This window comes from Streptomyces sp. NPDC044061 (genome assembly GCF_056434305.1).
Genome location: NZ_JBWKFL010000001.1, coordinates 391,938 through 506,584 on the forward strand (window position 1 = coordinate 391,938; position 114,647 = coordinate 506,584).

At 72.7% G+C, this 114,647-nt stretch carries 94 protein-coding genes and 3 pseudogenes (1 of these 97 only partly in view); 50 read left to right on the plus strand and 47 right to left on the minus strand.

Going from position 1 to position 114,647, the window contains the following annotated elements; genetic code table 11:
- The 6 genes from AC07CM_RS01800 to AC07CM_RS01825 all read right to left on the minus strand — a co-directional run.
- Window positions 1-99, minus strand: the beginning of a protein-coding gene (locus AC07CM_RS01800) for an 8-oxoguanine deaminase (protein WP_478874323.1). The gene continues 1,281 nt to the left of window position 1, outside the view; 99 of the gene's 1,380 nt are visible here — the first part of the coding sequence; the start codon lies at window positions 97-99; its stop codon lies beyond the left edge, outside the window.
- 129 nt (window positions 100-228) lie between these two features.
- Window positions 229-1,185, minus strand: coding sequence for a factor-independent urate hydroxylase (pucL, locus tag AC07CM_RS01805; RefSeq protein WP_478874324.1), 957 nt, complete (start codon window positions 1,183-1,185; stop codon window positions 229-231).
- Between the two features lie 5 nt (window positions 1,186-1,190).
- Complete coding sequence (gene uraH, locus AC07CM_RS01810; protein ID WP_478874325.1) at window positions 1,191-1,586, minus strand: hydroxyisourate hydrolase; 396 nt, start codon at window positions 1,584-1,586, stop codon at window positions 1,191-1,193.
- Window positions 1,587-1,590: 4 nt separating this feature from the next.
- Window positions 1,591-2,103, minus strand: a complete 513-nt coding sequence (uraD, locus tag AC07CM_RS01815) for a 2-oxo-4-hydroxy-4-carboxy-5-ureidoimidazoline decarboxylase (RefSeq protein WP_478874326.1) — start codon at window positions 2,101-2,103, stop codon at window positions 1,591-1,593.
- A 117-nt stretch (window positions 2,104-2,220) separates the two neighbouring features.
- On the minus strand, window positions 2,221-2,589 hold the full coding sequence (locus tag AC07CM_RS01820) for a helix-turn-helix domain-containing protein (RefSeq protein WP_478874327.1): 369 nt from the start codon (window positions 2,587-2,589) through the stop codon (window positions 2,221-2,223).
- Window positions 2,586-2,855, minus strand: coding sequence for a YkoF family thiamine-binding protein (locus AC07CM_RS01825; RefSeq protein ID WP_478874328.1), 270 nt, complete (start codon window positions 2,853-2,855; stop codon window positions 2,586-2,588). Before AC07CM_RS01825 ends, AC07CM_RS01820 begins: the two co-directional genes overlap by 4 nt.
- A 216-nt stretch (window positions 2,856-3,071) precedes the next feature.
- Between AC07CM_RS01825 and AC07CM_RS01830 the strand changes: the two genes are divergently transcribed.
- The 18 genes from AC07CM_RS01830 (at window position 3,072) to AC07CM_RS01915 (ending at window position 21,197) form a co-directional block, all read left to right on the plus strand.
- Complete coding sequence (locus AC07CM_RS01830; RefSeq protein WP_478874329.1) at window positions 3,072-4,088, plus strand: lytic transglycosylase domain-containing protein; 1,017 nt, start codon at window positions 3,072-3,074, stop codon at window positions 4,086-4,088.
- A 143-nt stretch (window positions 4,089-4,231) separates the two neighbouring features.
- Window positions 4,232-5,188 carry an RNA polymerase sigma factor gene (locus tag AC07CM_RS01835; protein ID WP_478874330.1) on the plus strand — a complete coding sequence of 319 codons (957 nt, stop codon included), beginning with the start codon at window positions 4,232-4,234 and terminating at the stop codon, window positions 5,186-5,188.
- Between the two features lie 108 nt (window positions 5,189-5,296).
- A complete protein-coding gene (locus tag AC07CM_RS01840; protein ID WP_478874331.1) occupies window positions 5,297-6,226 on the plus strand; it encodes an ABC transporter ATP-binding protein in 930 nt (309 codons plus the stop codon).
- The gene (locus AC07CM_RS01845) at window positions 6,223-6,993 is read left to right on the plus strand and encodes an MlaE family ABC transporter permease (RefSeq protein ID WP_478874332.1); all 771 of its coding nucleotides are present in this window, start codon (window positions 6,223-6,225) and stop codon (window positions 6,991-6,993) included. Before AC07CM_RS01840 ends, AC07CM_RS01845 begins: the two co-directional genes overlap by 4 nt.
- A gap of 3 nt (window positions 6,994-6,996) precedes the next feature.
- Window positions 6,997-7,812 carry an MlaE family ABC transporter permease gene (locus AC07CM_RS01850; protein ID WP_478874333.1) on the plus strand — a complete coding sequence of 272 codons (816 nt, stop codon included), beginning with the start codon at window positions 6,997-6,999 and terminating at the stop codon, window positions 7,810-7,812.
- 5 nt (window positions 7,813-7,817) lie between these two features.
- Entirely contained in the window at window positions 7,818-9,071 is a 1,254-nt protein-coding gene (locus AC07CM_RS01855) for an MCE family protein (RefSeq protein WP_478874334.1), read from the plus strand.
- Window positions 9,068-10,108 carry an MCE family protein gene (locus AC07CM_RS01860; protein ID WP_478874335.1) on the plus strand — a complete coding sequence of 347 codons (1,041 nt, stop codon included), beginning with the start codon at window positions 9,068-9,070 and terminating at the stop codon, window positions 10,106-10,108. Before AC07CM_RS01855 ends, AC07CM_RS01860 begins: the two co-directional genes overlap by 4 nt.
- 209 nt (window positions 10,109-10,317) lie before the next feature.
- The gene (locus AC07CM_RS01865) at window positions 10,318-11,340 is read left to right on the plus strand and encodes an MCE family protein (protein ID WP_478874454.1); all 1,023 of its coding nucleotides are present in this window, start codon (window positions 10,318-10,320) and stop codon (window positions 11,338-11,340) included.
- A complete protein-coding gene (locus AC07CM_RS01870; RefSeq protein ID WP_478874336.1) occupies window positions 11,337-12,455 on the plus strand; it encodes an MCE family protein in 1,119 nt (372 codons plus the stop codon). The genes AC07CM_RS01865 and AC07CM_RS01870 overlap by 4 nt, the downstream gene beginning before the upstream one ends.
- Entirely contained in the window at window positions 12,452-13,726 is a 1,275-nt protein-coding gene (locus AC07CM_RS01875; RefSeq protein WP_478874337.1) for an MCE family protein, read from the plus strand. The genes AC07CM_RS01870 and AC07CM_RS01875 overlap by 4 nt, the downstream gene beginning before the upstream one ends.
- Window positions 13,723-14,997, plus strand: a complete 1,275-nt coding sequence (locus tag AC07CM_RS01880) for an MCE family protein (protein WP_478874338.1) — start codon at window positions 13,723-13,725, stop codon at window positions 14,995-14,997. The genes AC07CM_RS01875 and AC07CM_RS01880 overlap by 4 nt, the downstream gene beginning before the upstream one ends.
- Complete coding sequence (locus AC07CM_RS01885; protein WP_478874339.1) at window positions 14,994-15,482, plus strand: hypothetical protein; 489 nt, start codon at window positions 14,994-14,996, stop codon at window positions 15,480-15,482. Before AC07CM_RS01880 ends, AC07CM_RS01885 begins: the two co-directional genes overlap by 4 nt.
- Window positions 15,483-15,514: 32 nt before the next feature.
- A complete protein-coding gene (locus tag AC07CM_RS01890; RefSeq protein WP_478874340.1) occupies window positions 15,515-16,267 on the plus strand; it encodes a hypothetical protein in 753 nt (250 codons plus the stop codon).
- Between the two features lie 148 nt (window positions 16,268-16,415).
- Window positions 16,416-17,246: a TIM barrel protein gene (locus tag AC07CM_RS01895; protein WP_478874341.1), complete on the plus strand. Its 831-nt coding sequence runs from the start codon at window positions 16,416-16,418 to the stop codon at window positions 17,244-17,246.
- A gap of 43 nt (window positions 17,247-17,289) precedes the next feature.
- Window positions 17,290-18,195, plus strand: a complete 906-nt coding sequence (locus tag AC07CM_RS01900) for a 2-hydroxy-3-oxopropionate reductase (protein ID WP_478874342.1) — start codon at window positions 17,290-17,292, stop codon at window positions 18,193-18,195.
- A gap of 194 nt (window positions 18,196-18,389) precedes the next feature.
- The gene (locus AC07CM_RS01905) at window positions 18,390-19,847 is read left to right on the plus strand and encodes a catalase (protein ID WP_478874343.1); all 1,458 of its coding nucleotides are present in this window, start codon (window positions 18,390-18,392) and stop codon (window positions 19,845-19,847) included.
- 392 nt (window positions 19,848-20,239) lie between these two features.
- Entirely contained in the window at window positions 20,240-20,473 is a 234-nt protein-coding gene (locus AC07CM_RS01910; protein WP_478874344.1) for a hypothetical protein, read from the plus strand.
- A 160-nt stretch (window positions 20,474-20,633) separates the two neighbouring features.
- On the plus strand, window positions 20,634-21,197 hold the full coding sequence (locus tag AC07CM_RS01915) for a TIGR04222 domain-containing membrane protein (RefSeq protein ID WP_478874345.1): 564 nt from the start codon (window positions 20,634-20,636) through the stop codon (window positions 21,195-21,197).
- 109 nt (window positions 21,198-21,306) lie between these two features.
- Here AC07CM_RS01915 and gcl read toward each other — a convergent pair whose 3' ends face one another.
- Window positions 21,307-23,094 (minus strand): glyoxylate carboligase, encoded by a 1,788-nt coding sequence (gene gcl / locus AC07CM_RS01920; protein WP_478874346.1) that lies wholly within the window; start codon window positions 23,092-23,094, stop codon window positions 21,307-21,309.
- A gap of 212 nt (window positions 23,095-23,306) precedes the next feature.
- Between gcl and AC07CM_RS01925 the strand changes: the two genes are divergently transcribed.
- Window positions 23,307-24,014, plus strand: coding sequence for a hypothetical protein (locus AC07CM_RS01925; RefSeq protein ID WP_478874347.1), 708 nt, complete (start codon window positions 23,307-23,309; stop codon window positions 24,012-24,014).
- A gap of 32 nt (window positions 24,015-24,046) precedes the next feature.
- Here the strand turns inward: AC07CM_RS01925 and AC07CM_RS01930 are convergent, their stop codons facing one another.
- A complete protein-coding gene (locus AC07CM_RS01930) occupies window positions 24,047-25,657 on the minus strand; it encodes an AMP-binding protein (protein WP_478874348.1) in 1,611 nt (536 codons plus the stop codon).
- Complete coding sequence (locus AC07CM_RS01935) at window positions 25,654-27,327, minus strand: AMP-binding protein (RefSeq protein WP_478874349.1); 1,674 nt, start codon at window positions 27,325-27,327, stop codon at window positions 25,654-25,656. Before AC07CM_RS01935 ends, AC07CM_RS01930 begins: the two co-directional genes overlap by 4 nt.
- 146 nt (window positions 27,328-27,473) lie before the next feature.
- On the opposite strand from AC07CM_RS01935, the gene AC07CM_RS01940 reads away from it, so the two are divergent.
- The 3 genes from AC07CM_RS01940 (at window position 27,474) to AC07CM_RS01950 (ending at window position 32,323) form a co-directional block, all read left to right on the plus strand.
- Window positions 27,474-28,310, plus strand: a complete 837-nt coding sequence (locus tag AC07CM_RS01940) for a helix-turn-helix transcriptional regulator (protein ID WP_478874350.1) — start codon at window positions 27,474-27,476, stop codon at window positions 28,308-28,310.
- Window positions 28,311-28,493: 183 nt separating this feature from the next.
- Entirely contained in the window at window positions 28,494-31,328 is a 2,835-nt protein-coding gene (locus AC07CM_RS01945; protein ID WP_478874351.1) for an ATP-binding protein, read from the plus strand.
- A 203-nt stretch (window positions 31,329-31,531) separates the two neighbouring features.
- The gene (locus AC07CM_RS01950; RefSeq protein ID WP_478874352.1) at window positions 31,532-32,323 is read left to right on the plus strand and encodes a S1 family peptidase; all 792 of its coding nucleotides are present in this window, start codon (window positions 31,532-31,534) and stop codon (window positions 32,321-32,323) included.
- A gap of 97 nt (window positions 32,324-32,420) precedes the next feature.
- On the opposite strand, the gene dmpI is transcribed toward AC07CM_RS01950, so the two are convergent.
- Genes dmpI through AC07CM_RS01965 form a run of 3 tightly spaced genes read right to left on the minus strand, consistent with a single transcriptional unit; the run spans window position 32,421 to window position 34,719 of the window.
- A complete protein-coding gene (dmpI, locus tag AC07CM_RS01955) occupies window positions 32,421-32,657 on the minus strand; it encodes a 4-oxalocrotonate tautomerase DmpI (protein WP_478874353.1) in 237 nt (78 codons plus the stop codon).
- Between the two features lie 45 nt (window positions 32,658-32,702).
- Window positions 32,703-33,569: a LysR family transcriptional regulator gene (locus tag AC07CM_RS01960; RefSeq protein WP_478874354.1), complete on the minus strand. Its 867-nt coding sequence runs from the start codon at window positions 33,567-33,569 to the stop codon at window positions 32,703-32,705.
- A gap of 40 nt (window positions 33,570-33,609) precedes the next feature.
- A complete protein-coding gene (locus AC07CM_RS01965; RefSeq protein WP_478874355.1) occupies window positions 33,610-34,719 on the minus strand; it encodes a winged helix DNA-binding domain-containing protein in 1,110 nt (369 codons plus the stop codon).
- A 273-nt stretch (window positions 34,720-34,992) separates the two neighbouring features.
- On the opposite strand from AC07CM_RS01965, the gene AC07CM_RS01970 reads away from it, so the two are divergent.
- The 4 genes from AC07CM_RS01970 to AC07CM_RS01985 all read left to right on the plus strand — a co-directional run bounded on the left by AC07CM_RS01970 (window position 34,993) and on the right by AC07CM_RS01985 (window position 41,643).
- Entirely contained in the window at window positions 34,993-36,153 is a 1,161-nt protein-coding gene (locus tag AC07CM_RS01970) for a magnesium and cobalt transport protein CorA (protein WP_478874455.1), read from the plus strand.
- Window positions 36,154-36,241: 88 nt separating this feature from the next.
- Complete coding sequence (locus tag AC07CM_RS01975) at window positions 36,242-37,147, plus strand: polyphosphate kinase 2 family protein (protein WP_478874356.1); 906 nt, start codon at window positions 36,242-36,244, stop codon at window positions 37,145-37,147.
- Between the two features lie 39 nt (window positions 37,148-37,186).
- A complete protein-coding gene (locus AC07CM_RS01980) occupies window positions 37,187-39,910 on the plus strand; it encodes a cation-translocating P-type ATPase (protein ID WP_478874357.1) in 2,724 nt (907 codons plus the stop codon).
- On the plus strand, window positions 39,907-41,643 hold the full coding sequence (locus AC07CM_RS01985) for a SulP family inorganic anion transporter (RefSeq protein ID WP_478874358.1): 1,737 nt from the start codon (window positions 39,907-39,909) through the stop codon (window positions 41,641-41,643). Before AC07CM_RS01980 ends, AC07CM_RS01985 begins: the two co-directional genes overlap by 4 nt.
- Window positions 41,644-41,649: 6 nt before the next feature.
- Here the strand turns inward: AC07CM_RS01985 and AC07CM_RS01990 are convergent, their stop codons facing one another.
- Window positions 41,650-42,993: a diacylglycerol/lipid kinase family protein gene (locus AC07CM_RS01990; RefSeq protein WP_478874359.1), complete on the minus strand. Its 1,344-nt coding sequence runs from the start codon at window positions 42,991-42,993 to the stop codon at window positions 41,650-41,652.
- 162 nt (window positions 42,994-43,155) lie between these two features.
- Between AC07CM_RS01990 and AC07CM_RS01995 the strand changes: the two genes are divergently transcribed.
- Window positions 43,156-44,001 carry a patatin-like phospholipase family protein gene (locus AC07CM_RS01995; protein WP_478874360.1) on the plus strand — a complete coding sequence of 282 codons (846 nt, stop codon included), beginning with the start codon at window positions 43,156-43,158 and terminating at the stop codon, window positions 43,999-44,001.
- Window positions 44,002-44,030: 29 nt separating this feature from the next.
- Here AC07CM_RS01995 and AC07CM_RS02000 read toward each other — a convergent pair whose 3' ends face one another.
- Genes AC07CM_RS02000 through AC07CM_RS02030 form a run of 7 tightly spaced genes read right to left on the minus strand, consistent with a single transcriptional unit; the run spans window position 44,031 to window position 53,236 of the window.
- Window positions 44,031-45,344 (minus strand): extracellular solute-binding protein, encoded by a 1,314-nt coding sequence (locus AC07CM_RS02000; protein ID WP_478874361.1) that lies wholly within the window; start codon window positions 45,342-45,344, stop codon window positions 44,031-44,033.
- Window positions 45,341-46,423, minus strand: a complete 1,083-nt coding sequence (locus AC07CM_RS02005; RefSeq protein ID WP_478874362.1) for a hypothetical protein — start codon at window positions 46,421-46,423, stop codon at window positions 45,341-45,343. The genes AC07CM_RS02000 and AC07CM_RS02005 overlap by 4 nt, the downstream gene beginning before the upstream one ends.
- Window positions 46,420-48,033 carry a VWA domain-containing protein gene (locus tag AC07CM_RS02010; protein WP_478874363.1) on the minus strand — a complete coding sequence of 538 codons (1,614 nt, stop codon included), beginning with the start codon at window positions 48,031-48,033 and terminating at the stop codon, window positions 46,420-46,422. Before AC07CM_RS02010 ends, AC07CM_RS02005 begins: the two co-directional genes overlap by 4 nt.
- Window positions 48,034-48,067: 34 nt before the next feature.
- Window positions 48,068-50,353 (minus strand): serine/threonine-protein kinase, encoded by a 2,286-nt coding sequence (locus tag AC07CM_RS02015; RefSeq protein WP_478874364.1) that lies wholly within the window; start codon window positions 50,351-50,353, stop codon window positions 48,068-48,070.
- Window positions 50,350-52,044, minus strand: a complete 1,695-nt coding sequence (locus tag AC07CM_RS02020; RefSeq protein ID WP_478874365.1) for a S1 family peptidase — start codon at window positions 52,042-52,044, stop codon at window positions 50,350-50,352. Before AC07CM_RS02020 ends, AC07CM_RS02015 begins: the two co-directional genes overlap by 4 nt.
- A 53-nt stretch (window positions 52,045-52,097) precedes the next feature.
- A complete protein-coding gene (locus AC07CM_RS02025) occupies window positions 52,098-52,568 on the minus strand; it encodes a TIGR03668 family PPOX class F420-dependent oxidoreductase (protein WP_478874366.1) in 471 nt (156 codons plus the stop codon).
- Window positions 52,569-52,585: 17 nt separating this feature from the next.
- On the minus strand, window positions 52,586-53,236 hold the full coding sequence (locus tag AC07CM_RS02030) for a phosphoribosyltransferase (protein ID WP_478874367.1): 651 nt from the start codon (window positions 53,234-53,236) through the stop codon (window positions 52,586-52,588).
- Between the two features lie 178 nt (window positions 53,237-53,414).
- On the opposite strand from AC07CM_RS02030, the gene AC07CM_RS02035 reads away from it, so the two are divergent.
- A complete protein-coding gene (locus AC07CM_RS02035; RefSeq protein WP_478874456.1) occupies window positions 53,415-54,188 on the plus strand; it encodes a polysaccharide deacetylase family protein in 774 nt (257 codons plus the stop codon).
- Between the two features lie 95 nt (window positions 54,189-54,283).
- Entirely contained in the window at window positions 54,284-54,724 is a 441-nt protein-coding gene (locus AC07CM_RS02040) for an SRPBCC family protein (protein WP_478874368.1), read from the plus strand.
- Window positions 54,725-54,776: 52 nt separating this feature from the next.
- Here the strand turns inward: AC07CM_RS02040 and rpsA are convergent.
- The 3 genes and pseudogenes from rpsA to AC07CM_RS02055 form a co-directional block, all read right to left on the minus strand.
- Window positions 54,777-56,048, minus strand: a pseudogene (rpsA, locus tag AC07CM_RS02045) (30S ribosomal protein S1); the annotation flags it as partial.
- A gap of 1,465 nt (window positions 56,049-57,513) precedes the next feature.
- Window positions 57,514-58,404, minus strand: a complete 891-nt coding sequence (locus tag AC07CM_RS02050) for a hypothetical protein (RefSeq protein ID WP_478874369.1) — start codon at window positions 58,402-58,404, stop codon at window positions 57,514-57,516.
- Between the two features lie 174 nt (window positions 58,405-58,578).
- Entirely contained in the window at window positions 58,579-60,042 is a 1,464-nt protein-coding gene (locus AC07CM_RS02055) for a hypothetical protein (protein WP_478874370.1), read from the minus strand.
- Window positions 60,043-60,135: 93 nt separating this feature from the next.
- Here AC07CM_RS02055 and AC07CM_RS02060 point away from each other — a divergent pair, with 93 nt between their 5' ends.
- Complete coding sequence (locus AC07CM_RS02060; RefSeq protein WP_478874371.1) at window positions 60,136-61,827, plus strand: hypothetical protein; 1,692 nt, start codon at window positions 60,136-60,138, stop codon at window positions 61,825-61,827.
- Window positions 61,828-61,831: 4 nt separating this feature from the next.
- On the opposite strand, the gene AC07CM_RS02065 is transcribed toward AC07CM_RS02060, so the two are convergent.
- From AC07CM_RS02065 to AC07CM_RS02085, 5 genes are all read right to left on the minus strand, one after another.
- A complete protein-coding gene (locus AC07CM_RS02065) occupies window positions 61,832-62,983 on the minus strand; it encodes an XdhC family protein (RefSeq protein WP_478874372.1) in 1,152 nt (383 codons plus the stop codon).
- A gap of 47 nt (window positions 62,984-63,030) precedes the next feature.
- Window positions 63,031-64,488: an NCS2 family permease gene (locus AC07CM_RS02070; protein ID WP_478874373.1), complete on the minus strand. Its 1,458-nt coding sequence runs from the start codon at window positions 64,486-64,488 to the stop codon at window positions 63,031-63,033.
- 208 nt (window positions 64,489-64,696) lie between these two features.
- On the minus strand, window positions 64,697-67,081 hold the full coding sequence (locus tag AC07CM_RS02075; RefSeq protein ID WP_478874374.1) for a xanthine dehydrogenase family protein molybdopterin-binding subunit: 2,385 nt from the start codon (window positions 67,079-67,081) through the stop codon (window positions 64,697-64,699).
- 2 nt (window positions 67,082-67,083) lie between these two features.
- A complete protein-coding gene (locus tag AC07CM_RS02080; RefSeq protein ID WP_478874375.1) occupies window positions 67,084-67,656 on the minus strand; it encodes a (2Fe-2S)-binding protein in 573 nt (190 codons plus the stop codon).
- Window positions 67,656-68,549, minus strand: coding sequence for an FAD binding domain-containing protein (locus AC07CM_RS02085; RefSeq protein WP_478874376.1), 894 nt, complete (start codon window positions 68,547-68,549; stop codon window positions 67,656-67,658). The genes AC07CM_RS02080 and AC07CM_RS02085 overlap by 1 nt, the downstream gene beginning before the upstream one ends.
- A gap of 342 nt (window positions 68,550-68,891) precedes the next feature.
- Between AC07CM_RS02085 and AC07CM_RS02090 the strand changes: the two genes are divergently transcribed.
- From AC07CM_RS02090 to AC07CM_RS02100, 3 genes are all read left to right on the plus strand, one after another.
- Window positions 68,892-70,565 carry a PucR family transcriptional regulator gene (locus AC07CM_RS02090; protein ID WP_478874377.1) on the plus strand — a complete coding sequence of 558 codons (1,674 nt, stop codon included), beginning with the start codon at window positions 68,892-68,894 and terminating at the stop codon, window positions 70,563-70,565.
- Window positions 70,566-70,774: 209 nt separating this feature from the next.
- Window positions 70,775-71,557, plus strand: coding sequence for a hypothetical protein (locus AC07CM_RS02095; protein ID WP_478874378.1), 783 nt, complete (start codon window positions 70,775-70,777; stop codon window positions 71,555-71,557).
- A 278-nt stretch (window positions 71,558-71,835) separates the two neighbouring features.
- Window positions 71,836-72,357, plus strand: coding sequence for a DUF2231 domain-containing protein (locus AC07CM_RS02100; protein WP_478874379.1), 522 nt, complete (start codon window positions 71,836-71,838; stop codon window positions 72,355-72,357).
- A gap of 64 nt (window positions 72,358-72,421) precedes the next feature.
- On the opposite strand, the gene AC07CM_RS02105 is transcribed toward AC07CM_RS02100, so the two are convergent.
- The gene (locus AC07CM_RS02105) at window positions 72,422-73,222 is read right to left on the minus strand and encodes a GntR family transcriptional regulator (RefSeq protein WP_478874380.1); all 801 of its coding nucleotides are present in this window, start codon (window positions 73,220-73,222) and stop codon (window positions 72,422-72,424) included.
- A gap of 169 nt (window positions 73,223-73,391) precedes the next feature.
- Here AC07CM_RS02105 and AC07CM_RS02110 point away from each other — a divergent pair.
- Window positions 73,392-74,263 (plus strand): annotated as a pseudogene (locus AC07CM_RS02110) ((2Fe-2S)-binding protein).
- 302 nt (window positions 74,264-74,565) lie between these two features.
- Window positions 74,566-75,606 carry a DUF2637 domain-containing protein gene (locus tag AC07CM_RS02115; protein ID WP_478874381.1) on the plus strand — a complete coding sequence of 347 codons (1,041 nt, stop codon included), beginning with the start codon at window positions 74,566-74,568 and terminating at the stop codon, window positions 75,604-75,606.
- A 97-nt stretch (window positions 75,607-75,703) separates the two neighbouring features.
- Here the strand turns inward: AC07CM_RS02115 and AC07CM_RS02120 are convergent, their stop codons facing one another.
- The 3 genes from AC07CM_RS02120 to AC07CM_RS02130 all read right to left on the minus strand — a co-directional run bounded on the left by AC07CM_RS02120 (window position 75,704) and on the right by AC07CM_RS02130 (window position 79,937).
- Window positions 75,704-76,153 (minus strand): ATP-binding protein, encoded by a 450-nt coding sequence (locus AC07CM_RS02120; RefSeq protein ID WP_478874382.1) that lies wholly within the window; start codon window positions 76,151-76,153, stop codon window positions 75,704-75,706.
- A gap of 331 nt (window positions 76,154-76,484) precedes the next feature.
- A complete protein-coding gene (locus AC07CM_RS02125) occupies window positions 76,485-78,227 on the minus strand; it encodes a pyruvate dehydrogenase (protein WP_478874383.1) in 1,743 nt (580 codons plus the stop codon).
- A 69-nt stretch (window positions 78,228-78,296) separates the two neighbouring features.
- Window positions 78,297-79,937 carry a protein phosphatase 2C domain-containing protein gene (locus AC07CM_RS02130; protein ID WP_478874384.1) on the minus strand — a complete coding sequence of 547 codons (1,641 nt, stop codon included), beginning with the start codon at window positions 79,935-79,937 and terminating at the stop codon, window positions 78,297-78,299.
- Window positions 79,938-80,396: 459 nt separating this feature from the next.
- Here AC07CM_RS02130 and AC07CM_RS02135 point away from each other — a divergent pair, with 459 nt between their 5' ends.
- Together AC07CM_RS02135 and AC07CM_RS02140 are read left to right on the plus strand one after the other, a co-directional pair.
- Window positions 80,397-81,386: a helix-turn-helix domain-containing protein gene (locus tag AC07CM_RS02135; RefSeq protein WP_478874385.1), complete on the plus strand. Its 990-nt coding sequence runs from the start codon at window positions 80,397-80,399 to the stop codon at window positions 81,384-81,386.
- 36 nt (window positions 81,387-81,422) lie between these two features.
- Complete coding sequence (locus AC07CM_RS02140) at window positions 81,423-81,905, plus strand: DUF456 domain-containing protein (protein ID WP_478874386.1); 483 nt, start codon at window positions 81,423-81,425, stop codon at window positions 81,903-81,905.
- Window positions 81,906-81,942: 37 nt separating this feature from the next.
- Here AC07CM_RS02140 and AC07CM_RS02145 read toward each other — a convergent pair whose 3' ends face one another.
- From AC07CM_RS02145 to AC07CM_RS02175, 7 genes are all read right to left on the minus strand, one after another.
- The gene (locus AC07CM_RS02145) at window positions 81,943-83,163 is read right to left on the minus strand and encodes a GDSL-type esterase/lipase family protein (RefSeq protein WP_478874387.1); all 1,221 of its coding nucleotides are present in this window, start codon (window positions 83,161-83,163) and stop codon (window positions 81,943-81,945) included.
- 214 nt (window positions 83,164-83,377) lie between these two features.
- Window positions 83,378-83,872: a methylated-DNA--[protein]-cysteine S-methyltransferase gene (locus tag AC07CM_RS02150; protein WP_478874388.1), complete on the minus strand. Its 495-nt coding sequence runs from the start codon at window positions 83,870-83,872 to the stop codon at window positions 83,378-83,380.
- On the minus strand, window positions 83,872-85,266 hold the full coding sequence (locus tag AC07CM_RS02155; protein ID WP_478874389.1) for a DNA-3-methyladenine glycosylase 2 family protein: 1,395 nt from the start codon (window positions 85,264-85,266) through the stop codon (window positions 83,872-83,874). Before AC07CM_RS02155 ends, AC07CM_RS02150 begins: the two co-directional genes overlap by 1 nt.
- A 150-nt stretch (window positions 85,267-85,416) precedes the next feature.
- Complete coding sequence (rsgA, locus tag AC07CM_RS02160) at window positions 85,417-86,511, minus strand: ribosome small subunit-dependent GTPase A (RefSeq protein ID WP_478874390.1); 1,095 nt, start codon at window positions 86,509-86,511, stop codon at window positions 85,417-85,419.
- A gap of 248 nt (window positions 86,512-86,759) precedes the next feature.
- Complete coding sequence (locus tag AC07CM_RS02165) at window positions 86,760-88,241, minus strand: cellulose binding domain-containing protein (RefSeq protein ID WP_478874391.1); 1,482 nt, start codon at window positions 88,239-88,241, stop codon at window positions 86,760-86,762.
- 239 nt (window positions 88,242-88,480) lie between these two features.
- A complete protein-coding gene (locus tag AC07CM_RS02170) occupies window positions 88,481-89,800 on the minus strand; it encodes a radical SAM protein (RefSeq protein ID WP_478874392.1) in 1,320 nt (439 codons plus the stop codon).
- 342 nt (window positions 89,801-90,142) lie between these two features.
- Complete coding sequence (locus tag AC07CM_RS02175) at window positions 90,143-91,150, minus strand: hydroxyacid dehydrogenase (RefSeq protein ID WP_478874393.1); 1,008 nt, start codon at window positions 91,148-91,150, stop codon at window positions 90,143-90,145.
- A 107-nt stretch (window positions 91,151-91,257) separates the two neighbouring features.
- Here AC07CM_RS02175 and AC07CM_RS02180 point away from each other — a divergent pair, with 107 nt between their 5' ends.
- The 8 genes and pseudogenes from AC07CM_RS02180 (at window position 91,258) to AC07CM_RS02215 (ending at window position 101,319) form a co-directional block, all read left to right on the plus strand.
- Window positions 91,258-92,511, plus strand: coding sequence for an FAD-binding protein (locus tag AC07CM_RS02180; RefSeq protein WP_478874394.1), 1,254 nt, complete (start codon window positions 91,258-91,260; stop codon window positions 92,509-92,511).
- Between the two features lie 44 nt (window positions 92,512-92,555).
- The gene (locus AC07CM_RS02185) at window positions 92,556-93,023 is read left to right on the plus strand and encodes a hypothetical protein (protein WP_478874395.1); all 468 of its coding nucleotides are present in this window, start codon (window positions 92,556-92,558) and stop codon (window positions 93,021-93,023) included.
- A 191-nt stretch (window positions 93,024-93,214) separates the two neighbouring features.
- Window positions 93,215-94,462, plus strand: coding sequence for an ROK family transcriptional regulator (locus AC07CM_RS02190; protein ID WP_478874396.1), 1,248 nt, complete (start codon window positions 93,215-93,217; stop codon window positions 94,460-94,462).
- 11 nt (window positions 94,463-94,473) lie between these two features.
- Window positions 94,474-96,348: a glycoside hydrolase gene (locus AC07CM_RS02195; protein ID WP_478874397.1), complete on the plus strand. Its 1,875-nt coding sequence runs from the start codon at window positions 94,474-94,476 to the stop codon at window positions 96,346-96,348.
- 168 nt (window positions 96,349-96,516) lie between these two features.
- Window positions 96,517-96,996 (plus strand): annotated as a pseudogene (locus AC07CM_RS02200) (carbohydrate ABC transporter permease); the annotation flags it as partial.
- Between the two features lie 12 nt (window positions 96,997-97,008).
- Window positions 97,009-99,900, plus strand: coding sequence for a glycoside hydrolase family 2 TIM barrel-domain containing protein (locus tag AC07CM_RS02205; protein ID WP_478874398.1), 2,892 nt, complete (start codon window positions 97,009-97,011; stop codon window positions 99,898-99,900).
- A gap of 125 nt (window positions 99,901-100,025) precedes the next feature.
- A complete protein-coding gene (locus AC07CM_RS02210; protein ID WP_478874399.1) occupies window positions 100,026-100,610 on the plus strand; it encodes a TetR/AcrR family transcriptional regulator in 585 nt (194 codons plus the stop codon).
- Window positions 100,603-101,319: an alpha/beta fold hydrolase gene (locus tag AC07CM_RS02215; RefSeq protein ID WP_478874400.1), complete on the plus strand. Its 717-nt coding sequence runs from the start codon at window positions 100,603-100,605 to the stop codon at window positions 101,317-101,319. Before AC07CM_RS02210 ends, AC07CM_RS02215 begins: the two co-directional genes overlap by 8 nt.
- A 3-nt stretch (window positions 101,320-101,322) precedes the next feature.
- Here the strand turns inward: AC07CM_RS02215 and AC07CM_RS02220 are convergent, their stop codons facing one another.
- The 4 genes from AC07CM_RS02220 to argG all read right to left on the minus strand — a co-directional run bounded on the left by AC07CM_RS02220 (window position 101,323) and on the right by argG (window position 106,116).
- On the minus strand, window positions 101,323-101,691 hold the full coding sequence (locus tag AC07CM_RS02220) for a VOC family protein (RefSeq protein WP_478874401.1): 369 nt from the start codon (window positions 101,689-101,691) through the stop codon (window positions 101,323-101,325).
- Window positions 101,688-102,554 (minus strand): isocitrate lyase/PEP mutase family protein, encoded by an 867-nt coding sequence (locus tag AC07CM_RS02225; protein WP_478874402.1) that lies wholly within the window; start codon window positions 102,552-102,554, stop codon window positions 101,688-101,690. The genes AC07CM_RS02220 and AC07CM_RS02225 overlap by 4 nt, the downstream gene beginning before the upstream one ends.
- 73 nt (window positions 102,555-102,627) lie before the next feature.
- Window positions 102,628-104,346 (minus strand): DUF2264 domain-containing protein, encoded by a 1,719-nt coding sequence (locus AC07CM_RS02230; protein ID WP_478874457.1) that lies wholly within the window; start codon window positions 104,344-104,346, stop codon window positions 102,628-102,630.
- Between the two features lie 321 nt (window positions 104,347-104,667).
- On the minus strand, window positions 104,668-106,116 hold the full coding sequence (gene argG, locus AC07CM_RS02235; protein ID WP_478874403.1) for an argininosuccinate synthase: 1,449 nt from the start codon (window positions 106,114-106,116) through the stop codon (window positions 104,668-104,670).
- 95 nt (window positions 106,117-106,211) lie between these two features.
- Between argG and mmuM the strand changes: the two genes are divergently transcribed.
- On the plus strand, window positions 106,212-107,156 hold the full coding sequence (gene mmuM / locus AC07CM_RS02240; RefSeq protein ID WP_478874404.1) for a homocysteine S-methyltransferase: 945 nt from the start codon (window positions 106,212-106,214) through the stop codon (window positions 107,154-107,156).
- A gap of 66 nt (window positions 107,157-107,222) precedes the next feature.
- Here the strand turns inward: mmuM and AC07CM_RS02245 are convergent, their stop codons facing one another.
- The 4 genes from AC07CM_RS02245 to AC07CM_RS02260 all read right to left on the minus strand — a co-directional run bounded on the left by AC07CM_RS02245 (window position 107,223) and on the right by AC07CM_RS02260 (window position 110,967).
- Window positions 107,223-108,791, minus strand: coding sequence for a carboxylesterase/lipase family protein (locus AC07CM_RS02245; RefSeq protein ID WP_478874458.1), 1,569 nt, complete (start codon window positions 108,789-108,791; stop codon window positions 107,223-107,225).
- 243 nt (window positions 108,792-109,034) lie between these two features.
- A complete protein-coding gene (locus AC07CM_RS02250) occupies window positions 109,035-109,298 on the minus strand; it encodes a hypothetical protein (RefSeq protein WP_478874405.1) in 264 nt (87 codons plus the stop codon).
- On the minus strand, window positions 109,295-110,158 hold the full coding sequence (locus AC07CM_RS02255) for an isocitrate lyase/PEP mutase family protein (RefSeq protein ID WP_478874406.1): 864 nt from the start codon (window positions 110,156-110,158) through the stop codon (window positions 109,295-109,297). The genes AC07CM_RS02250 and AC07CM_RS02255 overlap by 4 nt, the downstream gene beginning before the upstream one ends.
- A 158-nt stretch (window positions 110,159-110,316) precedes the next feature.
- Window positions 110,317-110,967: a ThuA domain-containing protein gene (locus tag AC07CM_RS02260; protein WP_478874407.1), complete on the minus strand. Its 651-nt coding sequence runs from the start codon at window positions 110,965-110,967 to the stop codon at window positions 110,317-110,319.
- Window positions 110,968-111,082: 115 nt separating this feature from the next.
- On the opposite strand from AC07CM_RS02260, the gene AC07CM_RS02265 reads away from it, so the two are divergent.
- From AC07CM_RS02265 to AC07CM_RS02280, 4 genes are read left to right on the plus strand one after another with little or no spacing between them, the layout of a single operon-like run.
- Window positions 111,083-111,907 (plus strand): helix-turn-helix domain-containing protein, encoded by an 825-nt coding sequence (locus AC07CM_RS02265; protein WP_478874408.1) that lies wholly within the window; start codon window positions 111,083-111,085, stop codon window positions 111,905-111,907.
- Window positions 111,904-112,098 (plus strand): DUF397 domain-containing protein, encoded by a 195-nt coding sequence (locus AC07CM_RS02270; RefSeq protein WP_478874409.1) that lies wholly within the window; start codon window positions 111,904-111,906, stop codon window positions 112,096-112,098. The genes AC07CM_RS02265 and AC07CM_RS02270 overlap by 4 nt, the downstream gene beginning before the upstream one ends.
- The gene (locus AC07CM_RS02275; RefSeq protein ID WP_478874410.1) at window positions 112,073-112,702 is read left to right on the plus strand and encodes a VOC family protein; all 630 of its coding nucleotides are present in this window, start codon (window positions 112,073-112,075) and stop codon (window positions 112,700-112,702) included. Before AC07CM_RS02270 ends, AC07CM_RS02275 begins: the two co-directional genes overlap by 26 nt.
- 32 nt (window positions 112,703-112,734) lie before the next feature.
- Entirely contained in the window at window positions 112,735-114,573 is a 1,839-nt protein-coding gene (locus tag AC07CM_RS02280; protein WP_478874411.1) for a serine/threonine-protein kinase, read from the plus strand.
- Window positions 114,574-114,647: the final 74 nt, after the last annotated feature.

Below are 114,647 nucleotides of genomic sequence, written 5' to 3' on the forward strand. Positions count from 1 at the left end.
GCCGGCGATGACCAGGTACCCGGAGGCGTACTCGGTGTCCTCGGCGTCGACGGTCGCGATCGAACAGTTCTCGATGACGATGCGCTGGGCTGCTGCCATGACTTCGTCCTTTTCACTCAGTGGACTCTTGAGAGAGGGCACGGCAGGACCCTAGGAGTTTGAGTGCCGTGACCGGGGATCCGCAGGAGGCGTGTCCCCCGGTCACGGGTGCCGAAAAAAGGGAGTGGATCAGAGGTTGGTGAGGTCCACCGGGATCTTCGGCTCGCAGCCGTCGCGCAGGATGGTCGCCTCGATCAGGCCGTAGGGCCGGTCGGCGGCGAAGTAGACAGCTCCATCGGCGGTGTCGTTCTTCAGCCCGAAGGGCTCCAGGTCGACCAGGAAGTGGTGCTTGTTCGGCAGCGAGAAGCGGACCTCGTCGATCTCGCTGCGGTTGTTGATGATGCGCGCGCCCATCTGGTACAGCGTCTGCTGCAGCGAGAGGGAGTAGGTCTCGGCGAAGGCCTGGAGCATGTGCTTCTTGACCTGCTCGTAGGACTTCTCCCAGTTGGGCGTCTTCTGCTCGTCGTCGGTCCAGTTGAACCGCCAGCGGCCGGAGACCGAGGTGGCCAGGATGCGGTCGTAGGCCTCCTGGAGCGTCGTGTACTTGTCCTTGACGTAGCCCCAGAACTCGGAGTTGGTCGAGTTCATCACCGTCAGGTCCTTCAGACCGGAGATGACCTCCCACTTCTCACCGTCGTAGGTGATCTGGGTGAGGCGGGTCTCCTGGCCCTTCTTCACGAACGAGTGCTTGACCTCGTCCGCGCCGATGAACTTGGAGTTGGCGTCGGAGGTCGCGATCCGCTCCCAGGCGTACTCCTCGATCCGGATCCGCGCGGTCCTGATCGGCTCCTGCGAGGTGACGAAGTGCCGGGCGAGGTGGATGCCGAACTGCTCGGCGGACTCGATGCCGTGCTCCTTGGCGAACGCGAACACCGTGTTCTTGGTGGTGTCGGTCGGCAGGACGTTGGCGTTGGAGCCGGAGTAGTGGACCTCTTCCATGTCGCCGCTCAGCGCCACGGATACGTTGAGGTCCTTGATGTGGTGGGTGGCGCCGTCCCGCGTGATCTTTACGACTCGGTTCTCGGCCTTGCCGTACTGGTTCTGTCCCAGGATCACAGGGCGGGCGGGCCGGGAAATGTCAGTCATTTCTGCTAGCTCCCTCGGTAAACGGAGTAGCCGAACGGGTTGAGCAGCAGCGGTACGTGGTAGTGCTCGCCCGGTACGACGGCGAACGTGATCGCCACCTCCGGGAAGAACACGCCGGGTCCGCTGTCCCGATTCGCGGGGGCGTCCTGCTGCGCATCGGCTTGCTTCTTCTCGAAATACGGCTCCACCGCGAAGTCGAGCCGTACGTGTGTCGTACCTTCCGGCAGGTCCGGAAGGTCCTTGCACCGGCCGTCGGCGTCGGTCGCGGAGCCGCCGAGCGCCCGCCAGTCCGAGTCGCGGCCGCCACGGGCCGAAAGGTGGACGGCGACGGCTTCGGCGGGGCGGCCGACGGAGGTGTCCAGGATGTGCGTGGACACGGAGGCGGTGGTGCTGGTGCTCATGGTCTCAGGCGTCCTCTTCGACGAGTCGGGCCAGTCGGATGCGGTTGATCTTGCCCAGCTCGGTGCGGACGATCTCCCGCTCCTGCTCCGGCGCGTTGCCGATCCGCTCCTTGACCGCGTCCCGCATCTGCTCGCCGGTCCGGCCGGTGGCGCAGATGAGGAAGACGTGGCCGAACTTCTCCTGGTAGGCCAGGTTGAGTTCGAGCATCTCCGCCTTGAGCTCCCCGGAGGCGCCGGCCATGCCGCGCTGTTCCCGGGCGGAGGTCGGGTCACCGGGCTTGGGGCGGCCGATCGGCGGGTGGCCGGCCATCGCCTCTTCCAGGTCCGCGGTGCCGAGTTCGGCCATGGCGGCGTCGCTGCCGGTGTAGAGGTCTTCCACGGTGGCGTACGGGCGGGCGGCCAGCAGCCGCCGGGCCCACTCGGTGGAGGCGCACGCCTCGTGGAGGGCGGCGAGGGCCGCGCGCTCCTCGAGGACGTTGAACCGGGCCAGGCCCGGGGGCGTGGAAGTCGTAGTCACGGGAGCCTCCGTGGCCGGAAACGGCCTTCGTGCTGAACGGGCTGCCTGTAGCTAACGCCCTCCGAAACACGACGTCAACACTTTGTTGAAAATTCGCGGTTGCGTCCCGGCCGGACGTCAGCCTTCTTTCTCACGGTTGAGGTAGTTGTAGACCGTGAAGCGGCTCACGCCGAGCGCACTCGCCACGGTCTCCACGCCGTGGCGCACGGCGAAGGCGCCTCGCGCCTCCAGTATCCGCACGACCTCCTGCTTGGCCTTGCGGTCCAGGTCGGCCAGCGGCCTGCCCTTCCTGCGCTCCATCGCGGCCAGGATGTGGTCCAGCGAGTCGGCGAGCTGGGGCAGGCGCACGGCGACCACGTCGACGCCCTCCCAGGCGAGCACGACGTCCTCGGTGCCGGCCTCGTCCGGCGGGAGAATCTCCCCGCCCATGGCGTCGACCAGCGGCTTCACGGCCGCGATGAACGGTTCGTCCCCGGTCCCGGTCACTTCTCGCCCTCCCCGGCCGCGCCGACCGCGTCAACCACGTTGACCTGCAGCGAGATCCGGGTGGCGCCGGCCTCCAGGCTCCTGCGCAGCAGGGCGTCCACGGCGCCGAGCACGGCGTCGGCGCCGCCCTCCGCCGTGTTGCCGAACGGGCCGACGTCCACCGCGTCCAGTTCCGCCGCCTCGATGACCTCGCGGGCGACCAGCGCGTGCGCGGGTGCCTCGTCGAGATCGAAGGGCTCCGTCGTGAACTCCACTTTCAGTCGCACTGTGCCCCCAAGGCATCCTCTTCCGACCCGCGCGCACCGCCAGGTCCGCGACCGGGGCCGGACCGGCCGGGCCGCTTGGGGAGACCTTAACGGAACCGCGTTCGCCCCTCGCTCCCGGAATCCGACCCGCCGACGCGCGACGGATCGGCCGCGCGCCCGCGTAGAGCGGTCGACGGAGATTCCGCTCGGGGAGGGGACTGCAAGGTGACACGGCGTGTGCTCGAGGGAGCGCTCAGGGGAGCCAGGGGAACGGCGATCGCGGCCGCGGCGATGGCCGCGCTGACCGCGTCGCAGGCGCCGGGGGTGGTCCTGGCGCAGGCCGCTCGGCCGGTGCGGGAGGCGGCACCCGCCGGGCACGGCCCCAGCGTGTCCGGAGACACCCCCTACCGCACCGATCTGCCCCCGCTGCGGCCCCGCGAGGAAGGCTCGGCGCGGACGGTCGTGGGCGGTGCCCTGCCGGCGAGCGTGTTCGCCGCGTACCGGCGCGCCGAGGAGGACCTGGCGCGCACCGCGCCCGGCTGCCGGCTGCGCTGGCAGCTGCTGGCGGCGATCGGCCAGGTGGAGTCCGGGCAGGCGCGGGGCGGCCGGGTGACCCCGGACGGCACGACCGTGACACCCGTCCTCGGTCCCCGGCTGACCGGCGGCGCCTACGCCCTCGTGCCGGACACCGACGGCGGCGCGTACGACGGGGACGCGGTGTACGACCGCGCGGTCGGCCCGATGCAGTTCATCCCGTCGACCTGGGCGCGCTGGGGCGCGGACGGCAACGGGGACGGGCAGGCGGACCCGGACAACGTCTACGACGCCGCTCTCGCCGCCGGCCGCTACCTGTGCGCGGACGGCCGGGACCTGTCGGACCCCGCCGGTCTGGACCGGGCGATCCTCGGCTACAACCACTCGGACGCCTATCTGCGGACGGTGAAGGCCTGGTACGCGTACTACCTGACCGGACACCGCGTGGTGCCGGACGCACCCGCCGGGTCCCGCGCCGAGTCCCGGGACCGGCCGAAGCCGTCCCGCCCGAAGGCCCCGAAGCCCTCGCCGAAGCCGTCGGACGACCGGAAGCCGGGCACCGGCCCTTCGCGCACGCCGTCGGCGCCACCCGCCTCACCCGCCCCCGCACCGTCCGGCACGGCCGTAGCCCCGACGGGGTCCGAGGCGCCGCCGATCCCGGTCCCCGAACCGACCCTGACGCTGCCCGGCGGCGGCGTCCTGTCCGGCGCAGGGCTCTGACCAGCGACAGCTGCTCCCGGCAACAGCTGGAACACGATGGGCGCCTCCCCCTCCACAACCGTGGATACCCGGCGGTAATGTCGCCACCCGCCGGGAGCACCGGACCGGCGGGTGAGTGCGAAGGGGCCCTCATGGCGACTGACATGCCTGCGGACACAGAGGCCGACGACGAGCGTTGGCAGCGCATGTGGAGCCATCGTGAGCAGTTGCTCAAGGTGGCCCGGCGCCGTTCGATGAGCCCGGAGGACGCCGAGGACGCCGTGCACGAGGCGATGCTGCGCGCCGCCGAGCGGCCCGACCTGGACGACGAGCGGCTCGGCGCCTGGCTGACGACGGTGACGATGCGGCTGTGCGTCGACCGCCATCGGCAGGTCAACCGGGAGGCCGAGGTGGGGCGCCGCCCCACGCTCGTCGCGCCGGGCCCGGTGCCCGTCGAGGAGGCGGTGTGCGACCGGGCCGAGGCGAAGTGGCTCGCCGTGCGCAGTGGGGAGCTGCCCGCCCGGCAGGCTGAGGCGTTGCGGCTGAAGTCCGAGGACCTGGACGTGAGCCAGGTCGCGGTGCGGATGGGCCTCAGCTACCGGACCGTCGAGTCGCTGCTGGCGCGGGCCCGGCGCACGCTGCGTGCCTCGCTGGCCGGGACGCTCGGGCTGGTGCTGTTCCTGGTCGGCCGCGGGCGGCCGCGCGGGGGCGGGAAGATGCAGGCCGTGGCGCTCACCTCGACGGCGGCGACCCTGGCGGCCGCGGTGTTCGTGCTGCCGTACGCCCTCGACGGAGGCGGTGGCGCGGCAGCTCCGGCGCCGCGGCCGACGGTGTCCGGCGGGGCACGGACGATCCGGACCGACAGCACCGGCACGGCGCACGCCCCGCGGAGGCGCGGGACCTCGGCGGCCCCGACGCACACCGTGACCCGTCCGTCCGCCGGCGCACCCGCCGTGTCGCTCAGTGTGCCGCCCCTGCCGAAAGTCTCCTCGCCTCCGCTTCCCGACCTGCCGGTGAGGTCCGCGGTGCCCTCGGTGCCGCCGCTGCCCTCCGCACCGGCCCTCCCGTCCGTCTCCCTCCCCGTCCCCACCTTGAGCGTGCCTTCCCTGAAACTGCCGTAGCGCGCCGTCGGGGCGTCCGAAAAAAATCCGCTGTCGCCGCGACGGACGCCCCGCCCCTCCCCGTAGAGCAGATGTCGAAGCTGCTCCACGGGCGAAGGGTGGGACCGGATGGGTGTCGAGATCTGTGTGGAAGGGCTGACCAAGTCCTTCGGTCACCAGGTCGTCTGGCAGGACGTCTCGCTGACGCTGCCCGCCGGGGAGGTCTCGGTGCTGCTCGGCCCCTCGGGGACGGGCAAGTCCGTGTTCCTCAAGACGCTCGTCGGGCTGCTGAGACCCGAGCGGGGCTCGGTGAAGGTGGCGGGCCGGGACATCACCCGCCTGCGTGAGCGCGACCTGTACGAGGTGCGGAAGCTGTTCGGCGTGCTGTTCCAGGACGGAGCGCTGTTCGGCTCGATGAACCTGTACGACAACATCGCCTTCCCGCTGCGCGAGCACACCCGCAGGTCCGAGAGCGAGATCCGGCGCATCGTGCTGGAGAAGATGGACATGGTCGGGCTGATCGGTGCCGAGGGGAAGCTGCCCGGCGAGATCTCCGGCGGGATGCGCAAGCGTGCCGGGCTCGCCCGCGCCCTGGTCCTCGACCCGGAGATCATCCTGTTCGACGAGCCCGACTCGGGCCTCGACCCGGTCCGCGTGGCCTACCTCAACCAGCTCATCGTCGACCTCAACGCACAGATCGAGGCGACCTTCCTGATCGTCACCCACGACATCGCCTCGGCCCGCCAGGTGCCCGACAACATCGGGCTGCTCTTCCGGCGCGAACTGGTGATGTTCGGGCCCCGCGAGCGGCTGCTGACCAGTGACGAACCGGTCGTACGGCAGTTCCTGAACGGCCGGGTGCAGGGTCCGATCGGCATGGCGGAGGAGAAGGACGCGGCCCAGGTCGAGCAGGAACTGGCCCGGATCGACGAGGCCGCCGGAGCCGACGTCCTCACCCCCCGGCTGCTGCCGAGTCCCGGCATAGCGCGCCCGCCCCGCTGGGAGGCGATCGCCCGCCGGGAGGCCGAGCTGCACGGGACGGGGGTGACGGGCGCATGAGCCTCTCCCCGACGGGTGCGCTGCGGCACTCGGGCAACCTGTTCGCGATGGCGCTGGACATCGTGCGGGCCCTGCCGCGACGGCCCTTCCAGGCACGGGAGTTCATCCAGCAGGCCTGGTTCGTCGCGAGCGTCACGATCCTGCCGACGGCTCTCGTCTCGATCCCCTTCGGCGCGGTCATCGCACTCCAGATCGGCAGCCTGACCCGGCAGTTGGGCGCGCAGTCCTTCTCCGGTGCCGCGTCCGTGCTCGCCGTGCTCCGTGAGGCCTCGCCGATCGTCACCGCACTGCTGATCGCGGGCGCGGGCGGCACGGCGATCTGCGCGGACCTCGGGGCGCGCAGGATCCGGGACGAGATCGACGCGATGCAGGTGCTCGGCATCGACCCCGTCCACCGGCTCGTCGTGCCACGCGTGCTCGCGTCGATGGTCGTGGCCGTGCTGCTCAACGGCCTGGTCTCGGTCGTCGGTGTCGCGGGCGGCTATTTCTTCAACGTCGTCCTGCAGCACGGCACGCCCGGCGCCTACCTGGCGTCCTTCACCACGCTCGCCCAGCTGTCCGACCTGTGGGCGGCCGAGATCAAGGCACTGGTGTTCGGGGCCATCGCGGCCATCGTCGCCTCGTACAAGGGGCTCACGGCGAAGGGCGGTCCGAAGGGCGTGGGCGACGCCGTGAACCAGTCCGTGGTGATCACCTTCATGTTGCTGTTCGTGACCAACTTCGTGATGACCGCGGTGTACTTCCAGCTCGTCCCGCAGAGGGGTTAGCCGATGAGACTTCTCGACCGCCCCTTGCGCTCACTCGAAGAGCTGGGCACCCAACTGTCCTTCTACGGCCGCTCGCTGGCGTGGTCGGGCCGTACCCTGCGCCGCTACAAGAAGGAGATCCTGCGGCTGCTCGCCGAGGTGAGCTTCGGCCGGGGCGCGCTCGCCGTCGTCGGCGGCACGGTCGGCGTGATCGCCTTCCTCTCCTTCTTCACCGGCACCGAGGTCGGCCTCCAGGGCTACGCGGCCCTGAACCAGCTCGGCACCTCCAACTTCGTGGCGTTCCTGTCGGCGTACTTCAACACCCGGGAGATCGCCCCGCTGGTCGCCGGGCTCGCCCTGTCCGCCACCGTCGGCGCCGGATTCACCGCGCAGCTCGGCGCGATGCGGATCAGCGAGGAGACCGACGCGCTGGAGGTGATGGGCGTGCCCTCGCTGCCGTTCCTGGTGACGACGCGGATGATCGCCGGCTTCGTCGCGGTGATCCCGCTGTACGTGATCGGGCTGCTGTCCTCGTACCTCGCCGCCCGCACCATCACCACCGGCTACTACGGGCAGTCGACGGGCACGTACGACCACTACTTCCACCAGTACCTGCCGCCGGTGGACGTGCTCTGGTCCTTCGGCAAGGTGATCGTCTTCGCCGTGCTGATCATCCTGGTGCACTGCTACTACGGCTACCACGCGAGCGGCGGCCCGGCGGGCGTCGGCGTCGCGGTGGGCCGGGCGGTGCGCACGTCCATCGTCGCCGTCAACGTCCTGGACTTCTTTCTGAGCCTCGCGATCTGGGGCGCGAGCACGACCGTACGGATCGCGGGGTGAGGCCGGTGCGAGTGCTGAGACTCAGGTTGTACGGCATCGCGTTCCTCGCCGTGCTCGCACTGCTGCTGTCGCTCGCGGTGGCCGTCTACCGGCAGGCGTTCACGCCCGTCGTGCGCGTCACGCTCCAGGCCGACAGGCTCGGCAACCAGCTCGATCCGCGCGCCGACGTCAAGCTGCGCGGGCTGCTGGTCGGCGAGGTGCGCGCCGTGCACACCGACGGCACGAGGGCGACCCTCGACCTCGCGCTGCAGCCGCGGTACGTCTCGTCCATCCCCTCGGACGTGCACGCACGGCTGCTGCCCAAGACGCTGTTCGGCGAGAAGTACGTCGACCTGGTGGCGCCCGCCCGCTCCGCGCACTCGTCGGCTCGGCCGATCCGCGCCGGGGACGTCATCACCCAGGACCGCACGAAGACCGGTATCGAGGTCCAGCAGCTGATGAACGACCTGCTGCCGCTGCTGCGGACGGTCAGGCCCGGTGAACTCAACGCCACGCTCTCGGCGTTCGCCACCGCGCTCGAGGGCCGCGGCGACCGCGTCGGCGCCAACCTCACCCGGGTCGAGGGCTATCTGCGCGCCCTCAACCCGCATGTGCCCTCGATCCAGGAGGACATCGCGCGCTTCGCCGACGTCGCCGAGGTCTACGGCGACGCCGCGCCCGACCTGATGCGCATCCTGCGCGCCACGGTCACCACAAGCCGCACGATCACGGAGAAGAGGGACCAGTTGGCCGCGGCTCTGCGCTCGACCGCCACCGTGGCGGGCACGGCGGACGACTTCCTGTCCGACAACGGCGACCGGCTGATCACCCTGGGGAGGGTCTCCCGCCCCACGCTGGAGCTCTTCGCCCGCTACTCCCCCGAGTACCCGTGCCTGTTCCAGGGCCTCGTCCGGCAGGAGAGGGCGTCGGAGGACGCGTTCCGGGGCGGGGAGATGCGGATCACCCTCGAGGTCGTCCGGCCGCAGGGGGCGTACCGGCCCGGTGAGGAGCCGGTCTACGGCGAGCGGTCGGGCCCGGACTGCCGCGGGCTGCCGCATCCGCGGGTGCCCGGGCCGAAACCGCACCTCGACGACGGCACGTCGGCCCGACCGGGCGGCGCGCTCCCCGGCGCCGCCGGCGTGTCCGCCACCGAGGCCGAGCAGCGGGCGGTCGGCTCGCTCGTGGCCCCCGTCATGGGCGTCCCCGCGGACGAGGTGCCGCCCGTCGCGACCCTGCTGTTCGGGCCGCTCGCGCGCGGGACGGCGGTGAGTGTCGCATGAGCGGGTCGGGAGCGCGGCAGACGGCCGCCCCACTGATCAAGTTCAGCCTGTTCGCGCTGGTCACGATCGCGGCGACGGCCCTGCTCGCCGCCACCATCGTGAACGTCACCTTCACCCCGAAGGACACCTACCACGCGGTCTTCAGCGACGTGACCGGGCTGGAGACCGGCGACGACATCCGGGTGGCCGGGGTGCGGGTCGGGGAGGTCGAGGACATCGGGATCAGGCACCGGACCCTGGCCGAGGTCACCTTCACCGTCACCGCCGACCGGCCGCTGCTCGCCGGCACCCACGCGGTCGTCCGCTACCGGAACCTGGTCGGGCAGCGGTACATCGCGCTCACCGAGGGCGCCGGCGGCGGCACCGCACGGCTGCGGCCCGGCGGCACCATCCCGCTGTCCCGGACCCGGCCGGCGCTGGACCTCAACGCCCTGCTGAACGGCTTCAAGCCGCTGTTCGCCGCGCTCAGCCCGGGCGACGTCAACCAGCTCGCCACCGAGATCGTCCAGACCCTGCAGGGCGAGGGCGGGACGGTGAACAGCCTGCTCGCGCACACGGCGTCGCTCACCACGACCCTCGCCGACCGCGACCGGCTGATCGGCTCGGTGATCGACAACCTCAACACCGTCCTGAAGACGCTCGACAAGCGCGGCGCCCGCTTCTCGGGGCTGCTCACGCAGCTGCGCCGGGTGATCTCGGGGCTGTCCGCCGACCGCAAGCCGATCGGGGAGTCGCTGGTGGGCATCGGCGACCTCACGGACGTCACGTCGGGGCTGCTGAAGGACGCGCGTCCGCCGCTGAAGGACGACATCGCCGGGCTCGGCGAGCTCACCGGAACGCTGAACAAGAACGAGAACACCGTGGAGGGCGTCCTGAAGCGACTGCCGAACAAGCTCGACAAGCTGACCGGGACGGCGTCCTACGGCTCGTGGTTCAACTTCTACCTCTGCGACTTCGACGGCCGGATCGTGCTGCCGAGGACCAAGCAGGTGATCACCCCGGAGCTGCACGTGGCGCGGGCGAGGTGCGGCGGATGAGACTGCGCGCTGCGGGGCGGCGTCGCCCCGAACCCCTGGTGACCGTACGGATCCTGCCGCCCAGGCTGCCGAGACTCCCCCGGCCTGCCAGGCGCAGCACCCGCCCCGAACCCCTGGTCAAGGTGCGCGTCCTGCCGCCCAGGCTGCCGAGACTCCCCCGGCCTGCCAGGCGCAGCACCCGCCCCGAACCCCTCGTCAAGGTGCGCGTCCTGCCGCCGAAGCTGCCCAGGATCCGGCTGCGGCGCCCTGGGACGAAGCCCTTGCGTGAACGAAACCCGGTGGTCGTCGGCGCCGTCGGCCTCACCGTCCTCGCGCTGCTCACGGTCGCCGCGTTCAACGCCGACAGCCTGCCGCTGATCGGCGGCGGCGAGACGTACAGCGCGGCGTTCTCGGAGGCGGGCGGGCTCAAGCCTGGCGACGAGGTACGGATCGCGGGGGTCAAGGTCGGCAAGGTCGAGGACGTCGACCTCGACGGCGACCACGTCAAGGTCACCTTCAAGGTGAAGGGCGGCCCGGCGTTCGGCACCGACACGGGCGCGTCGATCAGGGTGAAGACCATCCTCGGCGCGAAGTACCTGGCCCTGTACCCGAAGGGACCCGGCCGGTTGCGGCCGGGCAGCGAGATCCCGCTCCGGCGGACCGTGTCGGCGTACGACGTCGTCCAGGCCTTCAGCGACCTGACGACCACCACCGAGGAGGTCGACACGGACCGGCTCGCCAAGGCGCTGGACACCATCTCCGTCACCTTCCAGGACTCGCCCGCCGAGGTGCGGGCGTCGATCAGGGGACTGTCGCGGATCTCCAGGACCGTCGCCTCCCGTGACAAGGCGCTGCGCGGGCTCCTCGACCACGCGAACGGAGTCACCAAGGTGCTGGCCGGCCACACGAAGGACTTCTCCGCGCTGGTGAAGGACGGCGACGCGCTGTTCAAGGAGATCGGCAGGCGGCGCACGGCGATCCACAAGCTGCTCAAGAGCTCCGCGCTGCTGGGCGTCGAACTGTCGGGGCTGGTCGACGACAACGGCAAGCAGACCGGGCCCGCCCTGAAGAACCTCGGCACCTTCGTGAAGATGCTCGAACGCAACCAGGCGAGCCTCGACCGCAGCGTCCGGCTGCTCGCCCCCTACGTGCGGCTCTTCACCAACACCCTGGGCAACGGCCGCTGGTTCGACTCCTACGTCCAGAACCTGGTCGCCGCGCCGGTCGCACCACGGACAGGAGGCACCCGATGACCCGCAGACTGCTGGCCCTGTTCACCGCGCTCGCCGTCGTCGTGGCGCTCGCCGTCGTCCTGTGGCCGCACTCCGGCACCGTTCGCGTCACCGCGTACTTCCCACGCACCGTCGGCATCTACCCCGGTTCCGACGTCCGTGTCCTCGGCGTCCGCATCGGCGAGGTCCGGCGGATCACGCCGGAGGGCGGGCGGGTCCGGGTGGAGCTCGAGTACGACCAGGGCCGCAAGGTCCCGGCGGACGCCCGGGCCGCCATCGTCAACTCCTCGGTGGTCAGCGACCGTTACGTACAGCTGCTGCCGGTGTACCGCGAGGGCGCGGCGCTCCGGGACGGCGACGTCATCCCCGAGTCCCGTACGGCCGTCCCGGTCGAACTGGACCGGATCTTCGACAGCCTGCACACCACCGCCGAGGCGCTCGGCCCGGACGGCGCCAACAAGAAGGGCGCACTGTCCCGACTGCTCGCGGTGAGCGCGGACAACCTCCAGGGCCAGGGCGACAACCTCAACCGGACGGTCGAGGACCTCTCCCAGGCGGTCACCACGCTGTCCGACGGGCGCGGCGACCTGTTCGGGACCGTGCGGAACCTCCAGCTGTTCACGGCCGCGCTGGCGGCCGACGACACGAGCGTGCGGTCGTTCAACACCGATCTCGCCGACGTGGCCGGGCAGCTCGCCGGGGAGCGCAAGGATCTCGCGGCCGCGCTGAAGTACCTGGCCGCCGCGCTCGGCGACGTGTCCGGCTTCGTCAAGGGCAACAAGAAGGCACTGACCTCGGACGTGCGCGGCCTGGCCCGGGTCACGAAGGTCCTCGTCACCCAACGGGCCGCACTGGAGGAGCTGTTGACCGTCGCCCCCACGGGCCTGTCGAACCTGCAGAACGCCTACAACCCGGTCGCCGGCACCCTGGACACCCGCAACAACGCGCAGACCCCGCAGGACCCGGCGTCCCTGCTCTGCTCGCTGCTGAGGACGACCGGGGACGAAGGCGGCAAGAACCCCGACTGCAAGGAGCTGAAGAAACTCTTCGACTCCCTGCCCGCGGTGCCGGCGTCCCCCGCGGCGACGGGCACGGTCGACAAGACCCTCGGCGGAATCCTGGGGGCACCGGCATGAGCGTGCTGCGCAAGAGCCAGGTGGCCGCCTGGACGGCGGTCGGCTCGCTGCTGCTGACCGGCTGCGAGTTCAACGGCTGGTACGACGTCCCGCTGCCCGGCGGCGCCGCTTCGGACGGCCACGCCTACCACGTCACCGTCGAGTTCAGGGACGTACTGGACCTGGTGCCGCAGTCCGCGGTCAAGGTCGACGACGTCACGGTGGGCGCGGTCGAGAAGGTGGAGCTGGACGGGTGGCACGCGCGCGTACGGCTGCGGATCGCCGACTCGGTGAAGCTGCCCGGCAACGCGGTCGCCGACCTGCGACAGACCAGCATGCTCGGCGAGAAGTACGTGGCACTGTCCGCCCCCGCCGGCACCGCCCCCGTCGGACGGCTCCGCGACGGCGACCGCATCCCGCTGTCCCGCAGCGGCCGCAACCCGGAGGTCGAGGAGGTGCTGTCGGCCCTGTCCGCGCTGCTGAACGGCGGTGGGGTGGCCCAGCTGAAGACGATCACCGTCGAGCTGAACAAGGCCCTGAACGGCCGCGAGACGCGGGTCAGGTCCCTGCTGAAGCAGCTCGACACGTTCCTCGGCGGCCTCGACGACCAGCGCGACGAGATCGTGCGCGCGCTCAAGGGCGTCGACCGGCTGGCCGGACGGCTGAAGAAGGAGAGGAGGACGATCGCCCTGGCCGTCGACACCATGCCGCCCGCCCTGAAGGCCCTCGCCGACCAGCGCCGGGACCTGACGAAGATGCTCACCGCACTGTCCGAGCTGGGCAGGACCGGCACCCGGGTGGTGAACGCCTCCCGGGACGACACCGTCGCTAACCTCGAGAAGCTGCGGCCCGTCCTGCGGGAGCTGAACAAGGCGGGCGACGACCTGCCCGACTCCCTGGAGCTGCTCACCACGTACCCGTTCCCGCGCAACGCCGCGGACGCCGTCAAGGGCGACTACGTCAACCTGAGGATCACCGCCGACCTCGACCTGACCGGCATCTACGGAAACACCACCGGCGGGCCGGGCAGGGGCGGGAAGTCCCCGGCGCCCGGGACCCCGCACCTGCCCGGCGTCCCCACTCCCACCCCCCTCCCGTCCCTGCCGGACACCCCGTCCCTGCCGCCCGCCCCCTCCGCGCCCGCCGTACCGTCCACGCCCTCCGACGGCAGCACCCTGCTGTGCCCGCCGGTGTGCACGGCCGCCTACGGCACCGAGGACGGCTCGCGTCGTCTCCCGCCCGGGGTCGACCTCGGCCTCGCCGAGCTGATGCTGAAGGGGATACTGCCGTGATCACACGTACGGTCAGGGTCCAGCTGCTCGCCTTCGCGGCCGTCACCGCCCTCGGGGTGTCGTACGTCGGCGCCCGGTACACGGGCCTGATGGACGGCGTCCTGCACCGCGGCTACACCGTGCACGCCGACTTCGCCGAGTCCGGGGGCGTCTTCTCCGGCGCCGAGGTCACCTACCGCGGTGTGCCCGTGGGCCGCGTGGGCGATCTGGCGCCGGCCGGCACCGGGGTCTCGGTGGCCCTGAAGATCGAGGACGGCGCCCCGAGGATTCCGGCGGACACGCTCGCGGTGATCGCCGACCGGTCGGCGGTGGGCGAGCAGTACGTCGACCTCCAGCCACGGGGCGGGGGCGGGCCGTATCTCGTCGACGGCAGCCCGATCCCGCGCAGCCGTACCCGGACCCCGCTGCCGGTCACGGACCTGGTGCTCAGTCTCGACCGGCTGGTCAGGTCGGTCGGCAAGGACGACCTGCGGGTCACCGTCGACGAGTTGGGCAAGGCGTTCGCCGGCACCGGGCCGCATCTGAGCCGTCTGGTGGACTCCGGCAACGCGCTGGTGGAGTCGGCGTCCGAGTCGCTCCCGGAGACGGTCTCGCTGATCGAGGACTCGCGCACGGTGCTCGGTACACAGGCGGACCAGGGCTCCGCCATCAAGTCCTTCTCCCGCGATCTGGCCACGCTGAGCGAGCAGTTGAGGTCGAGCGACGGGGATCTGCGCAAGCTGATCGGCAACACCGTGCCCGCCACGCGGGAGGTCGACTCGCTGCTGAGGTCCACGCGGCCGTACGTGCCGGTCCTGCTGGCCAACCTCGTCAGCGGCGGCCAGGTCACCGTGGCCCGGCTGCCCGGCGTCGAACAGGCCCTGGTCACGCTGCCGCTCACGGTGGCGGGCAGCTACACGGTCGTGCCCGGCGACGGCACCACCCACTTCGGGCTGACCGTGAACGCCGACGACCCGCCGGCCTGCACCCGGGGCTACGGCACCCACCGGCGCGACCCCGCCGAGACCGGCACACGCCCCGCGAACACCGACGCGCGCTGCACGGCGCCGCGCGGCAGCGGCACCTCGGTGCGCGGCGCGCAGAACGCCCCCGGCGCGACGACCGGTTCGTCCGGCGCGAACCGGGCCGCGTACGTCACCCCGTACGACCCGGAGACCGGCACCGCGACCGGCCCGGACGGAACGCCCGTCGAGATCGGCTCGACGGGCGGCGAACGGACCGTGTTCGGAAAGGAGTCGTGGCAATGGCTGCTCGTGGGACCGATGGCATGAGAGGGGGGCGCCCGGGGCCGCTGCCGGTGGGTCTGGCCGCCGCGGCCGTTCTGACGGCCGTGCTGTCCGGCTGGCTCGGCCTGCGGCTGTCCGACCAGCGCGCGGCGGAGCAGGGCCGCCAGGAGGTCCTGGCGGCGGCCCGCCAGTCGGCGCTGAACTTCACCTCGCTCGACTACCGGCACTACGACCGGGACAGCGGCACCGTGCTGAAGGGCGCCACCGGCGACTTCAAGAAGCAGTTCGCCGCGCAGACCGAGCAGTTGACGAAGCTGGTCGCGCGGAACAGGTCGGTGTCCGAGGGGCAGGTCCTCGAAGCGGGCATCGTGCGGTCCGACGAACGCTCGGCCCGGGTGCTGGTCGTGGCCGACAGCAAGGTGACCAACACCGCCGTGCCCGAGGGCGAGGCGCGCACCTACCGGCTCCAGCTCGACCTCGTGCGCGTGGACGGCCGCTGGCTGACCTCCGACGTCGCGTTCGTGGGCTGAACCACCAGAGGCCTTCAATGAGGAGAGACACCGTGGCGAACCCGACCTCCCGAACCCGCGGCACCGGTTCCCCGGCCCGCCGCACCATGACCGCGGCCGCCCGCGCGGCGGCCAAGCGCGCCGGACGGCCGGAGCGCCCCGCTCACGACGCGCGCCCGGCAGCGGACACCCGCTCCGGGCACACCCTGCTCATCGAGCCGCCGGCGGGCGGCTGGGAGGACCCGCCGGAGCCCGGGCCGGCCGAGGACGAGTGCGAGGAGAGCGCGCCCCCGCGCCGTACCGGGCGGAGCGTGCTGCTCACCGCGGTCCCGGCCGCCGTACTCGTGGCGGCCCTGGCCGTGGCCGCCGTGCTCGGGTGGCAGTACCGGCAGGGGCGGCAGGCGGAGCAGGCCCGCGCCGAGGCCCTCGCCGCCGCGCGGAGGGCGGCGCCGGTCGTGCTGTCGTACGACTACCGGCACCTGGACCGGGACTTCGGCCGCGCCCGGGCCCTGCTGACCGGGCACTTCCGCGACCAGTACGGCAAGACCACGAGGACGGTGGTCGCGCCGACCGCGAAGAAGTACCACGGCGTGGTGCGGGCGACCGTGGCCACCCCGGGCGACGGCGGCGCTCCGGCGGTCTCCGTGGTGTCGGCCGCGCCGGACCGGGCCGTCGTCCTGCTCTTCGTCAACCAGCTCACCGAGAGCACCCGGGTCCCGGGATCCCGCCTGGACCTGAACCGGGTGCGGATGACGCTCACCCGCACCTCCGGCGGCTGGAAGGTGAGCGGCGTCGACGCCCTCTGAACCCGACTCCCGGCAGTGCCCCCGCGCCCACGCGCGGGGGCACTTTTTCGTGGGCTCTCTTGACAGTTCTCCCTCCTCACAGGCAGTCTTCCATTAAGCAGAAACGAACTTCCACATTATGGAATTACAGGAAGGGAGCGCCGCCCCCGTGGGATTTGCAGACCAGCGCTTCAACGTCAACCTGTCGATCCTCTTCACGGAACTCCCGCTCCTGGAGCGTCCCGCGGCCGCCGCCGCGGCGGGCTTCACGGCGGTCGAGCTGTGGTGGCCCTGGGTCGACTCCGCCACCCCCGAGCAGTCCGAGCTCGACGCCCTGAGGAAGGCGATCGAGGAGGCGGGCGTCCGGCTCACGGGGCTGAACTTCTACGCCGGACAGCTGCCGGGCCCGGACCGCGGCGCCCTGTCGGTCCCGGGCGAGGAGTCGGAGAGGTTCCGCGCCAACATCGACGTGGCCGCCGACTTCGCCGCCTCCCTCGGCTGCACGGCGCTCAACGCGCTCTACGGCAACCGCGTCGAGGGCGTGGACCCGGCCGAGCAGGACGCGCTCGCCCTGGAGAACCTGACCCTCGCGGCCCGGGCCGCCGGCCGGATCGGCGCGATCCTGCTGATCGAGGCGCTGAACCGGCCCGAGTCGCCGCTGTACCCGCTGGTGTCGGCGCCGGCCGCGGTGGAGGTCGTCGACAAGGTCAACGCGGCGACGGGCCTCGGGAACGCGAAGTTCCTCATGGACCTGTACCACCTGTCCATGAACGGCGAGGACCTGCCGTCGGTCATCGAGCAGTACGCGGCGAAGACCGGCCACGTGCAGATCGCCGACAACCCCGGCCGCGGCGCTCCCGGCACGGGCTCGCTCCCGCTGGAGGAGCTGCTCGACCGGCTGAGGAAGGCCGGTTACGACGGCTGGGTCGGCCTGGAGTACAAGCCGGGCGACCGCCCGAGCGCCGAGGCCTTCGACTGGCTCCCGCGCGACGCGCGCTGAACCCCCCGACTCCGCAGAGCAGTTAGAGAGGCACCCCCGAACCATGAGCAACGTTGCAGCTTCTTCCCGCCCGGCGATCGCCTGGATCGGCCTCGGCATCATGGGCTCCCCCATGTCCGAGAACCTGGTCAAGGCGGGTTACCAGGTCACCGGCTTCACCCTGGAGCAGGACAAGCTGGACCGGCTGGCCGCCGCCGGCGGTACCGCGGCCGGCTCGATCGCGGAGGCCGTCAGGGACGCCGATGTGATCATCACGATGGTGCCCGCCTCCCCGCAGGTCGAGGCCATCGCCTACGGCCCCGACGGCATCCTGGAGAACGCGAAGCAGGGCGCCCTGCTGATCGACATGTCCTCGATCACCCCGCAGACCTCCGTGGACCTCGCGAAGGCCGCGGCGGACAAGGGCGTCCGCGTCCTCGACGCCCCCGTCTCCGGCGGTGAGGCCGGTGCCGTGGAGGCCGTGCTGTCGATCATGGTCGGCGGCGAGCAGTCCGACTTCGAGCAGGCCGAGCCGATCTTCCAGGCGCTGGGCAGGACCATCGTGCTGTGCGGCCCGCACGGCTCCGGCCAGACCGTGAAGGCGGCCAACCAGCTGATCGTCGCCGTGAACATCCAGGCGTGCGCCGAGGCCGTGGTCTTCCTGGAGAAGTCGGGCGTGGACCTGAGGGCCGCGCTGGACGTCCTCAACGGCGGCCTCGCGGGCTCGACCGTGCTGACGCGCAAGAAGGACAACTTCCTGAACCGCGACTTCAAGCCGGGCTTCCGCATCGACCTGCACCACAAGGACATGGGCATCGTCACCGACGCCGCCCGCAACGTCGGCGCCGCGCTGCCGGTCGGCGCCGCGGTCGCCCAGCTGGTCGCCTCCCTGCGCGCCCAGGGTGACGGCGGCCTGGACCACTCGGCCCTGCTGCGGGCCGTGGAGCGCCTGTCCGGCGCCCAGGTCTGACGCGACCCCAGAGACTTCCGGGCGGCGCCGCCGCTGACACCTGTCCTGTCGCGCCCAGGCGCCGGCGCCGTCCGGAATCACCCTCAACAAACCGTTGATTCGATTCAACAAACTGTTGACGCCCAGATCGCCCCACTTCTAGGCTCCACGAAGCGGAAACAGGTTTCCGCTGACACACGCACGGAAGGTCCACGATGTCGAAGCGCGTGCTCACCACCGAGTCCGGCGCCCCGGTCGCCGACAACCAGAACTCCGCCTCCGCCGGCGCCGGCGGCCCGCTCCTGCTCCAGGACCAGCACCTCCTGGAGAAGCTCGCGCGCTTCAACCGCGAGCGGATCCCGGAGCGTGTGGTGCACGCCCGTGGCTCCGGTGCGTACGGCCACTTCGAGGTGACGGACGACGTCACCGGCTACACCCACGCCGACTTCCTGAGCCGGATCGGCAAGCGCACCGAGGTGTTCCTGCGCTTCTCCACGGTCGCCGACTCCCTCGGCGGCGCGGACGCGGTCCGCGACCCGCGCGGCTTCGCGGTGAAGTTCTACACCGAGGAGGGCAACTACGACCTCGTCGGCAACAACACCCCGGTGTTCTTCATCAAGGATCCGATCAAGTTCCCCGACTTCATCCACTCGCAGAAGCGGGACCCGTTCACGGGCCGGCAGGAGCCGGACAACGTCTGGGACTTCTGGGCGCACGCCCCCGAGGCCACGCACCAGGTGACCTGGCTGATGGGCGACCGCGGCATCCCGGCGTCCTACCGCCACATGAACGGCTACGGCTCGCACACCTACCAGTGGACGAACGCCGAGGGCGAGGCCTTCTTCGTCAAGTACCACTTCAAGTCGAACCAGGGCATCCGCTCCCTGAGCAGCGAGCAGGCCGCGGAACTCGCGGGCAAGGACCCCAACTCCCACCAGACGGACCTGCTGCAGGCGATCGAGCGGGGCGTGCACCCGTCCTGGACCCTGTACGTGCAGATCATGCCGGCGGCCGAGGCGGCCGACTACCGCTTCAACCCGTTCGACCTGACGAAGGTGTGGCCGCACCGGGACCACCCGCTGCAGCGGGTCGGCCGGCTGGTGCTGAACCGCAACCCGGACAACGTGTTCGCCGAGGTCGAGCAGGCCGCGTTCTCCCCGAACAACTTCGTCCCCGGCATCGGCCCCTCCCCGGACAAGATGCTCCAGGGCCGCCTGTTCGCCTACGCGGACGCCCACCGTTACCGGCTGGGCGTCAACCACACCCTGCTCGCCGTGAACGCCCCGAAGGCGACCACCGTGCAGAACTACGGCCGCGACGGCGTCATGGCGGTCAACGGCCAGGGCCGTGGCGCCAAGAACTACGAGCCGAACTCCTACGACGGCCCGGTGGAGACCGGCCGCCCGCTGTCCGCCCCGCTGGCGGTGACGGGCCACACCGGCACCCACGAGGCGCCGCTGCACACCAAGGACGACGACTTCGTCCAGGCGGGCGAGCTGTACCGCCTGATGTCCGAGGAGGAGAGGCAGCGCCTGGTGGCGAACATCGCCGGCGGCCTCTCGCAGGTCTCCCGCGACGACGTGATCGAGAAGAACCTGGCCCACTTCCACGCCGCCGACCCGGAGTACGGCAAGCGCGTGGAGGAGACGGTCCGCGCCCTGCGCGAGGACTGATCCCACGGGCTGCGTCCGGGACCCGACGGGGAGGTCCGGCCCCGGACGCGTACGACCCGCCGCCGAGCGATCCGGATGAGGGGTGATCGCCCGGCTCCGCGGGCAGGGCGAGGACCGCGGCGGTGTGCGAGCCAGTGCGGTGGTGAAGGACCCGAGTCCCCTTCTCGACCAGAGGGAAGGATTCCCGGCTCCGTCGCATCCGCCGCGGTCCCCAGCCACGACCTCGATGAGAGGTTCCCGACTCCGTCCGGCGGCGCGAATGTCCTGTCGCGCCCAGCCTCGCGCCGTCGGACGGCCATCACACGACACGAAGGCGCCCCCTGGTCGGGGGCGCCTTCGTGCTGTCCCGGCTCCGGCGTGCGGGTCCGCCGTATCCGCAGGACGCTGAAGCCATGGGCAATCCGACGCAGTACCCGCACATCGTGGTCCACGCTCCGGCCCTCGACGGCTCCCGGCGGGTCACCGAGGGGGACGTGACCCTGGGACTCGCCTCCCACCTGGACGACGTCGTCGAGATCCTGCGGCTGGCCGACCTGGACCGGATCGAGGTCGAGGAGAGCGACCTCATCGAATGGCAGGGCGGCGGGCCGGACGACTGGCCGGGCCTGTCGGAGCACGAGTGGTGACGACTCCGGGTGGGACAGCGGCCGTACCCGGCCTACGCCATCCTCAAATCAACCTCTGAACACCGCCGCGGAGGCTTCGGCCACCGTCGCCGGCGGGCACAACACCGGCACACGGGGCCCGCCGGCACGGGGACGGCGGGCCCCCGTCCGGGGGTGTGTCATGGCCGGTACGACGAGGATCCCGACGGAGCCGCACGCGCTCGCCCTGCTGCGCGGGGGTGCCCGGGCCGCGGTGGCGGCGACGGTGCTGGACCTGCACTTGCGGGGTGCGGTGCAGGCCGGGCGGGCGGGCACGATGCGCACCTCGGGGCCGGCGCCCGGAGCGCCGCTGCCGGCCCTCACCAGGGCGGTGCACGCCGCCCTCTACCGGCCTGCCGGAATGGGGCAGTTGACGGACCGGCAGGGCGTGCGGGAGGCGCTGCGCGTGCTGCGCGCGGACCTGGTCGCGGCGGGCCTGCTGCGGTCCGTCCTGCCGGGCCGCACCCGCACCGGCCGCCGGGCCCTGAGGGACCTGCGCGCCCGGCATCCGCTGCCCGTCCGGCGCTCGGGCCTGTCCGACGGGGACAAGGTGCTCCTGGTGGCCCTGCACGGCGACAGTGCGCTGACCCTGCTGGCCCCGCGCTTCGCCCGCGAGGCGGGCCTGACGGGCCGCGGCGGCACCACGGAACGCGAGCTGCGCTCGTGGGGCAGCTCGGGCGGCGGGGGCTTCAGCTGCGGGGTGTGAGGCCTCTCCGGCGGCCCCTGCGAGCCGTTGCGGCGGCCCCTCGAACGCGACGAAGGGGCAGGCCCGTCCCCCCTCGGGACGGGCCGCCCCTTCCGCGCGATCGGCGGTGTCAGACCTTCAGCGGCTTGATCGACGTCGGCGCGTGACCGGGCTCGGTGGCCAGGTCCTCGAACTCGGAGATGTCGCTGATGTCCATCGTCCGGCTCATCGAGATGTTGGTGATGCGCTCCAGGATCGCCTCGACGACGACCGGCACCCGGTACTCGGCGGCCAGCTTCTTGGCCTGTTCGAAGGCGGCGCCCAGCTGGTCCGGCTCGGTGACCCGGATCGCCTTGCAGCCCAGGCCCTCGGCGACCTTGACGTGGTCCACGCCGTAGACGCCGATCTCCGGAGTGTTGATGTTCTCGAACTCCAGGTTGACCTGGAAGTTGATGTCCAGGCCGATCTGCGCCTGCCGGATCAGGCCCAGGTAGGCGTTGTTCACCAGCACGTGGACGTAGGGGATCTTGTGCTGCGCGGCGACCGCCAGCTCCTCGATCATGAACTGGAAGTCGTAGTCGCCGGAGAGCGCGACGACCGGGGCGTCCGGGTCGGCCTTGGCGACACCGATCGCGGCCGGGATGGTCCAGCCGAGCGGTCCGGCCTGGCCGCAGTTGATCCAGTGGCGCGGCTTGTAGACGTGCAGCATCTGCGCGCCGGCGATCTGGGAGAGGCCGATGGTGGTGACGTACCGGGTCTCCGGGCCGAAGGCCTTGTTCATCTCCTCGTACACGCGCTGCGGCTTCATCGGCACGTCGTCGAAGTGCGTGCGGCGCAGCAGGGTGGCCTTGCGCTCCTGGGTGGAGGCGACCCAGTCGGCGCGGTCGGGCAGTCTGCCGGCGGCCTTCAGCTCCTTCGCCACCTGGATGAACAGCTCCAGCGCGGCCTTGGCGTCGGAGACGACACCGTAGTCCGGCGGGAAGATCTTGCCGATCTGGGTGGGCTCGATGTCGACGTGGACGAACTTGCGGTCACCCCGGTAGACGTCGAGCTTGTAGCCGGTGTGGCGGTTGGCCCAGCGGTTGCCGATGCCGAGGACGAAGTCCGACTCCAGGAAGTTGGCGTTGCCGTAGCGGTGCGAGGTCTGGACCCCGACCATGCCGGCGTTCAGCTCGTGGTCGTCGGGCAGGGTGCCCCAGCCCATCAGGGTGGGAACGACCGGGGTCCGGGTCAGCTCGGCGAACTCGACCAGCAGGTCGGAGGCGTCGGCGCCGATGACGCCGCCGCCGGCGACGATGACCGGACGCTCGGACGCCAGCAGGAAGGAGATCGCCTTCTCGATCTGGGCGTGGGTCGCGGTGGGCCGGTAGACCGGGAGCGGCGCGTACGTCTCCGGGTCGAACTCGATCTCGGTGAGCTGGACGTCGATCGGCAGGTCGATCAGGACCGGGCCGGGGCGGCCGGAGCGCATCAGGTGGAAGGCCTGCTGGAAGACGCCGGGGACCTGCGCGGCCTCCAGGACGGTGACCGCCATCTTCGTCACCGGCTTGGCGATGGAGGCGATGTCGACGGCCTGGAAGTCCTCCTTGTGGATCACGTGCGTGGGCGCCTGGCCCGTGATGCACAGGATCGGGACGGAGTCGCCGATGGCCGAGTACAGGCCGGTGATCATGTCGGTGCCGGCGGGGCCGGAGGTGCCGATGCAGACGCCGATGTTGCCGGGCCTGGTGCGGGTGTAGCCCTCGGCCATGTGGGAGGCGCCCTCGACGTGGCGGGCGAGGGTGTGGTTGATGCCGCCACCCTCTTTGAGGGCCTTGTAGAACGGGTTGATCGCCGCGCCCGGCACACCGAAGGCGTCGGTGACGCCCTCGCGCTTGAGGATCTCAACTGCCGCGCGGGCAGCGGTCATACGAGCCATCGAGTACTCCTGCTTCGGCTGTCGGATGCGTACTCCCGTCGCGCCCCGCGGTGAGCACAGTCTCCAGATTTCTGAACTTCAGGGTTTCCAGAATTTCCGCATTACGGAATCCAACTTCTACTATCTGGAAGCAATGTAGGGGGGCGGGCGAATGCCGTCAAGAGACGGCAAGACCCGCAAGCGGCGGACAAGCGGTGGCCGGCAGGAGGACGATGGGACCGCTGTCCCGAAGCGACGCCTGGGAGTGGGCCATGCCCGAGAGCGTGCCGGTGCGCTGTCCGGCCTGTCGGCGCGAGCACGTGTACACGGCGCCGTCGTACCCCTGCGCCTGCGGCACGCCGACCGCGCTGCTGCCGGACGCGGCGGCCGGACCGGCCGTACTGGCGCACCGCGCCTGGGAAGAGGACTGGATCACCGTGCGCTGCGCCGCCTGCGGTCGCGGCAACCAGTGGCCGCACCCGGAACTGGGCTGCCCGTGCGGTACGGTCCTGCGCATTGCGGTGAGCGAGGCGCCCCCGGCGGCCGGCCCGGCCCGCCGGGCCCCCTTCCAGCCCGTCGCGATCCGCACCGCCCGGGACGCCGTCACCGCCGCCGCGCGCTATCTGCGCTGGCTCGGCTACCGCGACATACGCCGCGCCGGCCGGCCGCCCCCGTCCGGCATCGGCCTGACCGCGTACGGTCTGGTCGCCCAGGTGGACCCGACACTGCGCCCCGCCTCTCCACGGGACGTGGAGTGCCTGTGGCTGACGGCCATGACGGAGTCGGCCGAGTGCGCCTGCTTCTCCCTGGCCGGATACACGAAGGACGCCCGCGCTCGCGCCGACACGCTGGGCGTCCCCCTGTTCGTCCTCGACCTCACCGGCACCCCGACCCCGGTCAACGCCCCCGGACGGCAACTCGCCGCATCGGGCACGCCCTGAACCTGCGGCGGCCGGCCCCTGGACAGGTGGGCTCAAGCCCCGTACTTCTCCCGCAGCTCGATCTTGCGCACCTTCCCCGACACCGTCATGGGGAAGGAGTCGAGGATCTGCAGCCGGCTCGGGATCTTGTAGTGCGCCAGCCGGCCCCGGCAGAAGGCGCGCAGGTCGTCCAGTGTGAGCGGGTCGGCCGGGTCGCGCGGGATGACGCAGGCCAGGACCTCCTCGCCGTACGCCTCGTGCGGCACCCCGACGACCTGGACGTCCCGGATCCCGGGGTGGGCGTAGAGGAACTCCTCGATCTCGCGCGGGTAGATGTTCTCGCCGCCCCGGATGATCATGTCCTTGATCCGGCCGACGATCTCGACGTACGCGTCCTCCCGCATCACCGCGAGGTCCCCGGTGTGCATCCAGCGGCCCGGGTCGACGGCCTCGGCGGTCTTCTCGGGCTCGTTCCAGTAGCCGAGCATCACGCTGTAGCCGCGGGTGCACAACTCCCCCGCCCTGCCGCGCGGCTGGGTGACCCCGGTGGCCGGGTCGACGATCTTGACCTCCAGGTGCGGAAGGACCCGGCCCACGGTCGCGGTGCGGTGCTCCAGATCGTCCTCCATGCGGGTCTGCAACGACACCGGTGACGTCTCCGTCATGCCGTAGCAGATGGAGACCTCCGCCATGTGCATCTCGGCGACGACCCGCTTCATCACCTCCACCGGGCAGGGCGAGCCCGCCATGATCCCGGTGCGCAGGGTGGAGAGGTCGTACGTCGCGAAGTCGGGCAGGTTCAGCTCCGCGATGAACATGGTGGGGACGCCGTACAGGGACGTACAGCGCTCCCGCTGCACCGCCTCCAGGGTCGCCCTCGGCTCGAAGGAGGGGGCGGGCACGACCATGCACGCGCCGTGCGAGGTGGCGGCCAGATTGCCCATCACCATGCCGAAGCAGTGGTAGAAGGGCACCGGGATGCAGATCCGGTCCTGCTCGCCGTAGGCGATCGACTCGCCCACGAAGTAGCCGTTGTTGAGGATGTTGTGGTGGGAGAGGGTGGCACCCTTCGGGAAGCCCGTCGTGCCCGAGGTGTACTGGATGTTGATGGGGTCGTCGCAGGACAGCTCCGCTTCCCGCGCCCTCAGTTCCTCCACCCGCACGGAGCTGCCGCGCGCGGTGAACGCCGCCCAGCCCGGGTCCCCGATGTACACGACCTCCCGCAACTGCGGACACTTCCCGCGGACTTCCCCGACCATCGCCCGGTAGTCGCTCGTCCTGTGGCTGAGGGAGGCGAACAGCAGGGAGATCCCGGCCTGGTTGAGCACGTACTCGACCTCGTGCGTGCGGTAGGCCGGGTTGATGTTGACCATGATGGCGCCGACGCGTGCGGTGGCGTACTGCACGAGCACCCACTCCGCGCAGTTGACCGCCCAGATGCCCACCCGGTCGCCCTTGGCGACCCCGCTCGCGAGCAGCGCGCAGGCCAGCCGGTCCACGTCGGCGGCGAACTCGGCGTAGGTCCAGCGCCGTTGGGACGGGACGTCGACCAGCGCCTCCCGGTCGGGCCAGGCGGCGACGGCCCGGTCGAGGTTGGTGCCGATGGTGTCGCCGAGCAGGGCGGTGGATCCCGTCCCGTGGGTGTACGACAGCTCCGAGGTCACCGGAAGTCCTCCTCGCGGTACTCGTTTCCGGAGCCGGCGGCCGTGGCCTCGCGCAGCTCGATGCGGCGGATCTTGCCGGAGACGGTCTTGGGCAGCGGGCCGAACTCCAGCCGGCGGATGCGCTTGTAGGGCGCCAGCACCTCGCGGGAGTGCTCGAAGAGGACCTTCGCGGTGTCGGCGCCGGGCTCCCAGCCCTCGGCGAGGACGACGTACGCCTTCGGCACGGCGAGCCGCAGCTCGTCCGGGGCGGGGACGACGGCCGCCTCGGCCACCGCCGGGTGCTCCAGCAGCGCGCTCTCCAGCTCGAACGGGCTGATCTTGTAGTCGGAGGCCTTGAAGACGTCGTCCGCGCGGCCGATGTACGTCAGATGGCCGTCCTCGTCGCGGGAGGCGATGTCACCGGTGCGGTAGTAGCCGCCGGCCATCGCCTCCGCCGTGCGGTCGGGGTCGCCGTGGTAGCCGGCCATCAGGCCCACCGGGCGCTCGGACAGGTCCAGGGCGATCTCCCCCTCGTCGGCGCCGGGCGCGCCGGAGACCGGGTCGAGGAGTTCGACGCGGTAGCCGGGGCTGGGCCGCCCCATGGAGCCGGTCTTCAGGAGCTGGCCGGGACTGTTGGAGACCTGGACGGCGGTCTCGGTCTGCCCGAAGCCGTCCCGGACGGTGACGCCCCAGGCGTGGCGGACCTGCTCGATGACCTCGGGGTTGAGCGGTTCGCCCGCGGCCACGACCTCGCGCGGCGGGGTGCGCAACTGGCCGAGGTCCGCCTGGATGAGCATGCGCCACACGGTCGGCGGCGCGCAGAAGGTGGTGACCTGGGCCCGGTCCATCTCGGCCATCAGCCGGGCCGCGTCGAACCGGGTGTAGTTGTGGATGAAGACGGTCGCCTCGGCGTTCCACGGGGCGAACAGGTTGGACCAGGCGTGCTTGGCCCAGCCGGGCGAGGAGATGTTCAGGTGCACGTCACCGGGTTGCAGACCGATCCAGAACATCGTGGCCAGGTGCCCGATCGGGTACGAGGTGTGGGTGTGCTCGACCAGCTTGGGGTGGGCGGTGGTGCCGGAGGTGAAGTACAGCATCAGCGGGTCGTCGGCCAGGGTGGGGCCGTCGGGCACGAACTCGGCGGGCGCGGTGTAGGCGTCCTCGTACGGCTCCCAGCCCTCCTCCGGCAGCCCGCCGACCGAGATCCGGGTGTAGGCGCCGGGCACCTCCGCGAACTTCGCGGTGTCCTCGGCCCGCACCAGCACGTGCCTGACCCGGCCCCGCTCCACCCGGTCGCGCAGGTCGGCGGGGCCGAGCAGCGGGGTGGCCGGAATGACGACCGCGCGCAGCTTCATCGCGGCCAGCGCGGTCTCCCACAGCTCGGCCTGGTTGCCGAGCATGACGAGGATGCGGTCCTCGGCGGCGACGCCCCGCGCGCGCAGATGGTTCGCGACCCGGTCGGAGCGTTCGGCCATCTCGGCGAAGGAGAGCCGGATCTCGGTACCGTCCTCTTCGACGATGTGCAGGGCGGTCCGGTCGTTGCCGTCGGCGATCACGTCGAACCAGTCCAGCGCCCAGTTGAAGTGCTCGGGTCGCGGCCAGGCGAAGCCCTCGTGGGCGGTGGCGTAGTCCTCGCGGTGCTCCAGCAGGAAATCCCGTGCTCCGCGGAAGAGCTCGGTCGCCGTCGTCATCTGTCCTCCTAGGTTCCGGACCATTGCCGGGCGGCTCTCTGGCATCGTCTAATCCGTGATGCAGGTCTCACTACCCCCGAACGGGGGTGTGGTCCACGCGAACGGGGGTGTGGGCAGCACGGGAGCCGCACCGAAGGAGCGATGAGGTGGCAGCAGAGGCCGTGGCGGCGGTTGAGATACGTGGTGCGCTGGCTCGGCTGCGACGCAGCACGGGGCTTCCTGTCGCCTTCGGCGGCCTCGTCGAGTCCGGCCGGCCGCAGATCCGCATCAGCGAGCTGAGCGGCACCGCGACGGCGGCCCTCAGCTCGCTCGCGGTGACCTCCGGCAACGGGCTGGGCGGCAAGGCGGTGGCACTGGCCCGGCCGTGCGCGGTCACGGACTACTCCAGCTCCCGGCAGATCAGCCACGAGTACGACGTCCCGGTGGCCGCGGAGGGCATCCGCTCGGTGCTCGCGGTGCCGGTCGTGGTGCGGCGGCGGGTACGCGGGGTGCTGTACGGCGCGCTGCGCTCGGCCCAGCCGCTGGGCGACCGCACGCTGGGCGCCGCGGTGGCCGCGGCACGGGACGTGGAGCAGGCGCTGGTGGTGCGCGACGAGGCACGGGGGCTGCTGGCCTCCGCCCGCAAGGAGCCCGCGGGGGGCCGGCCGGCCCCGGACGCCGGCTGGGAGCAGGTGCGCGAGGCCCACGCGGCGCTGCGCGCGCTGGCGGCCCGGATCGCCGACCCGGACCTGCGCGCGGAACTGCTCTTGGCCTGCGGTTTGCTGACCGCGCCGCGCCCGGCCGGCGGCGCGAGCCTGGCGCCGCGCGAGCTGGACGTGCTGTCCTGGGTGGCGGCGGGCGCCACGAACGCGGCCGTGGCCGAGCGGCTGGGCCTGCGCCCGGAGACGGTGAAGGGGTACCTGCGCTCGGCGATGCGGAAGCTGGGCGCGCACACGCGAGGGGAGGCGGTGACCGCGGCACGCCGGGCGGGACTGCTGCCGTAGGCCCGGGCCGGCCCCGTCCGGAGGGCCGGCCACCACACCCGGAAGGAAACCTGCCCATTCATGCGACGATGCTTTGAATTTCCCTATGCGTGACCGTTTGTTATCTCCCTCACCACGGCTTCCATCCTGATTTCAAGGATCGTTGCCTAGAATTTGGCCCGTACGCGACACAGGAGGGGAGCGGTGACCGTGCGACGGGACTTCCAGGAGCCTGCCCGATGCCGCCCCGACCTGCTCATCGGCCGCGAGGACCTGTTCGCGACCGGACGTGACCAGCTCGCCTCGGGCGGCAGCGTGCTGCTGCACGGCCCCGCCGGAATTGGTAAATCGACCGTCCTGCGGTCATTGGCCGAGGAATACGGCGCCACCGCGCGTACCGTCCTGCGCTGCTCCGCCACGGAGTCCGAATCGCACCTGCCCTTCCTGGCCCTCGCCGACCTGCTCGGTCTGGTCCTCGACGACGTCGCCCCGCGGCTGCCCGCGGCCCAGCGCACCGCACTGGAGTCGGCGCTCACCGGACGTGGCGAGTCCAGCCTGCTGCGCGACGGCCTCGCGCTGCGCCTCGCGGTGCTCTCCGCGCTGCGCGTGCTCGCCGCGCAGGGCCCGGTCCTGGTCGTGGCCGACGATCTGCAGTGGCTGGATCCGGCCAGCGCCGAACTGCTCGGCTTCGCCGCCCGCCGCCTCGAGGGCACACCGGTGCAGCTGCTGTGTGCCGTGCGCACCGAGGGCCAGGGGAGCCAGGAGTACGACCGCCATCTGCGCGCCTGCCCGCCGGACACGGTGGCCGTCCGGCTCGGCCCGCTCAACCGCACCCAGGTGGCGCAGCTGCTCGACCACCGCGGTCACGGCGGACTGCCGCGCTCCACGGTCCGCGAGATCCACCGCACCAGCGGCGGCAACCCGCTGTTCGCCCTGGAGCTGGGCCGCGCCCTCGCCGAGAGCCCGGCCCGGCCCCGGCCGGGCGAGCCGCTGCCGGTGCCGACCTCGCTGCGCGCCCTGGTGCTCAGCCGTCTGGACATGCTGTCGGTGGAGGCCCGCCGCACCCTGCTGGTGGCCAGCGCCGGCGCCCGCCCCACCCCGGCGCTGCTGCACGCGGCCGGCCGGCAGAACGCCGAGGCGGAGTGCGCCCAGGCCGCCGAGCTCGGGCTGCTGGCCACCGAGCAGGAGGCGCCGGCCGTGCGGTTCGCGCACCCGCTCATCTCCGCCGCGCTCTACGCCGAGGCGCCCGCCCAGGAGCGGCGGGCCGCGCACGCGGCCCTGTCGACCGCGGCCTCCGACCCGATCGAACGGGCCCGGCACCTGGCCCTCGCCACCACCGGCACCGACCCCGACGTGGCCGCCAGGCTCGCCGAGGCCGCGGCCCTGGCCCGGGACCGGGGCGCCCCGTCGGTCGCCGCCCAGCTGGGGCTCCTCGCGGCCCGGCACACCCCCGCCGACGGTGTGCCCAGCCCCGACGAGCGGCGGCTGCAGGCGGCCGAGGACGCGATCACGGCCGGCGAGGTCGACCTGGCCCGGGACATCGCCCGCGAGGTGCTCACCCGGGCGACCGTGCCCGCGGACCGGGTGCGGGCCTGGATCATCGTCATCGACACCGCCGGGCACACCATGGCGGAGGTCGACGCCGTCTTCCCGCAGGCCCTCGCCGACGCGGGCGACGACCCCCGGCTGCTGGCCCTCGTCCACTACCAGCTGGCGTGGCGGGGGCTGATCGTGGAGGGCGACTTCACCGAGGCCCGGGAGGAGGCCGCGCACGCCGCCGAGCTGGCCGAGCGCGGCGGCGACCGGCGCACCGAGCTGCTCGCCCTCGCCTTCCAGGCGCAGACCGAGACCCTGATGGGTCATCCGGAGGCCCCCCGGACCATCAAGCGCGCCCTGAAGGAGCCCCAGGACCCCCGGGTGGCCTGGCATCACAACGGTGCGGGCAGCGCCCGTTTCCGCTGGCTGGTCATGGGCGACCAGCTGGCCGAGGCCCGGGCGACGGTCACCGCGCTGCTGCGCGAGGTGCGCCGGCGCGGCTCGGTGGAGAGCGAGGTGCACTTCCTGCGCGGCCTCGCGGAGACCGAGCTGCGCGCCGGGCACTGCGGCCGCGCCCTGGAGCTGGCCCGCGACAGCCTCCGGCTCGCCCGGGACTCCGGCATCGGCGAGACCGCCTCGGCGATGCTCACCTCGCTCGCGGAGGCCTCGGGCGGGGACGTGGACCGCGCGCTGGCGCTCGCCCGGGAGGCGGTGGAGCACGCCGAGGAGGACGGCGACCAGATGTACCTGTCCCGGGCACTGGGCGCGCTGGGGTACGCCCAGTTGGTGGCCGGGGACCCGGCGGGCACGGTCCGCTCGCTGCGCCGGGTGCGCCGGCTGGAGCTGGGCCTCGGCATCACCGATCCGGCGCGCGGACGCTGGCACGGCGACCTCGCCGAGGCGCTGGTCCGTATCGGTGAACCGGCCGAGGCACAGGATGTCATCGACGCAAGCCGGGAGCACGCCCTCCGGCTCGACCGGGCGAGTGTGCTCGCCGTCCTCGACCGCGCGGAGGCGCTGGTGCGTGCCGCCCTCGGCGACCAGGACGGTGCCGTCGCCCAGCTGACGTCCGCTCAGGACCGGCTCGCCAAGCTCGGCTACGGCCTGGAGGAGGCCAGGGCCGCGTTCGCGCTGGCCCAGCTGCGCACCCGGCGCGCGGAGCCCGGCCCGCGCCGGACCTCGGCGTACGACGAGGCCACCCGGCTGTTCCGCCGCTGCCGCGCCCTGCCGTGGCTGCGCCAGGTGGACGAGGCCCTCAGCAGCCAGGAGCCGGAGCCGGCCCTCGCCGTGCCGGACACGCTGGACGCGCTGGCGGGCCTGGCCTCGATGGAACGTCAGGTCGCCGCACTCGTCATGGAGGGCGCCACCAACCGGGAGATAGCGGGCCGGCTGTTCGTCAGTGTGAAGACGGTCGAGGCGACCCTGACCCGGGTCTACCGCAAGCTCGGGATCCGATCGCGCGTGGACATCGTCCGTTTGGCGGCGGCGCGGCGCGCGAAGTGACGATTCGCCAGGTTAACTGAGCCGGACCGAGGGTTTTCCCTCCCCCAACCCTCCTAGGGGGTTCCCTCATTGGGAGACGGGGTTCCGGGTCCTAGCGTAAAGGGCGTGCCGCTCGCCCGGGCATACAGGGGTCGGTCCCGCGATCCCCGTGTATCACCCCCACACCCGCGCGACCCCCACCGGCAACCCCACTGAGGAGACTCATGTTCGGGCTCAGACGTGCCAGAAAGACCGCCGCGGTTCTGGTGGCCACCGCCGCCGCCGCGACGACCGCGCTGATCGCCTCCCCCACGGCGACCGCCGCACCCCAGCCCATCGTGGGCGGTACGACCACCACCACGACGGCTTACCCCTTCGTGATGCAGATCACCGATGCGTCCGGCAACCAGTTCTGCGGCGGCACCCTCGTGGCCGCCAAGAAGGTCGTGACGGCCGCCCACTGCATGGTCGGCGAGACGACCAGCAGTGTCCGCGTGGTCGGTGGCCGCACCTACCTGAACGGCACCAACGGCACGGTCAGCAAGGTCAGCAAGATCTGGATCAACCCGGACTACACCGACGCCACCAACGGCGACGACGTGGCCGTCCTGACTCTCTCGACGTCGATGCCCTACAAGACGGCGTCGTACGTCTCCTCGTCCCAGACGGGCGTGTACGCGGCCGGCACCACGGCCCGCATCCTCGGCTGGGGCACCACCTCGGAGAACGGCAGCTCCTCCAACCAGCTGCGGACCGCGACCGTCCCGATCGTGTCCGACTCCAGCTGCAAGAGCTCCTACGGTTCGGACTACGTCCAGTCCGACATGGTTTGCGCCGGATACACGTCCGGCGGCGTAGACACCTGCCAGGGCGACAGCGGCGGTCCCCTGCTCATCGGGGGCGTCCTGGCAGGGATCACTTCCTGGGGCGAGGGGTGCGCGGAGGCCGGTTACCCGGGTGTGTACACCCGGCTGACCACCTTCTCGAACCTCGTGACCACGCAGGTCGACTCGTAACCCGGAAGAAGATCACCTGAGCACCCCTCAGGTATGTGCCAGGGGGGCGTTGCGGGCCACCACGAGCGGCCCGCAGCGCCCCCCTCTCCACATCCGGCTACCTGTCGGCCGTGAGCTTCGCGGCCGCGCCCCAGCTGTCCGCCGGCACCTCGTGGATCCACACCTGCACGCTCTCCGCCGGGATCCGGTAGGCGTCCACGAAGGCGTCGGTGACGCGCTTGACGAGGTCCCGCTTCAGCTCGGTGTCGCGGGGGCCCTGCTGGATGGTGACGATCGGCATGACTGACTCCCTCGTTCGTGCGATCGCGTGTGATCGCCTCGGGAACCAGTCCATCGCGCGGCGGACCGCCGACCAAGGAGCAGTTCGCGACCGTAACGATCAGCTTTCGTGATCGTCGCAGGCCAGCAGCAGTTTCTCCAGGTGTGGTGGCGGGTCGGCCGCGGGCACGGCGAGGCCTGTGGACAGGGCCAGCCCGGGCGCCCGGAAGGGGACGTAGGCCACCCGGGGGGTGTGCAGCACGCGCGCGTGGGAGGCGTAGACGACCGTCCACAGGGGCCGGGAGCCGATGGTGGCCAGGGTGTCCTGCAGGGAGCCGTTGACGGGCCCCGGCCGGGGCTCGAACCCGGCCGCGTGACAGGCGCCGACGACCAGGTCGACCAGGGCGGGGTTGGTGCGGCGGGGGGTGAGCGCGAGCGGCAGGTCGGCCAGGTCGGCGAGCGCGACCTCCGCGCGGGAGGCCAGCGGGTGCGTGGCCGGAAGGGCGGCCACCAGCGGGTCGGGCCACAGGGGGAGTATCCGTACGCCGGGCGGTGGTTCGGCCGCCCGGACGAACGCGGCGTCCAGCCGGCCGGCCGCGACCCGGGCCAGCCGTTCGGCGGCCGGGAGCGAGAACAGCTCGACGGGCACGTCCGGCGCCCGCTCGGCGAACGCGGCGAGCACCCGGTCCAGATGGGCGCCGAGGCCGGTGCTGGTGCCGATGCGCAGCCCGGCGGGCGGCGCCACGGCCGCCCGTGCCCGCTCCGCCGCCGCCAGCACCGCCCGCGCCTCGGGCAGTAGCCGCTCCCCCGCCGCGGTCAGCCGCACCCGGCGCGGTGAGCGGTCGAACAGCTCGGCGCCCAGCTGCCGCTCCAGGCGCTGCATCTGCTGGCTGACCGCGGACTGCACGATGTGCAGCCGCTCGGCCGCCCGGCCGAAGTGCAACTCCTCGGCGACGGCGACGAAATAGGTGAGCTGCCGCAGTTCCATGGGCCCGACTGTAGAGGGGTCACCCGTCCGGGCGGGCGGCTCACCGCCGTACGACGGTGCCGAAGCGGATGTCGTACGGCGTTCCGGGGTGCATCGTCTCCAGCATCCGCGCACCCTCGGCGGTCACGTCCTCCCGCTGTGCCTTCGTCAGCTTCCCGAAGGGCTCGACGACCAGGGTGTCGCCGTCCAGCTTCCACAGGCCGGCCAGGAAGCCGTCGACCAGCAGGGTGCGGTACGCCTGGTTGCCCTGCCAGCTGCGGCCCCAGTAATCCGGGGGTATGACCCGGGTGCGGTCGGCGTGCGAGAGCAGGAGGTTGTCGAACTCCGGGAGGAAGCGGGGCGGGGCCGGGGTGGCGGGGTCGGGGCGGGGGGCGTCCGGCAGGTCGAACAGCTCGACCCCGTTCGGGTCCCGGAAGGTGAGGAGCCGCGGGCGCAGGCGTTCGAAGGCGGTCCGGAGCCGGGTGAGTCCGGCCCAGGTCTGCATGTCCTTGACGGAGGCGGGGCCGAACGCGGCGAGGTAGCGCAGCACCACGGCGTCGGGGGACGGGACCGGGCGGGCCGGACGGCCGAGCCAGTGTTCGGCGGTGGTGAGCGCGACCTGGCCGCTGCGGTCCCACAGGCCGCGCGGTGTCACCTGAACCAGGGGGAGCCGGCAGCGGGCGGCGACGGCGAGGGACTGCGGGTCGGCGTCCGGCCACCGGGTGCTCAGCGCCGCCCGGAGCTGGGCCATGGTCCGCGGCTCGCCCTCGACCAGCTCCCGGGCGAACGCGGCCAGCCGGTCGAGGTCGACCCCGTCCAGGCCCGTGCGGAAGTTCGTCAGTTCCCGGTCCCGGGCGGGCTGGACGAGCGGCCGCAGGGTCAGGCAGTCCTCGGCGGTGTGGGTGTGGATGGTCGAGCGCAGGGTGACGATCCGGACGGCCTCGCGGGCGGCCATGAGCCCGGACAGCCGCTCGGGGGCGAAGCCGTCGAGGCGGGCGGCGAGGGCGTAGTACGGCGGCTTGACGTTCTGGGCCTGGAGACCGAGGAGATGACGCACCGCTTCCGGGGCGGACAGCGGGGAGCGGCGCAGCAGGAGCTGCCGGTCGAGGGTGGCGCGGTTCAGGGCGCGGATGTCCAGGAGGGGAGCCGTCGCTGCGCTGCTCTTCGTCATGCCCGCACGCTAGCGTGCCTTGCGGACAGCTTCCGTCCGCATCTCTCACCGAACCCTGGCCCGGTTCCGGACGCCCGGCGGGTATGCCCTCGATATCCTTCTCGTACCCACCGCGTGATCACGCCGTGCGCAGGCTCGACCGAGAGGGAGCCGATGTCCGAGCGCCCCGCCCGCCCGGCCGCGAAGAACGCCGGGGCATCCGGCCCCTCCGGCGGCTCCGCGAAGCCCGGCGGTTCCCCCGACCCCGCGAACGGCGTCAACGGCGCGAGCGCCGTGGGCGGCCGGAACGGCGGCAAGGGCAACGGAGGCGGCCGGAACGGCGGCCGCAGGTCCGTCTGGCGCCGCGCCTCCGCCGCGCCGCAGCCGCTCCCCGCCGAGCCCGCCACCACCCCGTCCCCGGAACCGGCCGAGACGGCGAGCGTCGTGCAGGCGGCGCTGTACCGGGACGGCGTACGGGTCTCCTCCCCCGCCGGTCTCGCCGAGACCTACCGCGAGCTGCGCGAGCAGCCCTCCGGTATGGCGTGGATCGGCCTCGCCCGCCCCACGGAGGCGGAACTCCTCTCCCTGGCCGCCGAGTTCGACCTGCACCCGCTCGCGGTCGAGGACGCGATGGAGGCCCACCAGCGGCCGAAACTGGAGCGCTACGGCGACACGCTGTTCGTCGTCCTGCGCGCCGCCCGCTACCTGGACGCCCCGGAGGAGGTCGACTTCGGTGAGCTGCACGTCTTCGTGGGCCCCGACTTCGTCATCACCGTCCGGCACGGCGCCGCCCCCGACCTGTCCGCGGTCCGCCGGCGCATGGAGGACTCCCCCGAGCTGCTCAAACTGGGCCCCGAGGCGGTCCTGTACGCGATCCTCGACGCGGTGGTCGACGGCTACGCGCCCGTCGTCTCCGGTGTGCAGAACGACATCGACGAGATCGAGACGGAGGTCTTCCGCGGCGACCCCGAGGTCTCCCGCCGCATCTACGAGCTGTCCCGCGAGATGGTCGAGTTCCAGCGCGCGACCCGCCCGCTGGTCGGCATGCTGCACGGTCTGATGGCGGGGTTCGCCAAGTACGAGACGGACGAGGAACTCCAGCGCTACCTCCGTGACGTCGCCGACCACGTCACCCACACCAGCGAACGCGTCGACGGTTTCCGGCAGGCCCTCACCGAGATCCTCACCGTCAACGCGACCCTGGTCACCCAGCAGCAGAACGCGGAGATGCGGGCCCTGGCCGAGGCGGGGTTCGAGCAGAACGAGGAAGTGAAGAAGATCTCCAGCTGGGCGGCCATTCTGTTCGCCCCGACCCTCGTCGGCACCATCTACGGCATGAACTTCGACCGCATGCCGGAACTGCACTGGGGGTTCGGATACCCCTTCGCGATCGCGCTGATGGGCGTGGTGTGCGTCAGCCTGTACGTGATCTTCAAGCGCCGGGACTGGCTCTAGGCGCTCGTCCGGCTGCCCGGCCCCCCGCTCCCGCCCCCCTACCCTGCCTCGGCGGGCGATCTTGTGCGGGCGACCGGAGAATGGGCGTGTGGACGACAGGGCCGCGCGTGTCGCGGAGTTCATCGAGCCGCTGCGCGTGGCGCCGGGTTCGAAGGTGCGCCTCGGCCGGGACTTCGACCCCCGCTACCGGGCCGGGATGAAGAAGCGGGACGGGGCGGAGCTGCTGCGCTCCGGGGTGGCCCTGCTGGCCGAGTACCAGGAACGGCTGGCCGCCCAGGACACGTACGGCGTGCTGCTGTGCCTGCAGGCGCTGGACGCGGGCGGCAAGGACGGAACGATCCGGCACGTGATGAGCGGCGTCAACCCGCAGGGCGTGAAGGTGAGCAGCTTCAAGGTGCCCTCCGCCGAGGAACTGGACCACGACTACCTGTGGCGCTACGCCCAGCGGCTGCCGTCGCGCGGCGAGATCGCGATCTTCAACCGCTCCCACTACGAGGAGGTCCTCGTCGTACGCGTGCACCCGGAGAACCTCGTCCGGCAGCGGCTGCCGGACCGGGCGCGCCGCGGGGACGTCTGGGAGCGGCGCTACCGCGAGATCAACGACTGGGAGCGCTACCTCACGGACAACGGGTTCAAGGTGGTGAAGGTCTTCCTGAACCTGTCCAGGGAGGAGCAGCGCGTCCGCTTCCTGAAGCGGATCGACCTGCCGGAGAAGAACTGGAAGTTCTCCGCCGCCGACGTCCGCGAACGGCGTCACTGGGACGAGTACCAGGCGGCGTTCTCCGAGATGCTCTCGGCGACCAGTACGGCATGGGCTCCCTGGTACGTCGTACCCGCTGACCGGAAGTGGTTCGCGCGGATCTGCACGGCGGCGGTCCTCGCGCACACCCTGATGGACATCGACCCCCGCTACCCCGAGGTCGGCGACGAGACGCGGAAGGATCTGCTGTCCGCCCGGCGGGAACTGGAGCGGGAGGCACCCGGCCGAGGGTGAAGGACCGGGGCACGGCCCGCCCGGATCGGAGGCAAGGCGATGACGGTGCAGCCGGATTCCGTGGGGGCACGGTCCGGGGAGGCGCAGGAGGCCTGGTACGCACGGGCCGCTCCGGACGTCGTGGCGGCCCTCGGTGTCGATCCGGCGGTCGGGCTCTCCGCGGCCCGGGCCGCCGAACTGCTGGCCGCGCACGGCCCGAACGCGCTGCCCGAGGAGAAACGCCCCGCGGCCTGGCGCCGGTTCCTCGCGCAGTACCGCAGCTACATGCAGCTCGTGCTGGTGGCCGCGGCCGTCGTCTCGCTGCTCATCCGGGAGTGGGCCACCGCGATCCTGCTGATCGTGCTGACCCTGCTGAACGCGGTGGTGGGCCTGCGTCAGGAGGGCAAGGCCGAGAGCGCGATGAACGCGCTGAAGTCGATGCTCGAGGCCACGGCGCGGGTGCGCAGGGACGGGGTGGAGGCGGAGATTCCCGCGGACGGGCTCGTCGTCGGGGACATCGTGCTCATCGCCGCCGGGGACCAGGTGCCGGCGGACGGACGCATCATCGAGGCGAGCGCCCTGCAGATCGACGAGTCGGCGCTCACCGGGGAGAGCGTGCCGGCCGCGAAGGACGCGCAGCCGGTGCCGGGCGACCGGCTGCCGCCCGGCGACCAGACCGACATGGCGTTCATGAACACGCCGGTCACCCATGGCAGCGGCGCCCTCGTCGTCACCGCCACCGGCACCGGCACCGAGCTGGGCAAGATCTCCGGGATGCTGTCGGCCACCGAGAAGGAGGTGCCGCCACTCACCCGGGAGCTGGACCACCTCACCCTGTGGATCACCGGGGCGGCCGGGCTGACCATGATCGTGATGTTCGCCCTGGGGCGGAGCCGCGGCCAGGCCTGGGACACGCTGTTCGTCAGCGCGGTCTCCCTCGCGATCGCCGCCATCCCGGAGGCCCTGCCGACCGTGACCCAGGCGATCCTCTCCGTCGGCAGCCTCAAGCTGGCGAGGCGGAACGCCATCGTGAAGGAGCTGCCGTCGGTCGAGACACTCGCGTTCACCTCGGCGATCAACTCGGACAAGACCGGCACGCTGACCATGAACCAGATGACCGCCGTCGAGGTGCTCACCCCCACCGACCGGTACACCGTCTCGGGCACGGGCTACGGCCTGGAGGGCAGGATCCACCACGCCGTGGGCTCGGCCCCGGCCCTCGAGGAAGCGGTCCTGCCGTACATCGTGGCCAGCGATGCCAAGCTGGTGGACGGCGAGGTGGTCGGCGACCCCACCGAGGGCGCCCTGCTGGTGCTCGCGCACAAGGCGGGACTGGACACCGACGCGACCCGGGAGCGCCTGCCCCGGCTCGCCACCCTGCCGTTCGACCCGGCCTACAAGCTGATGGCCACCTTCAACTCGGCGGTCGACGCCTCCGGCCGGCCGGTGGTCCGGTGCTTCGTCAAGGGCGCGGCCCCCGCGGTGACGGCGCGGGCCGCCGAGGCCCTCGCGGCGGACGGGACCGTCCCGTGGGGCGCCGAGCTGCGGCAGCGCGCCCAGGCGCAGACCGAGCGGATGGGGGGCGAGGGGCTGCGGGTGATGGCCGCGGCCACCCGCGATCTGGACCCGGCCGGCTTCGATCCGGACGCCGACCTGCTCGCCTACGTCACCGGGCTGCGGGTGACCAGTCTCGTGGCCATGGTCGATCCGCCCCGCGCGGAGTCGAGGGCGGCGGTGGCGGACGCCCGGGCCGCGCACATCAGGGTCCGCCTGGTGACCGGCGACGACGTCACCACGGGAGCGGCGATCGCCCGGCAGATCGGCATCCCGGGCGAGGCGATCCTCGGCGCCGACTTCGCCGCGATGGGCGAGGAGGAGCGGCTCGCCCGCATCGACGCCATCGGAGTGGTGGGGCGGGTCGCGCCCGAGCACAAGGTGCTGCTCGCCGACACGCTCAAGAAGAAGGGCGACGTCGTGGCGATGACCGGGGACGGGGTCAACGACGCGCCCGCCATCAAGGCCGCCGACATCGGCATCGCCATGGGCAGCGGCACGGACGTGGCGAAGAACGCGGGCCGCATGATCCTCTCCGACGACAACTTCGCCACCATCGTGTACGCCGTGGAACAGGGCCGCACGATCTACGACAACCTCACCAAGTACATCCGGTTCGTCCTGCTCCTGCTGGTCACCTTCGTCCTGACGTTCCTCGGCGCGACCGTGTTCGACATCGCGGCGGGCGAGCCTTTCACCCCGCCGCAGGTGCTGTGGATCCACTTCGTGGTCAACGCCTCCTTCGGCTTCGCCCTGGGCTTCGACCGGGAGAGCCCCGGACTGATGCGCCGCAGGCCGCGGCCGCGCGGGGAGTCGGTGCTCACCCGTCCCCTGCTGGCCACGGTCGGGCTCGCCGGGCTCGCGCTCACCGTCGTCCTGCTGGGGTTGATCAAGCTCGGCGGGGTCCTCTACGACAGCACCGCGATCGGCCAGTCGATCGCGTTCACCGCCTTCGCGCTCTGTCTGATCGTGGCCGCCTTCGAGTGCCGCAGCGAGTCGGCGTCCGTCCTGACGCCGTCCACGTTCGACAGCAAGCAGATGAACTGGGTGGCGTTCGGCCAGTTCGTACTCGCCGCGATGGTGACCCAGCTGGACGGCTTCCGCCGCATCCTGGGGACGACCGAGATCAACGCACGGCAGTTCGGCTGGGCGCTGCTGTCGGCACTCGCGCTGCTGCTCGTGTGGGAGCTGGGCAAGCTCCTGGCACGCCGGGCGAGGGGCCTCGGGTGAGCGGACGCCTCGCTCCCTCCCGCCTCCGGGACGTTCCCGGGATCCGCGCCGTCTCCACGTACCGGCGCGAATGGCTGCCGAAGGACCTGGTCGCGGGCGTCGTGCTGACCACCCTGCTGGTTCCGCAGGGCATGGCCTACGCCGAACTGGCCGGCCTGCCGTCCATCACCGGCCTGTACACGACGATCCTGTGCCTGCTCGGCTACGCGGTCTGCGGGCCGTCCAGGATCCTGGTGCTGGGACCGGACTCCTCGCTGGGTCCGATGATCGCCGCGACCGTGCTGCCGCTGGTGGCGGCCGGCGCGGATCCCCGCCGGGCGGTCGCCCTCGCCTCGGTACTCGCCCTCATGGTCGCCGGGATCATGATCCTGGCCTCGGTGGCGCGGCTCGGCTTCGTCGCGGACCTGATCTCCAAACCGACGATGATCGGCTACTTGAACGGCCTGGCCCTCACCATCCTGATCGGCCAGCTGCCCAAGCTGCTCGGGTTCAAGGTCGAGGCGGACAACCTGATCGGGGAGTGCGTCGGGCTCGCGCGCAAGCTCGCCGAGGGGGCGGTGGTGCCGGCCGCGGCCGCGGTGGGCATCGGCGGGATCGTCCTGCTCCTGGTCGTGCAGCGGCTGCTGCCGAAGGTCCCCGCGGTCCTGGTGATGGTGGTCCTGGCGATCGCCGCGACCGCGGCCTTCGACCTGGGCGAGCACGGGGTCGGCCTGGTCGGTGTACTGCCCGAGGGGTTCCCGCCGTTCACGATCCCGCGCGTCGGGCTCGCCGACCTGGCGCCGCTGTTCGGCGGCGCGCTGGGGATCGCCCTGGTCTCCCTGGCCGACACGATCTCCAACGCGTCGGCCTTCGCGGCCCGCACCGGGCAGGAGGTCCGGGGCAACCAGGAGATGGCCGGCATCGGTGCCGCGAACCTGGCGGCGGGGTTCTTCCAGGGCTTCCCGGTCAGTACGAGCGGATCCCGTACGGCGGTGGCCGAGCGCGCCGGTGCCCGCAGCCAGCTGACCGGAGTCGTCGGAGCGGTGCTGATCGCCCTCATGCTGGTGCTGGCCCCGGGCATGTTCCGCAACCTGCCGCAGCCCGCCCTCGCCGCCGTCGTCATCACCGCCTCGCTGTCCCTGGCCGACGTGCCGGGGACGGTGCGGCTGTGGCGGCAGCGCCGGACGGAGTTCCTGCTGTCCGTCGCCGCCTTCCTCGGGGTGGCCCTGCTCGGCGTCCTGGCGGGGATCGCGATCGCCGTGGCCCTGTCCGTCCTCAACGTCTTCCGGCGCGCGTGGTGGCCGTACAGCACCGTGCTGGGCCGGGTGCCAGGCCTGGAGGGGTACCACGACGTGCGGTCGTATCCGGGGGCCGAGCACCTTCCGGGGCTGGTGATCTACCGGTTCGACGCCCCGCTGTTCTTCGCCAACGCCAAGACGTTCCGCGACGCGGTACGACGCCTCGCGCGCACGGATCCGCCGCCGAGCTGGATCCTGATCGCGGCCGAGCCGGTGACCGACGTGGACACCACGGCCGCCGACGTGCTGGAGGAGCTGGACGAGGCCCTGAACGCCGAACACATCCACCTGGTCTTCGCCGAGGTGAAGGACCCCGTGCGGCGCAAGATCGAACGGTACGAACTCACCCGCACCATCGACCCGGACCATTTCTTCCCCACCGTGGAGGCCGCCGTCACCGCCTTCCGGCTGCGCACCGGAGCACGGTGGACGCCTCCCGACCGCGGGGAGCCCTGACGGCGTTCAGCCGGCCTCACGTCCCGCGGCGACCCGGCCCATCGTCAGGGCGAGGCGCCGAACCCTGCGCCAGTCCAGCGGCGGCGCCACGCGTGGCGCCCCGGGACGGTGCCGCGGCACCCGTACCCGCAGGGCGCCGGGGTCGATGACACAGCGCACCGGAGTGGGCAGCGTGAGGGCCTCGCCGTCGACGCCGACCGGGACGACGGAGGTGTCGGCGTCGACGACGACCTCGCGGGCGGTGACGGCGGTCAGTCCGCGGCTGCGCTCACCGCGCAGCAGCAGGTCCGTCGCCTCCGCCGCGGTGCCGATCTCGACGACCAGCACCCCCAGTTCGCCGGAGTCCAGCCGCTCCCGGCGTCCCAGTCCCGCCGAGTCGCCCCTGAGATAGGGGTTGTTGCTCACCAGGACGGCCTGGGGATCCGGCGGGACCCGCGCACCGGCACGGACCGTCAGCCGCGCGCCGCTGTGGTGGGTCAGCAGGTCCGGCAGCATCTCCAGGGTGGTACGGGCCTTGTCCTCGCGGTAGGCGGGACTCTGCACCACGGCCGCGTACACGCCGAACGAGGCGTTGTTGACGAAGACGCGCTCGGTGCCGTCGTCGGTGGGCCCGCTCCCGGCGCGGATACGGCCGAGGTCGACACGGAGTTCGACGCCGTCGGTCAGCGCGTCCAGGCATGTCGACGGATCCTGCCGGTCCAGGCCCAGATCCATGGCGAAGTGGTTGCGGGTGCCCGCGCTGATCACCACGAACGGGACGTCGTACTCCGCGGCCACTGCGGCGACCAGCGCCTGGGTGCCGTCTCCGCCCGCCACTCCCAGCAGGTCGGCTCCCCGCTGCACGGCCTGCCGTGCCAGCTCGGCCACGTCCTGACGGTGGTCCGGGTCCAGTACGACGACCTCCGCGCCGAGGGCCCGGGCGCGTTCCGCGAGGTCGAACTTCCCGACCTTGCCGCCGCCGGAACGCGGATTCATGATCAGGAAGGGTCGCCGGGCCCGGTCGACGGAGCGTTCCGGCATGCCGGGCGCGGTGTCGTCGACGAGGGCGGCGCGGCCCGCGGAGGCGGCCAGCGTCCACAGTCCGAGCGAGACCAGCACGACCCACAGCAGCCCGGCGGTCGCGAACCAGGCGAGGACCACGAGCGGCGTGGCGAACACGAGCAGCGCGGCCAGACCTCTCATCCACCCGGTGCGGGTCAGCATCCACCACACGCCGGCCGCCGTGAGCACCAGCCCCGCCGCTCCCACCGCCACCAGGACGACGCCGGTGAGCCCGGCGAAGACCAACAGCACCGCCACCGCCGCCGCGCCCGCCAGCAGGGCCAGACGAGCGGTCCAGCGCCTGTTCATGGGCTACCTCCCGTGAGCCGGTGTCCCGGCCGATGTGGGCACCGGCGCCCATTTCAGGCTACGAGGGGGCACCCGGCCCGGCACGTCCAGCGCGGCCCCCGGGGAATGCCGGCGGCCCACCGGGTGTCGTTCCTCATGGATCACGGACTTCAAGGAGCTGATATGACCGAGGCGTTGGTGCTGGGCGGCGGCGGTGTGGGCGGTATCGCGTGGATCACCGGGCTGCTGGCGGGGCTCGCCGACACCGGGCAGGACGTCACCGGGGCCGATCTGCTGCTCGGGACCTCCGCGGGGTCGACCGTCGCGGCGCAGTTGGGCAGCGGGCTGGGGCTCGCGGAGTTGTACGCCCGTCAGGTCGACCCGGAACTGCAGGCCGCCGAGATCATGGCCGAGATGGACCTGGAGAAGTTCGCCGCGGAGATCGGTGCCGCGACGGGCGCCGCCGCCTCGGTGCCTGAGCTGCGGCGCGCGGTGGGGCGGGTGGCGCTGGGGGCGCGGACCGTGCCGGAGCCGGAGCGGCGCGCGGTGATCGAGTCCCGGCTGCCGTCCCACAGCTGGCCGGACCGGGCGCTGAAGGTCGTCGCGGTGGACGCCGAGAGCGGCGAGGCGCGGGTGTTCGACAGGGACTCGGGTGTGCCCCTGGTCGACGCCGTGGCGGCGAGCTGCGCCGTTCCGGGCGTGTGGCCGCCGGTGACGATCGGCGGCCGCCGGTACGTCGACGGGGGCGTGCGGTCCATCGCCAACGTCGACTACGCGGGTGGCGCCGACCGGGTGCTGGTGATCGTGCCGATGGGGACCACCGAGCCGTTCCCGAGCGAGCACCCGGTGGAGCGGGCCGTCGAGGACCTGCGGGCCCGGGGCGCCGAGGTCGTGGTCGTCGCGCCCGACGAGGCCTCGCTGGCCGCGGTCGGTGACAACGCGCTCGACCCGGCCACCCGCCGCCCGGCCGCCGTGGCGGGACGGGCGCAGGGGCGGGGGCTGTCGCTCCCGTGGAGCGGCCGGCACTGAACCGTGCTGCCGTCGGCCGGCGTCCCGCGTCAGCTTCCGTGGTCGCAGACCGACGGCACCCAGGTCAGCTCCTCGTTGCTGCTGAGGCTGTCGAGGTTCTTCAGCAGGTCGTCCAAGTGGCCCGGGTCGGCGAGGAATTCGATGGTGGACTGGGTGAAGGCGTCGCGGACCGGCGGCGGCATGGCGTCGGAGGCGTCGAAGCAGTGGACCGCCTCGGGGTCCAGCAGCCGGCCGGCCAGGGAGCGGTGCCAGGAACCGCCCGCGTCGGTGGCCGGCTGTGCCCGGGTGTCGACGGAGAAGCCGGACTCCTCGGTGTTCCAGGCCCGCTGGGCGTCGGCGGAGGCGAGGTGGCCGATCAGTTCCCGGGCCTGCGGGGTGTCGTGCAGCAGGGCCACCAGGTCCCCGGAGACCTCCCAGGTGTTCCTGGCCCTGGCTCCGGGGATCAGCGCGGCCGAGGGCTTGTAACCGCCGTGCGCGGCCCTCCAGGGCGCGTAGGTGCGCACGAACGACGCCTGGTGCTCCAGCGTGCACTGCCGCGGCCGCTGCGCGAGGAGGCGCGAGACGTCCTGGTAGTCGGTCTTCAGCGCGCGTGCCACGAGTTCGGGGGACCTGTCCGCGCCGACCAGCCGCCCCCAGGTCCGCCAGGCCCGCTCCACCTCCTTGGACTGCCAGGGCAGCAGGCCGCGTGCCCATCGCTGGTAGATCCCGGGGCCGGACTGCTGCAGCAGGATGTCCTCGACCCAGTCCGTGCCGGGCCAGCCGCTGGTGGCGCCGGAGCCCATGCCGAGACACCACTGGTCCGGCCGCCCGGCGGCCTGCCGCAGCTGCCGGTCGCCGGTGCCGCCCGGGTACCAGACGAGGCTCTTGACGTCGGCCTTGAGCGGGAACCAGTACACGTGCCCGTTCAGCGGGGTGGCCCAGGACGTGCCGAACGCGCGGTCGGGGACGAGGTTCTCGACGGGGTGGAGCTGCCCGCGCCCGGCGTAGTCGGCGAGTTCACCCGGGCCGGTGAGCACCACCACGTCGGGTGGTGTGCCGGCCTCCACGTCGGCGCTGAGCACCTGGCTCTCGGCGGAGCTGCCCTGGTAGTCGACGTGGATGTGGTGCCTGCGCTCGAACGGGGCGATCACCGCGTCGTGGAAGTGCCGGGCGTCGTCGCCGGTCCAGTTGGCCAGCAGGGTGACGGTCGGTTCCTGCCCGAGCGCGCGTACGCCCACCACGACGGCCGCCGCGAGCACGGCGAGGCAGCTCGCGACCACGGTGACCACACGCACGAGGTGGCGGGAGGGGCGCCGCCGGGCGCCGGGGGCGGCCGTCGCGGGGCCGCTGCCGGGCGCGCTCACCGGGGCCTGAACCGGTAGTCGTTGATGTGCGGCCGCAGTCCCGTCTCGGCCAGTGCCATGAGCAGAACGCCTCCTATCACGATCCACACCGCGGCCGCCGCGCGGAAGCCGGTGTGCTCCAGGTACGAGGCGGCGTCCCGCCCCGCGCGGGGGATGTCCGGACCGGGCGGCGCCCCGTCGAGCAGGGCGCGGGTGTCCGCCATGCCCTGATGGGTCCACACCGTGAACAGCAGCAGGGACACGAACCCCGCGGCCAGCAGCGTTCCGGCGGCGATGAGCCGGCGGTTGTACCTGCGCCGGAACCGGCGGCGCAGGAAGAGCTGGGTCTCCGCCAGGGCCGCGCCGAGGGCGAGAACGAGCAGCGCGGCCACGCTCCAGCCGAGCCACAGCAGCGGCCCGAAGGAGGTCTGCCGCTTCACGGCCGCCAGCTGTTCGCTCCGCAGCGCCTCGAGCCTGGCCTCGATGCCGGAGTCCTCGGCCTTCAGGATGCTGGTCGCGTAGCTGAGGTACGCCTCGCGCAACACGCTTCCCACGGGCTCCGGTTGGGCCCTCTGGACCATGCCCGCGTACCCGGTGATCAGCCCGGCGACCGTCTGCACGGCCTGCCGGGCCGCCGGGCCGCCGACGTCGTCGGCGGCGGCCACGGAGACGCTCTGCGCGGCCACCGAGATCTGTGTCTGGAACCCGCTGCTGGAGGGGGGCGCACCGGTGGCGTCCGCCTGCGCCTCCTCGAGCGCGTACAGCGCGGTGTCGATGGCGAGGACGGCGGGCGCGCTGGAGGTGCGCAGCGGGTTCGCGTCACCGTGCACGCCCTGGTAGGAGAGGAACAGCGAGAGGGTCAGCACGGCCGAGAGGGCCAGCAGCAGCCGGCGGCGCACGGCCAGCTCGTGGGCGGTCGTACTGCCCTCGTCCGGCGCTCTCCGCCCGGCGGCCAGGAGACGGCCGAGGAGACGGGGCACGGGGGCGGGATCGCGGAGACCGGGGGCGGGGCCGGCGGCCGCGCCGGCGCGCGCCGGGCCGCCGGTCCCGGGCCGTGCGTCCCCACCGGCACCGGCGCGCGCACCCGTGTCGATCCTCATACGGCCCTCCTCAGCAACCGCCCGCAGTCGCCCCCGCAGTACACGGAGTCCGCCGGGCCGATCCATTTGCAGTCGGGGCACTCGACGAGATCGTCGGCACCGGCCGGTTGGGGGCCCTCGGCGCCGGGCCGCTCCGGTGCTCCGGCGGCGGGCGGACCGGACGCGGCCGGCTGCTCCGGCGGGGTGGTCATGGCGCTGGACAGGATCAGGTGCTGCCAGTCGACGTCCTTGAGGCCGTCCCGGACCCGGCCCGTGCCCGGCGCGGCCTCGATCCGGCGCAGGGCGCCCAGCAGTTGGGCGTCGCCGAGTTCCTCGGCCAGGGACAGTGCCCGGGCGAGTTCGCGGTCCGCCTCCGCCCTGCCCTCGGCGCGGCGCAGCCAGGCCCGGCGCGCCCGCGCCACGGCGGCGCTCGCCTGCTGGTACAGCTCGTGGCGGCGGACCCCGGGGTGCTGCCGGGAGGCGTCGAGCGGGTTGTCGGACCAGCGGACCAGGATCGGCCGTGGCGTGGGCAGCCGTACGGTGGGCCCGAAGTCGGGTACGACCACCTCCACGGCGGCGAGCTGGAGGTCCTCGCCGGTCTCGCGGCCGGTCGGGTCGGCGGTCAGCACGACCTGGAAGTGCCGGGTCTCCTCGCCCCAGGCGCGAGTGACGTACTCGGCGCCCCGGTCGCCGAACTCGGTTCCTGTGGGCAGGAGTTCCTGCTCGTTCGGCACGACCTGCTTGACCTGGCGGATCACGGTGCCGGGCGTCGGGGTGAGCCTGATGCGCAGCTCGGGGATCGCGGTGCCGAGCAGTCCGTTCACCAGCTCCTCGTAGGCGGCGGACAGTTCGGACTCGCGGCGGACCGCGCCGGCCCGGCCGTGCAGCCGCCGGGTGATGTTCAGCAGGAGGTCGGCGTCCCAGTCGTCGCCGATACCCCACGCGTCGCAGACGAACCGGCCGTCGCAGGCCTCCAGGGCGGTGTCCAGCGTCATGGTGGCGCGGTGGTCGTGTTCGTTGCGCCCGTCGGTGAGCAGCAGGACGTGCTTGACGGGCGCGGACTGCTTGCTCAGCAGCCGCCGGGCCAGGTCGAGCCAGTGGCCGATGGCGGTGCCGCCGTCGGCGTCCAGGATCCGTACGGCGCGTTCGGCGGCGGCGCGTTCGGCGGGCCCGGCGACGGCCATCACCTCCCGGTCGGTGCCGGGGTGGACCACAGTGGCGTCGAACCGGCCGGAGACCACGGCGAACGCGGTGCCCTCCGGCAGCAGCCGCAGGGCGGCGACCGTGGCGTCCTTCGCGGCGTGCAGTTTCGCGGCCGGGTGCAGCATGGAGCGGGAGGTGTCGACGATCAGCACCTCGGCGAGGGCGGGCCCGGAGCCGCGGGCGGCCGCGGTGACCGGGCGCGGGGCGCCGTTGTGCGTCACCCCGATCTCCAGGATGGCGTGCATCTCCCGGTCGCGGGGCTGCCCGGGCGCGGTCGGCACGGCGGGCAGTTCCTTCTGCTGGCCGACCGCGAGGGTCACCGCGATGTCCTGCCCGGCGTTCCCGCCGTGCCCGCCGTGCTCGGTCTTCCCGCCGTGCTCGGCGTTTCCGATGTTTCCGGTGTTTCCGGCGCTCCCGGCCACGCTCATGGCTGCGTCCCCCTCGCTTCCCGTGTCGGCGTTCTCAGAACGTGGTCATCGGCCGCACGGCGTGGGCCAGGTCGAGCAGCCGGCCGTGTTCGCCGGCGGTGCGCGCCTGCGCGGCCAGTTGCCTGAAGGACTGCTCCAGCAGCGTGCGCAGGGTGCCCTCGGCGCCGGATCCGAACAGGTCACCGGTCGGGAACTCCGGCCCCTCGCCCGGCTTCTGGCGGCAGTGCAGCACGTTCTCGCGGACCTCCGCGACCAGCCGGGCCCGCGACTCGCCGTCCGCGGCCCCGCCGTCCAGGTGCAGCTCGGGCAACCGCCGGTCCGCGTCCCGCAGGTCGGCCGGCGACGGGGCGCGGCCGTGCAGGAGACCGGCGCGGACGCGGACGGCCGCGATGCGGGCCGCGTCGTAGTGGCGGGAGGTGGAGGGTACGTCGTCGAGGACGCGGACGGCCGCGTCCCGGTCGCCGGTGGCCAGGTGGCCGCGGGCCAGGCCGAACGCCGCGGCGGTGTGGGCGAAGTCCCGTGCCCACACGGCCTCGTAGAACCTCATCGCGCGTGCCGTCCGTTGCTCGCCGCCGTGTTCGGCGCAGTAGCCGAGGGCGAGCTTGGGCACGTACTCCCCGGGCAGCGCCCGGTAGACGGCCTCGAAGCAGCTGCCGGCCTCCCGCACCTCGGCCCTGCTCAGGTGCAGCACGCCGCGGTGCCAGGCGATGCGCCAGTCGTGGGCGGCGGCGCGCTCGCCGAGCTGGGTCTCCGCCTCGGCCAGCCAGCTCGCGGCCTCGCCCTGCTCGCCCCTTCTGAGGTAGGCGCGGCACAGCCACAGCGCGGTCTCGGGGGTGCCGAGACGGGACTCGCGGGGCCACTGCCGGGCGACCCGGTCGGGCGCGTCGGGCGGGAAGGTGTCGAGCAGCAGGGCGGCGCCGTCGTCGGGGTCGGGTACCGGCGCCGGGAGGGCGCCTGCGACCTCGGTGGCCGGGGGCGGGGAGACGTCCAGCTCGGCGGGGTGGGTGCCGGGGCGGATGGTCCAGTGGTCCAGGGAGGGGATGGCACCGAGTCCGGCGTCGAGGCTGGCGTCGGTGGCGCGGAACCGGGTGGAGCTCTCGGGCAGCTGCTCGCCGAACTGCAGCGAGCGGTACTCGCGCAGGACCTCCCAGAGCTGGCGGGACATCTCGGTGGCGGAGCGGAACCGGGCGCGGGGTTCGGCGTGGGTGGCGCGGCCGATGAGCCGGCGGAAGGAGTCCGGGGTGAGGCCGCGGGCCGGTTCGGCGCCCTCGGCGAGGGCCTGGAGGGTCATGCCGACGGTGTAGAGGTCGCTGTCGACGTGCCAGCCGCGGCTGTGGATCTCCTCCCTGGGCGGGGCGAAGGTCCTGGTGTACACGTAGGCGGAGGCACGGTCGCCGATGGCGCGGACCGCGCCGAGGTCGACCACCTTGACCGCCCGCCCGAAGTGGATGACGTTGGAGGGCTTCATGTCGCAGTACAGCAGCCCACGTTCGTGCATGTACTGCAGGGCGCCGAGGATCTTGCAGCCGTAGGTGAGGACGTGGTCGAGGCGGGGGCCGCCCTGGAAGATCCGCTCGGCGTCCCGGGCGTCGAAGAGCCGCTGCAGGTCCCGGCCGGCGATGTGGTCCATGACCAGGTAGCCGGTGGGCGAGCGGCCCGGGACCTGGTGTTCGGCGTAGGTGATGAGGCGGACGACGTCGGGGTGGTGCAGGTCCGTCAGGGAGCGGCGCTCCTCCACGGCGTTGCGGCGGGCGAGCGCGTCCTGCGCGTCGATCAGGCCCTTGAGGACGACGCGGTGGCCGTCGGCCCGGGTGTCCTCGGCGAGGTACACCCAGCCGAGGCCGCCGCGCGGCAGACAGCCGAGGACCCGGTAGTGGCCGTCGACCAGGTCGCCCTCGGACAGCTGGGGCAGGAAGGAGTAGGGGGTGCCGCAGCGGGGGCAGCGGCCGGTGACGCGGGCGGGCTGGCCGCCGTAGCCGACGCCGATGGTCATGGTGCAGCCGTTCGCGCCGCAGCGGCGGCCGCCGGTGGGCGGCCGGGGGTCCTCGACCAGGCCGCCCTCGGGGGCGGGGACCTCGGGCAGTCTGACCAGTCCGTGCTGGTCGAGTTCGCCGACGCCGGCGACGGCGTGGGTGGGCTGCGGGCCCGGCGGCTCGTCGGCGCGGGGGTCGTACGGCGGGGGCGGCGGCTGGGTCCGCGGCCCGGTCCCCGGCTCGGTCCGCGGCTCGGTCCGCGGCTCGTGGTGCCGGTGGCCGCAGGTGTCGCAGTAGCCGGTGGCCATGATGTGGCCCGCGCAGCCGGGCCGGATGCACGAGGTCACCGGGCGTCCTCCCGTCCGGGTGCCGTGCCGGAGCAGAAGCCGACGAACCGCCGGGCCGCGGTCTCCGCCTCGTCCACGTCGCAGGGGGTCTGCCGCAGCGACGACAGGGCGAGTTCGTACAGCCGGTAGGCCTCCACGACCCGGTCGCCGCCCTGGGCGGCGGCCCGTTCCCGGCACAGCGGCCACTCGGCGGTGACACGACCGAGGAGTTCCTCGCGGCGGCGCAGCCGGGCGTCGAGGAGCGCCACCGCCTGTTCCAGGCGCAGCCGGCGGCGCTCGGCGGCGTCCTCGAAGGTGAACAGCAGGTCCGCGCCCCGGGGTTCCCGCTCCCGTTCGGGGGTGTGGGCGACCCAGGCGCGCAGCATCCGGGTGCGCCGGACGCCGGCCTCGGCCCGGTCCAGCAGGTCCCGGGTGCCGGGGTCCGGCGCCACGCGGTCCCGGCGCTCGTCGAGCGCTGGCCCCAACTCGTCGACGACGTGGTCGAGTTCGCGATGCAGCCGGATCCAGCGCTCGCGCAGCGGGCGCCGGACGAAGGACTCGGCGGCCTGGGCGGCGCGGCCGCCCTTGCGCCGGAAGACCAGTAGCAGCCGGGCTCCCTGCTGGGCGAGCCGGTCCAGCAGGCCGAGCAGGGCGTCGGGTTCGGCCGCCTGGTCGACGCCGACCAGGACGGCGGCGAGCGGGACACGCAGCGCGCCGAGCCGTTCGGGCCGGGGGTCGCCGCGGATGCCCAGCCGCTCGGCGATCCGGTCCATGACCTGGGTGGCCGTCATTCCCTTGACGTCCAGGGCGAGGTCGTGGCCGCCGGCCGGGGGCACGGTCTCGGGCGGGTCGTCGCCGAAGGCGCTGGTGTTCCCGACGGTGCGCAGCTCCCGGTCGGCCAGGGTGATGGCGCGGGTGAGGGTCCAGGCCCGGGCGCTGCGGGCGGGGACGACGGTGACGAGCACCGGCCAGCCCTCGCCCCGGAACCAGGAGGCGAGTTCGGTGGCGAACGGCACGTCGAGCCGCCCGGCGGCGACCGGGGCGCCGGTGCGCAGCGCCGGGTCGACGGCTTCGGCGCCGTCGGTCCAGGCGGCGACCTGCGGCAGATGACTCAGGATGGTCTCGGTGGGGCTCATGTAGCTGAAGACGGAGCCCGGACGCTCGTCCACGCTGAGGACGATCCCGATGACCTCGTCGGTCTCGTGGTCGACCACTCCCCCGCCGCTGAAGCCGGGTTCGGCCCGTTCCTCGGGGGTCTGTGGGCGCAGCTGCACCTGGCTGTCCCGGCCGCGGGCGGCGACCAGGGTGGCGCCGTGCCAGCGGCCGCCGTCGTCGCCCTCCGGGAAGCCGTACATGCTCACCGGTCCGTGCGGCGAGGCGAGCCGGTACAGCCGGGTGGTGTGCTCGGCGGGCAGGGTCTCGGCCAGCCGCAGCAGGGCCAGATCGCCGATGCGGTCGCCGAAGGCGTCCTCCCGCTGCGGCACGTGCTCGTCCGCGCGGGCCGTGGCCGCCACACCGGGTACGCCGGGCACGCCGACGAAGTGGACGACGTAGGTCCGTCCGGGACGGACCACATGGGCCGCGGTGAGCACCCGGTCGGGGGCGAGCAGCACCCCCGCACCCAGGACCCGCCCCTCCGGCTCCTCGATGCGGGCCACCCAAGGTGGCGTCCGTAACCGTGACTTGACGGCTCGCTCCCCCGTGCGCGTCATGTCACCCGAGGTTACTCCGCGTGCCCTTCCGGTACCACTGGTGTGCACGGGGTTCAGCGGCCGGGAAGCTCCTCGCGTGCCTGCCAGCCGCTCCAGCGCCGTACGGTGACGGTGATCACCGGTCCGGCCGGCGGATGGTCCCCGTACTGCGGGTACTTCTCGCACAGCAGGCCGACGGCGGTCTCGTACGCATGCCGTACGGCCGGTTCTGCGGCGTCGGGCGGGAGGATGCGGGCTTCGCCGTCGGCGCGGGCCCACCACAGGTGGTCCCAGTTCTCGTCGTAGGCGTCCGCGAGCAGGCACACCGGAGGGTGCGCGGCGATGTTGCGGAGCCGCTTGAGGCGGGCGGTGGTCTTCGGTTTGTGGTCCACGGCCGTCACCAGCCGGTCGGTGCCGTCGAGGGTGTGCCGGGCGAAGACCACCGGCACCTGGTGGGGGTGGCCCGCCGCGTCCACCGTGGCCAAACGGGCCACCCGGGCGGCATCGAACCGGCGCCGCGCCTCCGCCTCCTCCAGCTCCGGCATCCTCGCTCCCCCGGCCGTCAGCGGGCGTGCAGCGCGTCGAGTACGTCGAGCACGTCGGCGTCCGTCAGCTGCTCGAAGTCGTCGTACCACTGGCCGACGGCGCTGAAGGCGGCCGGCCGGTACGGGCAGAGGACCGTGTCGGCCTCGGCGGCGAGTTGGTCGAGGGAGTCCGGGGCGCCGACCGGGACGGCCAGGACGACCCGGGCGGGTGCCCGGCGCCACACGTGGCGCAGGGCGGCGCGGGCGGTGGCGCCGGTGGCCAGCCCGTCGTCGACGACTATCACCGTGCGGCCCCGCAGTTCCAGGGGCGGGCGGTCGCCGCGGTAGCGGTGCTCGCGCCGGTCGAGTTCGCGCCGTTCGCGCTCCACGGCCGGGGCGAGCCGTTCCTCGGTGAGACCCAGCTGGTCGAGGGTGTCCGCGTCGAAGAGGGGTGGGTCGTCGGCGGCGAGGGCGCCCACGGCGAACTCCTGGTGGTGCGGCGCGCCGATCTTGCGTACGACGAGCACGTCGAGCGGGGCGTCGAGAGCCCGGGCGACGGGTGCGGCGACGGCGATCCCGCCGCGCGGCAGTGCGAGGACGACGGGGTCGGGCAGTTCACCCTGGTCGCGCAGTTCGCTCAGCAGGCCGGCGAGTGTCCGTCCGGCCTCGGCCCGGTCCTTGAAGCGCATGGGCTGGTCCTCTCGCCGGGTGCCTTCCTCCCCCCTACCTCCATGGTGCTACGGCGGTGTGTCACGCCGTCCAGGCATCCCCTTTAATTCGCACACATGAGCTATACACTGAGTGTATAGTCCCGGCATGCCTCTTTCGACTTCGCCCGAGAAGACCGCGGTCCCGCAGCGCACGCTCATGAAGATGCGCGGGCGTGCCCGAAGGTTGCGTCTGTCCGGCCTCGCCTCCGCCGCCGCCTGCCTGGCGCTGACACTGTCCGGCTGCGCGCAGGTCGACACGACGTCGCCCAGCTCGGCGCGCGCCGCGGCGGCGCACGGGGCACCCGCGCGGTTCGGGACCGTCGACTGCCGCGAGGCGAAGTGCATCGCGCTCACCTTCGACGCGGGGCCGAGCGAGAACTCGGCGCGGCTGCTCGACATCCTGAAGGAGAAGAAGGTCCCGGCGACCTTCTTCCTGCTCGGCAAGCGGCACATCGACACGTATCCGGAGCTGGTCAAGCGGATGGCGGCCGAGGACCACGAGGTCGCGAGCCACACCTGGGACCACAAGATCCTCACCCGGGTCTCGGACGCGCAGATACGCGAGGAACTGAAGCGGCCCGACGACGCGATAGAGCGGCTCACCGGGCGCAAGCCCACCCTGATGCGCCCGCCGCAGGGCCGCACGGACGCCGACGTGCACAGGATCGCCAAGGAGGAGGGCCTGGCGGAGGTCCTGTGGAGCGTGACCGCGAAGGACTACACGACCGACGACTCCGCCCTGATCACCAAGCGGGTCCTGGCCCAGGTGTCCCGGGACGGGATCATCCTGCTGCACGACATCTACAAGGGCACCGTGCCCGCCGTACCCGGCATCATCGACGCGCTGAAGGCGCGCGGCTACGTCTTCGTGACGGTGCCTCAGCTCCTGGCCCCCGGCAAGGCGGTGCCCGGGAAGGTGTACCGGCCCTGAGCCACCGGGGCACCGGGAGGGGCGAGTTGTGGGCCGGACAGGTGAGGCGGGGCCGAAGGCACAGGTGGCCGCCGCGGATTCCCTACGATCGTGCCGTGCCCTTCTTCTCTTTCGAACGCACCGTGCCGCTCCCGCTCGAGGAGACCTGGCGCCGGCTCACGGAGTGGCCCCGCCACGGTGACGCGGTTCCCCTGACCCGGGTCACCGTGGACACACCCGCCCCGACCCGCGAGGGCACCCGCGTCGTGGCCCGTTCGGGCCTCGGCCCCCTCGGCTTCGAGGACCCCATGGAGGTCACCCGCTGGCGGCCCCCGCAGGACGGCGAGCCCGGCCTGTGCCGTCTGGAGAAGCGGGGACGGGTGATCCTGGGCTGGGCCGAGATCGAGGTCCGGCCGGGCCCGGGCGGCCGCAGCCGCGTGGTCTGGCGCGAGGATCTGCGCATCAACTTCCTGCCGCGCTGCTTCGACGGCGTCGTGCAGCGGACGTCGCGGGTGGTGTTCGGGCGGCTGGTGAACCGGTTGCTGAGGAAGTCCTGACGGGTCCGGCACGCACCGGTCAGGGCATCCCGTCCGGATCTCCCTCCGGCCGACCGTCGGACGCGCCGGTTCCGTCGGACCGCAGGAAGCGGGCCCGGTGCCGTTCGAAGAGCCGACTCGCTTCGCCGTACCGTCGCTCCCACTCCTCGCGTTCCGCATCGTGACCGGGCTTCCAGTCGTCGATGACGGGGTCGAAGCCCTCCGGGTAGACGTAGTTGCCCTGATCGTCGTACGACTCGGTCATGCCGTACACGGCCGGATCGAACTCGGCCCCGTGGGGATCACCGGCGAAGATCTGGTCGGCCTGTCTGACGGACAGCGCGATCCTGTGGCGTACCAGGTCGATGTCGACGACCCTGACGAAGACCTCGTCGCCGGCCCGGACGACCTGCTCCGGGCTCTGCACGCGGTGCTCTGCCAGTTCGGAGATGTGGATCAGGCCCTCGATGCCCTCGTCGAGGCGGACGAAGGCGCCGAACGGCACCAGCTTCGTGACCTCGCCGGTCATCACCTGCCCGATCCGGTGGATGCGGGCGAACTGCCGCCACGGGTCTTCCTGGGTCGCCTTCAGCGACAGGGACACGCGCTGGCGCTCCAGGTCGATGTCGATGACCTCCACGCAGACCTCCTGACCGATCTCGACCGCCTCGGACGGGTGGTCGATGTGCCTCCAGGACAGCTCGGACACGTGGATCAGACCGTCGACGCCCCCCAGGTCCACGAAGGCGCCGAAATCGACGACGGAGGACACCACCCCGAAGCGGACCTGCCCCTTCTGGAGGGTCGTGAGGAACCTCCGACGGGCCTCGCCCAGGGTCTCCTCCAGCAGGGCGCGCCGGGACAGGACCACGTTGCCGCGCGACTCGTCCGCCTCCACGACCTTCGCCTGCAGTTCCTTTCCCACGTACGGCCCGAGGTCGCGGACCCGTCGCATCTCCAGGAGCGAGGCGGGCAGGAAGGCGCGCAGGCCGACGTCGACGACGAGGCCGCCCTTGACGACCTCGACGACCGTCCCCGTGACAGTGCCGTCGCCGGCCTGGGCCTGCCGGATCATCTCCCAGGCGCGGGCGTGCCCCGCCCGCTTCTTCGACAGGACCGGGCGGCCCCGCTCGTCCGCCTCTCGAAGGATCAGGACCTCGATCGCGTCGCCGACGGCCACGATCTCGTGGGGGTCGGCGACGTCGACGATCGAGAGTTCGCCGCTCGGGACGACGCCTTCCGTTCCGGGGCCGATGCTGACCAGGACCAGGTCCCGGCTCACCACGACGACGACGCCGTCCACGATGTCGCCCTCGCGGAAACGCATGCTCGTCCCGTCGATCGCCGTGTGGGGCATCTCGTTCCTGGTGACCGCGGCGCGGGCATCGATGTCGAGGCCTCGCACGCTGTCGCGCAGGTACTGCAGGAATCTCTCCCTGGCCTCGAGTGCGTCCGCGTCCTCGGCCCGGAGCCGTGCGACCTCGGGCGCGATGCGTTCGAGCTCCTCCAGAGCCCCCAGGATCTTCTCCCGTTCCAGCCTCTCGGCGATGCGCGGACGTCCGAGGTCGCGCAGCGTCTCCCGGAACGACCGGTAGACGCTGCCCTCCTTCGCCCAGTCGCCGAAGGCGTCCTTCAGCGTCAGCAGCATGGTGCTGCCGCCACCGGACCGCTCCTCCTCACCCGAGGCGATCCTCCGGCAGGTGGCCGATGAGGCGCGCACCAGGCGGGTCACGGGGTGCCCCTCACCGAGCAGGGCGCCGGTGCTCCGGGCGCGCTCGTCCAGTGTCGCGGCCAACCGGTCCGCCCTGCCCGGCACCTCCGTAGCCCGGACCGCCTCCACCTGAGCGGTGACCAGGTTGGCGAGAGCCGCCACGGAGCGTGGATGCTCGGGCCCAAGCCGGGACTCGAGCCGTCGGGCCACGGACTCCAGCGAGCGGACCGCTCGCTCCAGCCGCAGGGGTGACCGGGCGACGCGCGCCGACTCCACCTGGGTCGCGGCGAGATCGGCCTGCACCCCGAGCGCTTGGGGGTGATCGGCACCGAGCATGGCGGCGAGCCGCTGACTGGCGACTTCCAGGGCCTTCATCGCGGTATCGAGCGCCCGCCGGTCGTCCGCCTCCAGCGCGGCTTCGACACGCGCCACGGCCAGGTTGGCCACGGCGAGGAAGGCACGCGGGGTGCTGCCGTCCAGACCCGCGAGCAAACTCCCGGTGCTGTGGGCGAGTTCGGCCAGCTTGCGGGTGCTGTTTCCCATGCCGCTGCCGGTCCGGCTCAGGTGCAGTTCCACCGTGGCCAGAAGCTCGCGCAACTCGCGAGTCCGCTCTCCGTCCAGGCCGGCCAACAGCGGTCGGGCCGCCGCCACCCAGTGCGCGGCCGTGGAGAAGTCGCCCCGGCCGAGTTCCACCGCGGCGAGATTGACCAGTGTGGCCGCCCTGAGGTGCTGGTCCTCGTCCCCCGCGAACACCATGAGCAGCAGGCGCGCCTTGTCCAGCAGCCCCAGTGACACACCCACCGCCGCTAGCGCGTTGGCGAGTTCCGCCGTCCGACCGCCGCGCTCGCCGCCCCGGCTCCCGATCAGACGGGTCTCGAGGTGCTCGAACAGTCGCCCGGCCTCGTCCCGCAGTCCCAGCTCCAACAGCATCCGGTCGAGCCGGATCGCCGCCGCCAGCGCGGGAGGGCTCCAGTCGGCGGGGCGGCTGTCGGGGCACAGGGTGAGGACAAAGCCCACGAGGCTCGGGACGTGGGTGAAGCGCAGCCCTCCGGGATCACGCAGCGCCTCCTCGGCACATTCCACTGCGGCGTCGAAGGACTCAATCACGGATGTCCACCCCCTTCGCCGCCCTGACGACCTCGTCCAGCATGCGTATCTGATAGGGCGGCAGATCCCTCGGGTCCACGAGCCCTTCGGCCGCCAGGTCCTGGAATCCGCGCAGCACCTGCCGCGCCGTGTCGAGCGCCTGTGTGACCCGTTCACCGGCCCCGGCACCGTCGGTCAACGTCGGGACGGGATCGCCGGGTGGGTCGACGGCCGACGGCGGTTCGTGGTCCGCCGGTTCGCTGAGCGGCGGAGGGTCCGGAAGGCCCGTGCGGAGGAGTCCCAGCAGGTTCTGGGCGGAGAGCCCCTCGAACACCTCGATGACGCTCCCGATCGCGCCCGCCGCCAGCGAGTTCTCGGCTCCGTCCCGCAGCCGGCGGGCCAGTTCCGGCTCCAGGAGGATCCCCACCACCGCCTGGTCGTGCCCCTCGGTTCGCCGCTCGACCGGCCCGCCCGCGTACGCGGCGTACTCGTGGGGGGTGTGGTCGGTGGCGAGTTCCATGACGGCGACGGCCCGTGCGGAGCCGCTGGGTCTGTCCTCGCTGACGTCGTCGACGGTACCGCCGAGCAGGGCACGGTTCGGGCCGGGTCGGTAAGGGGCGTGCCACACGTCTCCCTTGACGGCGTGGTCGGCCAGCGGTGTGGCGTAGTCCGCGAGGGAGGTCGGCATGACGCAGATCAGGGCGAGCCCGACGTCGTCGGCGACCTCGTACACCATCGCCTTCAGCGGGAGCCCGTGAGCGGTGTGCAGGTCGATCGTGTCACCCGTGGTCAAGCCGGGCAGGCAGGTCGTCGCCGTGAGCGCGAAGTAGCGGGTCACGAAGAATCCGCCGCCGAGCAGGGCGTCGTCACGGGATATGGCCACCCAGTATTCGTCGTGCCCCATGAAGTACCTCAGGTCCCGCTCGTCCCCAACGCCCGGTCCTCACACACGCGTTGACGCAGCCGTGGTTCGCGTACCGCTCGCCGGCGACGCCTCGCACGAGCGTACCGGCAGGAGCAGGGACCGTGTCCCCGTACGCCTCCGCGCACACCACGGAACGCGTGGATCGCAAGCGGGTCAGCCCCGCCCGAGCACCCGCCGGGCGCCGGCGACGACGGCGGTGGCCAGGGTCCAGCCGGACACGACGAGGAAGACGGCCACCGCCTTGTCGATGCCGACCGGGTCCCAGGCTCCGCGGTATCCGAGGCTCGCGACCGGGACCAGGAGGTCGAGGCTGTACAGGACGGGGTCCCAGCTGCGACCGGTACCTCCGCCGACCGGGCGCGGCCGGTTGTACGAGAACCACAGGGAGCCTGCGATCACCAGTGACAGCAGCCAGAGAAGGGCTCGCCGGGGTGCGTAGCCGTAGCCGAAGAGCACGTCCTGCACCACTCCCCACACCCGGCCCGACAGCCGGTCGGTGCGGCGGAGATGGCGTTCGCGAGCGTGCCGGACAGTGCGGGCGGAGCGTTCGTCGCCGGCGCCTTCGTACGCTCTGGCGAGCTGCTCGAAGGAACCCGCGCCCGCGTGGGTGTCGCGGGTCAGCCAGGCGATGCGGGACCGGACGGCGACCGGCTCGTCGGTCTCCAGACGCTTGTACGCGAAGCCTTCGAGGTGAAGCTTCCCGGCGGCCGGCCAGGTGGCCTCGGCGTCCACGAGGACGTCCACCGTCGCGTCCTGCAGCACCACCCGCCCCGCCGGGGCCGCGCGCAGGTCGAGGCGGAGACGGGGCACCCGCAGCCTGCTGAGCAGCAGGGAGCCGGCGGGCTCGGTGAGGAGGCTGTCGTGGAAGGTCACCACTCCCCCGACCTCCGCGGCCCGCAGCAGCACCTGCCCCGCACTGCGGAAACCCCAGTCGGCGTAGCAGCCCCCGCCGCACACGAGCCCGGTGGCGTCGATGCCGCCGACGTCGGCCGACTGGAGGTTGACGGCATGCGTGACGCGCGCCTGCCTCAGGTAGAGGGCGCCGGAGGCCTTCAGTTCGCGAGCCTCCACCGAGCCGCCGACGCTCAGCCGGGGGGCGAGCCAGGACCAGGCACAGGTGCCGGTCACCGTGAGCCGCTCGACCACGAGGTTGCCGCCGATCCGCGCGTCGGCCAACCGCAGGACGCCTGTCGTGTCCCTTTCCCGGACACGTCGCGGCGCCCGTGTCCCGTCGCCACTCGCCGCCGGGTCGGCCAGGGGCCGCGGCTCGTCGTGGCCGTCTCCCAGGCAGGCGCCGGACATGCGGAGTTCACCGTCGACCACCATGCGGTCGGCACGCAGCGCCGGCATCGAACTGCCGGACAGGTCCAGGGCGTTGACCGTGAGTTGGGTGAGGTCGACGGGTTCTTCGAAGACGCAGTCGATGAGCGCGAGAGCGGTGGCGAGGCGGCAGTCGCGGAGATCCAGGACGCCGGTGACGCGCAGGCCCTCGTACCGGGGCGCCGGTCCGTCGTCCGGACAGTGCGCGGTGATCGCGGAGCGGAGTGCGGAGGCGTCGACCGTACCGGACAGTACCGCGGCACGGCGCCGACGCCGACTTCCCCTGTGACGCACCATGTTGATCCCCCTTCTCCCCGCAAGGGGATACCATGCGCCGCCCGCGACTCGCACGCGCGATCGGAGCCGGGCAGGGCCGTCCATACTGAGGTCATGGAGCGTTCTCCTTCCGAGGTTCCGGCCGTGTTCGGCGACGAAGCCGTCGATCGGGCACTCGCCAAATGGCTGCACACCAACCACGTCAAGCTGTCCGAGGTGGAGGCGCTCAAGACAGGCGGCAGCGGCGGGAAACTCGTCTCCGCCTACGTCCGTTGGCGTGATCCCCGGCGGACCGGGGGACGGTTGATCATCAAGCGGGTCGCCCCGTCACCCGATGCCGCCGCCGAGCCGCACAACCACAACTCCGCCCTGCTGAGCCGTGAACCGGGCAACGAGACGTTCATCGACCGGCATCTGGTGGCTCTGGCCGACAACCCCTGGCCGGTGGGTGACTCCTGGCTGATGCTGCAACAGCCCGCGGGGGACGGGACAGAGGAGACCGACACGCTGGCCGGGCTCGGTCGGCCGCTGCGGCTGCCCGGGATCTCGAAGGCGATCGTCACCGGGGTGCTGGGGCAGTGGAACCCGTCGGCACCGGACGTCGACACCATGCCGGCGGCCGCGTTCGTCAGGGAGTTGCTGGGCAGACGTCTGGACGCCGGTGCCCCGCTGCGCACTTGGGTCCGCGACCGCCTCGGCACGCGCCTGGAGTCACTGGAGTGGTTCAGGTCGGCCGAGGGTGCCCGCCCGCTGCCGAACCCCCTCCTCCTGACGGACGATTGCCTGCTCGGCCGGTCCAACGTCCGCTACACCGCGCGGGGACGTGCTCACGGGGACCTGCACCCGGGAAACATCATGGTGCCGGTCCGAGTGGACGCCTCCACCGAGGACTTCACCCTCATCGACCTGTCCCGCTTCGACGAGCACGCGCTGCTGGCCCGTGATCCCGTCCATCTGCTGCTGTGCCTGGTGGCCGACGCCTTTCTCCCTCACATGTCGGGCGACGCCCGGGACGAACTGATCGCCGGGCTGGTCGGTTCGCACTGTGCCGGACCGCTGGTCCCGCAGGGCCTGGCCGACACGGTGAAGACGGTGCGCCGGGCGATGGTGGAGTGGGGCGCGCGTCACCACATCAACGCCGGCTGGCAGCAGCAGTGGTACCTGGCGCTCCAGGCCTGCGCGCTGATGTTCACCGCGCGCGAGCGGTACCCGGACGCCGACCGCCGGTGGTTCTTCCGGCTGGCCGCGGAGGCCTGCGGGGCGTACTGCGACGAGGCGAGGGTGCCCCGCCCCGACAGCGCGCCGCTGCTGAGCAAGGGCACGGTCCCCCAGGTTCCGGCGCCCGCCGCACCGCCGGTGCACACCCCGGCGAGGTCCCCCGCGACAGCCGACGGTGAGCCCGTCATGGAGGTGCTCGCGGAGGTCCTCGACACCTTCGAGCGGCCGCTGGAATGGCTCTCCCTGGCACCGGCGTCAGAGGTCACACAGGAACGGGTGGAGATCATCGGCCGCAGAGCTCGTGAGTTCAGGACCACCCTCGGCAAGCGGCTCGACATCTCGGACGGGGCGCTCACCGGCGACACAGCCTGGGACCTCGACCAGGTCCTCGGCAAGCTCGGCCAAGTCGTACTGCATACGGACGAGCTGAGGCAGTTGAGGATTGCCGGGGCCCCCTCGGACCGGTTCCCGAGCGAGGCGGCACGGTCCGGCTACGAAGCAGCCCGCGAACGGCTTGTGAACACGATGAATGACCTTCTCGGTCACGTCCGGCGCGCGACGGCCTCGCTGCGGGCCCGGGTGGCCTGACCGCTCAGGCCACCGACCCGATCCGCCCCGCCGGCACGGAGGCCGTGTCGTGGTGGATCGGGGTGTGTGCGCCGGTGAGTGACCGACCGCTTCCGCCCCGGCGGCCCGCGACGATCTCCGCCGCGATGGACAGGGCCGTCTCCTCCGGTGTGCGGGCGCCGAGGTCGAGGCCGATCGGGGAGCGCAGGCGGGCCAGTTCGAGTTCGGTGACGCCGACCTCGCGCAGGCGCTCGTTGCGGTCCAGGTGGGTGCGGCGGGAGCCCATCGCGCCGACGTAGGCGACCGGCAGGCGCAGGGCCGTCCGCAGCAGGGGGACGTCGAACTTGGCGTCGTGGGTGAGGACGCACAGGACGGTACGGCCGTCCACCTCCGTGCCCTCCAGGTACTTGTGGGGCCACTCGACGACGATCTCGTCGGCCTCCGGGAAGCGGGTACGGGTGGCGAACACCGGGCGGGCGTCGCACACCGTGACGTGGTAGCCGAGGAACTTGCCGACGCGCACCAGGGCGGAGGCGAAGTCGATGGCGCCGAAGACGACCATCCGGGGGGCGGGGACCGAGGATTCGACCAGGACCGTGAGCGGGGCGCCGCAGCGTGAGCCCTGTTCGCCGATCTCCAGGGTGCCGGTGCGGCCCGCGTCCAGGAAGGCGCCGGCCTCGGCGGCGACCGTGCGGTCCAGTTCGGGGTGGGCCCCGAAGCCGCCGTCGAAGGAGCCGTCGGGGCGGACCAGGAGGGCCCGGCCCGTCAGGTCGGCCGGTCCCTCGACGATCCGCGCGACCGCCGCCGCCTCCCCTCGTGCGGCGGCGGCCAGCGCGGCCGCGACCACCGGCCGGGCGGGACCGTCCGCCCGGACCGGGGTGACGAGGATGTCGATGACGCCGCCACAGGTCAGGCCGACGGCGAAGGCATCCTCGTCGCTGTACCCGAAGCGTTCGAGGACGGTCTCCCCGTCCTCCAGCGCCTGTTGGCACAGCTCGTACACGGCGCCCTCCACACACCCGCCGGAGACCGAGCCGATGGCGGTGCCGTCGGCGTCCACCGCGAGGGCGGCGCCCGGCTGGCGCGGGGCGCTGCCGCCGACGGCCACCACGGTGGCGACGGCGAAGTCACGGCCCTGCTCGACCCACCGGTTCAGCTCCTCGGCGATGTCCAGCATCTCTCGGTCTCCTAACAGGGTTGCGTAGGGGGCGTTCGGCAGGACGGCTAGTGCACGCCCAGCCAGCCCTCGATCGGATGGAGTGCGAAGTAGATCAGGAAGACGACCGTCAGACCCCACATGAAGGCGCCGATCTCGCGCGCCTTGCCCTGGGCTGTCTTGATGGCCACGTAGGAGATGACGCCCGCGGCGACACCGGTGGTGATGGTGTACGTGAACGGCATCAGGACGACGGTCAGGAACACCGGGATCGCGGTGGCGCGGTCGGCCCAGTCCACGTGCCGGGCGTTCATCAGCATCATGGCGCCGATGACGACCAGGGCGGCGGAGGCGACCTCCTGCGGGACGATCGCGGTGACCGGGGTGAAGAACAGGCAGGCCGCGAAGAACAGGCCCGTCACCGCGGAGGCCAGGCCCGTGCGGGCGCCCTCGCCGACGCCGGTCGCCGACTCGATGAACACCGTCTGGCCGGAGCCGCCCGCCACGCCGCCGATCGCGCCGCCGGCGCCGTCGATGAACAGCGCCTTGGACAGGCCCGGCATCCGGCCCTTGTCGTCGGCCAGGTCGGCCTCGGTGCCGACGCCGATGATGGTGGCCATCGCGTCGAAGAAGCCGGCGAGGACGAGCGTGAAGACGATCATGCCGACGGTCATCGCGCCGACCTTGCCCCAGCCGCCGAACTCGACGTGCCCGAAGAGCGAGAAGTCGGGCATCGAGACCGCGCTGCCGTGCAGTTCGGGGGCGCCGTTCGCCCACTGCTTGGGGTCGATGACGCCGAGCCCGTTGAGGACCGCGGCGACGACGGTGCCGGAGATGATGCCGATGAGGATGGCGCCGGGGATGTTCCGGGCCTGCAGCATGAAGATCAGCAGCAGGGTGCCGGCGAAGAGCAGGACCGGCCAGCCGGCGAGTTCACCGGCGGGGCCGAGGGCGACCGGGGTGGCCTTGCCCTGGTGTACGAAGCCGGCCTTGTAGAAACCGATGAGGGCGATGAACAGGCCGATGCCCATCGTGATGCCGTGCTTGAGCGCGAGCGGGATGGCGTTCATGATCAGCTCGCGCAGGCCGGTGACGACCAGCAGCATGATGACGACGCCGTACATCACGCACATGCCCATGGCCTGCGGCCAGGTCATCGCCGGGGCGACCTGCGAGGACAGGACGCCGGAGACGGAGAGGCCGGCGGCGAGGGCGAGCGGCACCTTGCCGACGAAACCCATCAGCAGCGTGGTGAAGGCCGCCGCGAACGCGGTCGCGGTGATCAGCGCCTTCTGGCCGAGCGTGTCCCCCGCCGCGTCCTTGCCGGACAGGATGAGGGGGTTGAGCAGCAGGATGTAGGCCATCGCCATGAAGGTGGTGATGCCGCCGCGGACCTCTCGCGAGACCGTGGATCCTCTTCTGGATATGTGGAAGTACCGGTCGAGCCAGGACCGCCCTGCCGGGACGCGGGTGCCATCACCGGCGTCTTCGGCTGCGGTCCTCGGCTCCACTGACTGCTGGGTCATGGTGCCATCTCCCAAGGTTCACAGGGGCACCCGTGCAACCGCCCTGACGGTCACGGGATTTGGGAATGGACGACCCGGGGGACGGCCCGAGACGAACGAATTTCCAGGTACTTCAAGGACCGCGAGCGGTGCGGAACTCAAAGGGGTTCCCCCGGGCGGCGCGGCGGAGTGTGTGACGTTCCCTCACGCCGCCCGGGGAGCTGGGGTGTTACGCGGTCCCCGTGAGGTGCTCGGGCCGCACCGGAGTGCGGTTGAGCTCCAGCCCGGTCGCGTTCCGGATCGCCGCGAGGACGGCCGGGGTGGACGACAGGGTCGGGGCCTCGCCGATGCCGCGCAGCCCGTACGGGGCGTGGTCGTCGGCGAGTTCGAGCACGTCGACCGGGATGGTCGGCGTGTCGAGAATCGTGGGGATCAGGTAGTCCGTGAAGGAGGGGTTCCTGACCTTCGCGGTCTTCGGGTCGACGATGATCTCCTCCATCACCGCCACGCCCAGGCCCTGGGTCGTACCGCCCTGGATCTGGCCGACGACGGAGAGCGGGTTGAGCGCCTTGCCGACGTCCTGGGCGCAGGCCAGCTCGATGACCTTGACCAGGCCGAGTTCGGTGTCGACCTCGACGACCGCGCGGTGCGCGGCGAAGGAGTACTGGACGTGTCCGTTGCCCTGGCCGGTGCGCAGGTCGAAGGCCTCGGTCGGCCGGTGCCGCCACTCCGCCTCGATCTCGACGGTCTCGCCCTCGAGGACGTCGACCAGATCGCCGAGGACCTCGCCGCCGTCGGTGACGACCTTGCCGCCCTCCAGCAGGAGTTCGGCGGTGGCCCAGGCCGGGTGGTAGGTGCCGAACTTGCGGCGCCCGATCTCCAGCACCTTCTCGCGGACGAGTTCGCAGGCGTTCTTCACGGCGCCGCCGGTGACGTACGTCTGCCGGGAGGCCGAGGTCGAGCCGGCGCTGCCGACCTGGGTGTCGGCGGGGTGGATGGTCACCTGGGCGACACCGAGTTCGGTGCGGGCGATCTGCGCGTGGACGGTGACACCTCCCTGGCCGACCTCCGCCATCGCGGTGTGCACGGTGGCGACGGGCTCGCCGCCGATGACGTCCATGCGCACCTTGGCGGTGGAGTAGTCGTCGAAGCCCTCGGAGAAGCCGACGTTCTTGATGCCGACCGCGTAGCCGACCCCGCGTACGACGCCCTCGCCGTGCGTGGTGTTGGACAGACCGCCGGGCAGCTGCCGTACGTCGGCGCCCTCGCTGGACTCCCATTGGCGCTCGGGCGGCAGCGGCATCGCCTTGACACGGCGCAGGAGTTCGGCGACCGGGGCCGGGGAGTCGACCGGCTGCCCGGTCGGCATGACGGTCCCCTGCTCCATCGCGTTCAGCTGCCGGAACTCCACCGGGTCCATGCCGAGTTTCTTCGCCAGCTTGTCCATCTGCGCCTCGTAGGCGAAACACGCCTGGACCGCGCCGAAGCCGCGCATGGCGCCGCAGGGCGGGTTGTTGGTGTAGAGGGCGATGGCCTCGATGTCGACGTCGTCGATGACGTACGGGCCGACGGAGAGGGAGGAGGCGTTGCCGACGACCGCCGGGGAGGCGGAGGCGTAGGCGCCGCCGTCCAGGACGATCTTGCACTTCATGTGCGTGAGCTTGCCGTCCTTGGTGGCGCCGTGCTCGTAGTAGAGCTTCGCCGGGTGGCGGTGGACGTGCCCGAAGAAGGACTCGAACCGGTTGTAGACGATCTTGACCGGCTTGCCGGTGCGCAGCGCGAGCAGGCAGGCGTGGATCTGCATCGACAGGTCCTCGCGGCCGCCGAAGGCGCCGCCGACGCCGGCCAGCGTCATGCGCACCTTGTCCTCGGGCAGGCCGAGGACGGGCGCGATCTGGCGCAGGTCGGAGTGGAGCCACTGGGTGGCGATGTAGAGGTGGACGCCGCCGTCCTCCTCCGGCACGGCGAGGCCGGACTCGGGGCCGAGGAAGGCCTGGTCCTGCATGCCGAAGGTGTACTCGCCCTCGACGATCACGTCGGCACGCCTGCGCGCCGCCTCCACGTCGCCGCGGATGATCGGCTGGCGGTGCACGATGTTCGGGTGCGGGACGTGGCCGATGTGGTGGTCGTCGCGTCCCTCGTGGACGAGGATCGCGTCCGGGGCGGTCGCGGAGGCCTCGTCGGTGATGACGGGCAGTTCCCGGTACTCGACCTTGATCTTGGCGGCGGCGCGGCGGGCCGTCTCCGGGTGGTCGGCGGCGACGAGCGCGACCGGCTCGCCGTGGTGGCGTACCTTGCCGTGGGCGAGGACCGGGGTGTCCTGGATCTCCAGGCCGTAGTTCTTCACCGCGGTGGGCAGGTCGTCGTAGGTGAGGACCGCGTAGACGCCGGGTGTGGCCAGGGCCTCGCCGGTGTCGATGGAGACGATCTCGGCGTGCGCGACGGTGGAGCGCAGGATCTGGCCCCAGAGCATGTCCTCGTGCCACATGTCGGACGAGTACGCGAACTCGCCGGTGACCTTGAGGGTGCCGTCCGGGCGGAGCGTGGACTCGCCGATGCCGCCCTTGGTCTGCGACCCCTGCGTGATCTTCGTGGGTGCGCCGTTGGTCGGCATGGTCAGACCCCCTCGGACTGGCGGGCGGCCGCCAGGCGGACCGCGTCCATGATCTTCTCGTAGCCCGTGCAGCGGCACAGGTTGCCCGACAGGGCCTCGCGGATGTCCGCGTCGGTCGGGTTCGGGTTGTTCTCCAGCATCTCGTCGGCGGCGACGAGCAGACCCGGGGTGCAGAAGCCGCACTGGACGGCGCCGGCGTCGATGAACGCCTGCTGGATCGGCGAGAGCTCGGCACCCTCGCCGGTCTGCGAGTCGGTGCCCTTGGCCTGCCACTGCTGGGCTTCCTGCAGCGTCGTACCGCAGGCGCCCGTGCCGCAGGAGCGCTGCTTGGCGTAGTCCGCGAGGCCCTCCACCGTCACGACCTCGCGGCCCTCGACCTGACCGGCCGCGACCAGGCAGGAACAGACCGGGACGCCGTCCAGGCGCACGGTGCAGGAGCCGCACTCGCCCTGTTCGCAGGCGTTCTTGGAGCCGGGCAGGCCGAGGCGCTCGCGCAGGACGTAGAGCAGGCTCTCGCCCTCCCAGACGTCGTCCGCTTCCTGCGGGCGTCCGTTGACGGTGAAGTTGACGCGCATTACGCAGCTCCCTCAGATGCGCGGCGGGTGCCGCGGTACGACTCCCAGGTCCAGGTGAGCGTCCGGCGGGCCATCACGCCGACCGCGTGGCGGCGGTAGCTCGCGGTGCCCCGGACGTCGTCGATCGGGTTGCAGGCGGCGGAGCACAGGTCCGCGAACTGCTTGGCGACCGACGGAGTGATGATCTTTCCGTTGTCCCAGAAGCCGCCCTCTTCGAGCGCCGCGTTCAGGAACTCCTCCGCGGCCTTCGCCCGGACGGGGGTCGGTGCGGCCGAGCCGATGCCGGTGCGCACCGTGCGGGTCCGCGGGTGCAGCGCGAGACCGAAGGCGCACACGGCGATGACCATGGCGTTGCGGGTGCCGACCTTCGAGTACTGCTGCGGGCCGTCGGCCTTCGCGATGTGCACGGCCCGGATCAGCTCGTCGGGCTGCAGGGCGTTGCGCTTGACCCCGGTGTAGAACTCGTCGATCGGGATCAGGCGGGTGCCGCGGGCCGCCGACTCCACCTCGACCTCCGCGCCGGCCGCGAGGAGGGCGGGGTGCGCGTCACCGGCGGGCGAGGCCGTGCCGAGGTTGCCGCCGACGCCGCCGCGGTTGCGGATCTGCGGGGAGGCGACCGTGTGCGAGGCGAGCGCGAGGCCCGGCAGCTCGGCACGGAGGTTTTCCATGATCCTGGTGTACGGGACGGAGGCGCCCAGCCGTACGGTGTCCTCGCCGACCTCCCACTCGTAGAGGTCGCCGACGCGGTTGAGGTCGAGCAGGTACTCGGGCCGCCGGTGGTCGAAGTTGATCTCGACCATCACATCGGTGCCACCCGCAATCGGCACAGCGGTGGGGTGCTCGGCCTTCGCGGCGAGCGCCTCCTCCCAGCTGGCGGGGCGAAGGAAGTCCATGACCGGCTCTCTTCTTCGTCTCGTGGGTCGTTCAGATTGAGCCAATCCGTGTGCGGCGGGCCCGGCTCGTTCATGTGCTGTTAACGCGGAGTGGACTCAGTACACCGCTCCGTACTCCGGCGGGGTCAGTCACCGAAACCATGAAGGAGTTGGCTGGCCACGGCGGGCATCTTGTAGATTCGTATGAACGGAGGTCATCGGTAACCTCTCCGTTTTCCTGGGGAAACGCAGGAAACAGCCTGACGGCCCGGTCGGACGGCCCGTGCACCCGCGTTCCGGGCGCTTCACGGACCCCCACCAAGATTCATCGTAGGTTTCGAGACAAAGAACGGCGGCGACGAGATGCGGCTGCGCGCACTGCTGGACACCGACGCGCTGGGGCTGCGGCTACTCGGCGGCGAGGACGAGCTGGACCGCTCCGTGCGCGGGGTCATGACCACCGACCTTCGCGATCCGAGCCGCTACCTCTCCGGCGGCGAGCTGGTGCTGACGGGCCTGGCCTGGCGCCGTGACGCCGACGACTCCGAGCCCTTCGTACGCATCCTGGTGCAGGCCGGGGTGGCGGCGCTGGCGGCCGGTGAGGCCGAGCTGGGCGATGTGCCGGACGACCTGGTGCTGGCCTGCGCGCGGCACCGGCTGCCGCTGTTCGCCGTGCACGAGTCGGTGGCGTTCGCGTCGATCACCGAGCACGTCGTACGGCAGGTGTCCGGCGAGCGGGCCGGGGACCTGGCGGCGGTGGTGGACCGGCACCGCCGGATGATGACCTCGGGCCCGGCGGGCGGCGGCCCGGACGTGGTCCTGGACCTGCTCGGCTCCGACCTGGACCTGCGTGCCTGGGTGCTCTCGCCCACCGGCCGGCTGATCGCGGGCTCGAAGGTCGCGGGCCCGGCGCTGCCCCCGGAGACCTGCGCGAGGCTCGCCGCCGAGCACCTGGCCGCCGCCCGCACGGGCCGGCGCGGGCCGCACCGCCTCCTGCTCGACGGGTCGACGTACTCCCTCTTCCCGATCCGCTCCTCCGGGCGTTCCCCGCAGGCCGCCCGCGATGTGCGCGAGTCGGTCCTGTCGGACTGGCTGCTGGCCGTCGAGGCGGACGCCGGGGACTGGCCCGAGGAGCGCCTGGACCTGCTCCAGGGCGTCACGCAACTGATCGCCGTCGAGCGGGACCGCCGCGACGCGGCGCGCACGGTGCGGCGCCGGCTGGCGCAGGAGGTGCTTGAGCTGGTGCAGACGGGTGCCGCGCCCGCCGAGATCGCCGCGCGCCTGAGGGTGGCGGCGCCGGTGCTGCTGCCCGGGCTCGGCGCCGCCCCGCACTGGCAGGTCGTGGTGGCCCGGGTCGATTGGGAGGGCGGCGAGGTGGAGGGCGGCCCGGTCGCCCAGTCGCTGCTGGAGGAGGTGCTGGTCGACCCGCTGGCCACGGGTCCGGAACCCTCGGACCGCATCGCCGTCGCGCACACCGGGGACGAGGCGATCGCCCTGGTCCCGCTCCCGGCGGTCTCCTCCGAGCACGACGGCTCGGAGACCGGCCTGCTCGCCGACGCGCTGCTGCAGGCGGTGCGGGAGTCGCTCTCGGCGGGCCTGAACGACGACGGGCGGCTGACGCTCGGCGTCAGCGCGGCCGTGCACTCGGCGGAGGGACTGCGCGGCGCCCTGGAGGAGGCCCGGCACGCCCGCCGGGTCGCGGCGGCCCGCCCCGGCCGGGTCTGTGCGGCCGGACACCAGGAGCTGGCCTCGCACGTCCTGCTGCTCCCGTTCGTCCCGGACGACGTCCGCCGCGCCTTCACCGCACGCCTGCTGGACCCGCTGAAGGACTACGACCGCCGCCACCGCGCGGAACTGATCCCGACCCTGGAGGCGTTCCTCGACTGCGACGGCTCCTGGACCCGCTGCGCCACCCGTCTCCACCTGCACGTCAACACGCTGCGCTACCGGGTCGGCCGTATCGAGCAGTTGACGGGACGGGACCTGTCGCGCCTGGAGGACAAGCTCGACTTCTTCCTGGCGCTGCGCATGAGCTAGGGCCTTTCTTCCGGATCAGGCGGGCCTCGAGCCACGGCGTCTCCTGGCCGGCCGCCTGGGCCGGACGGGTGTGTCGGGACCCGATCAAGTCACGCCCAGGCCCCACTACTTTGTGAAAACTTTCACCCACCCTCTTGGCCCGGGCCGGGCATTGGTGCTGGAATGCCGCCACCACTCAACAGCTCGACGGCGTGCTCGGGGAGGGCAACGTGGCGCATTCCGCCATGTCTGGTAATGGAACGACCTCCGGTGACGATCCTCTCCAGACCGCGGTATGGCGGCTGCGCTCGCGGGCCTGCTGGGCCGACGCGGCGGCCCTGCTGCCACCGGACACCCCGGCCACGACCCTGCAGCGGGCCACGCTGCTCGTGGAGCGGTGCCTGTACACCGAGCGGGGCTGGGAGGAGGCGGAGGACGCCCTGCGCACCGCCGAGGCGCTGGCGCACACCGACGAGGAGCGCGGGGCGGCCGCCTGCGAGCGCGGCCAACTGGCCTACGCGGCCACGCTGCACGGGGTGCGCGACCGGGCCGACGAGGCGCGGGCCGCGCTGGGGCGGGCGGCGGCGCTGATCCCCCCGGGAGCCGCGGGCAGGGCGCTGCTGGACTTCCGCAGAGGCCTGCTGGCAGAGAACCTGGCCCGCTCCCCGCAGGCGGCCCGCGCGGCGTACCGCCGGGCCCACGCGGGCGCCACGGCCCACGCCGACCCGCTGCTGCTGTCGTTCACCTGGCGCCATCTCGCCGGACTCGCCCTCCGGGACGGCGAGTTGACGGAGGCGCGGCACGGCTTCGCCGAGTCGCTGCGGATCCGCGAGGAATTGGGCTACCTGGTGGGTACGGCACCCGCGCTGGCCTCGCTGGCGGACGCGGAGTCCGAGCCGGAGGCGTCGCGGCTGCGGGAGGAGGCCCGGCGGTTGTTCCGGCTGCTCGGCGGCGTACCGACCTGGCTGGCCCGCCAGTTGGCGCCCCCGGCACCGGGGGCGGCGACGGCCTAGGTGTATTGACCCGCAGCGTTGTTGACGCGGCTGATGGGCGGGTGTCCGCCCAGTGCGGTGTGGCAGCGGTGGTGGTTGTAGGTGTGGAGGCCCTCGTACTGGATGGACCCGGGGCTTCGCCCGGTGCGGCGAGAGTGCGTGCCAGGCGTCGTGGGGCAGGCGGGACTTTGCGGACACGGCCCAGCTCCGGTGCCGCCGCCTGAGGGCGCGCTCAGAGGGAACTGAGAGGATCCTGTGCCAGGCTGGCGCGCCCCGAGACCCCCCTCAGGAGCGCTCCGATGAGTCTGGTCAACGGCCTGCCGGCCCATGTACTGCTGGTTCACGTCGTCGTCGTGCTGATACCACTGACCGCGCTGGCCCTGGTGGCCGCCGCGCTGTGGCCGCGGGCCGCGCGCCGGCTGGGCGTGCTGCTGCCCGTGCTCGCCCTCGTCGCCCTGGCCAGCGTGCCCCTGACCACCCAGGCCGGCGAGTGGCTTGAACGGCACGTGGACGACGACGCCCTGGTACGGCGGCACACCGAGCTGGGCGACGGGCTGCTGCCCTGGGCGCTGGGCCTGTTCGTCCTGGCGGCGCTCGTGTGGTGGGCGGCGCGCGGCACGGCCGAGGGCGTGGAGGGCGGCGGCGCGGCACGCGTCGCCCGGACGGCCTCGCTGCCGGTACGGATCGTGGTGGCGGTCCTGTCGCTCGCTGTCGGGGCCGGAGCGGTCGTGGACGTCTACCGGATCGGCGACTCCGGCGCGAAGGCCGCCTGGCACGACAGCTTCTCGAAGAGCGCGCACGGCGAGCGGGACGGTTCCTGACCGTCGTCGTGGAAGGAAGGTGTGCGGGGCCCGGTCGACGGGCTCCCGCGGGCCTGGGCGGCGGTCAGACCGCGCCCGTGAAGTGCTCGCCGACGAGCCCGCGCACCACGTCCAGGTCCCGCGCGATCAACGCCTCGAGCAACGCCGTGTGTTCGGCGGCGTCCGCCACCAGGTCGGCCCGGCGCTGCCGGACCGGGCCGCCGACCAGCGGCCACTGCGCCCGCCGGTGCAGGTCATCCGCTATCTGCACCAGTTGCTGGTTGCCCGACAGGGACAGCACCGCCCGGTGGAAGGCACGGTCGGACTCCGCGTAGGTCGCGGGGCAGCCGGAGGACGCGGCGCGCGCCGTCTCCTCCGCGATCGGGCGGAGTTCGGTCCACCGCTCGACGGGCACGGTACGGGCGAGCCGCAGCATCACCGGCACCTCGATCAGCGCCCGCACCTCGGCCAGCTCGGCCAGATCCCGTGCCCCGCGCTCGACGACCCGGAAGCCGCGGTTGGGCACCACCTCGACGGCGCCCTCCAGGGTGAGCTGCTGCATGGCCTCCCGCACCGGTGTGGCCGACACCCCGAAGCGGTCGCCGAGGACCGGCGCCGAGTAGACCTCGCCGGGTTTCAGCTCGCCCGCCACCAGTGCCGTCCGCAGCGCGTCCAGGATCTGCCCGCGCACCGAGGCGCGCTGCACGACGGCCCGCGGCTGCGGGAGGGGAGGCTCACAGTGCGTGTGCTCGCCCCGCGCGCCCGGAAGGGCGGCGCCGCGCTCACGGGCCACTTCGGCCGCACGCTGCTGCGCCGGCACGCGGGCGGCGCCCTGCGTCCCGGCGGAGCCCTGCGTCCCGGCGGAGCCCTGCACGCCTTGCTTCACGGGGCCCTCCTCCGGGCTGTCGGCACTTAGGGGTCATTAACGGCGGGTTGTTACTTGTCCGTCAAGCACCTTAGGCGCACAAGGCGGCGGTTCAAATTCTCCGGAAGGCTTAGTAAGGCTAGGCTTACCTGCTCCAGCCTTCCCGCGATCAGGGATCGGTGGTCCCGCCATGCCCGCTGCGGCCTCGCCGCTCACCGCCGCGTACGCCCGCCTCACCGCCGCCTGCGCGGGCCTGGACGTGACGGTCCTGGACCCTGCGGAGCCGCTGCCGGAGGGTGACGGACGGCTCACCGGCGCCGGGCTCGCGCGAGGCGCCGCCGACCTCGACGCCTTTCTCGCCCGGGACGGGGCGCAGGTCCTGCGGGACTACGGACGGCGGGCCCGCCCGGACGTCGTCGCGTGCTTCGGCCTGCACCGCCACGCCTGGCCGGCCTGCCTGCTGATCACCGTCCCGTGGTTCCTGCACCGCCGGGCCCCCCGGCTGCCCGTGACGCATCTCTCGTACGACCGTGCCGCCGGCCGCATGGCGGTGCGCCCCGTCTCCTTCGCCTGCCTGCCGGGCGACCCGGCGGCCGCGCCGCCCGGAGCCGTCGTCGTACCCGGCGAGGAGGCACTGCGGGCCGAGGTGCGCGCGGCCGTCGCCGAGCACCTGGAGCCGGTGCTCGCCGCCTTCGGCCGCGAATGCGGCTGGGGGTCCCCCGCTCGAGCGGAGCCGAGAGCGGGGGAGGGCGGGCGCGTGGGGCATGGCGACCGACGAGGTGGTGGAGGGGCTTGTGGTACGTCGCCCACCTGCTGGGCGCGGCCGAGCAGGCGCGGGCCGTCCGGGAGCTGGAGCTGCTGCTGCCGGGGGCGACGCGACCGTATGCCGGCTCGGCCGCGTTCCGCGTGCCGACCGGGCCGGAGGGGGAGCCGCCGGCCACCCGGGACCGGACCGGCTGCTGCATGTTCTACACCGTGCGACCCGAGGACACCTGCGCCACCTGCCCGCACACCTGCGACACGGATCGCATCGCCAAACTCACTGCCACCGCAGCCGCCTGACGGTCCCTCAGTCCGTGGGCCACCCGCCCGTCCACTAAGATCACCGCCGTCGGACCTCCCGCCTCCGGACAGGTAATTCACATCTTCCTCACCCGTCTCGGGAACTTTCCGAGGAACCATCCGTACGGGTAGTCTTATTCGAACTCAACTCCCGCCCCTCACGCGGCAGTTCGAGCAGAACGCCGCCCTGGGCATCCCCTTGCACCTCCTTGGCGGCCTCTTGCCCCGAAACCCCCTGAGGGCCGTCGGGAGTGGGCCACTATGGCGGGCGTTACGCCCTATCCCAATGCAAGGGACCCCTGATGAGACTGACCGACATATCGCTGAACTGGCTGCTTCCCGGCGCCGTACTGCTCCTGGGCATGCTGGCGGCGGTGGCGGTACTCGCGCGCGGCAAGCGCTCCTCCGGGGACGCGAGCGCGGACGACTCGTGGGAGCGCAGCGAGGAGCGTCGCAGGCGCAAGGAGGCCATATACGGCACGGCCTCCTACGTTCTCCTGTTCTGCTGTGCGGCGGTGGCGGCCGCGCTCTCCTTCCACGGTCTGGTCGGCTTCGGCGAACAGAACCTCGGGCTGACCGACGGCTGGCAGTACCTGGTGCCGTTCGGCCTGGACGGCGCGGCGATGTTCTGCTCCGTCCTCGCGGTGCGCGAGGCCAGCCACGGCGACGCGGCCCTCGGCTCCCGGATACTCGTGTGGATGTTCGCCGCGGCGGCGGCCTGGTTCAACTGGGTACACGCGCCCAGGGGCGTCAGCCACGCGGGCGCCCCGCAGTTCTTCTCCGGCATGTCGCTGTCCGCGGCCGTTCTGTTCGACCGGGCGCTGAAGCAGACCCGCCGGGCCGCGCTGCGGGAACAGGGCCTGGTGCCGCGTCCGCTGCCGCAGATCCGTATCGTCCGCTGGCTGCGGGCCCCCCGCGAGACCTACAAGGCCTGGTCTCTGATGCTCCTGGAGGGCGTGCGCAGCCTGGACGAGGCGGTGGAGGAGGTCCGCGAGGACACCCGGCAGAAGGAGGAGACGCGCCGGCGCCGGCGCGATCAGGAGCGGATGGAGCGCGCCCAGCTGAAGGCCATCAGCCGGGGGCACCGCGGCTTCGTCGGCCGCGGCGGCGGCCGTCAGGTGGAGGTGCAGACGGTGGAGCGTGCCCCCGCGCAGGCGACCGCGGAGCCTGCCATATCCGCGCCGGAACAGCTGCCCGTGCGCTCACGGCCCTCCCTTCAGCCGGTCCGCAAGGGCGCTGAGCCGCTCACCGTCGACCTCACCGCGGAGGACGACACGATGGCGCTGCCGCGTCTGGACTCCCTGGAGCGCAAGCTGAAGGACCTCGAGCAGCAGTTCGGCTAGAACTCGGCTCACATCGGGGCGGGGGCGTGACCACACGGGTCACGCCCCCGCCCCGTTCCCGTCCTTGCGGCCGATCCGACTCGGGCACCGATCCGGCTCAGGCAGCCTCCGCGCCCAGTTCGAACCACACCGACTTGCCCATCCCGTGCGGACGTACGCCCCAGGCGTCCGCGAGGGACTGGACCAGCAGCAGCCCGCGGCCGTTGGTGTCCTCACCCGTGTCCGGTACGCGCAGACGCGGCCTGCGGGCCACGAAGTCCCGCACCTCCACACGGAGTCCGCGCGGTGAGACCACGGCGGTCAGGACGGCGTCGTCGTCGGTGTGCACGAGCGCGTTGGTGACGAGTTCGCTGGTGAGCAGTTCGGCTATCTCCGAGCGGCCGGGCCTGCCCCAGTGCCGCAGCAGTTCGCGCAGTTCCCGGCGGGCCTCGGGCACCGCCCTGAGATCCGCCCGCCCCAGCCTGCGCCTGAGCTGGGGCGCGTACGCCCGGTCCGTGATGGTGTCGGTCTCTTCCCCCGCGTTCGCCGAGGAGGCCCCGATCGCCACGGGACCGCCCCCTCGCGCCTGCCTCTTCATGACCCCCGCCCGCACGCTGCTCGGCCCTGCCTCTCCTGGTCGAACATGTTCACGGGGATCCATGCCCAGCGAGTCCCCGGGCACTCATGGAGGCCCGCGGACCTCCCTCTGTTCGGCCACGGCCGTCCGCCCCCCTCAGCCGGCCCCCGGGCACCGCCCCGCCGGTGCCTCGCCCGGCAGGACCGCCGTACGGCGCCCCGGGCGCCCCAGCACGGACGGACCGGAACACCCCGCACCTACCGCGGACGGTCCGTCACGGGGCGTGAAACTGGCCGGAAAACGCCGTTCTCCGGCCCCCGGTTCAGGGTCTGGGGATGTTGCGCAGGTTGGACCGGGCCAGCTGGACCATGCGGCCCACCCCGCCGTCCAGCACGATCTTCGAGGCGGACAGGGCGAACCCGGTGACCATCTCGGCACTGATCTTCGGCGGGATCGACAGGGCGTTGGGGTCGGTGACGATGTCCACCAGAGCCGGCCCCTTGTGCTTGAAGGCGTCTCTGAGCGCCCCGGCGAGCTGCTTGGGCTTCTCCACCCGCACCCCGTGGGCACCGCAGGCCCGGGCGACCGCGGCGAAGTCGGGGTTGGCGTTGGCGGTACCGTACGAGGGCAGGCCCGCGACCAGCATCTCCAACTCGACCATGCTGAGCGAGGAGTTGTTGAACAGCACGACCTTGACCGGCAGGTCGTGCTGGACCAGCGTGAGGAAGTCGCCCATCAGCATGGAGAATCCGCCGTCGCCGGAGATGGAGACGACCTGCCGGCTCCGGTCGGTGAACTGGGCTCCGATCGCCATGGGCAGCGCGTTGGCCATCGAACCGTGCGAGAAGGAACCGATGATCCGGCGGCGGCCGTTGGGAGAGATGTAGCGGGCGGCCCACACGTTGCACATGCCGGTGTCGACCGTGAAGACCGCCTGCTCGTCGGCGATCTCGTCCAGTACCGCGGCCACGTACTCGGGATGGATGGGGACGTGTTTGTCGACCTTCCGCGTGTACGCCTTGACCACGCCCTCCAGCGCATCGGCGTGCTTCTTCAGCATCTTGTCGAGGAAGCGCCGGTCGGACTTCTCCCGCACCCGCGGGATCAGACAGCGCAGCGTCTCCCGGACGTCTCCCCACACGGCGAGATCGAGCCTGGAGCGGCGGCCGAGCACCTCGGGCCGTACGTCGATCTGGGCGATCCGCACGTCGTCCGGCAGGAAGGCGTTGTACGGGAAGTCGGTGCCGAGCAGGATCAGCAGGTCGCACTCGTGGGTCGCCTCGTAGGCGGCGCCGTAGCCGAGCAGCCCGCTCATGCCGACGTCGTACGGGTTGTCGTACTGGATGAACTCCTTGCCGCGCAGGGCGTGCCCCACGGGTGACTTGATCAGCTCGGCGAACCGCATGACCTCGGCGTGCGCGCCGGCCGTGCCGCTGCCGCAGAACAGGGTGACTCTGCCGGCCGCGTCGATCATCTCCACCAGTCGCTCGATCTCGGCGTCGCTGGGCCGGACGGTGGGCCGGGAGGTGACGAGGGCGCTCTCGAACGCCTTCTCCGGGGCGGGTTGGGCGGCGATGTCGCCGGGCAGCGAGACCACGCTCACGCCGCTCTGCCCGACCGCGTGCTGGATGGCGGTCTGCAGCAGCCGGGGCATCTGCTTGGGACTGGAGATCAGCTCGCTGTAGTGGCTGCACTCCTGGAACAGCCGGTCCGGGTGGGTCTCCTGGAAGTAGCCGAGGCCGATCTCGCTGGAGGGGATGTGCGAGGCGAGGGCGAGCACCGGGGCCATGGAGCGGTGGGCGTCGTAGAGGCCGTTGATGAGGTGCAGGTTGCCCGGGCCGCACGAGCCGGCGCAGGCCGCCAGCTTTCCGGTGATCTGGGCCTCGGCGCCGGCCGCGAAGGCGGCGGTCTCCTCGTGCCGTACGTGGATCCAGTCGATGGCGGCGTTGCGGCGGACGGCGTCGACGACCGGGTTGAGGCTGTCGCCCACGACGCCGTACAGGCGCCGCACACCCGCGCGGACGAGGATGTCGACGAACTGCTCGGCGACGTTCTGTTTGGCCATGGCTCTCGTCTGCCCCTTCGCTGTCCCGGGATCCGTCCCTCCCGTTCCATCAATCCACAGGGGCCGCGGTTACGCCTCCCATACGGCCGCCGCCGTGCGGTCGTCGGCGTAGCCCTTCACCCGCACCTGTACGTCCGCGAGGAACGCGGCGAGGCCGGGCGGGGTGCGGCCGGACCAGCGGCGGGCCAGGTAGGCGCAGAGCGCGGGCTCGCCGCGCAGCGGTTCGGCGAGGCCTCCGGTGCCCATGACGAGCACGTCACCCGTGCGGGCTACCGAGGCGCGGAACCGGAAGGGTTCGGGGGGCGGCTCCGGGGCCGGCTCGTACGGGCTCGGCGGGGTCGGGATGCCGAGGTCCATGGTGAGCCGGTCGCCCTCGGGGGTCTCGGAGGGCGGGGAGCCGAAGCCGAGGACGGGTTCGCCGGGGGTGCCGGCAGGCGGGACGTGCGGCTCGATGTCCTGCCACTCGCCGTCCCGCAGCCGGAACAGGCCGCCCTCACCGACGCCGAAGAACACGCGGGTGCGGCAGTCGGGGTCGGCGGGCAGCAGCAGACAGCGCAGGCTCGCCGTGTACCCCTCGGGGTCCAGGTCCTGTTCGACGGCGGCGGCGCGCAGCTTGCCGAGACTGCGGGCGGTCAGCCGGTGCAGTCCCGACTTCAGGTCGCCGCGCCGGGCGGCCCGGATGTCCTCGGCCAGCCTCTGGTGACTGCGGCCCACCGCCCGCCCGATCAACTCGCACGCCTCGGCCGCCGCCAGGTGGGCATACGGTGTGGCCCGCGCGCCGGTCGCCGTGGCGACGAACAGCAGGGCCTGCTCCCCCGTCCCGAACCGCGCGGTGAGCAGCGCGTCCCGGCGCGGCTCACCCCGAAAGCGCGCGGAGTCCCCGCGCGACGACACGGCCCGCAGCGTGCAGGCCCCGTACCGGGCGCCGTCCAGCACGGTGTCGGCGACCAGTTCACCGAGCTCGTCGGGGTCGGCGGCGGGAAGGGCGGTGGGCTCGGGGTCGTAGGTGGGTGGTCCGGAGCCCACGTGGTCGAGGGAGGACAGGGGCGGGGGCGGCAGGGGTACGACGGGGAGGTCCGGGGAGACGGCCTCGGGCCGGTCGCCGACGGCGAACCGGGAGGCCGGGGCCTCGGGCACGAAGGATCCGGTCACCGCGTGCACCGGCTCAGCGGGGCCCACGGAGCCGCCGGCCACGGGCGGGAAGGGCACCGGTGTCCCGGGCTCGGCGGGCGGGGGTTCCCAGGGGGCCCGTCCAGCGGGTGGTGTGTCCGGGGCGACGGGAGGCACCGGCGGAGCGGCCGGACCCGTCGGAGGCGGCGAACCCGCGGGCGCGACAGGAGGAACCGGCGGAGCCGTCGGGGGCGGAGGCGGCGAACCCGCGGGCGCGGCGGGGCCCGTGGGAGCGGGCGGGTCGGCGGGGTCCGGGGGCGCGTCGGGTGGGGCCGGGGCGCGCTGCGCCGGTACCACGCGCTCCCCGGGCGGCTGCTGGGGCGGCTGCTCGGGTGGTTCGTCCGGCACCGGTCCCCCGGAGTCCCGCCGTGCTTCCCCCGCTCCCCCGGGCCGTCCCTCCACCGCGTTCGTCGCCGAGGTGAAGCGGTCGTCCAGGGAGTCGGGCGCGGCCGTGGGGCCCGTGTCCCCGGTGGAGTCCCCGTACAGCTGCCCCCACCAGTCGTCCTCGTGACGGGTGGGCCTACCCCCCTGCTGGCTCATGCCCCTAATTGTCCACCGCACGCGCCGTATGAAAACGGGGCATCGGGAAAATCCGGCGCGCCCGACCGCCTCGAACGGCGTGTCGAGGGACGGCCCGAACTGTCGTACGAGCAAAGGGCGAAGGCCGCCGGGCGGTCCCACCCCCCACGGGAGGACCGCCCGGCGACAACGGTGTGACCCGGCCCCGCATCCCCTTCGTGCGCTCGCGCACGTCCGGGCCCGGATCACCGTCACGCACGACCGGCTCGCCGAAGGCGCCGGTCGATTGGCCGGATTGTGGCTTGGTTTCCTGGGAGGCGGCTGTGGGTCCGGCCCATGCCGCGCGTCGTTGGGAGGCCCCACCTTGGCAGAGTCACCACCGGTACGGCGATGATGTGCGGCGGCGGGTTTGCGCCGTGGCCGTTTTCCGCCAGGGAGCTCCGCGTGGACGGCTTGTTCTCAGGGGAGGGACGTGGGTCGATGCTGGCAGCCATAGGCCTGGACGAGACGCACGAGGCGGCGTACCGGGCGCTGGTGTCCGTGGGCGCCGCCGAGGTGGCCGATCTGGCGCGGCGCCTGTCGCTGGCCGAGCCGGACACCGAACGTGCGCTGCGCCGGCTGGAACGCCAGGGGCTGGCGGCCCAGTCACCCGCGTGGCCGGGCCGCTGGGTGGCGGCGCCACCCGGGGTGGCGCTGGGCGCACTGCTCACCCAGCAGCGGCACGAACTGGAGAAGGCGGAGCTGGCGGCGGCGCTGCTGGCCGAGGAGTACCGGGCGGCGGCAGCCGAACCGGGAGTGCACGACCTGGTGGAGGTGGTGACCGGCGCCTCGGCGGTCGCCCAGCGCTTTCTGCAGCTGCAGCTGGGCGCGGCCGACGAGGTGTGCGCGCTGGTCACCGGCAACCCGGTGGTGGTCTCGGGGGCGGAGAACGACGCCGAGGAGCAGGCGGCCGGGCGCGGGGTCGGCTACCGGGTGGTGGTGGAGCGTTCGGTGCTCGACCTGCCGAACGGGCTCACCGAGCTGACGACGGCGCTCGGCCGGGAGGAGCGGGTGCGGGTGGTGGACCGGGTGCCGACGAAGCTGGTGATCGCCGACCGTTCCCTGGCCATGGTGCCGCTGACCTCGCGGACGGCCGAGCCGGCCGCCCTGGTGGTGCACGCGAGCGGTCTGCTGGAACTGCTCGCCGGGCTGTTCGAGTCGGTGTGGCGGGAGGCGCTGCCGCTCCGGCTGGGCGAGTCCGGGGTGACCGAGCAGCAGCCCGACGGCCCGGACGCCACCGATCTGGAGGTGCTCTCGCTGCTGCTGGCCGGGCTGACCGACGCGAGCGTGGCCAAGCAGCTCGACCTGGGGCTGCGGACCGTACAGCGGCGGGTCAAGCGGCTGATGGAGCTGAGTGGCGTGACGACCCGGCTGCAGCTGGGCTGGCACGCCTACGAGCGGGGCTGGGTGTCGCGCGAAAGCTCCCCGTGACCTGCGGCTTCTTCGCTCCTGCGGCACTCTGGGCGGATGGGAGCGTGGGAACTCCTGCTGGTCGGCGTGGTGATCGCGCTCGGCCTGTGCGGAGTGCTGGTGCCCGGGGTTCCGGGGTCCTGGCTGGTGTGGGCCGCGGTCCTGTGGTGGGCGCTGACGGACCCCCGTCCGGTGGCGTGGGGCGTCCTGGTCGGGGCCACCGCGGTGCTGCTGCTGTCCCTGGTGGTGCGCTGGGCGCTGCCGCCGCGCCGGCTGCGGGCGAGCGGCGCCTCGCCCCGCACGGGCGTGTACGCCGGCGGCGGCGCGCTCCTCGGTTTCCTGCTGGTCCCGGTGGTGGGCGCGCTGCCCGGGTTCATGGCCGGGATCTATCTGCACGAACGGCTGCGGCTCGGCGGTCACGGCGAGGCGATGGCCGCGCTGCGCACCACGATGCGGGCGGGCGGCTCCAGCGTCCTCGCCGAGCTGTTCGCGTGTCTGCTGATCGCGGGGGCGTGGCTGGGGGCGGTGCTGTGGGCCTGAAGAACGGTCGGCGGGCGACCGGGGCGGGGCGGGCCGGTCAGTGGTCCAGTGCGTGGCCGACGGTTTCGGCGACCGCGTTCTGACCCGCGTCGTCGAAGTGCAGGTGGTCGCCCTGGTCGTAGGCGGGCAGCAGGCGCTGGGGGTCGGCCGGGTCGCGCAGGGCGGCGTCGGCGTCGGCGACCGCGTCGAAGGCTCCGCCGGTGCGGATGAACGCGTTGACCTGCTGCCGTACGGCCTCGCGGGCCGCGTTGAAGAGGCGGTGGCCGCGGTACGGGGTGAGGGTGACGCCGATGACCGGAATGCCCCGGGTGTGGGCGAGGGCGACGATCGTGCGGTACGCGTCCGTGAGGGCGGCGGGGTCGTTCGCCTCGGGCGAGCCGTTGATGTCGTTGACGCCCTCGAACACGACCAGGACCCGCACTCCCGCCCGGTCCAGGGCGTCCGCGCCGAGGCGGCTGAGGCCGCTCGGTCCGGTGCCCTCGTGCAGCAGGCGGTTGCCGGAGATCCCGGCGTTGAGGACGCCGAGCCGGCTCGTGCGCAGGCGTTCGGCGAGCCGGTCGGGCCAGCGGTGGTTGGCGTCGGGGGTGGAGCCGTTGCCGTCGGTGAGCGAGTCGCCGAAGGCGACGACGCTGTCGGTGGCGGTGCCGAGGACGTCGACGCCCGTGACGTAGTACCAGGAGCCGGTGGCCGTCGTGTACGCGGAGCCGTCCTCGTCGTCCGCGTGGCCGGCCCCGGCCGGGGCCACGTAGCTGGTCTGCATGGCCTGGCGGTGGAAGGTGGCCGGGCCGCTGTCGTCCGGGGTGAAGACGGTGACCAGCAGGTCGGCGCCGTCCCGGGCGGACAGCGGGACGGGATCGGTGAACAGGTCGTGGCCCGGTGCGACGGTGGCGGTGCGGGCGCCGTGGAAGGTGGCGGTGCGCAGGGTGCCGGGCGCGGCGCCCGGTCCGGCGGTACCCCGGAGCGCGACGGTGACCTCGCCGAGGCGCAGGGGCGCGGTGCCGAGCCGGTTGCTGAGCTGGATCCGCACGGCGGTGCCACCCACGCTGAGGTGGACGACATTGCGGATGGCGGCGCCGGGCAGCGCGGGGGTGGTGCCGGAGGGGGCGGTCTCCCAGGTGCCGGTCCAGGCGCCCGAGCCCGGGGCGGGTGCGGTGAGGGTCGGCGCCTGCGGCTGGGCGGGTTCCGCGGCGGCCCGCGCCGTGGTGGCCGGCAGCATCGCGAGCAGAAGTGCCGCGACGCCGCGTACGGTCTTGCCCATGGGTGCGCCCGCCTTCCGTGGCTCGTCGGAGGCGACCGTGCCACACGCCCCCCGCGCGACGGCGCAGCGCCACCACCGATCCACCCGCTCGGCCCAGCGGGGCGTGGGGCGCGGGTCCTGGGAAGGTCCCGGGGCGGTGAGCCGGCCCTGGCGGGTACGCGGCGTCGAAATCCGCGATGCGGCCGAACTCCTGCTCGGCCCGTACGAGTTGGTGCTAGGCCGCCGGAAGCACGCCCTCCAGGGTCAGCAGCCGCACCTTTCGGTCGAGGCCGCCGGCGTACCCGGTCATCGAGCCGTTCGCTCCGATCACCCGGTGGCAAGGGCGCACGATCAGCAGCGGGTTGGCGCCGATCGCCCCGCCGACGGCGCGGACGGCGGCGCGCGGTGCGCCGATGCGTCGGGCGATCTCGCCGTAGGTCGTGGTCGCGCCGTACGGAACCGAGTCGAGGGCGGCCCACACCCGCTCCCGGAACTCGGTGCCGTGGGTGCGCAACGGCAGCCGGAACTCCCGGAGTTCACCGGCGAAGTAGGCGGCGAGCTGGTCCTCGGCCGCCCGGAAGGGCCCCGGGTCGGGCCGCCGGTCGTCCGGGACGACTCGGCCGCCCTTCTGTCCCGGCACGGACAGCGAGGTGAGGGCGCCGTCCGCGCCGGCGGTGAGCAGCAGCCGTCCGACCGGGCTGTCCACGCCCGTCCAGAACATGGTCTCCATCAGGCGCTCGACTCCCCCGCGACCCGCAGGTGCTGGGCGGCGTACGACCGCCAGGGCCGCCAGGCGTCGGGGACGTCGAGGCCGGGCGGGGCCACGTCGGGGTCGCCGAGGGCGCGGACGCGGACGGTGGCGGCGACCGCCGGGTCCACGCCGGGCAGGGCGAGCAGGGCCTGCTGGGCGTCGTCCCGGTCGGCGCCGGGGTCCAGCCGCAGGGTGCCGTCGGCGAGGGCGGCGGCGAGCGCGCCGAGGGGGCCGCCGGGCTCGGCCTCGGCGAGGGCCGCGGGCTCCGGGAAGAGGTGGGTCAGGCTGCCGCAGGGGGCGTCGAGGGCCTTGCCGTACCGGCGGACCAGTTCCTCCGCCCCGGCCACTCCCACCAGCGCCCGTACCGCGGGCTCCAGCGGGTCGACGGCGCCGGGCGAGCGTAGTCCGGGCCGGGCGGCGACCAGCGGGGCGAGTACCGGGTCGGCCGCGAGCCGCTCGTCCACCGCATACGGGTCGGCGTCGAGGTCGAACAGACGGCGCAGCCGCTGCACCGCGGTGGTCAGGTCCCGTGGGTCGGTGAGGTGCAGCCGCGCGTCGAGCCAGCCGCCCGGATGCGTGCCCCGGCCCGGCTTCGGGCCCCCGGCGCGCTCTTCCACGGCGACGAGCGCGGTGCCGTACGGCAGCCGCAGCGTGCGCCGGTAGGTACGGCCGCCGGGGGCGCCGCTCACCTCCTCGACGCCGGGTACGGCCTCCCGCGCCAGCTGGTCGAAGACGGCGGCGGCCTGGTAGGGGCCCCGGTGGGCGAGCCGGAGCGGGATGCCCGCCCCGGGCGTGGCCCGGCGGGCGCCCCGGCCCCGGGGCGCGGCGGCCCGTACCTCGGTCGGCGTCGAGTCGTACACCTCGCGGATGGTGTCGTTGAACTGCCGCACGCTGGCGAACCCGGCCGCGAACGCGATCTCCGTGACCGGCAGATCAGTGGTCTGGAGCAGTACCCGGGCCGTGTGCGCACGCTGGGCGCGGGCCAGCGCCACCGGTCCGGCGCCGAGTTCGGCGGTGAGCTGCCGCTGCACCTGCCGGGCGCTGTAGCCGAGCCGGGAGGCGAGGCCCGCGACGCCCTCGCGGTCCACCACGCCGTCGGCGATCAGGCGCATGGCCCGGCCGACGGCGTCCGCGCGGACGTTCCACTCGGCGGACCCCGGCACGGCGTCCGGCCGGCAGCGCCGGCAGGCCCGGAAACCGGAGCCCTGTGCCGCGGCGGCCGTCGGGAAGAACCGCACGTTGTGCCGCTTCGGCGTCACCGCGGGGCAGCTGGGGCGGCAGTAGATCCCGGTCGTCTCGACGGCGAAGAAGAACGCACCGTCGAACCGCCCGTCCCGGCTGCGCACCGCTTCGTACCTGGTGTCCTCGTCCATCACGCGTTCCATTGTCGCCCCCGGGCAGGGGGCGGTCTGGCGGAAATCGGACGTGCAGTTCCCTGCGGCCGGCGGACGGAGCCGTCCCACTGGTCGATCCCGGCGGGTGCCGTGGCAGCCCGCCGGGAAGACGTCAACGGGCACGGAGCGTCAGCTCCAGCGGCCCCGCTTGGCCTCCATCGCCGCCCTGCCCTGCGCACCCTTGCGCTTCCAGTCCTTCTTGATCTCGGCTCGCAGCCGGGCGTCCGTCTTGGCGACGATCCACTGGTTCTCCCGCATCAGCTTGCGGTAGCTCTCCAGCCGCCGGACCGGAAGCCGGCCGCTGTCCACGGCGGAGCGGACCGCGCAGCCGGGCTCGGTCTCGTGACCGCAGTCGTGGAAGCGGCATCCTTCGGCGAGTTCCTCGATCTCGGAGAACACCTGCCCGACCCCGCTCTCGGCGTCGAACAGGCCGACGCCCCGCAGTCCGGGGGTGTCGATGAGCACGCCCCCGGAGGGCAGGGGCAGCAGGTTGCGGGTGGTCGTGGTGTGCCGGCCCTTGCCGTCCATGTCCCGGGTGGCCTGTACGTCCATGACCTCCTCGCCGGCGAGCGCGTTGGCGAGGGTGGACTTGCCCGCGCCGGACTGCCCGAGCAGCACCGACGTGCCCGAGCCGACGAGCGCGACCAGCGTGTCCAGGCCGTCGCCGTGCAGGGCGCTGACGGTGAGCACGGGCACGCCGGGCGCGCTCGTCTCGACGTCCTGGACCAGATGGGCCAGGGTCACCGGGTCCGGCACGAGGTCGGCCTTGGTGAGCACGACCACGGGCTGGGCGCCGGACTCCCACGCCAGGGCGAGGAACCGTTCGACGCGCCCGAGGTCGAGTTCGACGGCGAGGGAGACCGCGACGACGGCGTGGTCGACGTTGGCCGCGAGGATCTGCCCCTCGGACCGCTTGGAGGAGGTGGAGCGCACGAAGGCCGTGCGCCGCGGCAGACACGCGCGCACATAGCGGGGGTTGCCGCCGGGTTCGACGGCGACCCAGTCACCGGTGCACACGACCCGCAGCGGGTCGTGCGGGGTGACGAAGGCGGTGTCGGCACGCAGCACCCCGCCCGGGGTGACCACGTCGCACCGGCCGCGGTCGACCCGGATCACCCGTCCGGGCAGCAGCCCTTCGGCCTCGTAGGAGGTGAACGCGTCGGCCCAGGCGTCGTCCCAGCCGTAGGGAGCCAGCGCGGAGAAATCAGCGGAGCTGGAAGTCAAGGGAGACCCTTCACAAGGGTGGCCCCGGCGCGCGCGTACGGCGCAGGTCGGTCAGCCGGTGGCCACGGAGGTGGACTTGATGAGTTCCTGAATGAGGGCAGCGCCCAGCACAGTGACAGCCATCGGTCGACACCTCCTCGCTCCGCTCGTACGTACGCACACCGTCTCGGCGTGCGCGATCACTCTAGCCCGCCTCCGGCGCCCCGCGTCAACGCGTTTTCCGGCGCCGGTCGCGGACGCGGCTCCCGTCAGTTCGTCGCGCAGGCCGCGCCGTTGAGGGTGAACGCGTACGGCGGCCGGTTCTTCCCCTGCCAGGACCCCACGAACCCGAACGTCAGGGTGCCGTGCGCGGGGACGGCCCTGTTGTAGTCGGCCGCGGTGGCCGTGACGCGGGAGCCGTTCTGGTGGACCGTCGCGTCCCACATCTGGCCCGCCTGCTGGCCGTCGCGGAAGCTCCAGGCGACCTGCCAGCCGGAGAGCGGCTTGCCGGTGGTGACGGTGACGGTGGCCTGGAAGCCGTCGCTCCACTGGCTGTCCAGGTGGTAGGCGACCCGGCAGGCGGGTGGGGGTGCGGGTGCGGTCGTGCGGCTCGGGCCGCCGCTGGTGGTGGCCGAGGAGGTGCCCTGGGGTTCGGGGTCGGGGTTCTTCCGGTCCGGCTCGGCCTTCGTGGCGGACGGGGACGGGGTGGTGGAGGGCGAGTGGGAGGGGGTCGGGTCGGCGGGGCGGGAGGTGGCGGGGGCGGCGACCGGCCGGCTGTCGTCGTCGCGGGCGGCCACCTCGTCGTCGCCGGAGCCGCCGAACGGCATCATCGACACGCCGAGGGCCAGGGCCGACAGCAGGACGGCCGCGGCGAGCAGGCCGTTGCGCAGCACGCGGCCGCGGCCCGAGTGGTCCTTCGGGTCGCCGCCGTCGGTGTCGGCGCCCGGCGGCCGACCCGCACCGAGCCGGACCTCGGCGGCGCGGCGCCGGCGCTCCAGATAGGCGAGGCCGCCCCAGCCGACGACCCCGCCGGCCAGCGCGGCGGGCAGGCCTCCGCCGTGCAGGCGCAGACAGGCGGCGGCCTCGGCGCACCGCACGCAGGTGGCGAGGTGCCGGGAGAGGTCGCCCGGTGTGTCGGCGGCCGGCGAGCGGGTGACCGCGTCCAGCAGCCGGGCGTAGCTGCGGCACTGCGCGTCCATCGGGGTGTCCAGATGCGCACGGTGGCAGCGGTCCCGGAACAGCGAGCGGACCTGGTCGAGTTCCTCGGCGACGGTGGCCGGGTCGAGGCCGAGCCGGCGGGCCACGGTCGGCAGGGGCAGGGCCTCCACCTCGGCGAGCCACAGCAGCGAGGCGTCCGCCTCCTGCATGTCCCGCATTCCGCGCAGGGCGACCGGGCGCTGCAGCGGCGGACCGGTGTAGCGGGCGGCGCTGTCGGAGTTGAGCCACAGTCTCAGCTCGGGATCCAGCTTGTGCCCCTGGCCGTCGGCCTCCCAGCCGGCGGCCGTGTTGCGCACGGCGGTCAGCAGTTCCGGGATCATCGGCAGCCGGCCGGCGCGCCGCCCGGGGCCACGCTGCGGCACCGTCCCGGCGGCGCGCGCCTCGCGCATGCCGACGGTGAACGCCTCGGTCGCGAGCTGATGGGCCGTCAGGGATCCCGAGGTGCACAGGTCCGCGTAGGAGAGCACCGCGTCCCAGCACTCCGAGAACAGCGCCGCCTCGGTGGGGTCCTGGGGGCTCGGCAGGTCGGGCATGGGACTCCTGCATCCACGTGCGAGGTCAACTCGCCTCAGGGGGAATGGAGTTGGAGGGAACCTCGCGGCGGGCAGGAGCCTTTCACGTCTTCGACACAACTGACAAGCGGCGTATTCAAATTCGGTGACCGGGAGGTCGCGTGACGTGACCGCGGGTGCCCGGGACGACGGCTCCGAACCCTGGTACGGATGACGGCGCCGTTCGGCTCAACGCCCCCGCCCCCTGTTTTTCGGGAGGGTCACACCTCCGCCGGTTCCGCGGCGGGCAGGCTGTCCATGAAGGAGCTGACGGAGAACACCGCGTGGCCGGGTCCGGGCGGCCCGTAGCCGGGGGGCGAGGAGAGCCCGAAGTCGTCCATCGTGGCGCGGTAGGCCTCCAGGAGCCGGATGTGGTACTCCAGCGGCGCGCCCTGCGGGTTGGCCTTTCCGAGCGGGGTGGTGGGCTCCGGGCACCAGGTGGTGAAGCGGGGCGTGATGCCGTGCGACATGAAGAACCGCAGGCCCTCGGTGGTGGAGGCGATGGCCTCGTCGACGGATGTGAAGCCGAACGGCTCGGCCATCTCCACGCCGGCCACGAAGTTGGGGATCACGTTGCGCGCGCCGAAGATCTCCGCCGAGTCCAGGATCCGCTTGTGCCACTCGTCCCGGCCGACGTACCGCTCCTTGCCGGGGCAGTACAGCTCGAACAGCCGGCGGTCCCACACCTCGAAGTTGGGGTGGTAGATCTGCACGCCGTAGTCCTTGAACCGCTGCACGTCGGCCTTGGGCAGCGCCTGCGCCACGACCTTGCCGATCCAGCGGCCCGGGAAGCGCTCCTCGATGGCCTTGGCGTAGTGGCCGTAGAAGTCGGCCTCGTCCCGGCCCGCGACCGTCTTGGTGATGGCGCCGCCGGTGAGGGTGTAGGCGGTGGACGCCTTCTGGGTGTCGTACCGGTCGATGATCTCGAGGGCCTCGAGGACCTCCTCGACGTCCTTCACCCCCGTGTACGGCCGCCCGGCCGCCTTGTGCTGGCGCCAGTTGTGGTTGATGTCGCAGTACTGGCACTCCTCCTTGGCGCCGAAGTACTGGCAGACCCGGAAGACGGTCAGGTAGATCAGGTAGCCCCACTGGATGGTGGGGGCGACCTCCATGACGGACTTCCCGTTGGAGAGGGTGTGCCGGTAGTACTCCGGCATCGGGGGCACGCCGACGTCGGCGATCCGCCTGCCGTCGAGGTACAGCCCGAGCAGCCCCTCCTCGTCGGCGGCTACCCGGTACGGCGACGCCGGGTTCACCCGTACGGAGACGACGGTACGGCGCAGGTCGTACGGGCCGCCGGTGAGGATGATCTCCTCCGGGGGCCGGCGCAGCGCGGCCTCGCCCAGCTCGGGCAGGGTGCCGTGGTCGAAGGAGAAGATGAAGTACGACTTCGGCTTGACCTCGCCGCTCTCGTTGTCACTGAGGGCCGACGGGTCGAAGGCGACGCCACCCCGGAGCAGGTCCTCCTTGAAGACGGCCTCCCGTGGCACATGCGGGAAGCGCTCCATCAGATCCTCGACCAGCGCGGTGCGACTGCCCATCCGTAATCTCCTCCCGGCTCAGGCGTTCAGCACTCACCGTATGCCCCCGGGTCGGCGTCGGCCGTGCCGGGTCCCCGCACGCCGGGCCGTGTGTCCCGGTACGGGAGTGCCGGCCCGGCAGCCCCGGCCCGGCGCAGCACCTCCGGCTGCTCCTCGGGGTCGGTGGTGCCGGAGGGGAGAGGCCACGGAGTCCGCCAGGGGTCGGCTCGCGCGTCGGGGGGAGTCGTGGAGCACCAGGTGCGTGCCCAGGACCGGGTGCCGGCTGCCGGGCAGCCCGGTGCGGTGCGGGGCCGGGCGGACGGCGGCGCCGCCCCCCTCGCCTCGTGTTCCTCCTGTGCGCCCTCACGCAGTCCGCTCGAGGGCCGCCCGGTCGACGGCGTGCAGCAGGCCGGCGCCCGCCGACAGCCGCCCGGCCTCCTCCACCACCGTCAGCCCGAGACGGGCCACCTCGTTGCCCTGGGAGCCGGCGAGGTGCGGGGTCACGAAGGCGTTGGGCAGGTCGAACAGCGGGGAGTCGGCGGGCAGCGGCTCGGGGTCGGTGACGTCGAGCACGGCGCTGAGGCGCCCGGTGCGCAGTTCCGCGATCAGCGCGTCGTGGTCGACCAGGGCGCCGCGCGCGGTGTTGATCAACACGGACCCGGTGGGCATCAGGCCGAGTTCGCGGGCGCCGACCAGATGCCGGGTCTCGGGGGTCTGCGGGGCGTGCAGTGTGACGATGTCCGAGGTGCGCAGCAGGTCGTCCAGCGGCAGCAGAGGTACGCCGAGCCGAGCCGCCTCGGCCTGGTCGACGTACGGGTCGGTGAGACCGGCCCTCAGGTCGTGGGGCCGCAGCAGTTCGATCAGGCGCCGGCCGATGCGGGAGGCGCCGACGATGCCGACGCGGCGGCCGTGGTTGCCGATGCCGGGGACGATGTCGCCGTAGGGGAAGGTGCGGCGGCTGCGCAGCAGGTCGCGGAAGGCGAAGGCGCCCTTCCCGGCGAGCAGGATCATGGCGAGGGTGTACTCGGCGACGGGCAGGGCGTTGGCGGCGGCGGCCGAGGAGACGACGATGCCGCGCTGCCAGACCTCCGGGGTGGTGAAGCCCTTGACCGAGCCGGCCGCGTGCAGCACCGCGCGGAGCGCCGGGGCCGCGTCCAGGACCGCCGCGTCCAGGCGGGGGCAGCCCCAGCCGGTGATCAGGACCTCGGTGCGGGCGAGGGTCTCGCGCAGCCGTGGATCGGTGAAGTCCTCCGCCACCAGAGTGGAATCGATTTCCACCGACCCGCGCAGCCGGTCGAGCAGCTCCGGCGGGAAGAGGTGCGGCACATTCCGGGCCTTCATGGCGAAAAGCGCCTGGGGACGCTCGGACAAGGAAGTGACCTTCCGGCTCGGTGACGCGCGGACAGCAACCGTTCTCTACGGTAGGTCTCGGCGAATGAGAGGGTCAACGAACAGGCACTTCCGGAGGGACGGCAGGGATGACGGAGTCGGCGCAGACGGTCACCAACTGGGCGCGCAACATCACGTACACGGCGAAGGAGTTCCACCGCCCGGACACGCTGGACACGCTCAGGGCCCTGGTGGCCGGCAGCGCGAAGGTGCGGGTGCTGGGCAGTGGCCACTCCTTCAACCGGATCGCCGAACCGGGCGGCGAGGGCGTGCTCCTGTCGCTCGCCGCTCTGCCGCCGGTGATCGACGTGGACACCGCGGCCCGTACGGTGCGCGTCTCGGGCGGTGTCCGGTACGCGGAACTCGCCCGCGCGGTCCACGCGCAGGGTCTCGCGCTGGCCAACATGGCGTCACTGCCGCACATTTCGGTGGCCGGCTCGGTGGCGACCGGCACCCATGGCTCGGGGGTGGGCAACGGTCCGCTCGCGGCGGCGGTGCGGGCGGTGGAGCTGGTGACGGCGGACGGCTCGACGGTGTCGATCGGCCGGGACGACGCCCGTTTCGACGGCGCCGTCACCTCGATCGGCGCACTCGGGGTGGTCACCGCGCTCACCCTGGACGTCGAGCCGTCGTACGAGGTCGAGCAGCACTTGTTCACCGAACTTCCCCTGGCCGGGCTGGACTACGAGGCGGTGGCGGCCTCCGCCTACAGCGTGAGCCTGTTCACCGACTGGCGGGAGCCCGGTTTCCGGCAGGTGTGGGTCAAACGCCGCACCGATCAGGCGCCGGTGGACTTCCCGTGGGCCGCACCCGCGACCGAGGCGCTGCACCCGGTGCCGGGGATGCCCGCGGTCAACTGCACCGAGCAGTTCGGCGTGCCGGGGCCCTGGCACGAGCGGCTGCCGCACTTCCGGGCGGAGTTCACCCCGAGCAGCGGCGAGGAGCTCCAGTCGGAGTATCTGCTGCCGCGGCCGGCGGCCGGCGACGCGCTGCACGCCCTCGACGGCATCCGGTCGGCGGTCTCCGGCGTGCTGCAGACCTGCGAGGTGCGTGCGGTGGCCGCCGACCCGCAGTGGCTCAGTCCGGCCCACGGCCGGGACTCGGTGGCCCTGCACTTCACCTGGATCGCGGACACGGCCGCCGTGCTGCCGGTGGTCCGCCGGGTGGAGGAGGCGCTGGACGCCTTCGATCCGCGCCCGCACTGGGGCAAGGTGTTCACCACGCCGTCCGCGGCGCTCCGCCGGCGGTACGCACGCCTGGCCGACTTCCGGGCGCTGGTCGAAACCCTCGACCCCACCGGCAAGTTCACCAACGCGTTCGTCCGGGACGTCCTGGGGGACTGAGCAGGGTCTTCTCCAGTCGGGCGGAACAGCCTCTAGGATGAGGCATGGAATCGAACTTGACGCATTCCGGGACGAGTTGGGACCGGCGACGCGCAGCGGTCCTGACTTCCCTGCTGGGTGCGGCGGCCCTCGGATGGACCGCGGTCGCGCTGAGCGTGCACACGACCGGCTCGACCGCGGTGGAACCCGGCAGTGTGAGCGATGCCGATCTGGCCCGGCTGGGCGCCGTTGTGATGGCCGTCATCGCGGCGGTGGCGGCCGGACTGTGGTGGCACCACCGGGCGACCGTGCGCCGGCCGGTGACCGGCGGAGGCTGGGCGCGGGCGGCGTTCGCCGTCTCCGCCGTCCATTCGCTGTTCGTCCTGCCGCTGATCGTGTTCGCCTCCTGGGACTGGAAGGCCCTTGCGATCGCGTTCACGTGCGCGGTGCTCGCGGGCGGTGTGCGGGAGACCGCCGGGGTGACGGCAGCCGCCGGCGGCCGCACGGACTCGCCGATCCCGATGGCCGGCTGACGACGGCTGTACGGCGTGACCGGCTCGGAGCGCCCGGGCGGTGCCGTACCCGGTCGTCGCTCGCACCATCGGACTTTGTACAGTCCCTTTCCTAACCCCTTGTCGAAAGCCCCTCCCGGCCCATAGCCTGGCGCCGCGCCGGTGGCTCACGCCGCCCCGGCCTGGCCTGACGGGACGGGAGGGGCAGCTCCGTGAAGCGCACATCACGTGACATCCGCACGGCGAACCGCTACGAGGTGCTGCGCCAGATCATCGCCGAGTCGCCCACCTCCCGGCAGGAGCTGGCGGCCGCCACCGGACTGAGCCTGGCCACGGTGGCCACCCTCGTCGGCGAGCTGCTGGACCTGCGCATGATCACCGAGGTCGGTTTCGAGGACTCGGCCGGGGGCCGGCCGCGGGGCCTGGTCGCGGTCAACGCGTCGGGGGGCGCGCTGATCGGCGTCGACATCGCGGAGACCTACGTCCACGTGGAGCTGTTCGACCTGGCGCTCAGCGTGCTGGCCCGCGCCGACGAGGACATGCGGCCGGGCGAGAGCCGGCCGGAGCAGGTCGTCGGCCATGTGGCGGCCGCCGTCGGCTCGGTGGTCGCCCAGGCCGGGGTCGAGGCGGCCCGAGTGCTGGGGGTCGGGGTGAGCGTGCCGGGCCAGGTGGACCGGGACACCGGCGTCGCCGAGTACGCGCCCAACTGGAACTGGCACGACGTCCCGCTGCTCGACCTGCTCGCCGAACACATCGCCCACCCCCTGTACCTGGACAATCCGTTGCGCGCCTGCGCGGTGGCCGAGCTGTGGTTCGGGGCGGCGCGGGGACGCGGGGACGCCGTGGTGGTGAACCTCGGCACCGGTGTCGGCGCCGGGCTGGCCCTCGGCGGTGGGCTGCACCGGGGCGTGAGCAACAGCGCCGGCGAGTGGGGCCACACCACGCTCGTGCTGGACGGGCGGTTGTGCCACTGCGGCAACCACGGCTGTGTGGAGACGTACGTGGGCGCGCCCGGCATCATGCAGAACCTGCGTGAACTGAGCCCGCAGTCCACGCTGTTGCACCCCGAGGACCAGACGGCCACCATCGACGCGCTGGCCCGGGCGGTCGCCGCGAGCGACCCGGTGGCGGTCAAGGTGGTCCGGGACACCGCCCGCTATCTGGGCGCGGGAATCTCCGACCTGATCAACCTCCTCAACCCCGAAGTGGTCGTGCTCAGCAGCTGGGTGGCCTCCCGGCTGGGCGAGCCGCTGCTCGGGGAGGTTCGCGCGGCCGTCGCCCGGCACGCGCTGAGGCGGCCGCTGGCCGCCACCGAGATCGTCCTCTCCCCGATCCCCACCGACCCGGTGTCCCTGGGCGCGGCCACGTTCGCGCTGGAAGGCGCGCTGCAGTCCGTCGCGCAGAGGACCGGCACCAAGCGCACCACCCTCGTTAGGAGCCGTACCGCACCGCCTTCATGACGACGGAAGGGATGCACGTGTCTCACCCCCGCACCGTTCACCCCCGCACCGCTCACCCCCGTATCAGGAGATCCCTCCTGCCGGCAGCCGCGACAGCACTGGCCGTCACCGGGGCCCTGCTCACCTCCCCGTCCGCGAACGCCGCCGGCACCACGGTGGTCGCCGAGGTCTCCCCCCACGCCGCCCAGACCATCGACGACATCGGCGCCTCGGGCGCCTGGTGGGTCGACGACCTGAAGAACTTCGACCCCGCGGTCCGGGCCCGGGTCGCGAAGCTGCTGTTCTCGAGGCAGGGCCTGGACCTGAGCGCGTACCGCTACAACATCGGCGGAGGCGGCACCGGTGTGACGTACGCGCCGCGCGCCCCCGAGGACTTCCTGAACGCCGACGGCGGTTACGACTGGAGCAGGGACGAGGCGGGCCGGTACTTCCTGTACGCCGCCGCCGAGTACGGCGTCAAGGACCTGATCGGGTTCGTCAACAGCGCGCCGGCCGCCTGGAAGACGAACGGGAGGAGCTGCGGCGGCTACCTGAAGGCCGAGAACGAGCGGGACTTCGCGAAGTACGTCGCCGATGTCACCGACCACTTCGCGCGCCAGGGCGTGCGGCTCGGCTACATCAGCCCCTTCAACGAGCCGACGAACAGCTTCGACTCCTGCGGCCAGGAGGGGATGCTGGTCGACCCCGCCCAGCGTGACGACATCGTGCGCACGCTCGGAGCCGAACAGCAGCGCCGGCACCAGCGGACGGGCATCATCGCCGACGAGTCGACCAGCACGGTCAAGTTCAGCTCCGAGGTCCCGCAGTGGATCTCGCAGCCGGGGACGGCCCAGTACGTGTCGAAGCTCGCCCACCACACGTACGACAACCCGTCCGACGCGGACCGGGCGAAGGTCCACGAGACGTCCCGGGCGGCGGGCAAGGAGTCCTGGTCGACGGAGATCTGCTGCTTCGGCAAGGGAGGCACCGGCTGGGCGCAGGAGTACGACCCGACGATCGACGGCGGGCTGAACCTGTCCCGGATCATCTACAAGGACTTCGCGACCGCCCACGACTCCGCGTTCCAGTGGTGGGTGGCACTGTCGGAGATGTCCGGCAGCGACCCGCTGGCCAGGAACGACGACGGCTGGAACGACGGCCTGATCTACTACGACCCGGACTACGCCACGAACGGCAACCAGACCCTGTACTTCACCAAGCGCTACTACGCGCTGGGCCAGTACAGCAGGTTCGTGCGGCCGGGCTCGGTCGCCCACGACGTGACCGGGGCGCCGGACGGTGTGGAGGTGTCGGCGTACGACCGGGACGGCACCTGGGTGGTCGTGGTCAACAACCACAACGCGACCGACACCGCGCTGGACCTGCACTTCAACAGCGGGACGCCGGTACGGGCCACGCGGGCGGTGCGCACCTCGGCCGACGAGAACTGGGCGAAGGCCGCGAAGCCGTCGGTGCGTGCCGACAGCATCTCCGCGACGCTCGCGGCCCGTTCGATCACCACCTACGTCTTCGACCAGAAGGGCCACGGCGGTTCCGCGCTGACCGGGGCGCTGGTGGGCAGGCAGTCGGGCAAGTGCCTGACCGCCGACGCCTCGGGCGCGGCGATCGCCACCTGCACCGGTGGGGCGGCGCAGTCGTGGTCGTACGACGCGAGCGGCACGCTCAAGGGCACCAACGGGTATCTGACGGAGGGGAGTTCGGGACTCACGGCGGCCGCCGCGACCGGGGACGGCAGCCAACGCTGGCTGCTGAACTCCAACGGGCAGATCGTCAACGAGGCCTCGGGCAGGTGCCTGGACGTCAGCGGGCAGGCCACCGCCGACGGCAGCAAGGTCATCCTCTACAGCTGCAACGGCGGCACCAACGAGGCCTGGAACAGGCAGTAGCCGGGCAGTAGTCGCACCCTCCCCCTGGCCGAGGGTCGCCGGCCACTCCCTGGCCCGGCGGCCCTCACCTCCCCGCGACCGCACGTCCGTTCGGGATCCCGGACCGAAGGCAACGCTTCGGGCGAGGGCGTACCCGGCGAGGGAGCACACGAACAGCGTGCCGACCGTGTGCAGGACGCCGTGACCTTCGTCCCCAGCTTCGTGCCGGTGTCGTCGCTCGGCTGGGTGGACAGCTACCGGGGCCTGATCATCCCAGGGCGCTTCAGCGGTTTCACCTGCTTCCTGTTCCGGCAGTACTTCCTCGGGTTCCCGAAGGAGCTGGAGGAGGCGGCGCGCGTGGACGGGCTCGGCTACTGGGGCGCCTACTGGCGTGTCGTGGTGTCGAACTCGCTGAACTTCTTCGCGGCGATCGCCACCATCGCCTTCATCAACGGCTGGAACGCCTTCCTGTGGCCGCTGGTCATCGGCCAGGACCCGAGCGCCTGGACGGTCCAGGTCGCGCTGTCGTCGTACATGACCAACCAGACCGTCAACTACCACCTGAACTTCATGGCGACCGCCATTTCCATCCTGCCGCTGCTGTTCGTGTTCCTCTTCCTCCAGCGCCGGCTGGTGCAGGGGATCGCGCAGACCGGCATCAAGGGCTGAGCTGGGAGACCGATGTCCTTCCGCACCACCACCGCCATCGATTACGTCGAGGACGTCTCACCGGGGTCCGGGGCTCTGCCGCCCCGCGCCTGGTACGCCGCCTCGGACGCCAGGTCCCTCTCGCTGAACGGCCGCTGGCGCTTCAGACTGTCGGACACTGCAGACGCCGAGGACGACTCCTTCGCGCGGGAGGAGTACGACGCCCGTGACTGGCCTGAGGTGTCGGTCCCCGGCCACTGGGTCCTGCAGGGGCACGGCGCCCCCGTCTACACCAACCACCTCTACCCGTTCCCGGTCGACCCGCCCCGGGTCCCGACCGAGAACCCGACCGGCGACCACCTGCGCGTCTTCGACCTGCCCGAGGACTGGCCGGCCGACGGCGGGGCGGTGCTCCGCTTCGACGGCGTGGAGTCCTGCGCCCGGGTCTGGCTGAACGGCACGGATCTGGGCGAGTTCAAGGGGTCCCGGCTGCCGCACGAGTTCCCGGTCGGGCATCTGCTGAGGGGCGTGGGCAACGTACTGGCGGTCCGCGTCCACCAGTGGTCGGCGGGCTCGTACCTGGAGGACCAGGACCAGTGGTGGCTGCCCGGGATCTTCCGTGACGTCACCCTGCTGCACCGCCCGGCGGGCAGCGCCCTCGACTTCTTCGTGCACGCCTCCTACGACCATGCAGCCGGCACCGGCACCCTGCGCGTGGACTCCGACGTGGACGGCCGGGTGACCGTACCGGACCTCGGCATCGACATCGCGACCGGCGATCGGATCACGGTGCCGGCCGAGCCGTGGTCGGCGGAGCGCCCGCGGCTGTACGACGGGGTGCTGGCCACCGAGGGCGAGCGGGTGCCGCTGCGCATCGGCTTCCGCACGGTGGCGCTGTCGGACGGCCTGATCGAGGTCAACGGCAGGGCCGTCCTGTTCAAGGGCGTCAACCGGCACGAGTGGCATCCGGAGAAGGGCCGCGCGCTCGACCTGGAGACCATGCGGGAGGACGTGCTGCTGATGAAGCGGCACAACATCAACGCGGTGCGCACCTCCCACTACCCGCCGCACCCGGCCTTCCTCGACCTGTGCGACGAGTTGGGCCTGTGGGTGATCGACGAGTGCGACCTGGAGACGCACGGCTTCACCGAACAGGACTGGCGGGACAACCCCGTCGACGACGACCGCTGGACCCCGGCGCTGCTCGACCGCGCCGCCCGCATGGTCGAGCGGGACAAGAACCACCCCTCGGTCGTCGTCTGGTCCCTCGGCAACGAGGCCGGCACCGGCCGCGGTCTGACGGCGATGGCCGAGTGGATCCGCGGCCGGGACTCCTCGCGGCTCGTGCACTACGAGGGCGATGCGACCTGCCGTGACACGGACGTCTACTCGCGGATGTACGCGGACCACGCCGAGGTCGAGCGGATCGGCCGCGGCCTGGACGGCGGCACCCGGCGGCGCCGCGAACTCCCCTTCATCCTCTGCGAGTACGGGCACGCCATGGGCAACGGCCCCGGCGGACTCGCCGACTACCAGCGGATCTTCGAGGCGTACGACCGGCTCCAGGGCGGCTTCGTCTGGGAGTGGATCGACCACGGCGTCAAGGACGACCGGTACGGCTTCGCGTACGGCGGCGACTTCGGCGAGGAGCTGCACGACGGCAACTTCGTCTGCGACGGCCTGCTGTTCCCGGACCGCCGGCCCTCCCCCGGCCTGGTCGAGTACAAGAAGGTGCTCGAGCCGGTCGCGATCGAGGGCGACGGCACGGGCGGCACGGTCCGCATCACCAACAAGTACGACTTCGCCGACCTGTCGGCGCTCGCGTTCACCTGGTCGTACGAGGTGACCGGCGAGGCGGCCGGGACGGGTGTCCTGTCGGTGCCCGCGCTCGCGCCCGGCGAGTCGGCCGAGGTGAAGCTGCCCGAGCCGCCGGTGGCTCCGGCGGCCGACGAGGCCCACTGGACGGTACGGGCGGTGCTCGCCGCCGACACCCCGTGGGCGCCGGAGGGCCATGCGGTCGCCTGGGGCCAGTTCGCGGTGTCCGCGCGCCGGCTGCCCGCGGTACCGGCGACCGACGGGCCGGTGCTCGGCGGCGGGCTGATCACCCTCGGCCCGGCCTCCTTCGACGCCCGCACCGGCGCGCTGCGGTCGATCGGCGGGGTGGAGGTCACCGGGCTGCGCCTGGACGTCTGGCGGGCCACGACCGACAACGACGACGGCGCCGCCTGGCAGTCCGACATCCGCTACGGCCTGCTGTGGCGCAGGCTCGGCCTGCACCGGATGCGGCACCGGCTCGACGCGGTGGAACCGGCCGACGACGCGCTGACGGTCCGCACCCGGGTGGCCCCGGCGGCCCGGGAGATCGGACTGCGGGCCGTGTACCGCTGGACGTCGGACGGCAGTCGGCTGCGGCTGACGGTGTCCGTGGCACCGGAGGGCGACTGGACCGTGCCGCTCCCCCGGCTCGGCGTCCGCTTCGGGCTGTCCGCGGCCGACGAGGTGCGGTGGTACGGCGGCGGCCCGGGTGAGGCGTATCCGGACAGCAGGCTGGCGTCCGCCGTCGGCCGCTGGCAGTCGACCGTGGACGACCTGCAGACGCCGTACGTGCGTCCGCAGGAGAACGGCGCCCGGGCCGACGTCCGCTGGGCGGAGCTCGGCGGCCTGCACGTCGAGGGCGACCCGGAGTTCTACCTCACCGCCCGCCGCTGGACCACCGAGCGACTGGACGCGGCGGCACACCGCACCGACCTCTCCCCCGGAGACAAGGTCTGGGTCAACCTCGACCACGCCCAACACGGCCTCGGCTCCCAGTCCTGCGGCCCCGGCCCACTACCCCGCTACCACCTGCGGGCCGAGCCCACGGAGTTCTCCTTCGTGTTCTCACAGACCCCCGCCCCGGAAGCCGGCCACCCGACCGCTTCCTGACGCTTCCACGGCCGGCCGGCGGGGAGGCCCCGGCCTCCGGGCGTCGCCCTTCCCGGATGCCTGCTTCCTAGATGCCCTGGGATAATTCCTAGGTGTCCAAGGACAGGCATCCACGGAGGTGGCTCATGGCTCGGGCGGGGCTTACTGTCGGGCGGCTGGTCGGGGCCGCCGCCGAGCTCGCCGACGAGGTGGGGTTCGAGAATGTCAGTCTGTCCGCGCTGGCCCGGCGGTTCGGGGTGAAGGACGCGAGTCTGTACTCGCACGTCCGGGGTCTGAACGACCTGCGCACCCGGCTCGCGCTGCACGCGGGCGGCGAGCTGATCGACCGGATCGCCGAGGCCGTGGCCGGCCGCGCGGGCAAGGACGCGCTGGCCGCGTTCGCGGGTGCCTACCGGGACTACGCCCTGCGGCACCCGGGCCGGTACGCGGCCACCCGGATCCGCATCGACCAGTCCCTGATCGCCGACTCCCCCGCCATGCGGCGCACGGCCGAGATCACCTGCGGCATGCTGCGCGGCTACGGCCTGGACGAGCCCGATCTGACGGACGCCGTGCGCCTGTTGCGCAGCACCTTCCACGGCTACTGCGCCCTGGAGTCCGCCGGCGGCTTCGGTGCCGACCGGGACGTCCGGGCCTCCTGGGACAAGGCGGTCGAAGCCCTGCACCTCGCCCTCACGCACTGGCCACGGGAGAAGAAGAGCGATGACTGAGCCCCCGCACCACGACGTCACGGGCAGCGGTCCCGTCCTCCTGCTGGTGCCGGGCGGGGCGGGGCACCCCATGGGGCTCGGACCGCTCACCGAGCGCCTGGCTCGCCGGTTCACCGTGGTGACGTACGACCCGCTGGGCCTCGGCCACGGCCGGCTCGGCCCGCCGGTCCCGGACCAGCGGCCGGCGGACTGGAGCGACGGGGCACGGCGGGTGCTGGAGACGGTACTGCCGCCGGGTGAGCGGGCGCATGTGTTCGGGACCAGCTCCGGCGGCATCGCGGTCCTCGATCTGCTCACCCGGCATCCACGGCGGCTGGCGCACGTGGTGGCGCACGAGCCGCCGTGCGTGACCGTGCTGCCCGACGGCCGGGAGCGGCGGGAGGAGCTGATCGGTCAGCTGGACGGCCCTGGCCGGCCGCCGGCCGAGGGCGCCTCGGCGACCCCCATGGGTGTCTTCCTCGCCCACGTCCTGCGCCCGTTCACCACCTACGTCCCCGCCCTCCCCGCCCCCGAGCGCCGCCTCACCCTCGCCGCCGGGACCGACTCGCGCGGTCAACTCCTGCACCGGACGGCCAAGTTGATGGCCGACCGGTTGGGCAGCCGTCTGGTGGAGTTCCCGGGCGGGCATCTCGGCACCCTGGAACACCCCGTGGACTTCGCCGACCTGCTCATCGAGACGTTCGGCTCCGGCGCGCGCACCCCGTCGTAGGAGTCATTCCCCGCGCTCGGCCGCGCTGCGCTCGACGCAGAACTCGTTGCCCTCGGGGTCGGCGAGAACCACCCAGCCGGTGCCGTCGGCGTTGCGCCGGTCGTCCACCTGCGTGGCGCCCAGGGAGAGCAGCCGCTCGACCTCCTCGTCACGGCTGCGGTCCTGGGGCTGCACGTCGAGGTGGACCCGGTTCTTGACGGTCTTGGCGTCCGGCACGGTGACGAAGAGCAGACCCGCGGCCTCGATCAGCGCCATCTCGTCGCCCGGGTGGTCGTCCTCGTGCAGGGGCTGGTCCAGCACCTGCGACCAGAAGCCGGCCAGGGCGTAGGCGTCGGCGCAGTCGACGGTCACGTGACGGATCCTGGAAGTCATGAGCGTGGATTCTGCTGCACGCGGCTCCGGGCGGCAACGCCGTGGATCTCCGTGGCCGCGCTCGCCGCCGCCCGGCCGCGCGACCGGACGCCCGTTGCCGGCGCGCACACCTCGGCGTAGGTCGGTGTCGTACCGCCGGGCTCCCGGCCGGCCACGATGTCGTCCACCGCGTCCAGGGCCGCCCCGAGCGCCCGCCGGTAGAGCAGCGAGCCGAGGCTGACGCGGCGCACGCCGAGGTCGGCGAGCCGGGGCACCGTGGGTCCGGTGGGCGAGTAGAGCACGTTGAGCGGGGTGTCGAGGCGCCGCACGAGGGCGTCGATCCGGCCCGGATCGGTGAGCCCGGGCACGAACACCCCGTCGGCCCCCGCCTGTTGATACGCGTCGAGGCGCCGCAGGGTGTCCGTCTCGTCGCCGTCGTCCAGCCAGTACGTGTCCGTACGGGCGTTGACGAACAGGCCGGGTACGGCCGCCTTCACGGCGGCGATCCTCGCGACGTGCCGGGCGGTCGGACCGAGCCCGTCCTCCAGGTTGATACCGACCGCCCCGAGGGACCACAACTCCGCTGCCAGCGCGGCGACTTCGTCCGGCTCGTCGGCGAAGCCGGACTCGGCGTCGACGGACAGCAGGTAGGGCTCCGCGCCGAGTGTGCGGGCGAGGCGCAGGGTGTGCTCACGGGTCGCGGCCCGGCCGTCGGGCAGCCCGGCGGCCGCCGCCACGGCGAGGCTGGTCGTACCGATCGCCGGGAAGCCGCGGGCCGCGAGGAAGCCGGCCGAGGCGTGGTCCCAGGCGTTGGGCAGGAGCAGCGGCTCACCGGGGCGGTGGTGCAGGCCGGCGAAGGACGTCACGGCGGGCTCAGCGGTCATACGGCCATGCTGGACGCCGGTCGTTTCGGCGCCCGCCGAACCGTGCGCCCCGGCAGCGCTCGCACGTCCGGGTTCAGCCGGGCGTCACCGACCACGACCCGTCGGCGGACCGGTCGTCCCCGGCCGTGAACCGGAAGCGACTGAGCCTTCCCGTGGCCCAGCGGACACTCAGGTCGTGCTGCCCGCGCACCTCGACGGTCACCTGGTCCGCGAGGGGCAGCGGGTCGGGGTCCGCGGTGAGCCGGGCCACGGCTACGAACAGGGTGGGCGCCTCGCCGGTCACGCCGGACAGGGCGAACCCGTCCGACAGGCCGTGCAGCGGCAGCAGTTCGGCCCGCTCGTCCTCCCACGGCACCCACCCGGTGACGTGCACCTCGGTGCCGGGAGCCGTCCCCGCCACCAGATGCGCCCGCACCTCCACCGCGCCGTCGGCCACCACGAGGCTGGTCACCTCCGTCCCGGACCGCACGGTGTACCGGGAGGCCGCCCAGTCCTCCCCCACGCCCAGTGGCACGATGCCCGAGCGGACCGGATCGCCGCCGACCATGACGATGTTGTCGGGCGGCGACCCCAGGGGCCGGGTGACCGTGGAGTACGCGAACCGCGTGTAGTGCGGGTCGTAGCGGATGTCCTCGCTGCCGTGGTTGTGGAGGCGCACGACGCCGTCCGAACGGGTGGACTGGAGCAGCCAGTTGGGGCCCGCGATCGGGGTCACCGCGTCGGCGCGCCCGGCCGGGCCCGGCTCCTCGGGCGCCGTCCACACCTCGTGTTCCGGGGGGAGCAGGAGGCCGAGGAAGCCCTTGCTCGCCCAGTACGGCGAGGCCGGCCCGGAGTAGCTCTGCAGGACGGCGTCGTCGGGCCCGTGCCAGCCGAGGGTGAGCAACCCCCGGGAGTCGACGGCCCCCCGGTCCAGGAAGTACTTCAGCGCGCCGGAGGCCAGCCGCCGCGTCTCGCCCGCCGCGAGGGGCGTACGGTCGGTGAGCGCGCCCAGCCACAGCGGGGCCGCGGTCGCGAACCGGTACGTGAGCGAGCGGCCCTGGTGCAGGGGCGCGCCGTCACCGCCGAACAGGCGGGCGTAGTCGGCGAGATGGGCCTGAAGCCGGCCGCCGTACAGGTCGAGGAGTGCCTCGTCGCCCGCGAGCCAGGCGTGCAGCACCGGGTACAGGTGCATGGCCCAGCCGTTGTAGTAGTCGTACTTGCGGCCGTCCCCGTCCGTGTACCAGCCGTCGCCGACGTACCAGTCCTCGATGCGCTCCAGGCCACGGTCGACCGCCTTGCGGGCCGCCTCGGGTTCGTGCCCGATCTCCGCCAGGAAGCCGCCCACGGTGACCGGGAACAACTCCCAGTTGCAGGGCCAGGGTTCGGCGGTGAGCGCGTCCGCCAGCCAGGCCGCCGTGCGCTCGCGCACCGGCTGGTCCAGGCGGTCCCACAGCAGCGGCCGGGTCAGCCGCAGGGCGAGGGCGATCGAGGCGGCCTCGACGAGGGGCTGGCTGCGGTCGGCGACCTTCGGCCAGACACCGCCGGGGCCGGACCCGAGGCCCTCGGCGTAGCGGCCGAGCACGGTCTCGTCCCGCCGGAAGGCGGCGAGCAGCAGCGTACGGGCGTACCCCTCCAGGCCGTCGGAGAGGTGGCCCGCGTGGCTCACGTGGTCGCCGGGCAGGTGGTAGAGGGCGCGGTCGGGGGTGGCGAAGGGCTCGACGGCGGCGAGCAGGGCGTCGGCGGCGGCCTCCCAGTGGGCGCGGGTGTAGCCGGTGTACGGGCTCGAGGAGCGGTCGTCGGCGGGCAGTTCGATCACGGCGGCGCTTCTTCCTTCCTGGCGGGCCTGGGACGCCCCGGTTCCGGTCGGGGCGCCCCAGGGCTTCGCCCCACCCGCACCCGGTCCTTCTGCACCGGGAGGGCGAGGAGTTCGTCGCGGACCGGGCCCGCGCAGACGGGGCAGGCGTCCGACTCGGGCTCCTCCGCCGGACCGACGAGGTCGCGGCTGGACCGTACCGCCACTCGGCAAGCGCTTTCTAGCCCTTGGACCGGATTCACCCACGGATGCCGACGGGCCCCGGCGGCAGCAAGTCCGCCGGGGCCCGTCGGGAATGTGTCGTGCGACGGAAGGCCGGTCTCAGTCCGTGCCGGACTCCATCGCGGCGCGGTCGAGCATCGTCTCCTCGTCCGTGGCCTCACCGCGCGAGGCGATCGCCTCGGCGCCGCCCTCGGGCATGGCGCCGATCAGACCCGTCGAGGCGGCCTGCGCGGCGCCGACCAGCGTCGGGTGGCCGGTGCCGACCATGCCCAGGTTCGCGTACTGCTCGAGCCGCGAACGGGAGTCGGCGATGTCCAGGTTCCGCATGGTGAGCTGGCCGATGCGGTCCACCGGGCCGAACGCCGAGTCCTCGGTCCGCTCCATGGAGAGCTTGTCCGGGTGGTAGCTGAGCGCCGGGCCCCGGGTGTCGAGGATCGAGTAGTCCTCGCCGCGCCGCAGCCGCAGCGTCACCTCGCCGGTGATCGCCGCGCCGACCCAGCGCTGCAGCGACTCGCGCACCATCAGCGCCTGCGGGTCCAGCCAGCGGCCCTCGTAGAGCAGCCGGCCGAGCCGCCGGCCCTCGTTGTGGTACGCGGCCACGGTGTCCTCGTTGTGGATCGCGTTGACCAGGCGCTCGTAGGCGATGTGCAGCAGCGCCATGCCGGGCGCCTCGTAGATGCCGCGGCTCTTGGCCTCGATGATCCGGTTCTCGATCTGGTCGGACATGCCGAGCCCGTGCCGGCCGCCGATCGCGTTGACCTCCATGACGAGGTCGACCGGGGACGCGAACTCCTTGCCGTTGACGGTGACCGGGCGACCCTGGTCGAAGCCGACGGTCACGTCCTCGGCGGCGATGTCCACCGACGGGTCCCAGAACGGCACGCCCATGATCGGCTCGACCGTCTCGATACCGGTGTCGAGGTGCTCCAGGGTCTTGGCCTCGTGCGTGGCGCCCCAGATGTTGGCGTCCGTGGAGTACGCCTTCTCCGTCGAGTCCCGGTACGGCAGCCCGTGCGCGAGCAGCCATTCCGACATCTCCTTGCGGCCGCCCAGCTCCGTGACGAAGTCGGCGTCCAGCCAGGGCTTGTAGATCCGCAGGTGCGGGTTGGCGAGCAGCCCGTACCGGTAGAACCGCTCGATGTCGTTGCCCTTGAAGGTGGAGCCGTCGCCCCAGATCTGCACCCCGTCCTCGAGCATGGCCCGCACCAGCAGCGTGCCGGTCACGGCGCGCCCCAGCGGCGTGGTGTTGAAGTACGGGCGCCCGCCCGAGCGGATGTGGAACGCGCCGCAGGCGAGCGCGGCCAGGCCTTCCTCGACCAGCGCGGCACGGCAGTCGACGAGGCGGGCGATCTCGGCGCCGTACGCGAAGGCACGGCCGGGCACGGAGGCGATGTCGGGCTCGTCGTACTGACCGATGTCGGCGGTGTAGGTGCACGGGACTGCGCCCTTGTCGCGCATCCAGGCGACGGCGACCGAGGTGTCGAGTCCGCCGGAGAAGGCGATGCCGACGCGCTCGCCGGTGGGCAGGGAGGTGAGGACCTTGGACATGGCAAAACTATGCAACATTCCGCATTCTCATGCAACGCCCCAGGGCAGCGCGCATCGCCGGTGTCCCCGGACCGCACATCGACTAGCGTCGTGACATGAGCAGGAACACCCCTCCCGGCCTCGCCTCCCCCGGCCTCGCCGAAGCCCTCGCCGCCGGCCCGGTCGTGCTCGACGGCGGCATGTCCAACCAGCTCGAGTCGGCCGGGCACGACCTGAGCGACGAGCTGTGGTCGGCCAGGCTGCTGGCCGAGCGGCCCGAGGCGATCACGGAGGCGCACCTCGCCTACTTCACGGCGGGCGCGGACGTGGCGATCACCGCCAGCTACCAGGCCACCTTCGAGGGCTTCGGCAGGCGCGGGATCGCCCGCGAGGAGGCCGCGCGGCTGCTCGCGTCGAGTGTGGGACTCGCCCGCGAGGCGGCCCGGCGGGCGCGGGAGGCCGGGGCGGCGCGGCCGCTGTGGGTGGCGGCGTCGGTCGGCCCGTACGGGGCGATGCTCGCGGACGGGTCCGAGTACCGGGGGCGGTACGGGCTGAGCGTCGGGGAGCTGGAGCGGTTCCACCGGCCGCGGATGGAGGTGCTGGCCGGAGCCGGTCCCGATGTGCTGGCCCTGGAGACCGTGCCGGACGCCGAGGAGGCCACCGCCCTGCTGCGGGCGGTACGCGGGCTGGGTGTGCCGGCCTGGCTGTCGTACACCGCCGAGGGCCGGCAGACGCGTGCCGGGCAGCCGCTGGAGGAGGCGTTCGCCCTGGCCGCCGAGGTGGACGAGGTGATCGCGGTCGGGGTCAACTGCTGCGCCCCGCGGGACGTGGAGTACGCCGTCGCGACCGCGGCCCGGGTGACCGGAAAGCCGGTGGTCGTCTACCCCAACAGCGGCGAGGCATGGGACGCCGGGACCCGGGCCTGGACGGGCCGGACCACGTTCGGCACCGAGCAGGTCAAGTCCTGGCGCGATGCGGGCGCGCGGCTGATCGGCGGGTGCTGCCGGGTGGGCCCGCAGGCGGTCGCGTCCATCGCCGGGGCACTCGGACACGCCGTCTGACCGGTACGGCCACTCGCCGCAGGTCGCCCGGTTCCCTTCGGGTCACCCCCCTCCCCGGGCCGGAACTCAGCGGCGCCGCGCCCCCACCGAGCGGCGCAGGCGGCGTACCGCCGAGGCCAGTTCGGCGCCGGGGGCGCGGGCGTCGGAGGCGGGCGTGGGTTCCGGGACGGTGGGGGCGGCCGACCAGAGGGCGACTTCCGCGTCCCGGGGGCCGCGGGCGGTGTGCGGGACACCCTCGTCGAAGATCCGTACCGGATGCGAGGCGTCCCAGGCCTGCCAGCCGGGATCGCCGGTCGCGGCGAACCGCACCCAGGCCCCGTGCATCGCGTCCCCGAGCTCCTGCGGGGCTCCCTCACCGGCCAGCTTGGCCGACTCCGGGACGTCGCCGGTGTCGAAGACGAACCCGAGCTCCAAGGCGTGGCAGGCGCCGAGGCCGGGGAGGCGGGACGGCCAGGCGAACTCGTAGACGTACGAGGTGCCGGGGCGGGCGTCGGCCAGCCGGTGCATGGGGATGCGCAGCAGGTGGTCGGTGACCATCTGGCCGACGATCTCGGCGGTTCCCGCGCCGGGGTGCAGGGTCCGGTAGCCGCGCGGCACCTCGTGGCCGACGTGGCAGCGGGCCATGGCGCCGGCCAGGGCGACCGCGCCCAGCCGGTCGACGCGCTCCAGCAGCCCGCCGGGCACCAGCCACAGCCGGTACTCGTCCCGGGTCCAGCCCATGAGCAGGTCGACCCCCCGGGCGGCCTCGCCGTCGATCAGGGCCTGGAGCGGGTCGCGGGGCACCAGGTCGCCGTCCACGACGATGCCGAAGGCGGGTCCGCCGAGGACGGGGCTACTGAGCCGCCCCACCTCGGCCTGGGTGCGCAGCAGCAGGTCGAGGTCGACGGCGGCGAAGGCCTCGGCGGTGGCGGGGATCTTCAGCCGGGTGGCCATGCGGCGCACCATCCGCCGCACCTTGGCGCGTTCCGGGGCCTCCGGCGCTCCGCTCTGCAGGACCGCCCGCCGGAACAGGCCCTGGGCCTGGGGTGCGGCGATGAGGGCGCCGGCGCTGATCGCACCGGCCGACTGTCCGCAGACGGTCACGTTGCCCGGGTCGCCGCCGAAGGCCGCGATCGTCTCGTGCACCCATTGCAGGGCGGCGAGCTGGTCGCGCAGGCCGGGGTTGGGCGGGGCGTCCGGGAACAGCCCGTAGCCTTCGATGCCCAGCCGGTAGTTGACGGAGACGCAGACGACTCCGTCACGGGCGAAGCTGCGGCCGTTGTACACGGGGACGGCGGAGGATCCTCTGGTCAGGGCGCCGCCGTGCAGCCAGACCAGGACCGGCAGCCGGGCTCCGGGGCCCGGATCGGGGGTCCAGACGTTGAGGTTGAGGCAGTCCTCGCCGGCGACGGTCGGGTCGGACAGGTAGTGGGCGAACGCCTCGGAGTACGGCGGTTTCGGCGCCGTGGGCCCGAAGGTGCCGGCGTCCCGCACCCCGTCCCAGGGCCCGGCCGGCTCGGGCGGCCTGAACCGCCGGGTGCCGAAGGGCGGGGCGGCGTACGGGATGCCCCGGAACACCGCGACACCCTGCTCGTAGCGGCCGCGTACGGCCCCGTGGGGCGTTCTGACCACGGGACCCGTCTGGTCTGCCGTCATCGCCCACCAGCCCTTCGCCGTGTCGTGCACCGCTCACATCAGAGCATCACATCGCCCGGATGTATTCCGGTGCACAGAGCCTGGGGTGGGCCATTGGGGTGTACGGGAGCCGCCGAGCCGTACAGGTGGGTGACTTTCGAACCGGGCGGCTGCCCAAGCCCCGCGCGAGGACCGAGCGGCGCGGCGGACGGGAAGGGCCGGGCAGCCCCGCACGGGTGCCCGGCCCTTCGCTCTTGCCCGGTCTCAGTCCTCGTCGTCCGCCGCACGCTCGCCGCGGAGCGCCTGGATGGCGTCCACGGCGCTGCCGTCGTGGTCGCTGCCGGCCGTGCCGCTGCCGGTCTGGACGTTCGCCGTCCGGTCGACCTCGAGGATCGAGTCGGCCCCCGAGTTGTCGATGACGGTGATCAGGCTGTCCCCGTTCGCGAGCGCGGGCGCGGTACCGGCTCCGAGGAGCGCCGCGGCGATCACCGCGGCGGCCCCGAGCCGGGGCACGGCACCACCGGTCACACGCCCACGCCCTCGGGCTGCAGCCGCTCGGGGGCGATGTTGCGCTCCAGCAGGGCGGTCGACGCCTTCACACCGACCCCGTCGGCCGGGTCCACCAGCGGCAGCCGGCCGTCGGCGGCCTTCAGCCCGGTGAGCGCGGAGTCCATCGCCTCGTGGGCGGCGAACAGGCAGGGCGTGCTGTAGATCGCGACGTCGACGCCGAGGTCGGACAGCTCGCCGAGCGACAGGCGGGGCGACTTGCCGCCGGCGATCTGGTTGAACAGCAGCGGCTTGTCCCCGACGACCTCACGGATGCGCTTGATCCACTCCACGCTGCGCACCCCGTCCACCAGGACCACGTCGGCGTCGGTCGCGGCCAGCCGCTCGGCCCGGCGCAGGATGTCGTGCTCGTCGGTGGCGTCGGTACGGGCGACGACGACCAGGTCCTTGCGGGTCTGCAGGACCTTCTCCAGCTTCTCCAGGTACTCCTCCAGCGGCAGCACCTGCTTTCCGTCGGCGTGCCCGCAGCGGCGGGGCCGCTTCTGGTCCTCCAGGATCACCCCGGAGGCGCCGATCCGCTCCAGTCCCTCGACGACGTGACAGGCGACCTCGGGGTCGACGTACCCGTCGTCGATGTCGACCAGCAGATGGTGGTGCGGGAACGCGCCCCGCAGCCGCTGGACGAAGGCCACCATGTCCGGCCAGGCGATGAAGCCGATGTCCGGCAGGCCGTAGTACGAGGCCGCGAAGCCGAACCCGGAGACGAACATCCCGTCGTAGTGCTTGGCCGCGATCGAGGCCGAGTACATGTCGTACACGCCGATCAGCGGTGTGGTCCCGGGCCCGGCGATCCGCTCGCGCAGCTTTTTTCCGTAACTCAAGGTCCGGCTCCTCCTGTGGGTGGGTGACGCGGGCCGTGGGGGTCCGCCGCGTCTCGACGCCCTTTACCAGGACAAGATCATTCCTTGGTACACGCCTGACCTGCACCGTACGTCTGCTTTACTCACTCCGATGGCGGAACGGGTTCACCGCAGAAACGTCACTCGGAGAGTCGCCCCGCCCAGCCGATCCCGCCGCTCAGGTGGGCCAGGAAGCCCGGTTCGCGGTAGGCCTCGGCCGCGTGCCCGAGGGCCGTGTAGAAGACCCGTCCCTCACCCTGCCGGCGGCACCAGGCCAGCGGGTGGTCCGCGCCCATCCCGCCACCCTCGTACGACGTCTCGTCCGCGCGCAGCAGCACCCGCACCCGGTCACGGGGGTTGGTCCGGAAGTCGTACCACTCGTCGGTGAAGTCCCAGACGGCGGGCAGGTGGCGGGTCGCGGGGTGGGCGGGGTCCTCCACGACGGCCCTGCCCGGCTGGTACTCGGGGTGCCGCTCGAACCGGGCGCCGAGGAGTTCGCCGTAGTACGGCCACCCGTACTCGGTGCAGGCGGCCGCGTGCACACCGGCGAAGCCGCCGCCCGACCCGACGTACTCCGCGAGCCGTTCGCGTCCGGCCGGGGTCAGTACGTCGCCGCTGGTCGAGAGGAAGACGACGGCCACGAATCCGCCGAGCGGCCGCTCGACGTCCACGGGATCCTCGGTGTGCTCGACCGTGAACTCGCCCAGTGCGCGCAGGGCGTTGACGGCGTCCGGGATGGAGTCGTGGCGGTAGTCGGTGGTGCGGGTGCAGACGAGGAGTCGGGGTGCCATGGCAGACGTATTCTGCCCGGTCGTCCGCGTCCCGCGGTAGATTCGGGCGACGAGAGTCACGCTGAGTGTCGATCATGAGACGGAACGTACGCGAGCGGGTGGGGAGTTCGACCGCATGGGCACGACTCGACGGGCACGGAAGAACGCCTCGGCGATGAAGATGGTGGGGGCACTGCTCGCGCTCCACCGCGAGGCCGCCGGATACACCCAGAACTCGCTGGGCCAGCGGTCCGTGCTCGGCGAGGAGATGATCGCGTCGATCGAGCAGGGCAGACGGCCGCTGAAGCCCGATGTCGCCGAGCAGCTGGACGAACTCCTCGACACCAAGGGGACGTTGTCGGTGGCCGTGAGCAGGATGCCCGAGGTGGATCTCGTTCCGATGTGGGCGGAGGAGTTCCTCGACCAGGAGCGGGAGGCCATCGCGATCTCTTCGTACGAGAACCAGGTGGTGCCGGGGCTGTTGCAGACGGACGCCTACGCGCGGGCCGTGTTCGTCAGCCGCGTCCCGGTGTACGGCCAGGACGACATCGCGCAGTTGGTGAAGGCGCGCATCGACCGTCAGGCGATCCTGCGTCGCAGGGAAGCGCCGATCACGTGCTTCGTGGTCTGGGAGCCGGTGGTGCGGGCGCCTGTCGGGGGAAGGAGCGTCTGGGCGGAACAGCTGCGCCATCTTCTGGCTTGCTCCGAATTGCCCGGCCTCATGCTTCAGGTTCTGCCACTGGACCGCACGACCCATGCGGGGCTGAATGGACCGTTCGTCCTCCTGGAGACGCCCGAACATCAGCGGCTGGCCTACGTGGAGACTCAGCGGGGCAGCCAACTGATCGCCGACCCAGACGAGGTGGGCATCCTCACCCAGAAGTGTGCGATGCTGCGGTCGCAGGCCCTCACGCCCGAGGACACGTGGGATCTGCTGGACCGTCTACTAGGAGAGCGATGAGTGGCACGGCACTTCGGTGGGTCAAGTCGAGCTACAGCGGCGACGAGGGCGGCAACTGCGTCGAAGTAGCCACCGAGCCCACGGCCGTCCACATCCGCGACTCCAAGACCCCCACCGCCCCGCACCTCACGGTCACCCCTTCGGCCTGGACCGCGTTTCTGAAGCATGAGCCGTATTCCACCGCTGCTTGACCACCTCGTCCTGGCCACGCCCGATCTGGCCGCGACCGTCGCCGAGTTCGCACGCCGGACGGGGGTGACACCCGCGCCCGGTGGAGTGCACGTGGGGTTCGGCACCCGGAACCATCTGGTGTCGCTGGGCGGCCGGAGCTATCTGGAGATCATCGGGCCGGACCCGGAGCAGCCGGAGCCGGTGGAACTGCGGCCGTTCGGTGTCGACCGGCTGGCCGGTGCGCGCACGGTGACCTGGGCGATCAGCCCACCCGATCTGGAGGCGGCGATCAAGGGCGCCCGCGAGCGGGGCCACGATCCGGGGCCGGTCCACCCGATGAGCCGCCGCACTCCCGACGGCACCCTGCTGCGGTGGCGGCTGACCGACAGCGGTACCGCCCATCTCTCGGGCCTGGTGCCGTTCCTCATCGACTGGGGTGACTCGCCGCACCCGACCGGTTCGGGCCTGCCCGTCACACCGCTGCTGGAGGTGACGGCCGGCGCGCCGGACCCGGACGAGGTCCGGCCCGTGCTGTCCGCGCTGGGCACCGAACTCGCGCTCACGCGGGGGCCGTTCGCGATCTCCTTCACCGTGGACACGCCGCGGGGGCCGGTGACCTTCTAGTTGTGTGCCCGCGGCCGTTCGGCCGATCCAAGATGACCGTGAACGGGGAAGACGTGTCAGACCTGACCGGCAGCGGCGCCGAGCCGCTGGAGGACGAGGATCCGCGGCGCATCGGGGCGATCCCGCTGGTCGGCCGGCTCGGGGCCGGCGGCATGGGCCGGGTGTACCTCGGGGTGCACGAGGGCCGGTACGCGGCCGTCAAACAGCTGCTGCCCTCCGTGGTCGCCGAGGACAAGGACTTCCTGCGGCGCTTCGGTCACGAGCTGGACAACCTCTCCCGGCTGCCCGCCGAGGCCACCACACCGCTGCTCGACAGCGACCGTACCGCCCGGCCGCCGTGGTTCGCGACCGCGTACGTCCCCGGCCTCACCCTGCGCGAGGCCGTCGAGCTGAACGGCGGCCCCCTGCCCGTCGACGCGCTGTGGCTGCTGCTGCGGGACGCGGCCTCGGGGCTCGCGACCGTACACGCGCTGGACATGGTCCACCGGGACGTCAAGCCGTCCAACGTCATGCTCACACTCGACGGCCTCACCCTCATCGACTTCGGGGTCGCCCGGGCCGCCGACCAGAGCCAGCTGACCCGGACCGGCATGGTGGTCGGCACGCCCGCCTACATGTCACCCGAACAAGCCTCCGGCAGGCGGGAGTTGAGCGGCGCCGTCGATGTGTTCGCGCTGGGCTCGGTGGCCGCGTACGCGGCGAGCGGGCAGCCGCCGTTCGGGGACGAGTCCGGGCACGGCGTGCTGTACCGCATCGTGCACGAGGAGCCCGACCTCCAAGCCGTACGAGACCTGGATCCGGAGCTCGCCGATCTGGTCGACTCCTGCCTCGCCAAGGACCCCGAGGCCCGCCCCACCGCTGCCGAACTGGTCGAACTCGCCTCGGCACACGGGCCGTTCGAGTCTCCGCTCTGGCCCGAGGCGGTCGCCGGGCGACTGGCCGAACGGGCCGCCTTCGCCGCGAGCGTGCCGGACGTCGATGCCTCACCGTCCGAGTCCGTGGCGACGCTTCCGCTCTCCGGGCCGGGGCAGGAGAAGGAGCAGAAGGAGGAAAACGGGGAGCGGGCGGAGGAGGAGTCGCCGTCCGAGGGCAAGCAGAAGCCCGAGTCCCGTCCGAAGCGGCGTCGGACCCGTGTGCTGTTCACCGTGATCCCCGTCGTGGTCGTGGTGACGGGCACGACGCTCGCCGTGCAGCTCCTGCCGTTCGGGTCCGCCCCGGAGGCGGGGGCGAAGGCGACCCCGTCCGCCTCCGTCTCCGCGCCGCTCACTCACACGCCCTCGGCCTCGGCCTCGGGCGGAACACCGTCGCCGAGGAAGTCCGCATCGCCGAGCGGGAGTTCGAGCGCAGGAGGCGCCCGGGCCGGTGCCGGGGCGGGAGGCTCGGAAGGTTCCGGCGTCGGCGGCGGCTCCGGCGGGCCTGGTGACGCGGGCGGCTCCGGCGGGCCGGGCTCCGGCCGCAGCAACGGTTCCAGCAGTTCCGGTGGGGCTTCCGGCGCGACCTCGGCGACATCGCCCGCGCCCAGCGGCCACTTCCGGCTCAGGGATGTCGGCTACGGCAAGTGCCTGGCCGTGACCTACGGCGTCGTGTTCGCCACCTGCGCGGACAGCCCGGCGACCAACTGGACCGCAAAGGCCGGTTCGGGCGGTTCCTACAAGCTGTACAACGAGTCCGCCGGCCAGTGCCTGAGTGTGGACGTCAACCAGCTGTACATGGCCGACTGCGGATCCGGGACCGTCCAGAGCTGGCGCACGGGTACCAGCGGCACCGTCGTGAACCTGTACAGCAGCCTGTGTCTCGACGAAAGTTCCAGCTGGCCGGTCCTGGCGTCCTGCGAGCCGTCGAAGTCGACCCAGCATTGGGCGAAGAAGTGATCCCGCCCTCGAACGGATGGATCATTCCGGCCGCGGGAAGGCAGGTGCACCTGCTTGTCGCCCGGCTCCGCCGG

Bases quoted from the DNA above. Each gene is read 5' to 3' on its own strand.
- pucL (WP_478874324.1), bottom strand. From the start codon at position 1,185: ATGACTGACATTTCCCGGCCCGCCCGCCCTGTGATCCTGGGACAGAAC.
- uraH (WP_478874325.1), bottom strand. From the start codon at position 1,586: ATGAGCACCAGCACCACCGCCTCCGTGTCCACGCACATCCTGGACACC.
- AC07CM_RS01835 (WP_478874330.1), top strand. From the start codon at position 4,232: ATGCCTGCGGACACAGAGGCCGACGACGAGCGTTGGCAGCGCATGTGG.
- AC07CM_RS01840 (WP_478874331.1), top strand. From the start codon at position 5,297: ATGGGTGTCGAGATCTGTGTGGAAGGGCTGACCAAGTCCTTCGGTCAC.
- AC07CM_RS01845 (WP_478874332.1), top strand. From the start codon at position 6,223: ATGAGCCTCTCCCCGACGGGTGCGCTGCGGCACTCGGGCAACCTGTTC.
- AC07CM_RS01850 (WP_478874333.1), top strand. From the start codon at position 6,997: ATGAGACTTCTCGACCGCCCCTTGCGCTCACTCGAAGAGCTGGGCACC.
- AC07CM_RS01860 (WP_478874335.1), top strand. From the start codon at position 9,068: ATGAGCGGGTCGGGAGCGCGGCAGACGGCCGCCCCACTGATCAAGTTC.
- AC07CM_RS01870 (WP_478874336.1), top strand. From the start codon at position 11,337: ATGACCCGCAGACTGCTGGCCCTGTTCACCGCGCTCGCCGTCGTCGTG.
- AC07CM_RS01875 (WP_478874337.1), top strand. From the start codon at position 12,452: ATGAGCGTGCTGCGCAAGAGCCAGGTGGCCGCCTGGACGGCGGTCGGC.
- AC07CM_RS01885 (WP_478874339.1), top strand. From the start codon at position 14,994: ATGAGAGGGGGGCGCCCGGGGCCGCTGCCGGTGGGTCTGGCCGCCGCG.
- AC07CM_RS01900 (WP_478874342.1), top strand. From the start codon at position 17,290: ATGAGCAACGTTGCAGCTTCTTCCCGCCCGGCGATCGCCTGGATCGGC.
- AC07CM_RS01905 (WP_478874343.1), top strand. From the start codon at position 18,390: ATGTCGAAGCGCGTGCTCACCACCGAGTCCGGCGCCCCGGTCGCCGAC.
- AC07CM_RS01910 (WP_478874344.1), top strand. From the start codon at position 20,240: ATGGGCAATCCGACGCAGTACCCGCACATCGTGGTCCACGCTCCGGCC.
- AC07CM_RS01915 (WP_478874345.1), top strand. From the start codon at position 20,634: ATGGCCGGTACGACGAGGATCCCGACGGAGCCGCACGCGCTCGCCCTG.
- gcl (WP_478874346.1), bottom strand. From the start codon at position 23,094: ATGGCTCGTATGACCGCTGCCCGCGCGGCAGTTGAGATCCTCAAGCGC.
- AC07CM_RS01925 (WP_478874347.1), top strand. From the start codon at position 23,307: ATGGGACCGCTGTCCCGAAGCGACGCCTGGGAGTGGGCCATGCCCGAG.
- AC07CM_RS01935 (WP_478874349.1), bottom strand. From the start codon at position 27,327: ATGACGACGGCGACCGAGCTCTTCCGCGGAGCACGGGATTTCCTGCTG.
- AC07CM_RS01950 (WP_478874352.1), top strand. From the start codon at position 31,532: ATGTTCGGGCTCAGACGTGCCAGAAAGACCGCCGCGGTTCTGGTGGCC.
- dmpI (WP_478874353.1), bottom strand. From the start codon at position 32,657: ATGGACTGGTTCCCGAGGCGATCACACGCGATCGCACGAACGAGGGAG.
- AC07CM_RS01960 (WP_478874354.1), bottom strand. From the start codon at position 33,569: ATGGAACTGCGGCAGCTCACCTATTTCGTCGCCGTCGCCGAGGAGTTG.
- AC07CM_RS01965 (WP_478874355.1), bottom strand. From the start codon at position 34,719: ATGACGAAGAGCAGCGCAGCGACGGCTCCCCTCCTGGACATCCGCGCC.
- AC07CM_RS01980 (WP_478874357.1), top strand. From the start codon at position 37,187: ATGACGGTGCAGCCGGATTCCGTGGGGGCACGGTCCGGGGAGGCGCAG.
- AC07CM_RS01990 (WP_478874359.1), bottom strand. From the start codon at position 42,993: ATGAACAGGCGCTGGACCGCTCGTCTGGCCCTGCTGGCGGGCGCGGCG.
- AC07CM_RS01995 (WP_478874360.1), top strand. From the start codon at position 43,156: ATGACCGAGGCGTTGGTGCTGGGCGGCGGCGGTGTGGGCGGTATCGCG.
- AC07CM_RS02005 (WP_478874362.1), bottom strand. From the start codon at position 46,423: ATGAGGATCGACACGGGTGCGCGCGCCGGTGCCGGTGGGGACGCACGG.
- AC07CM_RS02010 (WP_478874363.1), bottom strand. From the start codon at position 48,033: ATGAGCGTGGCCGGGAGCGCCGGAAACACCGGAAACATCGGAAACGCC.
- AC07CM_RS02020 (WP_478874365.1), bottom strand. From the start codon at position 52,044: ATGACGCGCACGGGGGAGCGAGCCGTCAAGTCACGGTTACGGACGCCA.
- AC07CM_RS02025 (WP_478874366.1), bottom strand. From the start codon at position 52,568: ATGCCGGAGCTGGAGGAGGCGGAGGCGCGGCGCCGGTTCGATGCCGCC.
- AC07CM_RS02030 (WP_478874367.1), bottom strand. From the start codon at position 53,236: ATGCGCTTCAAGGACCGGGCCGAGGCCGGACGGACACTCGCCGGCCTG.
- AC07CM_RS02035 (WP_478874456.1), top strand. From the start codon at position 53,415: ATGAAGATGCGCGGGCGTGCCCGAAGGTTGCGTCTGTCCGGCCTCGCC.
- AC07CM_RS02050 (WP_478874369.1), bottom strand. From the start codon at position 58,404: ATGGGGCACGACGAATACTGGGTGGCCATATCCCGTGACGACGCCCTG.
- AC07CM_RS02055 (WP_478874370.1), bottom strand. From the start codon at position 60,042: ATGGTGCGTCACAGGGGAAGTCGGCGTCGGCGCCGTGCCGCGGTACTG.
- AC07CM_RS02060 (WP_478874371.1), top strand. From the start codon at position 60,136: ATGGAGCGTTCTCCTTCCGAGGTTCCGGCCGTGTTCGGCGACGAAGCC.
- AC07CM_RS02065 (WP_478874372.1), bottom strand. From the start codon at position 62,983: ATGCTGGACATCGCCGAGGAGCTGAACCGGTGGGTCGAGCAGGGCCGT.
- AC07CM_RS02070 (WP_478874373.1), bottom strand. From the start codon at position 64,488: ATGACCCAGCAGTCAGTGGAGCCGAGGACCGCAGCCGAAGACGCCGGT.
- AC07CM_RS02075 (WP_478874374.1), bottom strand. From the start codon at position 67,081: ATGCCGACCAACGGCGCACCCACGAAGATCACGCAGGGGTCGCAGACC.
- AC07CM_RS02080 (WP_478874375.1), bottom strand. From the start codon at position 67,656: ATGCGCGTCAACTTCACCGTCAACGGACGCCCGCAGGAAGCGGACGAC.
- AC07CM_RS02085 (WP_478874376.1), bottom strand. From the start codon at position 68,549: ATGGACTTCCTTCGCCCCGCCAGCTGGGAGGAGGCGCTCGCCGCGAAG.
- AC07CM_RS02090 (WP_478874377.1), top strand. From the start codon at position 68,892: ATGCGGCTGCGCGCACTGCTGGACACCGACGCGCTGGGGCTGCGGCTA.
- AC07CM_RS02100 (WP_478874379.1), top strand. From the start codon at position 71,836: ATGAGTCTGGTCAACGGCCTGCCGGCCCATGTACTGCTGGTTCACGTC.
- AC07CM_RS02115 (WP_478874381.1), top strand. From the start codon at position 74,566: ATGAGACTGACCGACATATCGCTGAACTGGCTGCTTCCCGGCGCCGTA.
- AC07CM_RS02125 (WP_478874383.1), bottom strand. From the start codon at position 78,227: ATGGCCAAACAGAACGTCGCCGAGCAGTTCGTCGACATCCTCGTCCGC.
- AC07CM_RS02130 (WP_478874384.1), bottom strand. From the start codon at position 79,937: ATGAGCCAGCAGGGGGGTAGGCCCACCCGTCACGAGGACGACTGGTGG.
- AC07CM_RS02135 (WP_478874385.1), top strand. From the start codon at position 80,397: ATGCTGGCAGCCATAGGCCTGGACGAGACGCACGAGGCGGCGTACCGG.
- AC07CM_RS02140 (WP_478874386.1), top strand. From the start codon at position 81,423: ATGGGAGCGTGGGAACTCCTGCTGGTCGGCGTGGTGATCGCGCTCGGC.
- AC07CM_RS02145 (WP_478874387.1), bottom strand. From the start codon at position 83,163: ATGGGCAAGACCGTACGCGGCGTCGCGGCACTTCTGCTCGCGATGCTG.
- AC07CM_RS02150 (WP_478874388.1), bottom strand. From the start codon at position 83,872: ATGGAGACCATGTTCTGGACGGGCGTGGACAGCCCGGTCGGACGGCTG.
- AC07CM_RS02155 (WP_478874389.1), bottom strand. From the start codon at position 85,266: ATGGACGAGGACACCAGGTACGAAGCGGTGCGCAGCCGGGACGGGCGG.
- AC07CM_RS02165 (WP_478874391.1), bottom strand. From the start codon at position 88,241: ATGCCCGACCTGCCGAGCCCCCAGGACCCCACCGAGGCGGCGCTGTTC.
- AC07CM_RS02170 (WP_478874392.1), bottom strand. From the start codon at position 89,800: ATGGGCAGTCGCACCGCGCTGGTCGAGGATCTGATGGAGCGCTTCCCG.
- AC07CM_RS02180 (WP_478874394.1), top strand. From the start codon at position 91,258: ATGACGGAGTCGGCGCAGACGGTCACCAACTGGGCGCGCAACATCACG.
- AC07CM_RS02185 (WP_478874395.1), top strand. From the start codon at position 92,556: ATGGAATCGAACTTGACGCATTCCGGGACGAGTTGGGACCGGCGACGC.
- AC07CM_RS02195 (WP_478874397.1), top strand. From the start codon at position 94,474: ATGCACGTGTCTCACCCCCGCACCGTTCACCCCCGCACCGCTCACCCC.
- AC07CM_RS02205 (WP_478874398.1), top strand. From the start codon at position 97,009: ATGTCCTTCCGCACCACCACCGCCATCGATTACGTCGAGGACGTCTCA.
- AC07CM_RS02210 (WP_478874399.1), top strand. From the start codon at position 100,026: ATGGCTCGGGCGGGGCTTACTGTCGGGCGGCTGGTCGGGGCCGCCGCC.
- AC07CM_RS02215 (WP_478874400.1), top strand. From the start codon at position 100,603: ATGACTGAGCCCCCGCACCACGACGTCACGGGCAGCGGTCCCGTCCTC.
- AC07CM_RS02220 (WP_478874401.1), bottom strand. From the start codon at position 101,691: ATGACTTCCAGGATCCGTCACGTGACCGTCGACTGCGCCGACGCCTAC.
- AC07CM_RS02225 (WP_478874402.1), bottom strand. From the start codon at position 102,554: ATGACCGCTGAGCCCGCCGTGACGTCCTTCGCCGGCCTGCACCACCGC.
- argG (WP_478874403.1), bottom strand. From the start codon at position 106,116: ATGTCCAAGGTCCTCACCTCCCTGCCCACCGGCGAGCGCGTCGGCATC.
- mmuM (WP_478874404.1), top strand. From the start codon at position 106,212: ATGAGCAGGAACACCCCTCCCGGCCTCGCCTCCCCCGGCCTCGCCGAA.
- AC07CM_RS02245 (WP_478874458.1), bottom strand. From the start codon at position 108,791: ATGACGGCAGACCAGACGGGTCCCGTGGTCAGAACGCCCCACGGGGCC.
- AC07CM_RS02260 (WP_478874407.1), bottom strand. From the start codon at position 110,967: ATGGCACCCCGACTCCTCGTCTGCACCCGCACCACCGACTACCGCCAC.
- AC07CM_RS02265 (WP_478874408.1), top strand. From the start codon at position 111,083: ATGGGCACGACTCGACGGGCACGGAAGAACGCCTCGGCGATGAAGATG.
- AC07CM_RS02270 (WP_478874409.1), top strand. From the start codon at position 111,904: ATGAGTGGCACGGCACTTCGGTGGGTCAAGTCGAGCTACAGCGGCGAC.
- AC07CM_RS02275 (WP_478874410.1), top strand. From the start codon at position 112,073: ATGAGCCGTATTCCACCGCTGCTTGACCACCTCGTCCTGGCCACGCCC.
- AC07CM_RS02280 (WP_478874411.1), top strand. From the start codon at position 112,735: ATGACCGTGAACGGGGAAGACGTGTCAGACCTGACCGGCAGCGGCGCC.